The 103703-nt window shown below is 43.7% G+C and carries 119 protein-coding genes, 1 pseudogene and 1 riboswitch (1 of these 121 cut by a window edge); of the genes and pseudogenes, 84 read left to right on the top strand and 36 right to left on the bottom strand.

What is annotated here, in order from left to right:
• From ptsP to MIS45_RS10700, 3 genes are all read right to left on the bottom strand, one after another.
• Positions 1-1624: the 5' portion of a phosphoenolpyruvate--protein phosphotransferase gene (ptsP, locus tag MIS45_RS10690; protein ID WP_249442610.1), read on the bottom strand. 116 nt of this gene lie to the left of the window's left edge; only the first 1624 of its 1740 coding nucleotides appear in the window; the start codon lies at positions 1622-1624; its stop codon lies beyond the left edge, outside the window.
• A 5-nt stretch (positions 1625-1629) separates the two neighbouring features.
• Positions 1630-1899, bottom strand: coding sequence for an HPr family phosphocarrier protein (locus MIS45_RS10695; RefSeq protein ID WP_249442611.1), 270 nt, complete (start codon positions 1897-1899; stop codon positions 1630-1632).
• A 615-nt stretch (positions 1900-2514) separates the two neighbouring features.
• A complete protein-coding gene (locus MIS45_RS10700) occupies positions 2515-3813 on the bottom strand; it encodes an MFS transporter (RefSeq protein ID WP_249450511.1) in 1299 nt (432 codons plus the stop codon).
• Positions 3814-4036: 223 nt separating this feature from the next.
• Between MIS45_RS10700 and MIS45_RS10705 the strand changes: the two genes are divergently transcribed.
• Complete coding sequence (locus MIS45_RS10705; protein WP_249450512.1) at positions 4037-4441, top strand: PTS sugar transporter subunit IIA; 405 nt, start codon at positions 4037-4039, stop codon at positions 4439-4441.
• Between the two features lie 54 nt (positions 4442-4495).
• Here MIS45_RS10705 and MIS45_RS10710 read toward each other — a convergent pair whose 3' ends face one another.
• From MIS45_RS10710 to cysS, 3 genes are all read right to left on the bottom strand, one after another.
• On the bottom strand, positions 4496-5551 hold the full coding sequence (locus tag MIS45_RS10710; protein WP_249450513.1) for a DUF1176 domain-containing protein: 1056 nt from the start codon (positions 5549-5551) through the stop codon (positions 4496-4498).
• Positions 5552-5621: 70 nt separating this feature from the next.
• A complete protein-coding gene (locus MIS45_RS10715) occupies positions 5622-6146 on the bottom strand; it encodes a hypothetical protein (RefSeq protein ID WP_249450514.1) in 525 nt (174 codons plus the stop codon).
• Positions 6147-6223: 77 nt separating this feature from the next.
• On the bottom strand, positions 6224-7633 hold the full coding sequence (cysS, locus tag MIS45_RS10720; RefSeq protein ID WP_249442616.1) for a cysteine--tRNA ligase: 1410 nt from the start codon (positions 7631-7633) through the stop codon (positions 6224-6226).
• On the opposite strand from cysS, the gene MIS45_RS10725 reads away from it, so the two are divergent.
• Entirely contained in the window at positions 7632-7793 is a 162-nt protein-coding gene (locus MIS45_RS10725; protein ID WP_249450515.1) for a hypothetical protein, read from the top strand. The two genes, cysS and MIS45_RS10725, sit on opposite strands and share 2 nt — an antisense overlap.
• Here the strand turns inward: MIS45_RS10725 and MIS45_RS10730 are convergent.
• Entirely contained in the window at positions 7781-8494 is a 714-nt protein-coding gene (locus MIS45_RS10730; protein ID WP_249450516.1) for a glutamine amidotransferase, read from the bottom strand. The two genes, MIS45_RS10725 and MIS45_RS10730, sit on opposite strands and share 13 nt — an antisense overlap.
• Positions 8495-8647: 153 nt before the next feature.
• Positions 8648-10150 carry an alanine/glycine:cation symporter family protein gene (locus MIS45_RS10735; RefSeq protein WP_249450517.1) on the bottom strand — a complete coding sequence of 501 codons (1503 nt, stop codon included), beginning with the start codon at positions 10148-10150 and terminating at the stop codon, positions 8648-8650.
• 487 nt (positions 10151-10637) lie between these two features.
• Here MIS45_RS10735 and MIS45_RS10740 point away from each other — a divergent pair, with 487 nt between their 5' ends.
• From MIS45_RS10740 to MIS45_RS10760, 5 genes are all read left to right on the top strand, one after another.
• On the top strand, positions 10638-10910 hold the full coding sequence (locus MIS45_RS10740; protein WP_249442619.1) for an oxidative damage protection protein: 273 nt from the start codon (positions 10638-10640) through the stop codon (positions 10908-10910).
• A 193-nt stretch (positions 10911-11103) separates the two neighbouring features.
• The gene (gene acpP / locus MIS45_RS10745; protein WP_249442620.1) at positions 11104-11337 is read left to right on the top strand and encodes an acyl carrier protein; all 234 of its coding nucleotides are present in this window, start codon (positions 11104-11106) and stop codon (positions 11335-11337) included.
• 129 nt (positions 11338-11466) lie between these two features.
• Positions 11467-12711: a beta-ketoacyl-ACP synthase II gene (gene fabF, locus MIS45_RS10750; protein ID WP_249450518.1), complete on the top strand. Its 1245-nt coding sequence runs from the start codon at positions 11467-11469 to the stop codon at positions 12709-12711.
• 294 nt (positions 12712-13005) lie between these two features.
• A complete protein-coding gene (gene pyk / locus MIS45_RS10755) occupies positions 13006-14475 on the top strand; it encodes a pyruvate kinase (RefSeq protein ID WP_249442622.1) in 1470 nt (489 codons plus the stop codon).
• 391 nt (positions 14476-14866) lie between these two features.
• On the top strand, positions 14867-16687 hold the full coding sequence (locus tag MIS45_RS10760; RefSeq protein ID WP_249450519.1) for a tetratricopeptide repeat protein: 1821 nt from the start codon (positions 14867-14869) through the stop codon (positions 16685-16687).
• Between the two features lie 208 nt (positions 16688-16895).
• Here MIS45_RS10760 and MIS45_RS10765 read toward each other — a convergent pair whose 3' ends face one another.
• Complete coding sequence (locus MIS45_RS10765) at positions 16896-17831, bottom strand: ABC transporter ATP-binding protein (RefSeq protein WP_249450520.1); 936 nt, start codon at positions 17829-17831, stop codon at positions 16896-16898.
• A gap of 753 nt (positions 17832-18584) precedes the next feature.
• Between MIS45_RS10765 and ftsY the strand changes: the two genes are divergently transcribed.
• Positions 18585-19877, top strand: coding sequence for a signal recognition particle-docking protein FtsY (ftsY, locus tag MIS45_RS10770; RefSeq protein WP_249447748.1), 1293 nt, complete (start codon positions 18585-18587; stop codon positions 19875-19877).
• Positions 19878-19931: 54 nt separating this feature from the next.
• Here ftsY and MIS45_RS10775 read toward each other — a convergent pair whose 3' ends face one another.
• A complete protein-coding gene (locus MIS45_RS10775) occupies positions 19932-21269 on the bottom strand; it encodes a PA14 domain-containing protein (RefSeq protein WP_249450521.1) in 1338 nt (445 codons plus the stop codon).
• 233 nt (positions 21270-21502) lie between these two features.
• Here MIS45_RS10775 and gloA2 point away from each other — a divergent pair, with 233 nt between their 5' ends.
• From gloA2 to mpl, 11 genes and pseudogenes are all read left to right on the top strand, one after another.
• On the top strand, positions 21503-21880 hold the full coding sequence (gene gloA2, locus MIS45_RS10780) for an SMU1112c/YaeR family gloxylase I-like metalloprotein (protein ID WP_249446906.1): 378 nt from the start codon (positions 21503-21505) through the stop codon (positions 21878-21880).
• A 13-nt stretch (positions 21881-21893) separates the two neighbouring features.
• Positions 21894-23255 (top strand): phosphatase PAP2/dual specificity phosphatase family protein, encoded by a 1362-nt coding sequence (locus tag MIS45_RS10785; protein WP_249450522.1) that lies wholly within the window; start codon positions 21894-21896, stop codon positions 23253-23255.
• Between the two features lie 250 nt (positions 23256-23505).
• A complete protein-coding gene (nth, locus tag MIS45_RS10790; RefSeq protein WP_249450523.1) occupies positions 23506-24141 on the top strand; it encodes an endonuclease III in 636 nt (211 codons plus the stop codon).
• 435 nt (positions 24142-24576) lie between these two features.
• On the top strand, positions 24577-24789 hold the full coding sequence (gene rpsU, locus MIS45_RS10795) for a 30S ribosomal protein S21 (RefSeq protein ID WP_249442630.1): 213 nt from the start codon (positions 24577-24579) through the stop codon (positions 24787-24789).
• Between the two features lie 108 nt (positions 24790-24897).
• Complete coding sequence (locus tag MIS45_RS10800; RefSeq protein WP_249450524.1) at positions 24898-25341, top strand: GatB/YqeY domain-containing protein; 444 nt, start codon at positions 24898-24900, stop codon at positions 25339-25341.
• A 285-nt stretch (positions 25342-25626) separates the two neighbouring features.
• Positions 25627-25929, top strand: a complete 303-nt coding sequence (locus MIS45_RS10805; protein ID WP_249441922.1) for an IS630 transposase-related protein — start codon at positions 25627-25629, stop codon at positions 25927-25929.
• 85 nt (positions 25930-26014) lie between these two features.
• Positions 26015-26464: pseudogene (locus tag MIS45_RS10810) on the top strand (transposase).
• A 508-nt stretch (positions 26465-26972) separates the two neighbouring features.
• Complete coding sequence (locus tag MIS45_RS10815; RefSeq protein WP_249450525.1) at positions 26973-27749, top strand: transporter substrate-binding domain-containing protein; 777 nt, start codon at positions 26973-26975, stop codon at positions 27747-27749.
• A 667-nt stretch (positions 27750-28416) separates the two neighbouring features.
• Positions 28417-30330 carry a molecular chaperone DnaK gene (gene dnaK / locus MIS45_RS10820; protein ID WP_249450526.1) on the top strand — a complete coding sequence of 638 codons (1914 nt, stop codon included), beginning with the start codon at positions 28417-28419 and terminating at the stop codon, positions 30328-30330.
• A gap of 525 nt (positions 30331-30855) precedes the next feature.
• The gene (locus MIS45_RS10825) at positions 30856-34401 is read left to right on the top strand and encodes a PilC/PilY family type IV pilus protein (RefSeq protein ID WP_249450527.1); all 3546 of its coding nucleotides are present in this window, start codon (positions 30856-30858) and stop codon (positions 34399-34401) included.
• A gap of 362 nt (positions 34402-34763) precedes the next feature.
• Positions 34764-36125, top strand: coding sequence for a UDP-N-acetylmuramate:L-alanyl-gamma-D-glutamyl-meso-diaminopimelate ligase (mpl, locus tag MIS45_RS10830; RefSeq protein WP_249450528.1), 1362 nt, complete (start codon positions 34764-34766; stop codon positions 36123-36125).
• Between the two features lie 336 nt (positions 36126-36461).
• Here mpl and MIS45_RS10835 read toward each other — a convergent pair whose 3' ends face one another.
• The 4 genes from MIS45_RS10835 to queF all read right to left on the bottom strand — a co-directional run bounded on the left by MIS45_RS10835 (position 36462) and on the right by queF (position 40544).
• Positions 36462-37304, bottom strand: a complete 843-nt coding sequence (locus tag MIS45_RS10835) for a substrate-binding periplasmic protein (RefSeq protein ID WP_249445960.1) — start codon at positions 37302-37304, stop codon at positions 36462-36464.
• 254 nt (positions 37305-37558) lie between these two features.
• Entirely contained in the window at positions 37559-38863 is a 1305-nt protein-coding gene (locus MIS45_RS10840; RefSeq protein ID WP_249450529.1) for a M16 family metallopeptidase, read from the bottom strand.
• Positions 38864-39067: 204 nt separating this feature from the next.
• Positions 39068-39766, bottom strand: a complete 699-nt coding sequence (locus tag MIS45_RS10845; protein ID WP_249450530.1) for a 7-cyano-7-deazaguanine/7-aminomethyl-7-deazaguanine transporter — start codon at positions 39764-39766, stop codon at positions 39068-39070.
• Between the two features lie 304 nt (positions 39767-40070).
• Positions 40071-40544 (bottom strand): preQ(1) synthase, encoded by a 474-nt coding sequence (gene queF / locus MIS45_RS10850; RefSeq protein ID WP_249450531.1) that lies wholly within the window; start codon positions 40542-40544, stop codon positions 40071-40073.
• A gap of 6 nt (positions 40545-40550) precedes the next feature.
• Positions 40551-40596: riboswitch (PreQ1 riboswitch) on the bottom strand.
• Between the two features lie 174 nt (positions 40597-40770).
• On the opposite strand from queF, the gene obgE reads away from it, so the two are divergent.
• The 3 genes from obgE to MIS45_RS10865 all read left to right on the top strand — a co-directional run bounded on the left by obgE (position 40771) and on the right by MIS45_RS10865 (position 42911).
• The gene (obgE, locus tag MIS45_RS10855) at positions 40771-41919 is read left to right on the top strand and encodes a GTPase ObgE (RefSeq protein WP_249450532.1); all 1149 of its coding nucleotides are present in this window, start codon (positions 40771-40773) and stop codon (positions 41917-41919) included.
• 124 nt (positions 41920-42043) lie between these two features.
• Positions 42044-42352: a hypothetical protein gene (locus tag MIS45_RS10860; protein WP_249442644.1), complete on the top strand. Its 309-nt coding sequence runs from the start codon at positions 42044-42046 to the stop codon at positions 42350-42352.
• A gap of 58 nt (positions 42353-42410) precedes the next feature.
• Positions 42411-42911 (top strand): phosphatidylglycerophosphatase A family protein, encoded by a 501-nt coding sequence (locus MIS45_RS10865; protein ID WP_249445966.1) that lies wholly within the window; start codon positions 42411-42413, stop codon positions 42909-42911.
• A gap of 50 nt (positions 42912-42961) precedes the next feature.
• On the opposite strand, the gene rlmD is transcribed toward MIS45_RS10865, so the two are convergent.
• Positions 42962-44281, bottom strand: coding sequence for a 23S rRNA (uracil(1939)-C(5))-methyltransferase RlmD (rlmD, locus tag MIS45_RS10870; protein WP_249450533.1), 1320 nt, complete (start codon positions 44279-44281; stop codon positions 42962-42964).
• Between the two features lie 166 nt (positions 44282-44447).
• Here rlmD and MIS45_RS10875 point away from each other — a divergent pair, with 166 nt between their 5' ends.
• The 4 genes from MIS45_RS10875 (at position 44448) to MIS45_RS10890 (ending at position 49151) form a co-directional block, all read left to right on the top strand.
• The gene (locus MIS45_RS10875) at positions 44448-45416 is read left to right on the top strand and encodes a L,D-transpeptidase (protein WP_249445968.1); all 969 of its coding nucleotides are present in this window, start codon (positions 44448-44450) and stop codon (positions 45414-45416) included.
• Positions 45417-45663: 247 nt separating this feature from the next.
• Complete coding sequence (locus tag MIS45_RS10880; RefSeq protein ID WP_249450534.1) at positions 45664-46026, top strand: hypothetical protein; 363 nt, start codon at positions 45664-45666, stop codon at positions 46024-46026.
• A 126-nt stretch (positions 46027-46152) separates the two neighbouring features.
• Positions 46153-48216: an OPT family oligopeptide transporter gene (locus MIS45_RS10885; RefSeq protein ID WP_249450535.1), complete on the top strand. Its 2064-nt coding sequence runs from the start codon at positions 46153-46155 to the stop codon at positions 48214-48216.
• 413 nt (positions 48217-48629) lie between these two features.
• Entirely contained in the window at positions 48630-49151 is a 522-nt protein-coding gene (locus MIS45_RS10890) for a DUF1287 domain-containing protein (protein ID WP_249451387.1), read from the top strand.
• Between the two features lie 69 nt (positions 49152-49220).
• Here the strand turns inward: MIS45_RS10890 and MIS45_RS10895 are convergent, their stop codons facing one another.
• The 5 genes from MIS45_RS10895 to MIS45_RS10915 all read right to left on the bottom strand — a co-directional run bounded on the left by MIS45_RS10895 (position 49221) and on the right by MIS45_RS10915 (position 51770).
• The gene (locus MIS45_RS10895) at positions 49221-49775 is read right to left on the bottom strand and encodes a hypothetical protein (protein ID WP_249450536.1); all 555 of its coding nucleotides are present in this window, start codon (positions 49773-49775) and stop codon (positions 49221-49223) included.
• 90 nt (positions 49776-49865) lie between these two features.
• Positions 49866-50246, bottom strand: a complete 381-nt coding sequence (locus tag MIS45_RS10900; protein WP_249442653.1) for a hypothetical protein — start codon at positions 50244-50246, stop codon at positions 49866-49868.
• Between the two features lie 9 nt (positions 50247-50255).
• Positions 50256-50930, bottom strand: coding sequence for a hypothetical protein (locus MIS45_RS10905; RefSeq protein WP_249450537.1), 675 nt, complete (start codon positions 50928-50930; stop codon positions 50256-50258).
• A 39-nt stretch (positions 50931-50969) separates the two neighbouring features.
• Positions 50970-51221, bottom strand: a complete 252-nt coding sequence (locus tag MIS45_RS10910) for a hypothetical protein (RefSeq protein WP_249450538.1) — start codon at positions 51219-51221, stop codon at positions 50970-50972.
• Positions 51222-51770: a hypothetical protein gene (locus tag MIS45_RS10915; protein WP_249450539.1), complete on the bottom strand. Its 549-nt coding sequence runs from the start codon at positions 51768-51770 to the stop codon at positions 51222-51224.
• Positions 51771-51858: 88 nt separating this feature from the next.
• Between MIS45_RS10915 and MIS45_RS10920 the strand changes: the two genes are divergently transcribed.
• Positions 51859-52218 (top strand): glutaredoxin family protein, encoded by a 360-nt coding sequence (locus MIS45_RS10920; protein WP_249448689.1) that lies wholly within the window; start codon positions 51859-51861, stop codon positions 52216-52218.
• Positions 52219-52221: 3 nt separating this feature from the next.
• On the opposite strand, the gene MIS45_RS10925 is transcribed toward MIS45_RS10920, so the two are convergent.
• Positions 52222-53280 carry a threonine aldolase family protein gene (locus MIS45_RS10925; protein WP_249450540.1) on the bottom strand — a complete coding sequence of 353 codons (1059 nt, stop codon included), beginning with the start codon at positions 53278-53280 and terminating at the stop codon, positions 52222-52224.
• A 469-nt stretch (positions 53281-53749) separates the two neighbouring features.
• On the opposite strand from MIS45_RS10925, the gene MIS45_RS10930 reads away from it, so the two are divergent.
• Genes MIS45_RS10930 through MIS45_RS10940 form a run of 3 tightly spaced genes read left to right on the top strand, consistent with a single transcriptional unit; the run spans position 53750 to position 55025 of the window.
• Positions 53750-54007 carry an AbrB/MazE/SpoVT family DNA-binding domain-containing protein gene (locus tag MIS45_RS10930; protein ID WP_249446926.1) on the top strand — a complete coding sequence of 86 codons (258 nt, stop codon included), beginning with the start codon at positions 53750-53752 and terminating at the stop codon, positions 54005-54007.
• Complete coding sequence (locus tag MIS45_RS10935) at positions 53998-54396, top strand: type II toxin-antitoxin system VapC family toxin (RefSeq protein WP_249450541.1); 399 nt, start codon at positions 53998-54000, stop codon at positions 54394-54396. The genes MIS45_RS10930 and MIS45_RS10935 overlap by 10 nt, the downstream gene beginning before the upstream one ends.
• Positions 54397-54410: 14 nt before the next feature.
• Positions 54411-55025 (top strand): IMPACT family protein, encoded by a 615-nt coding sequence (locus tag MIS45_RS10940; protein ID WP_249450542.1) that lies wholly within the window; start codon positions 54411-54413, stop codon positions 55023-55025.
• A gap of 490 nt (positions 55026-55515) precedes the next feature.
• Here the strand turns inward: MIS45_RS10940 and MIS45_RS10945 are convergent, their stop codons facing one another.
• The 8 genes from MIS45_RS10945 to MIS45_RS10980 form a co-directional block, all read right to left on the bottom strand.
• On the bottom strand, positions 55516-56076 hold the full coding sequence (locus MIS45_RS10945) for a Spy/CpxP family protein refolding chaperone (protein ID WP_249450543.1): 561 nt from the start codon (positions 56074-56076) through the stop codon (positions 55516-55518).
• A 264-nt stretch (positions 56077-56340) separates the two neighbouring features.
• Entirely contained in the window at positions 56341-56997 is a 657-nt protein-coding gene (locus MIS45_RS10950) for a YdcF family protein (protein WP_249450544.1), read from the bottom strand.
• A 14-nt stretch (positions 56998-57011) separates the two neighbouring features.
• Positions 57012-57545 carry a type IV secretion protein Rhs gene (locus tag MIS45_RS10955; RefSeq protein ID WP_249450545.1) on the bottom strand — a complete coding sequence of 178 codons (534 nt, stop codon included), beginning with the start codon at positions 57543-57545 and terminating at the stop codon, positions 57012-57014.
• Positions 57546-57632: 87 nt separating this feature from the next.
• On the bottom strand, positions 57633-59315 hold the full coding sequence (gene yidC / locus MIS45_RS10960; RefSeq protein WP_249450546.1) for a membrane protein insertase YidC: 1683 nt from the start codon (positions 59313-59315) through the stop codon (positions 57633-57635).
• An 81-nt stretch (positions 59316-59396) separates the two neighbouring features.
• Complete coding sequence (gene yidD, locus MIS45_RS10965) at positions 59397-59609, bottom strand: membrane protein insertion efficiency factor YidD (RefSeq protein WP_249442666.1); 213 nt, start codon at positions 59607-59609, stop codon at positions 59397-59399.
• A gap of 72 nt (positions 59610-59681) precedes the next feature.
• A complete protein-coding gene (gene rnpA, locus MIS45_RS10970) occupies positions 59682-60023 on the bottom strand; it encodes a ribonuclease P protein component (RefSeq protein ID WP_249444166.1) in 342 nt (113 codons plus the stop codon).
• Entirely contained in the window at positions 60024-60158 is a 135-nt protein-coding gene (rpmH, locus tag MIS45_RS10975; RefSeq protein WP_002214728.1) for a 50S ribosomal protein L34, read from the bottom strand. It lies immediately after the preceding gene.
• 376 nt (positions 60159-60534) lie between these two features.
• A complete protein-coding gene (locus MIS45_RS10980; RefSeq protein WP_249450547.1) occupies positions 60535-61347 on the bottom strand; it encodes an XRE family transcriptional regulator in 813 nt (270 codons plus the stop codon).
• Between the two features lie 210 nt (positions 61348-61557).
• Here MIS45_RS10980 and MIS45_RS10985 point away from each other — a divergent pair, with 210 nt between their 5' ends.
• The 47 genes from MIS45_RS10985 to MIS45_RS11215 all read left to right on the top strand — a co-directional run bounded on the left by MIS45_RS10985 (position 61558) and on the right by MIS45_RS11215 (position 90070).
• Positions 61558-61827: a helix-turn-helix domain-containing protein gene (locus MIS45_RS10985; RefSeq protein ID WP_249450548.1), complete on the top strand. Its 270-nt coding sequence runs from the start codon at positions 61558-61560 to the stop codon at positions 61825-61827.
• A 48-nt stretch (positions 61828-61875) separates the two neighbouring features.
• A complete protein-coding gene (locus MIS45_RS10990; protein WP_249450549.1) occupies positions 61876-63990 on the top strand; it encodes a Mu transposase C-terminal domain-containing protein in 2115 nt (704 codons plus the stop codon).
• A gap of 29 nt (positions 63991-64019) precedes the next feature.
• Positions 64020-64922, top strand: coding sequence for an AAA family ATPase (locus tag MIS45_RS10995; protein ID WP_249450550.1), 903 nt, complete (start codon positions 64020-64022; stop codon positions 64920-64922).
• 290 nt (positions 64923-65212) lie between these two features.
• Entirely contained in the window at positions 65213-65527 is a 315-nt protein-coding gene (locus MIS45_RS11000; RefSeq protein WP_249450551.1) for a hypothetical protein, read from the top strand.
• 9 nt (positions 65528-65536) lie between these two features.
• The gene (locus MIS45_RS11005; RefSeq protein ID WP_249450552.1) at positions 65537-66025 is read left to right on the top strand and encodes a hypothetical protein; all 489 of its coding nucleotides are present in this window, start codon (positions 65537-65539) and stop codon (positions 66023-66025) included.
• On the top strand, positions 66022-66249 hold the full coding sequence (locus MIS45_RS11010; protein WP_249450553.1) for a hypothetical protein: 228 nt from the start codon (positions 66022-66024) through the stop codon (positions 66247-66249). Before MIS45_RS11005 ends, MIS45_RS11010 begins: the two co-directional genes overlap by 4 nt.
• Positions 66242-66430 (top strand): hypothetical protein, encoded by a 189-nt coding sequence (locus MIS45_RS11015; protein ID WP_249450554.1) that lies wholly within the window; start codon positions 66242-66244, stop codon positions 66428-66430. The genes MIS45_RS11010 and MIS45_RS11015 overlap by 8 nt, the downstream gene beginning before the upstream one ends.
• On the top strand, positions 66427-66606 hold the full coding sequence (locus tag MIS45_RS11020; protein WP_249450555.1) for a hypothetical protein: 180 nt from the start codon (positions 66427-66429) through the stop codon (positions 66604-66606). The genes MIS45_RS11015 and MIS45_RS11020 overlap by 4 nt, the downstream gene beginning before the upstream one ends.
• Positions 66599-66985, top strand: a complete 387-nt coding sequence (locus MIS45_RS11025; protein ID WP_249450556.1) for a hypothetical protein — start codon at positions 66599-66601, stop codon at positions 66983-66985. Before MIS45_RS11020 ends, MIS45_RS11025 begins: the two co-directional genes overlap by 8 nt.
• Complete coding sequence (locus MIS45_RS11030; RefSeq protein WP_249450557.1) at positions 66982-67365, top strand: hypothetical protein; 384 nt, start codon at positions 66982-66984, stop codon at positions 67363-67365. The genes MIS45_RS11025 and MIS45_RS11030 overlap by 4 nt, the downstream gene beginning before the upstream one ends.
• Positions 67362-67829, top strand: coding sequence for a hypothetical protein (locus MIS45_RS11035; RefSeq protein ID WP_249450558.1), 468 nt, complete (start codon positions 67362-67364; stop codon positions 67827-67829). Before MIS45_RS11030 ends, MIS45_RS11035 begins: the two co-directional genes overlap by 4 nt.
• A 22-nt stretch (positions 67830-67851) precedes the next feature.
• Complete coding sequence (locus tag MIS45_RS11040) at positions 67852-68388, top strand: host-nuclease inhibitor Gam family protein (RefSeq protein ID WP_249450559.1); 537 nt, start codon at positions 67852-67854, stop codon at positions 68386-68388.
• 10 nt (positions 68389-68398) lie between these two features.
• Complete coding sequence (locus MIS45_RS11045) at positions 68399-68641, top strand: hypothetical protein (protein WP_249450560.1); 243 nt, start codon at positions 68399-68401, stop codon at positions 68639-68641.
• 112 nt (positions 68642-68753) lie between these two features.
• Positions 68754-68972 carry a hypothetical protein gene (locus tag MIS45_RS11050; RefSeq protein WP_249444145.1) on the top strand — a complete coding sequence of 73 codons (219 nt, stop codon included), beginning with the start codon at positions 68754-68756 and terminating at the stop codon, positions 68970-68972.
• 74 nt (positions 68973-69046) lie between these two features.
• Complete coding sequence (locus MIS45_RS11055) at positions 69047-69319, top strand: HU family DNA-binding protein (protein ID WP_249443426.1); 273 nt, start codon at positions 69047-69049, stop codon at positions 69317-69319.
• A 62-nt stretch (positions 69320-69381) separates the two neighbouring features.
• On the top strand, positions 69382-69816 hold the full coding sequence (locus MIS45_RS11060) for a gp16 family protein (RefSeq protein WP_249444144.1): 435 nt from the start codon (positions 69382-69384) through the stop codon (positions 69814-69816).
• 89 nt (positions 69817-69905) lie between these two features.
• Positions 69906-70382: a Mor transcription activator family protein gene (locus MIS45_RS11065; protein WP_249444143.1), complete on the top strand. Its 477-nt coding sequence runs from the start codon at positions 69906-69908 to the stop codon at positions 70380-70382.
• A gap of 91 nt (positions 70383-70473) precedes the next feature.
• The gene (locus tag MIS45_RS11070) at positions 70474-71412 is read left to right on the top strand and encodes a J domain-containing protein (RefSeq protein WP_249450561.1); all 939 of its coding nucleotides are present in this window, start codon (positions 70474-70476) and stop codon (positions 71410-71412) included.
• Between the two features lie 11 nt (positions 71413-71423).
• Positions 71424-71567: a hypothetical protein gene (locus MIS45_RS11075; protein WP_249450562.1), complete on the top strand. Its 144-nt coding sequence runs from the start codon at positions 71424-71426 to the stop codon at positions 71565-71567.
• Positions 71551-72300 carry an N-acetylmuramidase domain-containing protein gene (locus tag MIS45_RS11080; protein WP_249450563.1) on the top strand — a complete coding sequence of 250 codons (750 nt, stop codon included), beginning with the start codon at positions 71551-71553 and terminating at the stop codon, positions 72298-72300. Before MIS45_RS11075 ends, MIS45_RS11080 begins: the two co-directional genes overlap by 17 nt.
• Before the next feature lie 10 nt (positions 72301-72310).
• Positions 72311-72517, top strand: a complete 207-nt coding sequence (locus MIS45_RS11085; RefSeq protein WP_249450564.1) for a hypothetical protein — start codon at positions 72311-72313, stop codon at positions 72515-72517.
• Between the two features lie 12 nt (positions 72518-72529).
• Positions 72530-72874, top strand: a complete 345-nt coding sequence (locus MIS45_RS11090; RefSeq protein WP_249450565.1) for a hypothetical protein — start codon at positions 72530-72532, stop codon at positions 72872-72874.
• A 3-nt stretch (positions 72875-72877) separates the two neighbouring features.
• Positions 72878-73045, top strand: coding sequence for a hypothetical protein (locus tag MIS45_RS11095; protein WP_249450566.1), 168 nt, complete (start codon positions 72878-72880; stop codon positions 73043-73045).
• Positions 73046-73049: 4 nt separating this feature from the next.
• Entirely contained in the window at positions 73050-73418 is a 369-nt protein-coding gene (locus MIS45_RS11100) for a hypothetical protein (RefSeq protein WP_249450567.1), read from the top strand.
• A gap of 4 nt (positions 73419-73422) precedes the next feature.
• A complete protein-coding gene (locus MIS45_RS11105) occupies positions 73423-73584 on the top strand; it encodes a hypothetical protein (protein WP_249450568.1) in 162 nt (53 codons plus the stop codon).
• Positions 73560-73895, top strand: a complete 336-nt coding sequence (locus MIS45_RS11110; protein ID WP_249450569.1) for a hypothetical protein — start codon at positions 73560-73562, stop codon at positions 73893-73895. The genes MIS45_RS11105 and MIS45_RS11110 overlap by 25 nt, the downstream gene beginning before the upstream one ends.
• Positions 73882-74154 (top strand): hypothetical protein, encoded by a 273-nt coding sequence (locus MIS45_RS11115; RefSeq protein WP_249450570.1) that lies wholly within the window; start codon positions 73882-73884, stop codon positions 74152-74154. Before MIS45_RS11110 ends, MIS45_RS11115 begins: the two co-directional genes overlap by 14 nt.
• On the top strand, positions 74148-74378 hold the full coding sequence (locus MIS45_RS11120; RefSeq protein ID WP_249450571.1) for a hypothetical protein: 231 nt from the start codon (positions 74148-74150) through the stop codon (positions 74376-74378). Before MIS45_RS11115 ends, MIS45_RS11120 begins: the two co-directional genes overlap by 7 nt.
• Before the next feature lie 8 nt (positions 74379-74386).
• Positions 74387-74887, top strand: a complete 501-nt coding sequence (locus MIS45_RS11125) for a DUF1804 family protein (RefSeq protein WP_249450572.1) — start codon at positions 74387-74389, stop codon at positions 74885-74887.
• A complete protein-coding gene (gene terL / locus MIS45_RS11130; protein ID WP_249450573.1) occupies positions 74880-76529 on the top strand; it encodes a phage terminase large subunit in 1650 nt (549 codons plus the stop codon). The genes MIS45_RS11125 and terL overlap by 8 nt, the downstream gene beginning before the upstream one ends.
• A 61-nt stretch (positions 76530-76590) precedes the next feature.
• A complete protein-coding gene (locus tag MIS45_RS11135; protein WP_249450574.1) occupies positions 76591-78021 on the top strand; it encodes a phage portal protein family protein in 1431 nt (476 codons plus the stop codon).
• A complete protein-coding gene (locus MIS45_RS11140; RefSeq protein ID WP_249450575.1) occupies positions 78018-79736 on the top strand; it encodes a phage head morphogenesis protein in 1719 nt (572 codons plus the stop codon). The genes MIS45_RS11135 and MIS45_RS11140 overlap by 4 nt, the downstream gene beginning before the upstream one ends.
• On the top strand, positions 79733-80086 hold the full coding sequence (locus MIS45_RS11145; protein ID WP_249449270.1) for a hypothetical protein: 354 nt from the start codon (positions 79733-79735) through the stop codon (positions 80084-80086). The genes MIS45_RS11140 and MIS45_RS11145 overlap by 4 nt, the downstream gene beginning before the upstream one ends.
• 78 nt (positions 80087-80164) lie before the next feature.
• Complete coding sequence (locus tag MIS45_RS11150) at positions 80165-80461, top strand: hypothetical protein (RefSeq protein WP_249450576.1); 297 nt, start codon at positions 80165-80167, stop codon at positions 80459-80461.
• Positions 80462-80463: 2 nt separating this feature from the next.
• Positions 80464-81393, top strand: coding sequence for a hypothetical protein (locus MIS45_RS11155; RefSeq protein ID WP_249450577.1), 930 nt, complete (start codon positions 80464-80466; stop codon positions 81391-81393).
• A 9-nt stretch (positions 81394-81402) separates the two neighbouring features.
• A complete protein-coding gene (locus MIS45_RS11160; RefSeq protein WP_249450578.1) occupies positions 81403-81759 on the top strand; it encodes an oxaloacetate decarboxylase alpha chain in 357 nt (118 codons plus the stop codon).
• Between the two features lie 25 nt (positions 81760-81784).
• Positions 81785-82780 carry a major capsid protein gene (locus MIS45_RS11165; RefSeq protein ID WP_249450579.1) on the top strand — a complete coding sequence of 332 codons (996 nt, stop codon included), beginning with the start codon at positions 81785-81787 and terminating at the stop codon, positions 82778-82780.
• Between the two features lie 4 nt (positions 82781-82784).
• On the top strand, positions 82785-83222 hold the full coding sequence (locus tag MIS45_RS11170; RefSeq protein WP_249450580.1) for a gp436 family protein: 438 nt from the start codon (positions 82785-82787) through the stop codon (positions 83220-83222).
• Complete coding sequence (locus MIS45_RS11175; RefSeq protein ID WP_249450581.1) at positions 83203-83691, top strand: phage virion morphogenesis protein; 489 nt, start codon at positions 83203-83205, stop codon at positions 83689-83691. Before MIS45_RS11170 ends, MIS45_RS11175 begins: the two co-directional genes overlap by 20 nt.
• Positions 83688-84155, top strand: coding sequence for a phage tail terminator protein (locus tag MIS45_RS11180; protein ID WP_249450582.1), 468 nt, complete (start codon positions 83688-83690; stop codon positions 84153-84155). Before MIS45_RS11175 ends, MIS45_RS11180 begins: the two co-directional genes overlap by 4 nt.
• A gap of 2 nt (positions 84156-84157) precedes the next feature.
• A complete protein-coding gene (locus MIS45_RS11185) occupies positions 84158-84916 on the top strand; it encodes a phage tail tube protein (protein WP_249450583.1) in 759 nt (252 codons plus the stop codon).
• 84 nt (positions 84917-85000) lie between these two features.
• Entirely contained in the window at positions 85001-86827 is a 1827-nt protein-coding gene (locus tag MIS45_RS11190; protein WP_249450584.1) for a hypothetical protein, read from the top strand.
• A gap of 15 nt (positions 86828-86842) precedes the next feature.
• Positions 86843-87901, top strand: a complete 1059-nt coding sequence (locus MIS45_RS11195; RefSeq protein WP_249450585.1) for a hypothetical protein — start codon at positions 86843-86845, stop codon at positions 87899-87901.
• A gap of 23 nt (positions 87902-87924) precedes the next feature.
• Positions 87925-88227: an IS630 transposase-related protein gene (locus MIS45_RS11200; protein WP_249441922.1), complete on the top strand. Its 303-nt coding sequence runs from the start codon at positions 87925-87927 to the stop codon at positions 88225-88227.
• Positions 88228-88252: 25 nt separating this feature from the next.
• The gene (locus MIS45_RS11205) at positions 88253-88762 is read left to right on the top strand and encodes an IS630 family transposase (RefSeq protein WP_249447679.1); all 510 of its coding nucleotides are present in this window, start codon (positions 88253-88255) and stop codon (positions 88760-88762) included.
• 24 nt (positions 88763-88786) lie between these two features.
• Complete coding sequence (locus MIS45_RS11210; RefSeq protein ID WP_249450586.1) at positions 88787-89449, top strand: hypothetical protein; 663 nt, start codon at positions 88787-88789, stop codon at positions 89447-89449.
• Between the two features lie 45 nt (positions 89450-89494).
• Positions 89495-90070 carry a hypothetical protein gene (locus tag MIS45_RS11215; protein ID WP_249450587.1) on the top strand — a complete coding sequence of 192 codons (576 nt, stop codon included), beginning with the start codon at positions 89495-89497 and terminating at the stop codon, positions 90068-90070.
• 9 nt (positions 90071-90079) lie between these two features.
• On the opposite strand, the gene MIS45_RS11220 is transcribed toward MIS45_RS11215, so the two are convergent.
• Both MIS45_RS11220 and MIS45_RS11225 read right to left on the bottom strand, forming a co-directional pair.
• Positions 90080-90622, bottom strand: coding sequence for an IS630 family transposase (locus MIS45_RS11220; protein WP_346766873.1), 543 nt, complete (start codon positions 90620-90622; stop codon positions 90080-90082).
• Positions 90615-90917 carry an IS630 transposase-related protein gene (locus MIS45_RS11225; RefSeq protein ID WP_249441922.1) on the bottom strand — a complete coding sequence of 101 codons (303 nt, stop codon included), beginning with the start codon at positions 90915-90917 and terminating at the stop codon, positions 90615-90617. Before MIS45_RS11225 ends, MIS45_RS11220 begins: the two co-directional genes overlap by 8 nt.
• 14 nt (positions 90918-90931) lie before the next feature.
• Here MIS45_RS11225 and MIS45_RS11230 point away from each other — a divergent pair, with 14 nt between their 5' ends.
• The 7 genes from MIS45_RS11230 to MIS45_RS11260 all read left to right on the top strand — a co-directional run bounded on the left by MIS45_RS11230 (position 90932) and on the right by MIS45_RS11260 (position 99848).
• Positions 90932-91288, top strand: coding sequence for a hypothetical protein (locus tag MIS45_RS11230; RefSeq protein WP_249450588.1), 357 nt, complete (start codon positions 90932-90934; stop codon positions 91286-91288).
• A 3-nt stretch (positions 91289-91291) separates the two neighbouring features.
• A complete protein-coding gene (locus tag MIS45_RS11235) occupies positions 91292-91720 on the top strand; it encodes a hypothetical protein (RefSeq protein ID WP_249450589.1) in 429 nt (142 codons plus the stop codon).
• 19 nt (positions 91721-91739) lie between these two features.
• The gene (locus MIS45_RS11240) at positions 91740-93521 is read left to right on the top strand and encodes a hypothetical protein (protein ID WP_249450590.1); all 1782 of its coding nucleotides are present in this window, start codon (positions 91740-91742) and stop codon (positions 93519-93521) included.
• 5 nt (positions 93522-93526) lie between these two features.
• Positions 93527-93760 carry a hypothetical protein gene (locus tag MIS45_RS11245; protein ID WP_249450591.1) on the top strand — a complete coding sequence of 78 codons (234 nt, stop codon included), beginning with the start codon at positions 93527-93529 and terminating at the stop codon, positions 93758-93760.
• Positions 93761-93895: 135 nt separating this feature from the next.
• Positions 93896-98227 (top strand): phage tail tape measure protein, encoded by a 4332-nt coding sequence (locus MIS45_RS11250; RefSeq protein ID WP_249450592.1) that lies wholly within the window; start codon positions 93896-93898, stop codon positions 98225-98227.
• A 35-nt stretch (positions 98228-98262) separates the two neighbouring features.
• Positions 98263-98661 carry a hypothetical protein gene (locus MIS45_RS11255; RefSeq protein WP_249450593.1) on the top strand — a complete coding sequence of 133 codons (399 nt, stop codon included), beginning with the start codon at positions 98263-98265 and terminating at the stop codon, positions 98659-98661.
• Positions 98662-99014: 353 nt separating this feature from the next.
• On the top strand, positions 99015-99848 hold the full coding sequence (locus tag MIS45_RS11260) for a DNA adenine methylase (protein ID WP_249450594.1): 834 nt from the start codon (positions 99015-99017) through the stop codon (positions 99846-99848).
• A 65-nt stretch (positions 99849-99913) separates the two neighbouring features.
• On the opposite strand, the gene MIS45_RS11265 is transcribed toward MIS45_RS11260, so the two are convergent.
• The 5 genes from MIS45_RS11265 to MIS45_RS11285 form a co-directional block, all read right to left on the bottom strand.
• Positions 99914-100327, bottom strand: a complete 414-nt coding sequence (locus MIS45_RS11265) for a hypothetical protein (RefSeq protein ID WP_249450595.1) — start codon at positions 100325-100327, stop codon at positions 99914-99916.
• A 142-nt stretch (positions 100328-100469) separates the two neighbouring features.
• The gene (locus MIS45_RS11270; protein WP_249450596.1) at positions 100470-100823 is read right to left on the bottom strand and encodes a hypothetical protein; all 354 of its coding nucleotides are present in this window, start codon (positions 100821-100823) and stop codon (positions 100470-100472) included.
• A gap of 195 nt (positions 100824-101018) precedes the next feature.
• On the bottom strand, positions 101019-102275 hold the full coding sequence (locus MIS45_RS11275) for a hypothetical protein (RefSeq protein WP_249450597.1): 1257 nt from the start codon (positions 102273-102275) through the stop codon (positions 101019-101021).
• Between the two features lie 72 nt (positions 102276-102347).
• Positions 102348-102914: an SPFH domain-containing protein gene (locus MIS45_RS11280; protein ID WP_249450598.1), complete on the bottom strand. Its 567-nt coding sequence runs from the start codon at positions 102912-102914 to the stop codon at positions 102348-102350.
• Positions 102915-102933: 19 nt separating this feature from the next.
• Positions 102934-103179 (bottom strand): hypothetical protein, encoded by a 246-nt coding sequence (locus MIS45_RS11285; RefSeq protein WP_249450599.1) that lies wholly within the window; start codon positions 103177-103179, stop codon positions 102934-102936.
• Positions 103180-103703 lie beyond the last annotated feature (524 nt).

A 103703-nucleotide genomic window follows, 5' to 3' on the forward strand; every position in this document is an offset into this window, starting at 1 on the left:
CTTTCACAGATAATAAATTACTAGGATTCATAGAAAAAGTTCGCAACCCCAAACCTAATAATAGACGTGTATATTGTGTATCACCAGCCATTTCTCCACAAACGGAAACCGTTTTTCCCATACGATTAGCAGTTCGGATAATGTGTGCTAATAATTTGATAATGGCTGGATGGGCAGGTTGATACAAATAACTGACGCTATCATCGTTTCTATCTACTGCCAATGTGTACTGTACCAAATCGTTTGAACCAATGGATACAAAATCTACCCATTTCAATAAGCTAGATACAGTCAAAGCGGCTGACGGGATTTCTATCATGCAACCGATTTCTACATCGCCAAATGTTTCGCCACGTTCGATAAGTTGTTTTTTGGCAGTTTCCAAATGCACTAAACTTTGTTTGAGTTCTGACAAACTGGCAATCATGGGAAACATGATTTTAACTTTACCATATACAGCAGCGCGTAAAATGGCGCGCATTTGTGTGCGAAACATAATGGGTTCGGCATGACACAGGCGGATACCTGTCAAACCCAGTGCAGGATTGAGTGCCGCATTGGGCGTGCTATTGTTACCAAACCAACGTGGATTTTTATCTACACCCAAATCTACGGTGCGAATATTGAGCGGTTTGCCTTTCATTTTTTTGACAAGTTCACTGTATATTTCGTATTGCTCTGCTTCGTTTGGTAGCGTATCGCGGTTTAAAAATAAAAATTCGCTGCGAAACAAACCAATACCGTCTGCACCTAAATTATGAATGGCTTTGACATCGTCCACATTTTCAATATTAGCTAATAATTCAATTTGCTCGCCATCTAATGTTTCAGCTGCGGTTTTTTTCAGTTTATTTAGTGCGCGTTGATGAGTACGATATTCTTTTTGACGACGACGATATTCAGTCAATACCAATTCATCGGGGTTAATAATCAATACCCCGCCGATGCCATCTACAATGACCCATTCATGCTCACTAATTAATCTTCGTGCATTCCCTAAACCAATCACGGAAGGAATATTCAGGCTGCGTCCAAGAATTGCGGTGTGGCTAGTAGGCCCACCCATATCGGTTACAAAACCCTCAACACGTTGGTCTTTAAAGTAAACCGTATCAGCTGGTGATAAATCATGCGCAATTAGAATTGTATCGTCCAACAAAGTGGCTTCTAAATTCAACTCCGTACTTTGCCCAATCAGGTTTCTTTGCAAACGTTCAGCTACTTGCAGCATATCTTGTTTACGTTGGCGCAAATATTCATCATCAATTTCATCAAATTGTTGCGATAGGCGTTCAGTTTGAATTTTCAATGCCCATTCGGCATTAATGGCTTGCTCTTCCAAAATATCAATGGGTTCTCGCGACAAAGTGGCATCCGTCAGCAACATCAAATGTAACGAAATAAACGCACCCAATTCAGTTGGCGCATTTTCGGGAATAGCACCACGAAGTTGCTCCAACTGTTTGCGCGTTGTTTTAACCGCAGCTTCAAAACGAGCAATTTCATTTGGGATTTCCTCGGTTTTCAGGCTGCTTTGTGGCACTTCGGATACGCCGCGTACCACCAAATGAGCGCGTCCAATGGCAATGCCTTTACCTGCGGCGTAACCATGTAACACTATCATGATTATTACTCCCCTTCGCCAAAATAATCATTAATCAAAGATACGAGAGCATTCATTGCAGCAACCTCATCTGTGCCATTGGTTTCGATGTCAATTTCAGCACCTTTGGCAGCAGCCAACATCATCAAGCCCATAATGCTCTTGCCATTCACACGTTTGCCATTGCGCGTTACCCAAACTTCGCTCTGAAACTGGGACGCAGTTTGGACAAATTTAGACGATGCGCGCGCGTGCAAGCCAAGTTTATTAATGATTTGAATGGTTTGAGTAAGCATGATGAATCCTGTTTATATCGTTTTCAGGCTGCCTTTTTATTGCAATTCAATCAATAGGCAGCCTGAAAAATAATTGATTGCGTAATTATAGTGGATTCAATTTAAATCAGGACAAGGCAACAGCGACCGCCGTGTACACATAGTACATAAGGGAGCTGACAACGCTGTACTGGTTTAAATTGAATTCACTATAAATAATGTGATGTTATCACAAGATAAATCAAGACTATATATTAAATTTTAACGATGGTAAGACAACTTTCATCATGCTAACATTGCAAAATCTAGGACCTTTTCAAAACCCAAAATTGTAGCTCGAACTCTTGAACCCGATATTTCACATATTTAATAAATATTTGTTTTGATTTGAAACGTTAGATACGAATATCTGAGCTACAAGTTTTCAGGCTGCCTGAATAAGTTTACAAAAGTTTCAATCTAACAGAAAACAGTCCATTTATACATTTTAAGGATATAGTGGATTCAATTTAAATCAGGACAAGGCGACAGCGACCGCCGTGTACACATAGTACATAAGGGAGCTGGCAACGCTGTACTGGTTTAGTGAATTCACTATAAAAGGCAGCCTGAAAATATTTTCAGACTGCCTTAATTTTAAGCAACTTTAGGTTTCAACAATGCCAATGCTACCGTTGCCACCAATAAGACTACCGCCGCACCAAAATACAACTGATTCTTCTGCCAACCATCGTCCAACAAAAAACCAACTAATATAGGAGAAATCATTGAACCAATGCGTCCCACACCAATCGCCATACTCACGCCTGTACTACGAAAATCTGCCGCGTACAAAGTAGGATTGATGGTGTACAAACCTGCAATGCAACCGTTTGCCAATGCGCCCAATAATACCGCCAACACCAATGACAAACTCAATGCAGCCGAAGTTGCTGGAACAAAAACACACACTGCCACAGCTGCCGATACGGTAAACGCCAACAATACTTTACGCGCATCCCAACGGCTAACCAAAAAACCAAACACCAGCGAACCAATCGCACCACCAATGGAAATTGCCATACCCACCGTTTGACTCTTCGTTTTGGGCATACCCGCCTCTTCCAACAATGCAGGTGTCCACGAACTGATGAAATAATATGATGCCATGACCGTAACAAAAGCCAACCAAATCAATAAAGTCATGCGAATATTTTCTTTTTCAAACAAACGCAAAAATGATACTTTTTTTACCGCAGAGGCAGCCTGAACAGGAAATTCCCATGCGCCCGTAATGCCTATTTTTGCCAAAATCTTATCCAACCGTTCTTTGGCATTGGCAGGACGTTTGTTCAACAAATAATCCACGCTTTCAGGCAGCAATACATACAAAATGACCCATGCAATCGCCGTCATTACCGCGCCGAGCAAAAATACGGCACGCCAACCATATTCTGTTTGCAACGCCACCGTTGAAATACCGCCCAACATTGCCCCAATCCCAAAACCCGAAGCATAAATAGCGATTGCCAAACCACGCCATTTTTTATTGGCATATTCACTCACAATCACATTGGTACAAGGCAAAATACCGCCTACGCCAATACCCGTTAATACGCGCGAAAATGCAATCATTTCCACCGAATGAGCAAAATAAGTCAGCGCCATGCCCAATGCCGATACCGCAGTAGAAATCAGTAACAAGGGGCGGCGACCTAATTTATCCGCCAATGGACCCAAAGTCAGCGAACCAATCGTCATACCAATCAAGCCTGCACTAATCAATGAGCCAATTTGCGCTGCGGATAAGCCCAATTCACTGCGGATACTTTTCGCGGTAAATGCTACTGCCAATACATCAAAACCATCTAACATATTCAATAACACCGCCAATGCCACTACCAGCCATTGTGTTGCACTCATCGGGTTATGATTGATTTGTTGTTTAATGTCCATATAATTGTTCCTAAATTTTTTCAGGCTGCCTGAAATCACATTTCAAATATCAAATAAATACACTATAAATGGTGTTCTCATGAATAACAAATGGGAAATTTGATTATTTCGTATAAAATTTTTTCATATTCACATGATAGCAACCATACCAAAATACAAAAGGCAGCCTGAAAAGCCAAAATTCAGTTAAACTATCCATCTCAAATCATCACAAATATAAACCATGATTAGCCTACTGATTATTACGCACGAAACACTCGGTGCAGCCTATACCACAATCGGCAGCCATTTTTTCGCAGGACAAGATTTAAGCCATGTTCACATTTTGAATGTCCAGCACGATGATGACCACCAAAGCATCATCAATCGCGCTTATGAATTGCTGTCCGAAATCAATCGTGGACACGGCGTATTGATTTTGACCGATATTTTCGGCGCAACCCCCTGCAATGCCGCCATGAAAATGATTGTGCCACAACAATCTGCCATGATTAGCGGACTGAATGCGCCCATGCTGATTAAAGCCATGAGTTATGCGCCCAAAGAAACCGACTTAATCGCCTTTACCGAAACCGTGAAACAAGCGGGAATTAACGGCATTATGGCGTTTACCGAAAACACAAAATAATGGTTGAAATAAACCAAAGGCAGCCTGAAAACATTTTTCAGGCTGCCTTTTCATTTATTTGACACGAATCACATCACTTACCAATTTCGGCATAGACCACGCGCCACCCGCAAATCCACGACACAACTCCGAACCCGATATTTCCGTTTTCACAAACGTTCTGCCATTCCAAACTGCTGTTTGAAAATACCAGCAATCGCCCAAGCCACGCCCTTTAAAACTCCCATGCAATTCACCTGTTTCGGGGTCATAGTCCGACAATCCGCCGTATTCATTCGGCAAAATTTCATCAACACGGCTCAACGATTTATTTGTAATCGCATAAAACATAGATGCTTGGTAGGCACCCATTGCACACAACACGCCTACCAATTTTTTATCTTGGCTCAATGGGTAAACATTGATGTCCAATTTGAAACCGTGTTCATCGCTTTGCAAATGAAAACATTCTTCTTGCTCGCCTTGCTTTTTGTTTGCTGCACGCAATAAATCTAATACTTGACGATGATTTTTTGCACCCGATTTCAAGGTAAAATGTCCCGTTTGTGGCACTTTGGCTGCCCGAATTTGCGGTTTCGCTTGTGGCTGCAACACAGGGTGCGTGCTATTGCCACGTTTCAACCACGCATTTGGCGTGTTCAACCGCCGTTGAAATTCATCGGCTTTAAGCAGCACCGCCGACGCACCTTTATCCGATATTTCCCATTCATATTTTCCCGACAATATTCTGATTTTATTTTGATATTTCAAAGATTGCAGTAAAGTTTGAGTTTGTTGTGGCGATAATTGACCATAACCATCGTTATCCAATTTCAGGCTGCCTAATGATTGATTATTCAAAACCAAACGTATGTCTGATATGGGTACATTTTCAGGTTGAACCAAAGCAATTCGCCCCTTAATCGGTGCATTTTCCCCAGCCGCGCGCGTGAACAAAACCGAAACCGCACGGTGGTCTCCATAGTCCTGATAGCCAGCCACACGACACGTTCCCGTATTGTCGCAGACCACTTCCCAGTTGTGATGTGAAAACGAAATACCTTGCAAAGGCGCGGCGTTCAGGCTGCCTGAAAGACACAGCAGCGCGAAAAATAAGCGTTTTTTCATCATTTTATACTTTGTAAATATTATTTCAGGCAGCCTGAAAATGTTTCAGGCTGCCTTTGGATTTATTTTTTGCCTATTCTGCTTTTAAGCGTACACATTTACCTTGCATATCAAGCTCCGAACCATCGATATCCAGTTGCCGCACCGCAAACGTATCATCATCTATCTTTTTAATTTTTAAAGAAATCGTATTGCCTATGTCGGTGTCAGCATTTTCAGATAAAATGGTATAAAAAGAATTATCCAAATCTGCTGCTGTTGGGTTTGTATTTATCAAGGTCAATGTCTCATCAGGATGTCTGCGCGTAACCGAATCCTTATGCACGACTTCGGTCAGCACATCACCTTTTAATGTCCAACGCCCCGTTCTTTCCACCCGATAAGCAAACAAAACATCTGGCATATTTGTTACCACTGCGCCTATGCTTTTACTACTACCGTCAGCACGGTATTCATATTCATCCATAGTGGATACGTTAATATTCGGATAATCTGCCCTACACACCCATTTACCACGTGTCAATTCTTCCGCCGAAAGCGGTGCCGCATAAATTTGACCAGTCAGCAAAATTGTTGAAATGATAAACCATTTTTTCATGATGTATCTCCTGTTTCAATATGAAAAAAGCGTTTCAGGCTGCCTTTTGTTGCATAAACAAAAGGCAGCCTGAAATATTATCCACGCGTCCAAGTTGTGCCGTCTGCGCCATCGCGCACCGTGATTTTGTGTTCCGCCAAAATATCGCGGATGCGGTCGCTTTCCGCCCAATTTTTCGTTTCGCGGGCGATTTTGCGTTGTGCGATTAAATCGTTGATTTCATCGGCAGACAAACCTTCTTCGCTGCCACCCGTTTGCAAGAATGTTTGCGGATTTTGTTGCAGCAAACCCAACACGCCACCCAAGGTTTTCAGGCAGCCTGAAAGTTCAGCCGATTGATTTTTGTTGATTTCATTGGCAATTTCAAACAAAACCGCCATGGCTTCGGCTGTGCCAAAATCATCGTTCATCGCAGCAAAAAAACGGCGCGTGTAATCATTGGCGTTTTCCGACAAGGCAAATTCGGCTGGCGGCGTATTTTGCAAAGCATTGTACAAACGCGCCAATGAATTTTTTGCATCGTCCAAATGCGCGTCCGAATAATTCAAAGGGCTGCGATAATGCGCACGCAAAATGAAAAAGCGCACCACTTCCGCAGGGTATTTTTTCAACACATCGCGAATCGTGAAAAAATTGCCCAGCGATTTGGACATTTTCTCATTGTCCACGCGGATAAAACCGTTGTGCAACCAATACTTAACATGGCTTTGAATCGGTTTGCTTTCGTGAACATGGTTGCAGCCCGAATTGTGTGCGCCACAACTTTGCGCGATTTCATTTTCGTGATGCGGAAACTGCAAATCCGCACCACCGCCATGAATGTCAAAAGTTTGCCCAAACAGCGTGTCGCCCATTGCCGAACATTCAATGTGCCAGCCTGGGCGACCGTTGCCCCAAGGGCTTGCCCAATGCGGTTCTTCGGGTTTGGCGGCTTTCCACAACACAAAATCCAATGGGTCGCGCTTGTAGCCGTCCACTTCCACGCGCTCGCCCGCGCGCAAATCGTCCAGACTTTTGCCCGATAATTGCCCGTAAGCGGCAAATTCGCGCACGGCATAATACACATCGCCATTTTCCGCAGCGTAGGCTTTGCCATTGGCAATCAGTTGTTCAATCATTTCAATCATTTGGGCGATGTGTTCTGTGGCTTTCGGCTCAACATCGGGGCGCAACACGCCCAGCGCGTCCGAATCCTCATTCATCGCTTGGATAAATCGTGCGGTAAGCTGCTGAATGGTTTCGCCATTTTCATTGGCACGGGCGATGATTTTGTCGTCAATATCCGTAATATTGCGGACGTAAGTGAGCGGATAACCCTGTTGACGCAACCAACGCGCAATCATGTCAAACACCACCAGCACACGCGCGTGTCCCAAATGGCAGTAGTCATAGACCGTCATGCCGCAAACGTACATGCGGACGTTTTTTGGGTCTAGCGGTTCAAATTTTTCTTTTTGGCGCGTGAGGGTATTGTATAGGTGGAGCATGATGTATCCTTTAAATTCATTCAAAGTATGGTGGTGCGATTATAGCAAAAGGCAGCCTGAAAATGCGTTTTTCCATTTTCAGGCTGCCTTTGTACAAAAAATCCATCATTATTTGTTTTTCAGGCTGCATAATACAGGTTCTGCAAATTATTTCTGTTGATTTAATTGCAAGACATATTCGCCAAATCGTTGCAATACGCTTTCGGCTTCGGGCGTTTCGCTAATGGCGGCGAGAGTGGCTGCTTCATCTGTCAATTTATCCGCTTGATGTTTGGTGTAGGCGAACATGGTTTGCGCGTTAAATTCGGGGTGGAACTGCACGCCCCATGCGTGGCGACCAAAACGAAATGCGTGATGATTTTCGTGTGAATTGTTGGCAAGTGCAACCGCGTTGGCGGGCAATTTGAGTGCACTTTGGGAATGCGATGTTTGCGCGGCAAATTCGCTGGGCAAGTCGCAAAATAAAGGGTCATTTTGTGCGGCGGCGGTGGTTTGAATGGCAAATGTGCCGATTTCTGCGCCTTTGGGATTGTAATCGGATTCGCCGCCCAGCGCGTGCGCCAATAGTTGATGTCCATAACAAATGCCAAACACGGGCAAATCGGCGGCAACGGCTTCGCGCAACCATTGTGCGGTTGCTTCGCTCCACGCTTCTTTGTCGCTGACCATGGCGTGCGAGCCTGTCAGTATCACGCCGCTGTATTGTTCGGGCGATTGTGGTTTTTCGCCGCCCATCGCGTCCACTTTGACGATGGGTAATTCGCTGGGCAGACGTTGGGCAATCATGTCGCTAAAATCGCATTGTGTTTCAATAATGTCGGCAAATGCGTGTCCTGTTTCAATAATCAATAAAGGTTTCATGTTTTTTCTTTCGGGATAAGTTTTCAGGCTGCCTTTTGTAGATGATGCAAAATAGGCAGCCTGAAAATATAAAATATAAAATTAATTTAATCGTATTTTTCAGGCTGCCTATTTTAAGATAAAACAAATTAAATAGGGCAGCCTGAAAACAAATTACCAAACATTATGCGATTTAATTTTATCTTGCAATTCAGGATGTTCTGCCAATTTAAATTCAGGTTCGGCTTGTCCTTGTTGGATTTTGTCGGTGTAATCTTTCAACAGCACTTTCACCATTTTATACATCGCCGCAATCGCCACCAAGTTAATCAGCGTAATCGTTCCCATCGCCAAATCGCCCAAATCCCACACCACGCCAACTTTGGCAACTGCGCCCCAAAATACGAAACATAGAGTAATCAAACGAAACGCGATTATCACTTTTTTGCCCGCGTGCAAATATTGCACATTAGTTTCGGCAAACGCATACGAGCCGATAATGGACGAAAAGGCAAACACAAACAACACGACCGCCAAAAATTGTTGCGCCCACGCGCCAATATGCGTTTCCAATGCCGCTTGGGTTACTTGAATACCGCTTAAATCGGGATTATTCGGCGTGCTGGACAACAAAATAATCATTGCAGTGGCGGTACACACAATCATCGTGTCCACAAATACACCAATCATTTGCACCAAACCTTGTGATACAGGGTGTTTCACATCTGCCGCCGCTGCTGCGTTTGGCATCGTACCTTGACCCGCTTCGTTGGAATACAAGCCACGTTTAATGCCTTGCAACATACCTTGCGAAATAATGCCACCCAAAAAACCACCACCCGCCGCTTTGAACGTGAACGCATCACGGAAAATCAACGCCAATACTTCGGGTACTTTTCCCAAATGGGTCAGTACCACAAACGCAGCAACGCCTAAATACAATATCGCCATAATCGGTACAATAATTTCTGATGCTTTTGCCACGCGATACATGCCGCCAAAAATAATCGGTGCGGTCAAAATCACCAAGCCAGCCGCGGTTACATATTGATACGTTTCCCACGCACTATTGTTGCCACCTTGTCCAGCCGCCATGCCCAATGCCGATTGCATCGCTTGCGTAATCGTATTGGCTTGAATAGACGGATAAGCAAAACCGCAACACACAATCAAACACACTGAAAACAAAATAGACATACCACGATGATTCAAACCATGTGCGATGTAATACGCAGGTCCTCCGCGAAATTTACCCGTTTGCTTGTCGCGCACTTTGTATAATTGCGCCAAAACCGACTCAGCAAAACCCGAACTCATGCCGATAAACGCCGTCATCCACATCCAAAATACCGCACCAGGGCCACCAGCTGTAATCGCAATCGCCACGCCCGCAATATTGCCTGTGCCGACACGCGATGCCAAACCTGTTACAAATGCCTGAAACGAACTCAAACCCTGATTTTCATTGTTTTTCGAACGACTCGTCCAAATGGCTTTTACGCTGCGCCCAAATAAACGCACTTGCACACAACCTGTTGCCACCGTGAAAAATAATCCCACGCCAATCAAAATCCAAACCAACCAATCCCACAATGGCGCATTCACCGCATTGATGACACAATGTAAACCATCAGCCACCGAAGCTTGTTCCAAACAAGAAAGTTTACTGTCGTACATGATTTCCCTTTCATCTGTTGTTAAATTTTGTTAAAAGTATAACGCAAAATAACAAAATCTTTAAATATTTTAACAAATGAAAAGATTTAATAACGATTAAAATGCAGCCTGAAAATAAATAACGATATTTAATTTCAAAAAATAGGAAAATTTGATATGAAATAATCATTCAGGCAGTAATTAATCAAATAGTTGGCGTTCACTTTTGAATTGTTTGTTAATGAATGTAAAGTCATCATATAATTAATAATGTATCTGCAAAACAAGGAAGTCGTATTTTGCATCCAACCCATTGGTGAATGCCTGCCAACAGTCCCTAGAACAAAGTAGAAAAAAATAAAAGGCAGCCTGAAATCCCATAATAAATATAGATTTTCTGATTTTTCAGGCTGCCCTTATCAGCGGAATAAATTGTCAGTGCCCCTTACTTTTTGTTAATATACGCTGCATATAGACCACACAACTTACATAGACAAAAGGAACAATCATGACCCGTATGGTAAACTGCGTGAAACTGGGTAAAGAAGCACCTGCAATGAAATTTCAACCCCTGCCCAATGCACTGGGTAAACGCATTTTTGATAACGTATCACAAGAAGCATGGGACGCATGGACACGCCATCAAACCATGTTGATTAACGAAAATCGTCTCTCACTCGCCGACCCACGCGCACGCGAATATTTGGCACAACAAATGGAAAATTACTTTTTTGGCGATGGCGAAACTGATAAAGTACAAGGCTATGTGCCACAAGATTAAGCAACATTTTCAGGCAGCCTGAAAAATTATTTGCATGATTTTGCGTTAAACAGTAGCCAAAATTACCAAAAACCGTTTAAAATCGCTAAATTGCATTTAGATAAAACACTCTAAACAGATTGCATAACACAAAATATGCAGCCTGAAACATTATTTACCTGCCGTAAGGCTTTATTTTTTAAGGATTAAAAACATGTCTATTGAACAACAAGTAAAAAGCATCGTTGCAGAACAATTGGGCGTTGCCATTGAAGAAGTGAAAAACGAATCTTCTTTCCAAGATGATTTGGGTGCAGACTCTTTGGATACCGTTGAGTTAGTAATGGCTTTGGAAGAAGCATTCGGCTGCGAAATTCCAGATGAAGATGCAGAAAAAATCACTACGGTTCAAGCCGCTATTGATTATGTAAACCAAAAACAAGCGTAATTTGAAATTGCGTTCAAACAGCTTCTGATTGACGGCTTGTGGCTGCTTCATCAGAAGCTGTTTGTCTATTACAAATGTGATTTTCAGGCTGCCTGAAACACACTTCATAATTAAGCAAACGAGATAACCATGAAAAGACGAGTAGTCATTACAGGCTTGGGGCAAATTTCCCCTGTAGGCAATGATGTAGAAAGCGCGTGGCAAAATTTGCTAGCAGGCAAAAGCGGCATTGGTTCAATTACCAGATTTGACGCAACTGACTTGGCTTGCCAAATTGCAGGCGAAGTGAAAGATTTTGATATTACGCAATATATTCCTGCGAAAGAAGCACGTCGCATGGACACCTTTATCCATTATGGCATTGCAGGCGCATTGCAAGCGATTGACGATGCCAAATTGGATGATTTTGCCAATTTAGACAAAGACCGCGTGGGTGTAAACATTGGTTCAGGCATCGGCGGCTTGCCTACCATTGAAGAAACCGCTAATGCAGTTGTAGCAGGTGGTGTGCGCAAAATTAATCCATTTTTCATTCCAGGCTGCCTGATTAATCTCATTTCGGGGCATATTACCATTTTAAAAGGTTATCGCGGACACAATTACGGCATCGTTTCCGCTTGTGCATCAGGTTCGCACGCAATTGGCGATTCATTCCGCAAAATCCAATATGGTGAAGTAGACGTGATGATTGCTGGTGGCGCAGAAGCTGCCGTATGCAAATTAGGCATCGGTGGTTTTGCAGCGATGAAGGCTTTATCTACACGCAATGACGACCCAGCCGCCGCATCACGTCCTTGGGATAAAGACCGCGATGGTTTTATTATGGGCGAAGGCGCAGGCGTGTTGGTATTGGAAGAATTGGAGCACGCACAAAAACGTGGTGCAAAAATCTATGCTGAATTAGTTGGTTTTGGCGCAAGTTCCGATGCGCATCACATTACCGCACCCAATGCCGAAGGTCCTGCATTGGCATTATCTCGTGCCTTGCAAGATGCCAATATGCAGCCCGAAAGCGTGGATTATGTAAACGCACACGGTACTTCCACACCATTGGGTGATGCCAATGAAACCAATGCCACCAAAGCCGTATTTGGCGAACACGCGAAAAAATTGATCGTAAGTTCCACCAAATCCATGACAGGGCATTTGCTCGGTGCGGCTGGCGGCGTGGAAGCAGTGTACAGTGTTTTAGCTATCCGCGACCAAATCGCGCCACCAACCATTAACTTGGTCAATCAAGATATTGAAGCAGGTTGTGATTTGGATTACTGCGCCAATACTGCGCGCAAAATGCCGATTAGTGCGGTTGCCTCCAACTCGTTTGGTTTTGGCGGCACCAATGGTACGCTGGTATTCAAGCGTTTTGAAAATTAATCCATAACTACGGCAGCCTGAAACATATTTTGTTATTAAATAACAAAATATGTTTCAGGCTGCCTTATATTGAAAATATACAGTGTTACCAGTTTCTCTTAAATAACATGATTTTGTATAGTGATTACTGCTGTCTTATTTATTTCTATTTTAAACGGCAACATATCACAATCATCTCGTAATAAAATTTCATAACCAACAAAAAGCAATTATTTTTCATACAATATTATTTGAAAAGCGTTATAATACTACAAATCCAATTCAAATTATTTTTGCAACATAAAGGAATTCACAATGTCTATTCAACGCGATTTAACTCGTATTCGCCACAACACCAAAATCGTGGCAACTCTTGGTCCAGGCAGCAATAATGTAGATTTGCTGCGCGACATGATTACCATCGGTGGTTTGCATGTGGTGCGTTTTAATTTTAGTCACGGCACACCCGAATTTCACGAAAATAACGCGCAAATTGTGCGTGAAGCTGCACGCCAAGCAGGCATGGAAGTAGCGATTATGGCGGACTTACAAGGTCCAAAAATTCGTGTATCTAAATTAGAAAATGGCAGCGTAGAAATTGAAGCAGGCTCAAAAGTATTGTTCGATGCCGCTTTGGAAGGCGAAGGTAACCGCGACCGCATTGGTTTGGACTACCGCGAATTGCCAAACGATGTGAAAGCAGGCGATATTTTATTGTTGGACGATGGTTTGCTGACGGTTACCGTTGAAAAAGTGGTTGGCAGCGAAATCCACACCATCGCCAATAATTCACACAAATTAAAATCCAACAAAGGCATCAATAAACAAGGTGGAGGCTTGTCGGCTGGCGCATTTACCGAAAAAGATTTCCGCGATTTGAAAACAGCAGTCAAAATTGGTTGTGACTATGTAGCTGTGAGCTTTGTGAAAACAGGCGATGAAATGCGTCAAGCGCGTGAAATGGTCAAAACCGAATGCGACGCTTTGGGTGTAACCGTTCACCCTGGTTTGGTGGCAAAAATTGAGCGTGTGGAAGCGATTGAAAACTTGGACGACATTATTTTGGCATCGGACGGCATTATGGTGGCGCGTGGTGATTTGGCGGTGGAAGTAGGCAATGCTGCCGTACCTGCGCTGCAAAAACGCATGATTAAACGTGCGCGTGAATTGCGCCGTTTCAGCATTACCGCGACGCAAATGATGGAATCCATGATTACCAATCCTGTACCAACGCGTGCTGAAGTGAGCGATGTGGCAAACGCGGTTTTGGACGGTACCGATGCGGTAATGTGTTCTGCTGAAACAGCGGTGGGTGCATATCCTTTTGAAACTGTGCGTCAAATGGCGATTATTTGTGCGACAGCAGAAAAAGAACAAGATTCATTGGTTGGTGTAACCGATGATGTGGATGTATATGCCAGCCAAACGCCACACGCGATTGCCAGCGGTGCAGTACATATGGCGCGTCAAGTGAAAGCCAAAGCGATTGTATCGCTGACAGAAAGCGGTTCTTCGGCATTTGAAGTGAGCCGTTATGGTATTTTGGTACCGATTTACGCGCTAACCCCAAGCGAAAAAGCACAACGCCGTATGGCAATGTATCGTGGCGTACGTCCGTTGAATTTGGAAACCAGCACCAATCATGACAAAGCATTGGAAGAAGTAGAAGCAGCATTGGTTGAACGCGAAGTACTAAAATCGGGCGACCAATACATTATTACCAGCGGTGCGCGTATGCGTGTATCTGGTGGTACTAATACCTTGCAAATTATGCAAGTGAAATAATGTCAATACAATAAATCAGGCAGCCTGAAGATTTTTCAGGCTGCCTTAATTTATTATAGTCATTTATAAAGTCGCAAAAGTGAAAATGTAATATATAGTCGCAGAATTGAAAAATCATTACAGCGTTGCCAACGTCCTGATGTGTTTTCACACACGGCGGACGTTGTCGCCTTGTACTGCTTTTTCACTTCTACGACTATAGTGGATTCAATTTAAATCAGGACAAGGCGACAGCGACCGCCGTGTACAAATCGCACATCAAGAGAGTGAACAACGCTGTATTATTTTTATTTTCACCGACTATAATTTACGATATTTTGCCAAAAATCCACCATGCTTGTGATAAAGTATAGCCCTATTCATATTGTACGAAAACACAACGGAAAACCTTATGTCTCGTTTTCAAAATCGCATTACTCCCTTTTGTTTAATGGTTTTACTTGCTCTATCAGGCAGCCTGAACGCCGCTAACGACCATCAAGACAATAAAAAAATCTACACACCCGCACAAAAAATTACCTTAACCCCAGAAGAAGAAAAAGCTGACCGTTTGCGTCGCGAACAAATTGTGTCGCGTACACAACATCTCTTCACACTTATCAGTGCAGAAATGGCAAACAATAATGGCGATGTTGCACGTTCATTATCTTTATATCTCAATACACTACGCGAAACACGCGACCCAGAAGTCGCTGAACGCGCAATGGAAATTGCCATTACCGAGCGTGCCTACAATGTTGCCGAAACCATTTATCAAATGTGGCGCGAATTTGAACCCACACCCAGCGTTGCACAACAACGTTTAGCATGGACACGAGCATTGGCATTGGGCGACCAAGAAACCGTATTCAAAGATTTGGATGCTGTGTTAGCCCATGCTGATGACACGCAACGCCAACGCGCTTTTTTGATGCTGGCACAGATTAGTTTGGTTTACCCAGATTTTTTGAAAAATGGCCCATCTCTTGTGCGTAAAGCAGCTTCGCGTTATGACCATTTGATTGAAGCCAATGTAGCCAACGTTTTGTACAGCGTGAACAAAGAATCACATGCCATCAAAGCCTTGCAACATTTGGCAAAACAAGATGAAGATATTTTGCCAGAAACCACGCTGACTTTAAGCGCATTGGCACAATTACACCCACATCTATTGACCCGTTTTTTTGAGAAAACCAACACCAGCAAATTATCTAGCGCATGGCGGGAATTGGAAGTAGAAAATCTCATCAATCAAGCAAAATACGATGAAGCCGCAGAAAAATTGTCGCACTTAATTGGCGATGACCCCAAAGCCAATTTGTATTTTCAGGCTGCCCGATTAACCATGCGCCGCCATCCCGATGATATAGATAAAGTGGTTGGCTATTTTGATAAAGCCTATCAAGTTGGTAAGCAAGACGAAAGAGCGCAGGCCGCACTCAACGCTGCCTTGCATCTAGCCAGCAAACATCGTTTTGCAGAAGCCGAGCAATGGGCGACGAGAATTGATTCACCCAAATTTGAATTTGATAAAGCAACTTTACGCGCGACCATTGCCGCAGAACAAGAGTATTGGCAACAAGCACGCGAATTAGCACAAACTGCATTAAAGCAGCCTGAAACACAAGGTACTGTATTTGAACGCGTAGATGCCAATAGAATTTCTTTGCAAGCAATCAGCCAAACCATGCCACCTGCGCAAGTGGTCGCAGAATTAACTCGTCAGTTAGCGCAAGCTGAACGCGATAGAAAAAATCCGCAATATGCTGACAATGTGTCTCTTATCTTGTTGCAACGCGGTTTAGTTTATGCCGATAAATTAGGGCAGCCTGAAAAAGCAGTTGCCGATTTCCGCCGTTATTTAACCATGAATCCCAGCAGCGCCGTTGCACACAATGCGCTGGGTTACACTTTGTTGAGCATCAACGGCAAATTAGATGAAGCCTTGAATTTGCTGAAAACCGCGTATGAAATGTCGCCCCAAGATGTGCAAATCAGCGATAGTTTAGGCTGGGCATATTTTCTCAAAGGTGACACCGAAGAAGCGTTGCGTCTTGTGTCATTTGCGTATGAACATGACAAAGATGCCGAAATCGCCACGCATTTAGGCGAGATTTATTGGAAACTCGGTCAGCAAGACAAAGCGCGTGAAGTGTGGCGTGAAGCATGGGAAACCAATCAAAAACGCGAATTGTTGATGCAAACATTAAAACGATATGGCGTAACGTTTTAATTATGGTTTTCAGGCTGCCTTTATGTGATATGAATTTGATTAAAAATAGTCACTATTCATCACACAAAAAAGGCAGCCTGAAACTTTTGCAGAACTGATTCAAATTTCCGTATCCCAATCTATAGTGAATTCAATTTAAACCAGTACAGCGTTGCCAGCTCCCTTATGTACTATGCGTACACGGCGGTCGCTGTCGCCTTGTCCTGATTTAAATTGAATCCACTATAAAAAACACGATTTGCGATTCATCTACCCTTACCGCACATTCTCCCCCACTCAATAACTTATCTGCAAAAAACACCAAATCGCCCCATTGTGGATGCACCACCGTAACGCGCCAACCCAAAGGCAGCCTGAAACACTCGCGCACCGCACACAATACGCCATTTTCATCCACACGCACCGCATCAGGCGGCACATAATGCGCATCGCTCACATTCCAGCAACCCAACAAACGCGCCGCTCGCGCATCAATCGGACGTGCCAATATGGCATCGGGCGTATCCAGTTGCAGCAATTTTCCCTCCGCCATCAATGCCAAAGTATCCGCCATAAAACAGGCTTCCGCAGGGTCGTGCGTTACCAGCAACGCAGGAATATTTTTGCGCCGCACCAAATCGCGGGTCAAAGTTTGCAGTTGCGTGCGTAATGCGGTGTCCAAACTGGAAAACGGCTCATCCAGCAACAAAATTTTTGGTTCGCCAGCCAAGGCACGCGCCAAGGCAACGCGTTGTTTTTCGCCGCCCGACAAGGCATCAATTTGTCGTTCCGCCATTTTGTCCAAGCCTACTTCACTTAATAATTGTTGCGCGGTGTGGCGCGCGCTTGCTTTATCCACGCCACGCATCCGCAAGCCAAATGCCACGTTTTGCCATACATTTAAATGTGGTAATAAGGCGAAATCTTGAAACATCATGGCGACATGGCGGTTTTCAGGCTGCCTATTTTTTTGGGAAACATTGTCCAACACAATATCGCCACTATCGGCATGGGTCAGCCCTGCGATGATGTTTAATAATGTGGATTTACCGCTGCCACTTGCGCCCAAAATAGCGGTAATACTGCCATTGGCGACCGTAAAACTGATGTCGTGTGCGACTGTTTTGTGTTGAAAAGATTTATAAATGTGAACGAGTTGCAGCATAATAGGCAGCCTGAAAAATTAGGAATGACAAAATTATAACGGTTTTGTATTAAAAAATTCATTTTCCCAAATGTTTCAGGCTGCCTGAAATCGGGTACAATACTTTTTTGCTTAAACTTTACCAGTAGAGAACGCGCCATGTTTAGCTTTTTAAAGAAAATTTTTAAATCAGAAGAACAGGTTTCTCCCAGCACGCAGCCTGAAAAAGTAGAAACGGCTGCGACAGAAATCGCGCCTGTTAATGAAGAACACGCAGCAGATACAGTCACACCAGAAACAACTTCTGCGGTTGATACGGCAACAGAACAAACGGAAACTACGACCGAAACCACATCGGAAACACAAACGCAGCCTGAAAACGAAATTGCGCCAGAACATTCTGAAACCACAACAAATAATTTGGTTGAAAATACAGAAACCGTTGCTGCAACCACATCAGAAACCGAAACACAGCCTGAAAAAGTGGAAACATCTACGGCAGAAGTTGCACCTGTCAATGAAGAATATGCAGCGGATAAAGTCACGCCAGAAACAACTTCTGCGGTTGATACGGTAACAGAACAAACGGAAACTGCGACCGAAACTGTATCAGAAACACAAACGCAGCCTGAAAACGAAATGGCGGCAGAACATTCAAAAACACCACCTGCAATACAAACGCAGCCTGAAACCACAACAACGACAAATAATTGGACAACCCCCAGCAGCAATATCGCACAAACGCTCAAACCCGTAGAAGATTGGGCGAACGATATGGCACATGCAGTCAAAGAAAAAGCGGATGAATTGGAATTGCGCGCGGGTATTTTGGCAGATGAGGCGGTACAAACTGTCAAAGATTTGGCGCATGACGCGGAGGAATTGGCAGATGCTGTCAGCGATAAATTGGACGAATTGGAACTTCGTGCAGGCATCGTAGCCAATGAAGCGGTTGCAGCAGTCAAAGAAAGTGCGGAAACACTGGAACAAGCTATTGTGGGCGAGGAATTGCCACAACCTGAAATGCTGCCTGAACCTGCTGAACTCACACCCGTTTCTGAACCACATTTGGCAGAAAATCATGCTCCTATTCCTGCCGAAGCTGCCACCATTTTGGCAGCAGATGACGATGACAATAAATTAAGCTGGGCGGCGCGTTTGGCGCGCGGTTTGAGCAAATCGCGTAATCATATGGCAAAATCATTGGCTGGCGTATTTGGCGGCGGCAAAATTGATGAAGATTTGTATGAAGAATTGGAAACGGTGCTGATTACCAGCGATATGGGTATTGAAGCAACCGAAATGTTGATGAAAGAAGTGCGTCAGCGTGTTTCGCTCAAAGGTTTGAGCGATGGCAATGAATTGCGCCAAGCCTTGAAAGAAGCGGTGTTTGATTTGCTCAAACCGTTGGAAAAACCGTTGGAAATTCCCAATAATGGTCAGCCGTTTGTGATTATGATGGCGGGGATTAATGGTGCGGGCAAAACGACTTCTATCGGCAAATTGGCAAAATATTTTCAATCGCAAGGCAAATCGGTTATTTTGGCGGCTGGCGATACTTTCCGTGCGGCGGCGCGTGAACAGTTGCAAGAATGGGGTGCGCGTAATGGCGTAACCGTGATTTCGCAGGAAAAAGGCGACAGCGCGGCGGTGTGTTTTGATGCGGTGGAAGCGGCAAAAGCGCGTGGCATTGATATTGTGTTGGCGGATACGGCTGGACGTTTGCCGACTCAGTTGCATTTGATGGAAGAAATCAAAAAAGTCAAACGTGTGTTGCAGAAATCTATGCCTGATGCGCCACATGAAGTGATTGTAGTATTGGATGCGAATATTGGACAAAATGCAGTTAATCAAGTGATTGCGTTTGATGATGCGTTGGGCGTTACGGGTTTGATTGTAACCAAATTGGACGGAACAGCACGCGGTGGTGTGTTGGCGGCATTGGCAAGCAATCGCGCTATTCCTGTGCGCTATATTGGCGTGGGCGAGCGCATTGATGATTTGCGTCCATTTGATGCGCGTTCGTTTGTAGATGCGTTGTTGGACGATAATCAACCACAAGAATAATTTTAATTAAATAGGCAGCCTGAAAATATTTTTTCAGGCTGCCTATTTATTGGTTTATTCTTCCGCACTACATTGTTGAGATGCAATCCGTCGCAATAATTCCGCTTGAGGCGTTAATTGAGCTATTTGATTTTCCACAGAATAATATGGAACATCAATCTGTTGTTCTTCCTTATGCACATTAAATCCTGCCAAATTGATGCGATATGTTTGCATTGCAAATCGCGCCCATTCTGCACTTAATTCTTGCGCTTTCTTATCATCGGGACAAACATATCTTGATTTTTTATCAGCAAAAAAATTAGTACACCTGCAATGTGCAGCATCATAAAATACATACGATGATGGTGAAGATAAGCTCACTGGACTACCCATTCTCGCTACAACAAATTGAGGAATAGCGTTTACTTTATCATTGGCCACAATAAAGCCATTTGATTCTGTCAAAATTGCCAGCGGTGATGAGCCACCATGCAGTTGCCAAATTACGGTATCACGATTCTCCAAAACCAGTATATAAGGTTGTGTAGCATAGGGCAAATTCACGTCTATTCGACGATTAGCTTGAGTGCTGCCATTAACCAATACACTATACAAAAAAGGTGTCCTCCCTGTGGACAGCATCGCCAATTTATCACCAATATCTTCCTTGATTTCCCCCTTAACAGGTTGAATTTGACTGAATAAATCCAGTTGTTCTACTGACACTCTACTACTAAACTCCAATTCTAAAATATATTCCCCAGCCGCTAATTGCAACATTTCCGTAGGCGTACCCCCACTTTGATTATTATTATAAATGCGGTGCTTATTTAACGTTATCAGCAAATCTCCCGTTCTACTGGTAGAAAGACGATAGGTTCCATCAACTGGAATACGAATTTTACCAATCCAATAAGTTTTTAAATTAGACCCAAGAATACCATGCAAATCAGATTGGCTATGCAAATCAATCTGCGCAACATTTTCTTGATGCACCACTTTTTCAGGCTGATTTTTATCAATAAAATAAACATCAAACCCTTGTTCAGGAACGTGATTATTAGGATTGACTTGTGCTGCAATCGGCAACGGTTTGACCAAAAAATTATCTAATCCAAAAAAATCAGGGGAGCGGTAAACCGCTTTCTCATTAATCACTTTCTTTTGTGATTCATTTTTTGTACGTTCTCGCTGTTCTTTTTGTTCTTGCAATTCATTCATTATATTGTCTATTTGCGTTTGCTCATCAAATTTTCCAGCCAGATAAGCAGCCACTTTATCTTCATTTGCTTTCAAATAACACACACCCAATGAAAGCAGGATTAGAGCCCGTATAACCACAGGATAAATAGAATGATGTTTAGATTTGGTATGGCGCTTGGTACGATGTTTAGTATAACGTTTAGACATGATAGGCAGCCTGAAAAATTATGAGAGATAATGATGGCATTATAAAGAAAAAATAATACGAATTTCAAAAATTTATGCGTAAAATATGCCCTATTATAGTCGCTTAAAATAAAAATAGGACAAGGCGACCACCCCCGCCGTGTACATCTAGTACATAAGGGTGTGGGCAACGCAGTAGTATTTTTAATTTTAAGCGACTATATTTTCAGGCTGCCTATCCACAAGGAACCCCCATGCGCCATCATCACACCGCCTTAATTTGCTCCAATTACACCATTTCCAAAAAATTCTACACCGAAATACTTGGTTTCACGATATTGGGCGAATATTATCGCGCCGAACGACAATCGTATAAACTAGATTTAGGCATTGGGCAAGATTATGTTTTGGAATTATTTTCCTTCCCTAATCCACCACCACGCATGACCCAACCCGAAGCCTGCGGTTTGCGCCACATTGCCTTTGCCATTACCGACCCTGTTGCTTATCGTGCTACATTGCAAGCCAAAGGCGTTGCCTGCGAAGCCATTCGCACCGATGAATACACAGGCAAATTATTCTTTTTTATCCGCGACCCAGATGGTTTACCCATTGAATTTTATCAAGAATAGACAACAACACATCATGAAACCCACTTTTTCCCAATCCCTACTCAAACTCATTCTAACCGCCGCCTTGTTTTATGCCAGCTACGGTTTGACCAACTGGCTGACCGCACAACGCGATTTTGTTCCCGAAATCATCTTCCATTGGGAACACAATCTCCCCTTTTGGGCGTGGACGATTGTGCCGTATTGGTCGCTTAATATCTTGTATGGACTCGGTTTTTTCCTGTGCCACAATCGTGCCGAACAAAATCGCTATCTCGCGCAACTCATCGCCGCGCAAAGCATCGCCATCATTTGTTTTATCCTGTTTCCGCTGCATATTTCGTGGCAAAAACCGCCCACCGATGGATTGACAGGACAACTGTTTGCATCGCTCGCCACCTTTGACCAACCGTATAATCAAGCCCCATCGCTGCACATTATTTTAACCATCGTGGTCGGTTATTTTTATTGGCGGCGATTAGGCAGCCTGAAAAAACACCGCACCACCATTCGCGGCGCGTGGCTGATTTGGTGCACCCTGATAGCCCTATCCGTGCTGACCACGTATCAACACCATTTTATAGACATTCCCACAGGCGCATTGGTCGGCTTGCTAATCGTGTGGGCATTGCCCTACGAACGTCGCTCACCGCTTGTCCACCGCGTCATTTACACGCCAAAACACACACGCTGGGCAATGTTGTATTTTGCGCTGGCGATTGTTTCAGGCTGCCTTGCTTATATTATCAATGGCGCAGGTTTATGGTTATTTTGGGTCAGCGTATCGTGTTTATTGATGGGATTAGCGTATGCAAAATTTGGTGCCAATCTGCTGCAAAAACAAAACAATGGACGACACACATTTGCCGCCACTTGTTTATTTGCACCGCAAATACTCGCCGCCAAACTCAATCAAATCATCTGGTTGCGCCACGATACCGAATCCGAACACATTGCCGAAAATATTTTTATAGGCAGCCTGAAAGCCTTGAAAAATCCAAATTTTCAGGCTGCATTAGATGTTTGCGCCGAATTACCTGCTTGCCGCACGCCGCCAAACTATGTCGCCCTGCCGATGCTGGATATGGTTCCCCCAACTGTCGCACAATTAGCGCAAGCCGCTGCCCATTTGGACAGATTACATCATCAACAACAAACCGTTTTGGTGTGTTGCGCTTTGGGATATGGACGCAGCGCCGCCGTGATTTTAACGTGGCTGATGCTGTATCGCGCTTACGATTGGGACGAAGCCGTTGCATTGCTGCACGCCGCACGTCCAAAAGCGGTCGTGTCTGCCGATGTCCGCGCTGCGATAGAAGCATTGCGTTTTCAACGCCTATTATTAACAACATTAAGAATAGGGCAGCCTTACAGTACACGACATTTTTTGAAATAAGCACGAATCTTGTCCCCTCTCCCGTCCTAAACGGGGAAGAGCTAGGGTGGGGGAAAATCGGTGAAAACAAATTTATTTTTCTGAAAATCAACGAACCACTCCCACCCTAACCCTCCCCCGCCAGCGTGGGAGGGGACAGATTTCAGATAATATTAAAGATTTGTGTCGCGTACCGTAGAGCAGCCTGAAAATATTGAATCAAATCGTTTATAATCCCCTTTTTTCAGGCTGCCTATCGCATCAAAAAAACATGAATAAACAAATCCGTACCGAAATGTTCACCCGTTGGCGCGAAGCCAATCCCAATCCCACCACCGAACTCAATTTTTCCAGCCCATTTGAATTGCTGATTGCCGTACTCCTGTCCGCGCAAGCCACCGATGTCGGCGTAAATAAAGCCACCGCCAAACTCTTTGCCATCGCCAACACACCGCAAGCCATGCTGGATTTAGGCTTGGAAGGCATTATGGAATACACCAAAACCATTGGTTTGTACAAAACCAAATCCAAACACATTATAGAAACCTGCCAAATCCTCATTAACAAACACAACGGCGAAGTCCCCCAAACACGCGAAGAATTGGAAGCCTTGTCGGGTGTCGGGCGAAAAACCGCTAATGTCGTGTTAAACACCGCATTTGGACAGCCCGTGATGGCGGTGGACACGCATATTTTCCGTGTTGGCAATCGCACAGGTTTAGCGCGTGGTAAAAACGTGCGCGAAGTGGAAGATAAGCTGATGAAAAATATCCCCAAAGAATTTTTGATGAACGCGCACCACTGGCTGATTTTGCACGGACGCTACACCTGCAAAGCGCAAAAACCACAATGCCAAACTTGTCTGATTAACGATTTGTGCGAATATGGCGGCAAAACGATAGTGTAGAACCTGTGTTCGTAAGATTGATAGCTTGATTTTATTGTCAATTCATGCGAATACAAGGCGGCTTCCCACGCCAATATTGAACATATTGGCGTGGGAAGCCAACGCAGTAGTCGTATGAAGTGGCGATAAAAGCAAGCTATTAAGATTATGAACACAGGTTCTTATTTTCAGGCTGCCTATTTGCTTGACGTATCAAATAATTGCTGCCATAATTCGCCGATTTTGTAACACAGCCGTTTATCTCAAAACGGCTGAATCATTTTTTGCGGCACGGTCAAATTCACGCGCCGCCCAGTTAGGGGGTGATGTTTACATCATCGGGCGTAGAATTTCTGCCTTTTGACAATCAATGGAAAACAGTCAAAAAAACAAATCATTCAGGCAGCCTGAAAGCTGCTAACCCTTTATTTAAACATCATTTTTTAAGGATTAAAAATGCCTACTATTCGTGTAAAAGAAAACGAACCATTTGAAGTTGCGATGCGTCGCTTTAAACGCGCTATTGAAAAAACTGGCTTGCTGACCGAGTTGCGCGCTCGTGAAGCATACGAAAAACCAACAACTGAACGCAAACGTAAAAAAGCTGCTGCGGTAAAACGCTTGCAAAAACGTCTGCGTAGCCAAACTTTGCCACCTAAAATGTATTAATTTTCAGGCTGCCATTATTGCGTTTTGATGATAATGGCATGGCTATATTTAGATATACACCGCAAGCGATTGAGTTTGCGGTGTTTTTTATTTTTGAAAGGAAAAAAGATGAGTTTAAAAACACAATTAACCGAAGACATGAAAACCGCGATGAAGGCGAAAGACAGCATCACTTTGTCTACCATTCGCTTGATTAACACCGAAATTAAACAATTTGAAGTGGACGAACGCCAAGAAACAAACGATGCAAAAGTAGTTGCCATCATCATGAAAATGATTAAACAACGCAAAGACAGCGCGAAAATCTACACCGATGCGGCGCGTGAAGATTTGGCAGCAAAAGAATTGGCAGAAGTGGACGTTTTGAATCGCTATTTGCCTGAAATGTTGTCAGCGGACGAAATTGCGGCGGAAGTGGCAAAAGCGGTGGCGGAAACAGGCGCAGTGGGCATGGGCGATATGGGCAAAGTGATGGGATTGCTGAAAACCCGTTTAGCTGGCAAGGCGGATATGGGAGAAGTGAATAAAGCCTTAAAAGCAGCGTTGAGTTAATCACAATTCATTTTACGATTACCCTATTTTAACGCGAGTTCGGGATAAGAAATAAATTAAGCATTTGTTTTAATAAAAAAATCTTCCGTAGGGTGGGTGCTTGCACCCACGAGTTTACCGTAGCATTATTGAGAATTTGATTTCAGGCTGCATGAACATGGTGGATGCAAGCACCCACCCTACGCAAGTCATTTATTTTCATAGAATTTTTAATTTTTCTTATCCCGAGTTCGCGTTATTTTATAGGTGTAGAATTAAATAAACGGTACACACAGGAGAACAGTTATGGCTTATTCACAAGATTATCGCCAAATGATTTTAGAAAAATTAAATTCGGGTTACAGCTACCGTGAATTGGCAGCGGAATATGGCATCAGTCGCAGTACCATTCAACTATGGAAAAAATGCATTGAACGTAAACCCTACCCCAAAAGAACCAATAAAATCAATGATGAATTATTGCGAAAAGACGTAGAACAATTTCCTGATGATTTTCAAAGAGAACGCGCTGTTCGCTTTAACTGTTCACAAAGAGCCATTGGTGTGGCACTTAAACGGCTAAAAATCACTCAAAAAAAAGATTCTTAAACACCCCAAAGCTCAACCCGAAACAATTGAACAATTTCTCTCATTAAAACAACAGTATGAGCAAGAGAAACGTCCTATTGTTTATATTGATGAAAGTGGTTTTAAAAACCAAACTTATCGTCCTTATGCCTATGCGCCAAGAGGACAAGTTTGTCATGGCAATCACAACTGGCAAATCAAAAACACAACCAATGCCATTGGCGCACTGTACCAAAATCAATTGATTGCAGTGGGTTTGTATGAATTCAGCATCAATTCAGATGTGTTTTATTCATGGGTTCAAAACGTTTTACTGCCACAATTACCGCCCAACAGTGTTTTGGTAATGGATAATGCGACTTTTCACAAACGTCAGGACATTCAAGAGCTTATTGTTTTATAAGGGCATGTGATTTTATGGTTACCGCCATACTGTCCTGATTTGAATTTAATTGAGCACACTTGGGCTTGGATTAAACATTTACGTCAAGATTGGTTATTGGATTGCATTCACTCTTTGTTTTTTTATTTTACTTGGTTGTGTACCGAATTTTAATTTCTTTATCTATACAGTCAGTTAAAATAAAAATCTTTGTAAAACCTATTCAGGCAGCCTGAAACTCGCAGGTCGGATACTCGAATCTAAAATTTTTTTATATAAAACAAATAGTTGTTAAATAATAAAAATACCAGACTCGAAAACCCGACCTACAATTTTAAGTTTTACAAAGATTTCAAACTATAGTTGTTTAAAATATATAGTGAATTCAATTTAAACCAGTACAGTATTGCCAGCTTCCTTATGTACTAGATGTACACGGCGGTCGCTGTCGCCTTGTCCTGATTTAAATTGAATCCACTATAAGAATTTTATTAATAACCCAATCCGACAAAAGCACTTGCTTTTTCTAGCATCTTATGTTAATAATGAACGCATCAAATTTTCACACTAGTAAATTCATCTATGGTATGAAAAACTCTTTTGCATTCATTTTTTAATTGATAAATCAATCTATTAAAATTATGAATACAGTTTCTCAATCTTTTTTGTAAAGGACTACTCAATGAAAAAATGGACATTGATTGCATTAAGTATTTTGTCATTAAGTGCATGCCAAGATGCTTCAAATCAAAACACATCAGCAGCAAGTACTCCTCCTACTGAAACTGGTAGTGAAAAAGTGTATCGTGTGGCTATTGAACATGAATTTAGCCCTTTTATTATTCCTGGCGCAGGAACAACTACTGGCTTTGAAGCCGAATTGTTACAGGAAATTGCTAAAAAACAAGGCTTTCAGGTTAAATTTGAACCCACTCTTTGGGAACAGGTTTTCCCAAAATTAGATAGTGGAGAATCTGACATTGCTGGTTCTGGCATCATCATGACCAGTGACCGTGTAGCAAAATGGGATTTTAGCGAACCCTTTATTGTTGCTAAATATGCAGCTATAGCATCAGAAGAAAGTACTATTAGCAAAAGCGCAGATGTTAAATCTAAACGCATTGCCGCAAACAAAGGAACAGCATTGGAAAATTTTGCTGAAAGTCTGGGTGCTGAATTGGTTCAGGCTAATTCTGTTTTTTTGAGTATTCAAGAAACCATGAAACGTAATACAGAAGCCACCATGGTTAATAGCGTCATTGCGGATTATTATGTTGCGCAATATCCAGACCAAAAACTGAAAGTAATTGCTTTTAATGATGTTGAACTACCTATTGGTTTTGCAGTTAAAAAAGGCAATACCGAATTGAAACAAAAAATCAACGCTGGTTTAACCCAAGTAAAAAGCGATGGCACATACGACCGTTTGAAAGAAAAATGGCATATTCACAACCATTAATTTCATAATTGATGATTGAGATACAAACAGGGCAGATTTTATCTGTCCTGTTTTTTGTTGGTATGAAACCTTCGTATGGTGGATTTATAGTGAATTCACTATAAAAAATTGTCGGATGCGAATATCCTACCTATAGTCGTAGAAATGAAAATGCAGTACAAGGCGACAACGCCCGCCGTGTACGAATAGTACATAAGGGCGTTGGCAACGCCGTACTGCTTTTTCAGTTCTGCGACTATACAAGTTTTCAGGCTGCCTTGCAGTACACGACAAAAAAACATTCCCGTAGGTCGGGCATTCATGCCCGACATGATGAATCACAGCGTATTATGTCGGGCATAAATGCCCGACCTACAATAAATCGTGGACTGTAAAGGCAGCCTGAATCAGTTCTGCGCAAGTTTCTTTTTTAACCATTCATTGCATTTTAAATAACACTTGATAAAATAATAACTTATCAAATAAATCTTATACTCATATCAAAAAAATCTCCATTTCCCACTTGAAAATACGCTTGTTTACCCTATCTACCGCGCATCGGGGTTGTAAATTGATTTCAGGCTGCCTCAACAGCAAAATGCAGCCTGAAAACTTGAAAATGCATATATTTACCCCACATTCACAACATCATTCAAATATAAATATTTTTATTTTAGGAGCTAAAACAATGGCAAAAGTAATTGGTATTGACTTGGGTACCACCAACTCATGCGTGGCGATTTCCGAAAACGGACAAACCAAAGTGATTGAAAACGCGGAAGGCGCGCGCACCACACCGTCTATCGTGGCGTACACCGACAACGAAACTTTGGTTGGCGCACCTGCCAAACGCCAAGCGGTTACCAACGCAAAAAACACCATTTACGCGGCGAAACGCTTGATTGGTCATAAATTTGAAGATAAAGAAGTACAACGCGACATTGAAACCATGCCATTTGAAATCATCAAATCGGCAAATGGCGATGCGTGGGTGAAAGCGCAAGGCAAAGAATTGTCGCCACCACAAATTTCTGCCGAAGTATTGCGTAAAATGAAAGAAGCGGCGGAAGCCTATTTGGGCGAGAAAGTTACCGAAGCGGTGGTAACCGTGCCAGCTTACTTCAACGACAGCCAACGCCAAGCAACAAAAGACGCGGGTCGCATCGCAGGCTTGGACGTAAAACGCATCATCAATGAGCCAACGGCTGCAGCTTTGGCGTTCGGCATGGACAAAGTGTCTGGTGGCGACCGCAAAGTAGCCGTGTACGACTTGGGTGGCGGTACATTTGATATTTCCATTATTGAAATCGCGGACGTGGACGGCGACAAACAATTTGAAGTTTTGGCAACCAATGGCGACACTTTCTTGGGCGGAGAAGACTTTGACCAACGCATCATTGATTTCATCATTGCTGAATTCAAAAAAGAACAAGGCATTGATTTGAAAGGCGACCCAATGGCAATGCAGCGCGTGAAAGAAGCTGCGGAAAAAGCCAAAATTGAATTGTCCAGCGGTCAGCAAACCGAAATCAACTTGCCCTACATCACCATGGACGCGACTGGCCCCAAACACTTGGTGCTGAAAATCACTCGCGCCAAATTTGAGAGCTTGGTGGAAGATTTGGTAAAACGTTCCATTGAGCCTTGCCGCATTGCACTGAAAGATGCTGGTTTGAGCGCGTCCGATATTGATGACGTGATTTTGGTGGGTGGTCAAACCCGTATGCCAAAAGTACAAGAAGAAGTGAAAAATTTCTTCGGTAAAGAACCGCGTAAAGATGTGAATCCTGACGAAGCAGTGGCGGTTGGTGCAGCGATTCAGGGCGAAGTATTAGGTGGTGGTCGCACAGACGTATTGTTGTTGGACGTTACGCCATTGTCTTTGGGTATTGAAACGATGGGTGGCATCATGACCAAACTCATCCAAAAAAATACCACTATTCCGACCAAAGCATCGCAAGTGTTCTCTACTGCGGAAGACAATCAGCCTGCGGTTACGATTCATGTGTTGCAAGGCGAACGTGAACGCGCTTCTGCCAACAAATCTTTGGGACAATTCAACTTGGGCGACATCGCACCTGCACCGCGCGGTATGCCGCAAATTGAAGTCACTTTTGATATTGACGCAAACGGTATTTTGCACGTTTCCGCCAAAGACAAAGGTACGGGCAAAGCGGCAAATATTACCATTCAAGGTTCTTCTGGTTTGAGCGAGGAAGAAATTGAACGCATGGTAAAAGATGCCGAAGCGAATGCCGAAGAAGACAAAAAATTGCACGAATTGGTACAAAGCCGTAACCAAGCCGAAGCCTTGATTCATTCAGTGAAAAAATCTTTGGAAGAACACGGCGACAAATTAGATGCTGCTGAAAAAGAAAAAATTGAAGCTGCATTGAAAGATGCCGAAGAAGCCGTGAAAGGCGATGACAAAGCCGACATTGATGCGAAAGCGGAAGAGTTGGGCAAAGCCAGCCAAAAATTAGGCGAAATCGTGTATGCACAAGCGCAAGCAGAAGCAGAAAAAGGCGAGACTACTGGTTCATCAAATAAAAAAGATGATGATGTAGTGGATGCCGAATTCCAAGAAGTAAAAGATAAATAATTGATTTTTTATAAATAGGCAGCCTGAAAGGATACGCTTTATACCAAAGTATATCCTTTCAGGCTGCCCTTGTTTATCACAAGCTTGTGTAGTATAGTAAGAAAATGTCGAGTTCAAGAATCCGACTTAATTTCACAAGAAATCTATTTTTCAGGCTGCCACAATGGTTTACATCATATAGAAAGGCAGCCTGAAAAAACGTATTACTTCTGGAATATAAATTGCTTGCTAAATCTAAATATTTTTTATATTGTAACATTCGTTATCAATACAATATTTCAGGTTTATTTATATAGTTAATATTTTATAGTGAGTTATATTGAGCCAAATAAAGCAATGTATCGCAAACAGTACCAATCGTACCCATGCATGCTGCATCACAATATTACTCGCTGCATTTGGCATTTAAAAAAGTGCCTAATATTGTTACCTTTTATCAAAAGGCAGCCTGAAAACACCATTCTAATTTTTATGATTTTTGCAGTTGCAAAATCAACTCGTTTCAAAAGACAGGGGCAGAATGCTATGAATCGCCGTAGTAAAAAATTTTCGCCAAAACCATCAAAATTGGCGTTATCTACACTAGCTGCGCTGCTTGCCTTGCCAACAGGACAAGCCCTCGCAAATACATCTTATCCCAGCGTGCCATTGATTTGGCAATCGGGTGCAACAGTTATTAAACCCAATATCCTATTATTCTTGGATACATCGGGTAGTATGGCGCAAACCATTTCTGCAAAGGATATTTATAGTGGTTCTCAAATAGTTTATGTGACAGATCAATGGGGTCGCAGAAAAGCTGAAAACCGTGCTATTAAATATACGGAAGCAGATTATCACGCTAATAAACCAGCTTATATTATCCAAGGTGGCGGTTTGGTTCGTTACGATATTACCAACGATAAGCCACGCATGGTTGTTGCCAAAGAGGCAATTACCAATGTGATTACCGAAACGCGTGATAAAAACCGTTGGGGCTTGGCAACCTTTGTGGCAAGTGCAAACTCTTTTAGTGCGCAATCTAATGGTTTAACAACACTGTATGATGCAAACTCTGGCAGCCAAACTGTACAAACTAGGCCTGATCAAATTTGGTACTCCATTGGCTCTGAAATTCTATCTGAAATCAAAGATATAGATAAGAATAAAGAGACTGAATTCCAATCTCTGATTAACACCGTTAAAAACCTGCCATCTAATACCAATACCCCAATTCCAAGTGCCTACTATGAATTAATACGTTACTATCGTGGTTTGGATACAGGTTCCATGCCAAACCTGTTCTATCGTGGCGCGTATGCCAATGGTAAATATACCAGCCCTATTCAATACCGTTGCCAGAAAAACTACATCATCTTTATTTCCGATGGTGAGCCAACAGGTTTACATTTGCGCTATCAACTGGGTAAATTGTGGCATACCGATACTTTAATCAATAAAGATAGTGAATTTGCGAGACAATTCAGAGCCCATCTGACCACAGCCAATGATACGGGCGTAACCCCTGAAATTGTTCGTATTGCTCACGAAGCAGACTTAATCCAAGGTGGTACGGATTTAGAAGGTAAAAGCTTTGATGATGCTGAAGGCAGTATTCAAGGGCATGATTTCAGTAAGCAAAACATCACAACCCATACTGTGGCATTCGGTCAGCCCGTTGCATTATTGGAAAGAATGGCTGCAAAAGGTGGTGGTAAATACTTCAATGCCAACAGTCCAGAAGAATTGACTGCCGCATTGATTGAGGCAACTTCTAGCGTGGCGCGCGATAGTGGTTTCTCCGCTATTGCACCAGCAGTTACTGCAACCACAGATGGTGATGGCAATACTATTGTTCAGGCTGCCATTTCTTCCATCATGTCGCCAACCACTTGGACAAGTGAAATTCGCTTCTACAAATTTAATAGCGCAACAGGTAAGTTTGATTTGAGCAGCTATGCTACGCCTAAATATACGCCAGCCGCTATGGCGATATTTAGTACTCCTGAAGGCGTGAAAACTGCAACAACTGGACAATATAACGGCTTTAGCAATAACTTGTTTGGTATTTCGCCAAACCGTACTGACCGTGTACAAGATACCGCAGTAGCCAAACAAACGATTACACCTATTGCCGTATCTAGCGATAGCACCGAATACCAAAAATTGATGAACTGGTTGTTGCGTTGGGGCGATAGCGATACTGCTGTAGGCAAAAACTACCGCAATCGTGGTTCTGAATCACTATTTGCACGTTATTTGGGCGACATCAGTGGCGATTTATTGTCTTTTGGCGATGTGAGCGTTCGAGCAAATGGCGCAAACGATTATGACCGCAAAGAGTTTATGGCTGTACCATCAAATGATGGTATGTTGCATATTTACCAAGCAAATACTGGCGCAGATAAGGACGCTAATCCATACATTGAGAAATTGCGTTATATCCCAGGTACTGCACAACGTGATACAGCTAATGACACTATCATGCGCAACTTGGTATTTACTGCTGAAAAAACCTATGGTTCAGTGGAAAATCCAAAACAAAACTTCTTGGCAGATAGCTTGATTTATATTTCTACCGATGAAGGTAAAGCAAATAATTATTCAACGCATACTGTTTTAGGTGGTTTTGGTTCAGGTGCGCGTGGTGCATTTGCGATTAATGTGGGTGGTAAAGACCATACTGGTGCAAATAAAGGCATCAGTGCTTCACAAGGTTCTTGGGCAAATGAAGTACCATTGTGGGATACTTCTACCAATAATTTTGGTAAAGCAGGTAGTTTCTACAATGAGTTAGGTTATCATTTTGGTCAAGTTAAAGTAGGTTATGTTGCAGACAAAGGCAGCCTGAAAGGTTGGAAAGACAGCCTTGCAGAAGGTGGCAATGTCTTAACTGCTGCATTAATGACCAGTGGTTTTGATAGTCCAAGTAAAAGTAAATTAGCGCTGTATGTGTTAGACCACATGGGCAAAAACTACACTAAAAAACTGAACTCTGCTGGTCAGGAAACCAATGATAACTTTGCAACAACTACTTATGGCGCAGGTGGTTTAATTAAGAAAATTGAGATTAATCGTGAATTCGCTGGTGGTAATGCAACAGGGAAAGAGGATACTCAACAAAGTATTATCGATGCACACGATGGCTTAACTTCACCACAAGGCATTGATATCAATAACGATAACATCGTAGATTTGGTATATGCTGGCGACTATAAAGGCAATATTTGGCGTTTTGATTTGCGTGGTGATAAAGACTCTTGGTTCGCTCATCAAGTTTATAAATCAGATGGCAATCAACCGTTGGTAGCAGAACCTGCGTTGTTGAACTGGGCTGATGGTAAAGTAGGTATCTATTTCGGTACGGGTAGTAATTTGTATCAAGGCGACTTGACTGCAAATGGACAACAAAGTTTGTATGGCATCTTTGATGACTACAAAAATTGTACTAAAGCGGGTGATACTGCTTGTACTACCGTTACTAAATCAGACCTGATTGAACAAACCATGGCGGAATATAATTCTGAAGGTTTCTATATCTCCAGCAAAAATGCTTATGAGAAGAAATCAGAACGCAAAGGTTTCTACATCAACGTTCCTGCTGGTTATCGTGTAACCACAACGCCTGTTGCATTGAAAGTAGCATTGCGTAGTAATGTTGGTGCAGCGATTTGGAATATTGAAAAATTGTCTGGTGCAAGCCAAGCTTTGGCAAGTTGTACACCTGATATGGTAAGCGCATCAGGTTTCCGCTTTATCGCAGATGCTTACTCAGGTCAAGCTTCACGTTATGTAAGTTGGGGTAAAACCTATGCGAAAAGCCAAGATGTGATTATCGGCTCTATTCCATACAAAGGTTCTAGCTCTCGTAGCGTTTTGGTTACTACTAGTGATTCTGCTGTGTCACAATATGGCACATTGGGTTCTGGTAAAATGCCTGAACGTGAAGGTGTACGTGAACCAACTAAAGGTTGTAGCGGTACTGAAAAATTGGCATCTGGCTCAACCGAAGAAGGTACAAGTTTGAATGATTTGGAATGTATCCCAGGTACTCCAATCGTTCGCCGTGTATCTTGGCGTGAAATTTTCTAAACCACGCGTTTAGTAACTTATCAATCCGTTTGTTTGATTTTATCAGGCAAACGGATTTTTATTTTTCAGGCTGAAACTTTTTACAAAACCTATTCAAGCAACCTAAAAATGCGTAGTCGGATACTCGTATCCGACGATTTTTAAATTATAGTGGATTCAATTTATAGTGAATTTAATTTAAATCAGTACAGCGTTGCCAGTCTCTTATGTACTCGGTGTACACGGGGTCGCTGTCGCCTTGTCCTATTTTAATTTGAAACGACTATAAAAGTTTCAGGCTGCCTATTCTTTTAAGGCAGCCTGAAAGCCCAAAAACCGCTATAATTTACCCCATTTTCATACAGTTAAACGGAATTATCACGATGCAACACATTCACATCATCGGCATTGGCGGCACATTTATGGGTGGACTGGCGGCAATCGCCCAACAAGCAGGTTTCAAAGTAACAGGCTGCGACGCCAAAATGTACCCGCCCATGAGTACGCAACTGGAAAACTTGGGCATTGACGTCCACGAAGGTTTTGACGCAGCGCAATTGGACAAATTCCCAGCTGATGTGTATGTGGTCGGCAATGTCGCCAAACGCGGCATGGACGTGATTGAAGCCATTTTAAACAAAGGCTTACCCTACACATCGGGCCCGCAATGGCTGGCTGAAAACGTGTTGCACAAAATGTGGGTGCTGGGCGTGGCAGGCACGCACGGCAAAACCACCACCGCGTCCATGCTCGCGTGGGTGCTGGAATACGCAGGCTATGGCGCAGGTTTCCTGATTGGCGGCGTACCGCAAAACTTTGATGTTTCAGCGCGTTTGCCGCAAAACGGCTCATCATTTTTCGTGATTGAAGCGGACGAATACGACACCGCATTCTTTGACAAACGCAGCAAATTTGTTCACTACCGCCCCCGCACCGCCATTTTGAACAATTTGGAATACGACCACGCCGACATCTTCCCCGATTTAAACGCCATTCAAACCCAATTTCATCATCTCGTGCGCACCGTGCCGAGCGAAGGTTTGGTGGTCGCCAACGGGCGCGAAAGCAGCCTGAAAAATGTTTTGGAACGCGGCTGCTGGACACCCGTACAATTTTTTGGCGAACAAGAAAGCGATTGGCAAATCAGCAACTTGCAACAAGACGGCAGTTTTGACGTGCAATTTCAAGGCGAAACAGTCGGACACATCGCGTGGGAATTATTGGGCGAACACAATCGCCAAAACGCGCTTGCCGTCATCGCTGCCGTCCGACACGTTGGCGTAAGCATTCAGGCAGCCTGCGAAGCGTTGAGCCAATTCAAAAACGTGAAAAGACGCATGGAAATCAAAGGTATGGTAAACAACATTACCGTATACGATGATTTCGCCCACCACCCCACCGCCATTGCCACCACCCTAGACGGTTTGCGCCAAAAAGTCGGCGCGGCGCGGATTGTGGCGGTGTTGGAGCCGCGTTCCAACACCATGAAACTCGGCACGATGAAAGCCGCGCTGCCTGAAAGTTTGCGTGGCGCGGACGCGGTGTTCTGCTACGCTGGCGGGGTGGATTGGGACGTTCAGGCTGCCTTGTTGCCTTTGGGCGAGAAATTGCGTGTGGGGCAAAATTTTGATGATTTTGTGAACGATTTGGCGCAATTCGCGCAAAATGGCGACCATATTTTGATTATGTCAAACGGGGGATTTGGCGGCATTCATGATAAATTGTTGGCGAAATTGGGTGGATAAATTTCAGGCTGCCGATTTGAAATATAGATTAGTTAAAATAAACGCAGACAAGGCGACAGCGACCGCCGTGTACACATAATATAGTCGCTTAAAATTAAAAATACTACTGCGTTGCCCACGCCCTTATGTACTAGATGTACACGGCGGGCGTGGTCGCCTTGTCCTATTTTTATTTTAAGCGACTATACATAAGGGAGCTGGCAACGCTGTACTGGTTTAGTGAATTCACTATAAAATCATGGCAGCCTGAAACTTTTACAAATAATAAGGCAGCCTGAACTGCTTTCATGCTCATAGCACGTTTTCAGGCTGCCTAAAAATTAGCATTTTACTTAATTAAACTTTGGCATCATTGTTTTTAAACCATTTTTGATAAATTTGGTCATAAGTTCCGTTTTTCTTCAAATTTTCCAAACCTTGATTCACTTTGCCCAATAATTCAGTATTACCTTTACTTACTGCATATACCAGCATAGACTCACCTGCGCTCGCATCAAAATGAGCTAACTCATATTCTTGCGTTACAGATTCATCCTTGTTACTGATAGCATAATAGGTTAAAGGAATAGAATCACCTACAACATGTGTTATTTCCTCTTGCACTAAGCCTTTAAATGTATTGAATAAACTGTCATAAGTTTTTGGCGTAATGCCTAATTCAACCAATTTACGTTCACTATTGGTACCTTTTTGTACGCCAACTATACCTTTTGCTGTGCGCAAATCTTGAGCTGATTTTACAGTACTGTCTTTTTTGCTCAAAATCGCACGATAGCCTTTAGCATAAGGATTACTTAATTCAGCCTGCGCTTGACGTTCTGGATTAACCTCAAATGAACCAACCAAAATTTGGTATTTACCCTCACCCAAGCCAGGGAATAAATTGGCGCGCACATCGGGAATCAAATTGATTTGGAATTTCTGATCGTCTGCAATGGCTTGCAATAATTCCACTTCAAAACCAGATGGTTGTCCTTTGGTATCACGCAAAGTTAAAGGGGGATAACCGATATCAATACCTACCAAATAAGATGTTACTTTTTCACCTGTTGGTGCAGCAGTATCTTGTTGGCTTACGGCAGATGCTGGTGGTGTGTCATTGCTTTGTGTTGCGCTGTTGTCGGAACAAGCCGCCAAAGCAAGCGCTACACACATAGGAAGCAAATGTTTAATTTTCATAGAAAACCTCATTTAGTTTAGAGTTATTTAGATTAAAGGCAGCATGCCGCAGGCATCATAAGAGTTTTAACTCAATAAAGCAACGAAAATTCAAAACTAAACTTATAAACAATATTTGACTTGTCGTAAAAAAACAACCTGAAACTTTTGCAACATCTAAAATTAGTAGTTCAGATTCTTGCGCCTGAATCCATCCTACAAATCTTAAGGCAGCCTGAATGGGTTTGGCAAAGGTTTCAGGCTGCCTTTTGTGTTTATTCGCCCACAACGACCGTATTCATTTGCGTTGGCACAATGTGTTTTTGCCATGCGCGCTGAATGTCTTGGACTGTTAGCGCGTTCACTTTGTCGTTATAAGTATCCAGCCAATCGGTTGGACGATTGTATAAACCGATGTCCAACAAATTGCTTAATAATTTGCCATTACTATCAAATTTTAATGGAAAACTGCCTGTAATATTGGCTTTGGCTTGTTGCAATTCGGTTTCGCTTGGGCCTTGTGCCACAAAATCTGCTAAAACTTGTTGGGTGGCAGCCAATGCGGCTTGGCTATTTTTGTGTTCGGTAGCAAAACTGATATTGAATGGTGCTTTTTCGCTATATGCTGAAAAACTGCTATGTACACCGTAAGTGTAACCTTTTTCATCGCGCAAAATTTTCATCAAACGACTGTCAAATCCGCCGCCACCCAAAATATAATTACCGACCAAAAGGGCAAAATAATCAGGGTCATCGTATTTCAATACGGGTAAACCGATGCTGATATTGGTTTGTGCGCTGCCTGAAAATGGTACGCGCTGGGTTTTGCCAATTTGCGTCAATTCCACGGGTGGTGTTGGGCGAATGGCTGATGTGCGTTTGGGTAAGCCACCAATAGTTTGTTTGACCAATTGTTCTGCGTCAGCGCGATTGATGTCGCCGACAATGGTTACAATGGCGTTGTTTTGTGCGTAATGTGTTTGTGCGAATGTTTTCAAATCAGCAAGATTGACGGCGCGAATGGTCGCTTCGGTGCGCAAAGCTGCTTTGCCATAAGGGTGTGCAGGATAATTGAGTTTGGCTTGTTCACGCGAAGCAATGTAGGCAGGATAACTTTCCGCTTGTTTTAGCGACACAATCGCTTGATTTTGCAAGCGTTTGAATACAGATTCTTCAAAACGCGGCGATGTGAGAGCCTGCGCGAATAATTGCGCGGTCGGATGAAGTTTATCGGATTCACTCAAACTGCGAAAACCGAAAATGCTGTATTCCAAGCCGCTATTGCTGAAAACATACGAACCTAAATCTTTGATTTGGGAAGTAAAGCTTTCTTCGTCAAGTTGTTTTGTGCCGCGCATTATCATTTTAGCGGTGGGGCTGGCAATATCGCTTTTGCCATCGGGTTCGGCGGTGCTGCCTGCGCCTTTGAAGATGACGGCATAATCAATCATCGGCAATTCGTGGCGTTCCACCAGCAAGATTTGTGTGCCTTCAGGGGTGTGCCAGCGTTGAATATCCACCGCTTGCGCTGAAAAAATGGCGGCAAGTGTGATTAGGGGAAAAAATAACTGGGTTTTCATGATGCAATGAGATAGAGAAAAAAAAGAGATTGTAATACGATTTAAGACCATATGATGTATAGTCGTTTCAAATTAAAATAGTACAAGGCGACAACGTCTGCCGTGTCCTGATTTAAATTGAATCCACTATATTTACTACCCTGTCTGTTCATTTGATAACGATGATACAAAGGCAGCCTGAAATATTTTCAGGCTGCCTTTGAGTTAATTTTGTTCTATTGTTTGCCAATTTGTTTGCATTAATTGTGTCAATTTTTTGGTCAAGAAATTGAGTAATACGCCATATATCGGCAAAAACAATGCCATACAAATCACTAATTTAAACAAATAATCTACAAAAGCAATGTGTTGCCAATTTACTGCCATAAATTCATCACTACTGGCGTGGAAAGCAATAGCAAAAAACAGCAGCGTATCAATCGCATTACCGACAAATGTGGATGCGGTCGGTGCAATCCACCATGCTTTCAGGCTGCGTAATTTGTTGAATACGAAAATATCCATAAATTGCCCAAATACGTAAGCGGCGAAACTAGCCAGCGCAATGCGGAATACAAACAAATTAAATTCGGACAATGCTGCCCAACCTGTCCATGCGCCATTTTGAAAGATGACTGATAAAACATACGACAAAATCAAGGCAGGGAGCATCACAAAGAAAATAATTCGTCGTGCCAAATGTTTACCAAAAATACGCACGGTCAAATCGGTCGCCAGAAAAATAAACGGAAACGACAATGCGCCCCAAGTGGAATGCACTTCAAAGTTGTTGGGTAGGGTGATTGTAAATGGGAATTGCACCAAATAATTGCTCGCAGCAATAATGGTAATATGAAAAATAATTAGCCAAAATAAGGCGTTGCGTTTTTGTTGATGAGAAAATTGATAAGTTGGGTTTTGCATAAAAATTCCTAGTTTTGGTTACGGGCAAAAAACGTCTGAAATCACTTTGTTTTTTCGTCAAAATATTCATCTACTGCGTTAAAAATATTCGCCAATGAAGGCATTGGCGAATATTTTTGCCTTGTGTCTGAATGTTTTTCCTGCAAAACCAAGAGTGATTTCCTCCATTCTTTACCCTACGCGGGAGGGTTACGAACCGCGTGGGTTGAAAAATTTTTCAGGCTGCCTGAAAACATCGGGCAGCCGTGAAAAAAAGAGAAAGCACATTATAATACAAATTGTATTTTCAGGCTGCCTGAAAAAATCATTGCATATCGTGTGCAAACAATCTTTCTCGCGCCATTTGCTCAAACGGCGTACCCACCCGACCATAATTGGCAAAAGGATGAATGGCAATCCCACCACGCGGCGTGAATTCACCAAACACTTCAATGTATTTCGGGTTCATCAATTTAATCAAATCTTTCATGATGATATTGACACAATCTTCGTGGAAATCGCCGTGATTGCGGAAGCTGAACAAATACAGTTTCAGCGATTTGCTTTCCACCATTTTCACATCGGGAATGTAGCGAATGACAATGGTGGCGAAATCAGGCTGCCCTGTCATCGGGCATAAACTGGTGAATTCGGGGCAAACGAATTTGACAAAATAATCGTTGTCGGGATGTTTGTTGTCAAAGGCTTCCAGCACTTCGGGGGCGTAGTCGCTGCGGTATTCGGTTTTTTGGTTGCCGAGCAGCGTAATACCGTTGAGTTCTGCAGAATTTCTGGACATTTTTTAAGATACCTAGTTTTGTTGTTGCGGGAGGGTTACGAACCGCGTCAATTGGAAAATATTTTTCAGGCTGCCTGAAAAAACGAAAACCACATATTATACAACACATGCACAAATTTCTTTAAATCCTTTATAATACGCCCACTTAAAGTCAGCAATATTCTTTCAGGCAGCCTGAAATTTCGTTTTTCAGGCTGCCTGAAAACACAGAAAGACACAAAAAAACATGAAATTCATAGACGAAGCCAAAATTGAAGTAGTCGGCGGCAAAGGCGGCAACGGTGCAGCTAGTTTCCGCCGCGAAAAATTCGTACCGCGCGGAGGCCCTGACGGTGGCGATGGCGGACGTGGCGGCAGCGTATTTGCCGTCGCCGATGAAAATATCAACACGCTGGTGGAATACCGATTTGTCAAAAAATACCAAGCCAAAAATGGCGAAAAAGGACACGGCAGCGACCGCTACGGCGCAGGCGCAGACGACATTGAATTGCGTATGCCAGTCGGCACCTTAATCCGCGATGTGGACACCGATGAAATTTTGGCGGATTTGACGCATCACGGACAGCGCGTGTGCGTGGCGCGTGGCGGCAAAGGCGGTTTGGGCAACATTCATTTTAAATCATCGGTCAATCGCGCCCCGAAACAATTTACCAATGGCGAAGACGGCGAAGCGCGTACTTTGCAACTGGAACTGAAAGTATTGGCGGACGTGGGTTTGTTGGGTATGCCGAATGCGGGCAAATCCACGCTGATTCGCGCCGTGTCTGCCGCTCGCCCGAAAGTGGCGGATTATCCGTTCACCACTTTGCACCCCAATTTGGGCGTGGTGCGTATGGACGAAAACAACAGTTTCGTTATGGCAGACATTCCAGGTTTGATTGAAGGCGCGGCAGAAGGCGCAGGTTTGGGGCATCGTTTTCTGAAACATTTGTCGCGCACAGGTTTGCTGTTGCACGTTGTGGATTTGGCACCGTTTGATGAAGGCGTGGACACGGCTGGCGAAGCCTTGGCGATTATCCACGAATTGCGCAAATACGATGAAGATTTGTACGACAAACCGCGTTGGCTGGTGTTGAACAAATTGGATATGCTGGACGATGAAACCGCCAAACAGCGCGAAACCGAATTTCTGCAAGCAATCGGCTGGGATTATCCTGCGCCCGATGACCGTTTCCAATTTGATATGGAAACGCCACGCTTGTTCAAAATCAGCGCATTGACCCACGCGGGTACGCAAGATTTGGTGCAGCAAATCAATCAATATTTGAATGAGAAAAAACGCATTCAGGCAGAAGCAGAGGCAGCAACCCAAGCACAAACACAGCCTGAACCCCCTGTTTCGCAAACCAATACCGATGTGTTTAAAGCAGAATAATTGGTTTCATGTCCTATGCAGCCTGAAAAAAACATATAAATTAAATTATGTTTCAGGCTGCCTTTATGTTAAGATAATGTTAATTATTCTAAATTAATTGCATTTTAAAAATAAAGGATAACTTATGCTTGGTATTGGCAAAGGAACAATTATTACAGCGGCAGTTGCTTATGGGCTGTATTACTACGTTTCTACTCATGATGTTGCCCCTTTCCCTCCCTCCGAGTCAGTAGTGAAATCAGCCATTAAAAAACGTGGCGAATACCAAAATTACAAATTAGAAGTAACCAAAAAATGTCGTCGCACAGGTGGCAAAGTTTGGGAGAGAAGTATATTTACATGCACCGTAGAATTTGTATCGTTGGATAACGTTACCGATGAGCATCCAGTCAAAATTACCAAAATAAATGGACAATGGGTGATGCAAGATTAAAATAGGCAGCCTGAAACTATTTTTCAGGCTGCCTATTGTGCATAAAGAAAGGAAAACAATGGCAAAACAAAAACCTACATTTCAACCCACATGGTCATGGCTGATAGCGCGTCCCGTGTGTTTTTTGGGATTTGGCTTTGGCACAGGACTTGCCCCCAAAGCACCTGGTACAGTTGGCACATTGCCTGCGGTATTTTTGGCAGGACTATTACTCGGCTGCGGCATGAGTAAATTTGGACTGGCATTATTGTGTATCATATTGTTTATTATCGGCATTTGGATTTGCAATGAAACCGAACGCGCTTTGGGTGTACACGATTATGGCGGTATTGTGTGGGACGAAATTGTCGCCATGATGTTGGTTTATGCTTGTGTGCCGCAAGGTTTGGGTTGGTGGGCAATCGCATTTGCCGCATTTCGTTTTTTTGATGCTGTGAAACCACCTCCAATTAAATGGTTTGACCAGCGCGTAAGTGGCGGTTTCGGTGTGATGCTGGATGACATTATTGCGGCGATTTTTGCGATTTTGACTGTGCATATCATTGGGTGGATAGCGTAGAATTATGTACACAAAAGGCAGCCTGAAAAAGTTTTCAGGCTGCCTTTTCATTATGCCAAATCAAACACCGCCATCGCTTCCACATGCGCCGTATGCGGAAATAAATTCATCACACCAGCCGCGCTAAAACGATAACCTTTACCTACCAATACCGCCGCATCACGCGCAAACGTGGCAGGATTGCACGACACATATACAATCCGTTTGGGCAAATAGGGCACGTGCAAAGCCTGTACCAAGGCATATGCGCCAGCGCGTGGTGGGTCAAGCAATATTTTGTCAAAATAACCTAATTGTTCAACAATTTGCGGTGTAGTAGCGAATAAATCAGCGGTGGAAAATTGAATATTGGTCAAACCGTTGGCTTGTGCGTTTTGCATCGCACGGCGCGTGAGAAAATCCGCACCTTCAATGCCGACCACTTTTGCGCCACTTCGCGCAATCGGCAACGTGAAATTACCCAAGCCGCAAAATAAATCGGCAATTCTTTCATGTCCTTGTGGCTGCAATAAGCGTATGGCGCGTGAAACCATCACTTCATTCATCGGCAAATTGATTTGCGTAAAATCGCCCGCGCGAAACGGCATATTCAGCGCAAATTCAGGCAGCCTGTAATTGAGTTTGGGCGCGGTTTTCGGCGCAATCGGTTCGGCAGCGCGTGTGCCAATTTGCAGCCAAATTTGCCAAATCGGTGCAGCGGATTGGTTTGCTGTAATTTTATTCAGGCAGCCTGAAAATTCTATCAAGACATTTTCAGGCAATTTTTTATCAGAAATAATATTTAAAACAGAAACTTGCTCGCCAACAGAAATTTCCACGCTTTGCAAACGAATTTTGGGTGCGGTGGCATGGATATTTTGCAAACCTGCGCGAATGGTTTTCAGGCTGCCTGAAACGTGTGCAGGCAAGATGGCGCATTGCGAAATCGGTACAATGCGTTTGCTGCGTTTGGCTTGATAGCCGATTTGCACAACATCTTGTTTATCAATAAAAATAGACAATCTTGTGCGGCTGCGATAATGCCATGCTGCACCATAAATCGGCGGCAAAATTTGTTCGGGAAAAACTTTGCCGATGCGTTGCAGTTGCTCTTCAAAAACGCGTTGTTTCATGGCGACTTGCGCTGAAAATTCAAGGTGTTGTAAAGCACAGCCGCCGCATTCGCCATAATATGGGCAAGCTGGTTCGCGACGGTATTCGGACGGTTGGATAATGGCGGTGGTGTCGGCTTCAGCAAATGTGCCTTTGTCTTGCTTGATTTGAATGCGGACGATTTCGCGTGGTAAAGCGTTGTGAACAAAGATGGTTTTGCCGTCAATGCGTGTTACGCCACGTCCTTCGTAATCCAATGATTGAATGGTGGTTTGCATGATAATGATTTGTATTGGGTGCCAAAATAAGTTTCAGGCTGCCTGAAAGGTTGTTTTGTTACAACAATGTATTTTTGAATACAGATAAATATTGACTATTTTCTCATATTTTTCACGTTTTTACGGTATTATGCTCACTCATCTTTTTTTACCTATTTGAAATTACATGAAATCTATTCTTTTTGGCGCGTTTACTTTCGCGCTAGCAAGTACAGCTTTTGCCGCTCAAACGACTCCTGTTCCCGATGTTGCACCTGTTGCGGATGGTCAGCATGTTGTCATCAATATTCCGCAACAACGTTTGTTTTTGTATGAAAATGGCAGCCTGAAAAAGGTTTATCCTGTTGGTGTAGGTAAAGCAACAACACAAACCAATTTGGGCGACCACAAAATCGGTGCGAAAGCGTTTAATCCAACTTGGCATATTCCCTTGTCTATTCAAAAAGAACGCGGCGATGGCGTGAAAACCGTGCCACCTGGCCCCAAAAATCCGCTCGGCCCAGTTTTTGTGCGTTTGGGTAATCCCAAATTGGGTTTGGGCATTCATGGCACAAGTAATCCTGCGAGTGTACCAGGAATTGTAAGCCATGGTTGCGTGCGCATGAAATCGCCTGATGCGTTGGAATTTGCGAGAAGAATTTCTACGGGTGCAGATGCAACGGTAAGCTATGAATTGGCAGCATTGAATCAAGATGATGCGGGTCATTTGTGGTTAGCCGCATTCAGAGACCCTTACAGCAAGAAAAATTTACGTGTTAATGTGTTAAAACAAAGTATTGCAGCATGGGCAAAAGCCAATAATCGCACGATTCGCACGGCACAAATTGACCAAATCGTGAAAGCGCGTGCAGCAAAACCTGTTTGTTTGACGTGTACCAATAAAAATACCAGACCGAAAGGTGATTTTGTTTCAATCGCTTGGAATAGCGGTGGTGCAGATTTAACACAACCGAAAGGTGCAACTGCTTCCATTCGTCCACCTGTGAAGGATGAAATCTTGCCAGAAGGTACAGAAATTGAAGTAGAAGCATTGGACGATTTTAAAGGTGCATCGGTATTTGATGATGAAGAAGGCGTGGTGGAAGAAGCGACCAATTCAATCGCATCGGGTGAAATACCATTAAAACCATTGTAATCATTTTTTTGTATGAAGGCAGCCTGAAAATAAATTTGGTTTTCAGGCTGCTTTTTGTTACATCGTTATTTAAAATATAGTCGTTTCAAATAGAAATATAGTGGATTCACTAAATCAGGACAAGGCGACAGCGACCGCCGTGTACACATAGTACATAAGGGAGCTGGCAACGCTGTACTGGTTTAGTGAATCCACTATAAAATACAAAAGCATAAATTTCCTGCAAAACCAAATAGGCAGCCTGAAAATGACTTTATCACAAACAGTATCCGCTTTATTGACATCTGCCAAAATCTTGCTCCCCTTTAATGTTTTATTCGCCGCTTTTACTTTTTGGCAAGCAAACGGTGTATGGTTTGTTTTGAGTGCCATCATCAGTGCATGGATTGCATATTTGCATTTGCGTATTGATTTTGATCGCCGTATTTTTCACGCATTTGCCCAAGGTATGCAGCCTGAACATTTTGATTTTGCATTGCAAATAATGGGTTTACAGCGAATAAAAGCCCCAACAAGGGATTTAGAGAATCGCGCCAAAGGCGCAATTAAATTGCTTAAATATTTAATTTATTCTACTTTTATACAATTATTTTGGTTAATATCAGCATGAAAATACTGTATTATTGACACAATTGAATCAAATGGTGCTTTCAGGCTGCCTGAAAACGTTAAAATTGGTAATGCTGCATGATTTTTTGTTATGATGTAATTTTCATTTTTTAAAAAGGAAAAAATCATGTCTCAAATGCAAGATTCCTATGCGCATTACCGCGAATTAACCTTACGCGGTACCATTTTAGGCGCATTGATTACGGTAATTTTTACCGCATCAAATGTTTATTTAGGGTTAAAAGTTGGTTTAACTTTCGCTTCTTCCATTCCTGCCGCCGTGATTTCTATGGCGATTCTCAAATTCTTCCCTGGTTCAAATATTTTGGAAAACAATATGGTGCAAACACAAGCATCGGCAGCAGGTACGCTTTCTGCCGTAATTTTTGTGTTGCCAGGGCTGTTGATGATGGGTTATTGGAACGGCTTTCCATTTTGGCAGACCATGTTGATTTGTGCGACAGGTGGTATTTTGGGGGTCATCTTTACCATTCCATTGCGCTATGTGATGGTGGTAAATAGTCCACTACCCTATCCTGAAGGTGTTGCAGCCGCTGAAATTTTGAAAGCAGGTAATCACGATGATGAAAAACGTGATGAAGGCGCGGTTGCTGATTCAGGTGCAAAAGAAATTTTGGCTGGTAGTGTGGTGGCTGGTGTATTGAGCTTTGCAACCAATGGTTTGCGCGTGGTCGCTGATAGCGCAAGTTATTGGTTTAAAGGCGGTAATGCCATTTTCCAAATTCCTATGGGTTTTTCTTTGGCATTATTGGGTGCAGGCTATTTGGTCGGCATTGTTGGCGGTATGGCTATTTTGGTTGGTATCGTGTTTACATGGTTCATTGCCGTACCCTATTTTACCGCTGCCGCACCAATGCCTGCTGATGCGGACATGGTAGGCTACGCGCTAGATGTGTGGCGCACCAAAGCACGTTTTATTGGTGTCGGAACAATTGGTATTGCCGCCATTTGGACGTTGATTAGCTTATCCAAACCCATGATGGAAGGTATGCGCCAATCCTTAATTGCGTTGAAAAATCCACAAGCCGCTGCGCAACTGGAACGCGTTGACCGTGATATGTCGCCCAAATCCATGATTCAAATCACATTGGCAATCATTTTAGTGATATTAGCCATTGTGTTTTATTTTGTACAAGCCGTATCACTGCCTATGGGTTTGACGATTACTTTGGTTTTGGTTTGCACATTATTGGCGGTGGCGATTGGCTTTTTCGTTGCCGCAGCCTGTGGTTACATGGCAGGTTTAGTGGGTTCATCTTCCAGCCCAATTTCGGGGATTGGTATTATTTCGGTAGTAACCATTTCATTGGTATTGATGACCATTGGTAAAGCAAGTGGCATTTTTGATATGCCAAACGGCGAACAATTTTTAACCGCCTTAACCATTTATACCGCTTCTATCGTGTTGGCAGTTGCCACCATTTCCAACGATAACTTGCAAGATTTGAAAACAGGCTATCTGGTTAAAGCGACACCTTGGCGCCAACAAGTAGCGTTATTAATTGGTTGTGTGGTGGGCGCCGCAGTGATTGCGCCTACTTTGGAAATGCTCTACAACGCCTATGGTTTCACAGGCGCCATGCCACGCGAAGGTATGGATGCTGCACAAGCCCTATCTGCTCCACAAGCCACATTGATGACCACCATTGCCAAAGGTATTTTCTCGGGTAATTTGGAATGGACATATATTTTCTTTGGCATTGGTTTGGGTATTGCGATTATTATTGCAGATGCCATACTGAAAAAATCCAGCAACAATCGTTTTGCCCTACCCGCATTGGCGGTTGGTATGGGTATTTACCTACCACCTGCAGTAAATATGCCGATTGTGATTGGTGCAATCGTAGCTTATTGGATGGCTAATAAAACCAAACGTCAAGCGCGTCAGTTGGCTGAACAAGAAGCGAAAGCAATGGAAGCCACAGTAGAACGTCGTGGAACCCTGTTCTCGGCAGGTTTGATTGTGGGCGAAAGTTTAGTTGGCGTGATGATGGCGTTTATCATTGCCGCATCGGTTACTTCGGGTGGTTCAGATGCACCATTGGCGATTGCGTTAGAAAACTGGGGAACTGCCGCAGAAATTCTTGGCTTGCTGGCATTTATTGGCGGCGCAATTATTTTTGTGATGCGTACTTTACGTCCATTGAAAACAACGCAAAAAAATCAATAAAACCTGATTAGCGCCTATAAATAGGCAGCCTGAAACTTTTGCAAAACCCTTTCAGGCTGCCTATTTTTGTTTCACAGAAAATGATTTCTTATTCACAATCCCAAAGTAGCCATACTTGGGGATTTTCTACAACTTAATTTGCTTGAACCGATTAGCAGCTTGCTGTTTATAATGATGGCTTTGCATCATATTTAAATGACTATACAATCAACACATTGACAAGCACTCATTTGATGAAAAGTCAGCACAAAAGGCAGCCTGAAAACTTATTGCGAAAGTCCTACAATATGAATCAATCCCTTTCTTCCCTGCTGATGATTTTAATCCTTGCCGCATGTAGCGAACCAAACACGACCCAAGCCACCACATCCACAAATTTGCCTAAAAACAAAATAGCATCTGAAACATCAACCATGCAGCCTGAAAAAAATACGCCGCAAATTGTGCAATCCGCCCGCAATCAAATTGGCAAAACTATGCATTATGACCCTGCATACACAACTTTGGCGTATCCAATGGGCGATGTACCAATAGAAAAAGGCGTATGCACCGATGTGGTCATTCGGGCGTTGCGCGAACAAAAAATGGATTTACAACAATTAGTTCATCAAGACATGAAGCAAAGTTTTTCCGCCTATCCCAAACATTGGGGATTAAAAAAACCTGACCCCAATATTGACCATCGCCGCGTGTTAAATCTCATCACATTTTTCACGCGGCAAGGTTGGGCGGTAAAGCAGAAAGGCGATTTTCGTGCGGGCGATATTGTTACTTGGGAATTAAACGGTAATCGTCTGCCGCACATCGGTATTGTGTCGGATAAAAAAATCGGCGACACGCCGCTGATTATCCACAATATCGGCGCAGGTACGCAGGAAGAAGACTTGTTGTTTAAACACAAGATAACGGGGCATTTCAGGCTGCCTGTAAAATAAAAAACACCCCAGCGTTTGATGATTTTCAAATTCTGGGGTGTGTCGTGTAAACTTACAGTGCGGTGACCGCTATTTTTGTTTCAATCGCTGATGACACAATCTGGCGTAATGTTCATGGTCTATTTCTGCGAAAACGAGTTCATCATTTTCCATATCGGCAACAGCAATATGGCTGCCACCAACGATGTTTAAATGCAATTTGTCATCAATGATTGTCCACTCGCCCCCAAATCCAGCCAACGCAGGCACATTTTCTGGCTTGATTTTGCCGATGTATTGCCAATTAAAAGTACGATGTTGTTTAAATTGATACAAAGTCAAAATCTGCGTGTTGTTTCGGTAAACGCGATAACGGCAAAATCGGCTATTGATAAACCATTCTTTCAATAAAAATGGCAAAGACCAAATCAAAACAAGCGTACCAATGTCCAACAAAACCAACAGCCAAATCCAAGGATTGTAATCCTTGTCCAATCCCAGTGTTCCCAGAAAAAAGCACATCAAGCCCAATACTGGGGCAAAAGACGAATTTTTGTTTTCGCGTAACTGGGCAAGCAAAATCCGCAAATTGACACAAGCAATAAAAATAAAGGGCAGAAAATAAAGTATTTTCCAATCATTCATTTTGATTTTCTCCTTTCTTTTATAGGAGGATACCGCGCACCGATTTTCCAAAAAATTTTGGTGCGTGGTGTGCACTCTACGGGGCTAAAATCAATCGTCCAATGCAGGATAGCAATACAATCCACCATCGGTGGAACTCGCCGCTTGTTTCATCAAATCATCGGGAAAAAAGCCACGTTTATTCAATTCCCCAAACAATTCCGAACCGCCACTGGCTTCGGTTGGTATCATATAAGCACGTTCCTGATTTTGTACCCAAATATACAAACAATCCGATTGCCGCAAACCGCCATCTTCAAAACACACACGCTGAATACTTTGCCATTCAAATTGATATGCCCAACTTTCTTTATTGGGTGGATTGGCGTTCACATAAACATTTTGTTCATCAAATTGAACAAAATACCATTCGGATAATTCGGGCATGGGCGCAAAGAAACCGCACCAAAGATTTTTCAACCATGTAAACATCTTTTTCCTTTATTCAAAAAAATCCACCAAAGTCCACTTTTCGCAGGCAGCCTGAAAATCCGCTTTATCTTGTACAGGCACAACCGCCACACCCCAACATTCGTCCTGCAAATCCCACACAAACAACGCCACACCATGCGCCAAAAATTGCGTTTGCAACCAGCGAAAACAGGGCTGTATCGGAAAATAATCATGTTCACGCAAAAAATCGTCTTCGCGGTAATCCGACCAGTTGGGCGTAAAACCAAAGCGTTGCCACATCCGCGACATTTCTGCGAATAATTCGGCATAATCAGGATTATTCCACGCATTGCTGTAATCTTCCACCACCGTAAAATACGCTGCATCAAACGCCCGATTGGATACCGCCAAAAGATAATCGGGTTCCAAACCCAAATGTTCGTCATCTTGCAATTCATGGGGGACATTTGCCAACACGGTTTGTATGGCAGTCGGATTGTCGCGATACAGCACCGCCAACCATTCGGTAAACCATTTTTCACGCTGTTGCCAAAGTGCCAAATCTTCGGCGGTAGGTGGTTTGGGTGGGCGATATTTGGCATCAAACCAGCGCATCATCCAACCGACAATCATGCCAAAAATCGCCCAAAACCCAATCGTCAGCGCAATGCCCGCCAATAGTTTGAAAATAAAATTAAGCCATGAAAATGGGGTTTCACACATGATTTTTTCCTTGCAGGCTGCCTGAAAATCCAAATTTTTTCACATTTTGGCAACTATTTTCCAGACCACTTCTGCCAATGTTTTCAAAAACAACATCAAAAATAAACTTTGCACCAAAACCGTTATGACAAATCCGAATGGTTGTTTTTTCAAATCAAATCGTTTGATGGGCGTGTGGGCAACCTGTGTACGCATGGCTGCCCACAATGCACAAGCAAGCGAATAAATGAACCACAACCAAACCGCAATGGCAATAAAAAAAGCCAAAATATGCGCCGTATTCTCGCTCATTTACTGCACAGCACCGCCCGTTGCTTTTAATCGGGTAACAACCAAACCGCCAAATAATGAACGTTTTACTTGCAATTCATAATTCATTTTGGTTTTGATTGTGCCGATTTTTGCCGCGCTCAGGCTGGAAATTTCATCATAAGACACTTTGGCACTTTGCCATGGAAAACGGCTTTTGACTTGCACATTTTCATAATGCCAATTCAAATTGCCTTGCAACATAACCATTGCCGCACGGCTTTGCTCCATAAAACCGCACAATTCCGTTTTACCGCCTTTCACTTCCACAACGCCTTCGGGCGTGTTCTGGCTAATGCTGACCTTGACTTTATCGTCCAACATTGCACAGGCTTCTTGAGGATTTTGAATGGATTTTGTGCTGAATTCTTGTAAATATTTTTCCACGCTGGCGGGGCTCATACTCAAATTATTGCGAATTAATAATCCTGCTAATAAGATTGCGATGATGATAAAGGCTTTTTTCATGATGATTTCCTTGATTTTAGGGTTTAAAAAAGTTTCAGGCTGCCTGAAACAGGAAGTCATCATATTACTTTTCTTTGCAAAAAAAAAAACTATTTAACATTTATTTACAATAAAATGACAAAATCCATTACTGTAAAAGCCCCTACATACCATGAAAAAATCAAGCATCATGCTGTTTATCAGCTTGGCAATGTTTGCCTGTTCATCAGAAGTCAGCTACAAAACCGAGGACGTTCAAGCATTGGCACAAAGCGTGAAAGCACACGAAATCACACTGTATGGTACAGCCGACTGCATCTATTGCACCCAAGCGAAACAATGGCTAAACCAAAACCAATTTGCCTTTACCGATTGCGACATCAACAACAATGAACAATGTGCCGCCCAATTCAAACATCATCAAGGCTACGGTACGCCATTGATTGTGATTCAGCGACACGGCAAACAGCACATCATGCGCAACGGTTTTGACAGCGATGAATTTTTGCTGGCATTGCAATCTGGGAAATAGTTTTCAGGCAGCCTGAATTGCCATTTCAATCGCATTCAACAAATCATCAATATGCTTTTCCTGCGTATCAAAACTGCACACCAATCGCACAGTGCCTTGCTCGTCCCAATCGTAAAAATAAGTGTGTTGGCGCACTTTGTCCGCCACGCCTGCGGGCAATTTCACAAACACGGCATTCGCTTGCGTGGGGTAAACCAATTCCACGCCCTGAATGTTTTTCAGGCTGCCTGAAAGTTTTTGCGCCATGTCGTTGGCGTTTTGCGCGGCTTTGCGCCACAAATCGTTTTCCAGCAAAGCAATGAATTGTGCCGACACAAAACGCATTTTGGACGCGAGTTGCAAATTCATTTTGCGTAAATATTTCATGCCGTCTGCGTGCAAAACATTTTTTTCGTTCAATACAATCACGCATTCGCCCAACAATAAGCCGTTTTTTGTGCCACCAAACGACAAAATGTCCACGCCCACATCGGCTGTGATGTCGCGCAAATCCACGCCCAAAGCCGCCGCCGCGTTCCCCAAACGTGCGCCGTCCATGTGCAAGGCGATGCCTTTTTCGTGGCAAAAATCGGCAATGGCGCGGATTTCGGCTGGCGTGTAAACCGTGCCGAGTTCCGTGCTTTGCGTGATGCTGACGGCAAGCGGTTGGGCGCGGTGTTCAAAGCCAAAACCGTGCGCGTGTGTGGCGATGAGTTCGGGGCTTAATTTGCCGTCTGATGTGGGAATCGTCCACAATTTGAATCCGCCAACGGTTTGTGGGGCGGTGCTTTCGTCCACGTTGATGTGGGCGGATTCCGCGCAAATCACCGCGCCCCAGCGTGGCAAACAGGCTTGCAATGCCAAGACGTTTGCGCCCGTGCCGTTGAACACGGGGTAGGCTTGGGCGGTTTCGCCAAAATGTTGTTGCACCAGCGTTTGCAAGTGGGCGGTGTAGGGGTCGTTGCCGTATGCGCCAACGTGTCCACCATTGGCTTGGGCGATGGCGGCGATGATTTCAGGCAGCACGCCTGAATAATTGTCGGACGCGAAAGAGTGGGATTGGGGGTTGTGTAAAAGGGTCATGATTGGTTTCTTAAAAATAAAATAAATAAAAAAGGCAGCCTGAAAACAGGTCTAGCTGTTTGATTTTAACATAGACAAAAATCCCCTCTTATCGCTAAAATAGTAAATAAGATTTTTCTTACTTTATTTTTGATTTTTGTCTTTAAATTAATTAGTACACAGCAAAATCTTCAGGCAGCCTTTCAGTACACGACAATAATTTGTAGGTCGGGCATTCATGCCCGACACAATGCGCCGTGATTCATGTCGGGCATGAATGCCCGACCTACGGAAATATTTTTTGTCGCGTACTCTGAGGCAGCCTGAAAAATATAGTCGTAGAAATGAAAATGCAGTACAAGGCAACAACGCCCGCCGTGTACAAACAATACATAAGGGCGTTGGCAACGCCATACTGCTTTTTTCAGTTCTGCGACTATATCTATATTTGTTGTGTACGCTGTTTTATCTTGCAAATTAGAGGAATAAAATGACCGTTTTAACCATCAGTTCCAAAGGGCAAATCACGCTGAAACGCGATTTATTGCAACATCTTGGCATTCAAGCAGGGCAACGCATTACCATAGACAAATTACCCAATGGCACATTAAACATTCAAGCCGAACAAAATACAGGCAAAATTGATGACTTTATCGGCAAATTTGCGGGTAGATTGGCACAACCCATCAGCCTAGACGAAATGAACGCCATTACCGAACAAGCATGGGCAGGCGAAAAATGCGAATAACCGTTGATACCAATGTGTTGGTGCGCGCGCTGTTACAGGACGACCCGCAACAATCGCCGATTGCCAGCGATTTATTGCGAAATGCGAGCATGATTTCTGTGCCTTTGCCGTGTTTGTGTGAATTGATTTGGATTTTGCAACGCACAGCGAAGTTTGCGCCGAGTGAAATTGCGCAAGCCATTCGCGCTTTGATGGATACGCACAATGTTGTGATGAATCGCCCTGCGGTACAAGCAGGTTTGGCGGTTTTGGAAGCGGGGGGCGATTTTGCCGATGGCGTGATGGAATTTGAAGGTGCATCTTTGGGTGGTGAAATTTTTTATTCTTTTGACAAAAAAGCGATTTCTTTGTTGGAAAAACAGAGAAAAGCAGTTTATTTATTAAAATAATTGATAATTGAAACATGACTGACATCACAACCTACCAAACCTTATCCACCCCCTGCGAAGCCGAATTTAAAGACAAAGGCAGCCGTTTTATCGCCTACGCCTACCCTGTTTTGACGGCGGACGAAGTCAAAACCATCGTAGAAAATCTGCGCCAAGAACACCACAAAGCCCGCCATTGGTGCTACGCCTACCGTTTGGGTGTGGACGGCAACCAATTCCGCGCCAACGATGACGGCGAACCATCAGGCAGCGCAGGTCGCCCGATTTTGGGACAAATTGATTCGTTTGAATTGACGGATTGTTTGGTGGTGGTGGTGCGTTATTTTGGGGGGACTTTGTTGGGTGTGTCGGGCTTGATTCATGCGTATAAAACCAGTACGCAAATGGCTTTGCAATCCGCCCCAATCATTGAAAAAAATATTGAAAAGACGGTTTATTTGCGTTGTGATTATCCATATTTGAATGATGCTTTGCGGATTGCGAAAAATCATCATGCCAATATTATTACGCAAGATTTGCAACTGGATTGCCGTTTAACCGTGCGCGTGCCGTTGGCGGATTACGCATCTGCTATCAGCGCATGGCAACACACGCGCACGATTGATATTTTGGATGATTTCCAAAGCTGAAATTTTTTACAGGGCAAGTTTTCAAATCCGACACACTTTCATATTTAACAACTATTTGTTTTTATTTAGGATATTAGTATCTAACCTATAAAATTTTCAGGCTGTCTGAATCGTTTTTTACAAAAGCTTCAGGCTGTCCGAACTTTTCTTAAATATAGTTTTAAAATTATAGTAGATTCAATTTAAATCAGGACAAGGCGACAGCAACCGCCGTGTACACCGAGTACATAAGGGAGCTGACAACACTGAACCTCTATTCACAACCTTGATAGCTTGCTTTTATTGCCTTTTTCCGTACCTACTGCGTTGGATTTTTATGCCAATAGTCTCGCTATTGACACAAAAATCCGCCTTGCATTCGCAAAAAAATTCAACAAAATCAAGCTACCAAAATTATGAATACAAGTTCTAAATTGAATTCACTATAAACACAAAATGCAGCCTGAAAAATTGTTTGCAGGCTGCATTTTATTTATCAATCTTGTTCAGATTATTTTTGTTGCTGTGGCATACGTTGTTTAAAACGTTGTTCCATACGTTCTTGCTGTTGTTTTTGATTTTCAACAAATTTTTGCTGTTGCGCAGGTGTCAGAACTTGGAATACAGCATGACGTTGTTTCAACATTTGCAATTCACGTTCTGCGTGATTTTTTTCCATTGCTGCGCGTTCTTGTTGGCGTTCAGCAATCATATTACGCGCGGCTTGTTCGTTAAAAGTTTTGTTGCTCATCAACTGTTGCTCTTGGGCGCGACGTTGTGCCATTTTTTGTTGGAAATCAGCACGACGTGTGTCTTGATTATCTACTTTTTGTGGGCGATTTTGCTCCATAATGGTTTTGATTTGTGCTTTTTGTGCATCGCTCAAACCCAGTTGCTCAAAACCATGTGGCAAACCATCACATTTCATTTGATGACCATGTGCGCCGTGCATTTTAGCGTGTGGGTGTGGCATATTTTTATTTTGAGTTGTGGCATTGTTGCCTGCTGCAACGGCGATACCTGCGGTTGTTAATAAAGCGATGGCTGATGCGAAAAGAGTGCGTTTGTTCATGTTGAAATCCTTGTTCATTGTTTTAAATTTATGATTAGAATGCCTTGAAAAATCAAGCATATTGCCAGAAGCAATGAAGCAAATCATACGCTGCTAATATGTTAAATTGTTTATATGCGTGGTAAACAAGATGAAATATTATGTTTTCAGGCTGCCTATATTGTGCAAAAAATGTTAGTAGTTGTGCATTTTGTGTATAAAGTTGTTTCAAATTGAAATAATCAAACAAAAGGCAGCCTGAAAACATTTTCAGGCTGCCTTTGATTATTTCAATATTTTTCTACCAAAATACAAAATCCGATAAGCAAATAATAAATAGCTTTCTGTAACAAAAAATTGCCAGCGCGTTTTGCGTGTCGCGGTATTGTAACGACTGGTGGGTGTGGGCGATGGGCTGGCGCGAATGCCCAAATCTTGTGCCATTGTCATCGCGCGTGCCATGTGATAAGGGTCGGTTACAATAATCACATTTTGCAGATGATGTTTTTGCATCATCAGTCGGGTATTGGCGAGATTTTGATAGGTATCTTTGGAACGCGTTTCAAAAATAATGTCGCGTTCAGGAACGCCTTGTTTGATGGCAAACCAGCGCGCTACTTCGGCTTCGGTGGGAAAACCTTTTTTCGGTGTGCCACCTGTGAAAATCAGTTTATCCACTCGCTCGGTTTGATACAAAATCAGGGCGTGATTGATGCGTTCGCGAAATACGGGCGATGGATTTTTACCCCACGCGGCTGCACCTAATACGACGGCGGCATCGGCATGTGTGGGTAATTGAGTCGGCAGTTGCGCGTATTGATACACTTGCCATGCACACCACGCTTGTCCGACCAATAAAATCAACACGGACAGGGCTAATCCGCGCCATAAATAGCGCAAACGGCGGCGGATTCTGGTCAAAATAGAAGGCGATGCAGACATGGTTTTCAGGCTGCCTATTTAAAAAATCGGGCGTGTTGGGGCAATAAATGTGTGTTGTTTGGATTGTGGATAAAATCTTGCATAATATTTTGAATATGCGGATTTTTTTGTGTGTGGCGAAACACGAACCAGTCGGCAATTAAATTGGCTTGTTGTTCCATATTAAATTGACTGAAATGGGTACAATGTTTCAGGCTGCCTGTGTAGGCGTAGCAAGCTTGGGCGCGATAACCGCCTTTAATTGCTAGTTTCAAACCATCTTGCCACAGGCGTAAACCGAGTTGATATTGCCAAACGTGTGCCATTTCGTGAACAAATAAATGGCGCATGGATGCATCGGTTTGGGCGTAATCTGCATGATATAAATCGGGCGGCATATGAATGGTGCCAAATGGGGTCATAGCGGTACGCCGCTGTTGGAAAAAGGGGATAAATCTTCCTTTGTGTATCCATACGCGGTCGTAATCTATGCTGTCGCGATAAATGGGGTGCAGTAATTTGCGTTCGCTGCTTGTGAGTCTGCGGCGGTATTGTAATCGTTTTATCATGGTTTTCAGGCTGCTTTTGAGTGTGATATTGTAACGATTATTGGCATAAAAAGGCAGCCTGAAAACATTTTCAGGCTGCCTAATTGTTTATTTTTTCTTTTTCTCTTTGGGTTCTTTATCCAAAACCACGACTTTTGCTTGCTCGGCTTCTTTATCAGCTTCCTTGTTTACCAGCCATTGTTGAACAATGGTCAGCAAGTTATTCACCACATAATACAGTACCAAACCTGCTGGGAAGAAGAAGAACATGATTGAGAACATCAAGGGCATAATCTTCATCATTTGCGCTTGAGCAGGGTCGCTAGGAGGTGGGCTCAATTTGGTTTGAAACCACATGGTTCCTGCCATAATCAAGGGTAAAATATAGAATGGGTCGGGGCGAGATAAATCGCTAATCCAGCCCAACCATGGTGCTTGGCGCAATTCTACCGACAAGAAAATCATCCAGTACAGACCAATGAAAATCGGCATTTGCAATAACATTGGCAAACAACCGCCCAATGGGTTGATTTTTTCGTCGCGGTACAACTGCATCATACCTGCTTGCAATGCCATGCGGTCTTCTGGATTGGGGAATTTTTTCTTCAAGGCTTCCAGTTTGGGCGCAACGGCTCGCATTTTCGCCATAGAGCGATACGCTTTTTGATTCAATGGATACAATATGGCTTTGACAATCAGCGTTAAGAATACAATCGCCCAACCCCAGTTACCAATCACGCTATGTAACCAGTTCAACAAAGCAAACAATGGCGATGCAAAAATATGCACACGACCATAGTCTTTGGTCAATTCAAACTCAGGCGTAATGGTTTTTAAAGTACTGGTAACTTGTGGACCTGCAAACAGGTTGGCGGTAAATGTTTTGCTGCCATTAGCAGGAACATCTACTGCTGCCATATTTACACCAGCATGATACAAATTATCCGCACGGCGTTTAATATCAATCGTACACGCATTGTTGGCACACAGATTTTCACTGTTAGCAGGCTGCATAATCCATGATGACACAAAATAGTGTTGAATCATACCAACATAACCACCTGTGGCTTTGCGTTGATACTCCACCGAATCTTTGCCAGATGCGAAATCGTCATCTAAATCGCCATATTCCACTTTTTGAAATTCTTTGGCATCAGGCGTATAAACCACAGGTCCATTGTAACTGCGCATAAACCAGCCCTCGCCTTCAGGTGCAGATTTATCGCGTACAATTTTGTATGCCGTACCCAATTTAACAGGCTGCTCACTGGTATTTTTTACATCAAAACGCACATTAACCAAATAGCTGCCTTTGCTGAAAGTGTACACTTTGTCCACTTGCAAACCATTGTTTGTTTGCGCGGACAATTTTACTTCCACATTATCGCCATTGAGTGTGTATGCTTTTTGTGCTGCGCTAAACGTGGTATTTGCCAGCACATCATTGCCATTAGCATCCACCAGTTGCGATTGTGCAATATAAGTCAAAGGTTTACCATCAGCAAACAAGACAAATTTTTTGCTTACATCGTTGGTTGCATCGTATTGATTGAGTGTTAAACCACGCAAATCGCCTGATTTTTCATCTATGACAGCATGAACGGTATCGGTATCCACCGTAATGGGCACAGTCGTTCCCAAAGGCGCAGCCGCCACTTGTGCGGCTTGTTGTTGTGCAGCTTGTTGTTGCGCATTTTGTGGTTGCGGAAACAGACTGGGGAAAAAAGCCTGCAAGCCAATCATCAGCAACATGGAAATGACCATTGCGGTCAGCATTCGTTTGAAATCCATTATTATTGATTTCCTTACATATAATTTGTTACAAGATTATGTTCAGTTTACCCCAAAGGCAGCCTGAAAACAGACGTAACATCATGGAACAGGGTCGTAACCGCTACCACCCCAAGGATGGCAACGACACAATCTTTTGGCAGCCAAACAACCGCCTTTGCACGCACCGTGTTTGCGAATGGCTTCTATCGCGTATTGCGAACAGCTTGGCACATAGCGGCAACGTGGTGGAATCAGCGGGCTGATAGCCAGTTGATAAAAACGTATCAGCGCAAGCAAGATTTTACCAAGCATATTTCACTATCCTCCACATGCTTTCAGGCAGCCTGAAAACGCTATAACGAGCTTTCAGGCTGCCTGAAAAGTTTATTTGCGTGGCAACATTAATTCTGCCAACTGCTGACGAGCTTCGGCAACAGTATCTGCATCAAACGCAACACGCACGCGCACGACATAATCACGCGCAGGCAGTTGGTGTTTGTTGCAGCGAAACCAATCGCGTATCACACGTTTCATAAAATTGCGCCGATTGGCACGTTTGGCAGCTTTTTTGCTGACTACCAAGCCTAATCGTGCATGTCCAAACGCGTTATTATCCGATTGCATAACTTGAATCAAGGAGCGCGAACGCTGTTTTTTGAATGCAAAAACGGAAGAAAAGTCTTCCGTTTTCAGCAATCGGTACGCTTTGCCGAAGCGGTTATCCAATTACACAGCCAAGCGTTTACGACCTTTGGCACGGCGTGCTGCCAAAACTGCGCGACCGCCGCGAGTTTTTGAACGAACCAAGAAGCCGTGAGTGCGTTTGCGTTTGGTAACAGAAGGTTGATAAGTGCGTTTCATGTTGGGTTTCCTAAATCGTTAAGGGAAAAATTAAACGCGTGATTAAACCTGTTTTTAGGTGTTTTGTCAATCAAAATAAATGTTTCAGGCTGCGTTTTGTGTTTTGGCAAGTAGGGGTAAGCCTGTTGCTGTACTGATTTTTTCTGTGGGGTAGTGATAGTTTTTGCATAGGATAATCTCGCAATGTCATTGGGTGCAAACCTTGATAAACACAAGGCTTACGCCCAATTTGTTCAGTTAAATTAGACGTGGCAGCTTTTTCACAAAAATGCGAAAAAATGAGCAAATTTCAATCATAAAACTATCACAAAATGCGTAAAATTAAACGCGGTTTAAGCACTTTTTAAATCATGCTTAAACCGCGTTTAAATTTTCATTACAATAGTCGCCCCAGCCATACCACACGTCCAATCACCGCAAAATTTTCATCATCTAAATTGATTTCAAACGGTGGATATTCAGGGTTCGCGCTGATAATAACCACTTTGTTTACCAGACGCTGCAAACGTTTCACAAACACATCATTTCCAAGACGAATGGCATACAAGCCATCATGTGGCTCAACTTGGGTATGGTCTATCAAAATGGTATCTTTATCATTGAAAACATTGACCATACTGTCGCCTTTGACTTTCACAACCGACAACTTATCCAATGGCGCACGCACAAATCGGCGTAGCCAATCCGCACGAAATGCCAACGAATGTGTAGGCTCTTCACTTTCTACCCAAGAACCACGCCCAGCAGATAATTCCACATTGTAGTAAGGGATGAACACAAAATCATCAATGTCCACAGGATTACCGCGTGTATCACATAAGCCATTGATGCCATTTACAGAAGCTCGTTCCTTACGTTTATTGGCTTGCAATAAAGCAAGTAATTCATCCGTTTTATGTAAGCTGTTTTGGAATGCAGCCTGCATTATTACATCTTCATTTTGTTGCACAGATTCTGGTGTTTGATTGGGGTATTGCGCCCCTTCGCCTGTGGCGAGCCATTGTACGTTTACGCCTGCGGCGCGTGCCAGTTTCACTAAATTGGACATTTGTGGGTCAGATTCACCAGTAAGCCAGCGTTTTGCGGATGGTGGCTTGATGCCAGCTTGCCGAGCCAGTTCTGAAACATTCCCATTAAAAATTTTCAAGACTTCTGCCATTCTCTCGGCAAATTCAATATTTACATCCATAATTTAAGTTTAACCTTTTCTTAAAGTAAAGTTTAACGTTAAAGTTAGACTTTATTTTCCATTAAAATCAAAATATTAAAGAAATAAGTTCAATTTATTAAAGATTAACCTAAAAAATCACTTGCGTAGTTAAACTTAAACCTTTAATATTCACACATCTGTTAAACAAATTTGTTAAACAGATGTGTTTAACAAACGTAGGAATTGATTATGCAAAAAAATTCAGCCAAACAAACACCAAAAGATTGGCATCGTGCTGATGTAGTTGCTGCCTTAAAACGTAAAGGTTGGACGGTTCGCGCTTTATCCAGAAGACATCAATTATCCGAATATACACTTTATACCGCACTTGACCGTTCTTACCCAAAAGGAGAACGGATTATTGCGGAAGCACTGGGATTAAGTGTTCAGGACATCTGGCCTGAACGTGAAGCCAAACGTCAATTTCAACCCAGTTTGCAAAGTGTTTCTATCGCATAGCTGTTCATTTTAATGTAAACCTTCATAAAAATCACGAGAAAGTTAATTATGAAGTCATTATATTCAAATCATACTGCTTTTTTGAGTGCGGCAGAGTTGGCAAAAATGAGTTTACCTAGTTTGCCCAAAACACCAAAAGGCATTGCTGAAAAAGCAAAAAGGGAAAAATGGGCAACCCGAAAACGGGCAAAAATCGGTGGCGGTTTGGAATTTGCCGTATCCAGCTTACCCAGTTTGGTGCGTTTGGAAATTGAGCGTCAGCAAGCCAATCAACTGAACCAGCAACTCATACAGTTGGAACAGCCCAATTCAGGCAGCCTGAACGCCCCAAAAGCAAAAAAATCCCGCGCCAAATCAAAAGATTTGCCAACCGTCCACAGACCCGAAGACACACAACTGGCTTTGGATTTGGCAGACCCCAACACCGCAGTCAAAAGTTTGAATTTCAAACAAAAAGACTGCGCCAATGCGCGAATGGCGATTGTGGCAGATGTGTTGAGCATAGGAGATACGCTGAATTTGTCGCAAAACCAAGCCGTAGCCTATTTTTTGGAACAAATGCGCGAAGGCACTTTGCCCGAGCGAATCGCGCATTTAATCCCGATTGCCAATGCGCGGAGCAACAACAAACGCGATTTGTCCAAGCGCACTTTAATGGGCTGGGTTTTGAGCTATAAACAGGCGGACAAATCGCCCAATGCCAAGCTGCTCGCCCTTGCGCCACGCGCCACCAAAATAGAAAGCTCGCCTTTGGCATTGTGGTGGATGCGCGATTTTATGCACATTCATCGTGTGCCTCAAAAACCGAAATTGGCGCACAGCTACGAAAAGTTCGTCAAACTTTATCAACAAAAACAGGATTTTGATATGAAACTGTTACCCAGTCTTGATGCGGTTCGTCATGCGTGGAAAAAGCTGCCTGAAATCATTCGGGAACGCGGTCGGCGCACAGGTTCGCAATACAAACAGCTTTTGCCCTATGTGAAACGCGATTGGACAACCCACATCAACCCCAACCAAGTGTGGATTATTGACGGACACAGTTTCAAGGCTCGCGTTCGCCACATGGAACACGGTCAGCCCTTTGTGCCTGAAATCACGTTTGTGATTGACGGTTGCACACGCAAAATTGTCGGTTTTTCCATTGCGTTGGCGGAAAGCAGTAAGGCGGTTGCCGATGCCTTGCGTATGGGTTTGCGACACGGTGGTTTGCCCGTCATCATCTATTCGGATAATGGCAAGGGCGAATTGACGGGTTTGTGTCCGCGTTTGGACATCACGCACCAAACAGGGATTGCAGGTAGCCCACAAGGGCGTGGCGTGATTGAAGGCTTGTGGGACAGCACCTTGATTAAACAAGCGAAAACCTATCCCACCTATCACGGCAAAGACATGGACACAAGTGCAGGGCATTTGATGTATCGCAAAACCGAAAGTTGGGCGAAAGCCGAACGAGACGGCAAAAAGCTGACCGATGAACAGCAAAAATACAAGGCGATGTGTCCGACTTGGCAACAATTTTACACAGATTTGTTGGCAACGATAGACGAGTACAACCACAGACCGCATCGCACTTTGCCCAAAAAAGACAATGGCGAGCACTACAACCCCACCGAATATTGGGCGTATCGCATGGCGCAAGTGCCGATTGACGAGCAGCCTGAAATTTTGTCGGAAGACGAATTGGCTTTATTGGAACGCAGCATGGACATTCGCACGCCGTATCGCGGTTGGATACGTTTCAACAATCAAGGCTATTTTTTGGCGGATTTGGCGCAACACGAAGGCGAAAAAGTGCTGATTGCATACGATTGGGACAAACCGCAAGACATTGTGGTTTACCACTTGGACGGTCGCTTAATTGGCACGGCGATTTTGAATGGCAATACACGCGATGCCTTCCCGAATGTGAAGAGCATGGCGCAAACTCAAAAAGAAAATCGCGCCAAAACCCAAATCACACGCCTGAAAAACAAAGCCAAGCGCATTGAAATGGATTTGAACGGTGGCAACATCATTGAAAGCACGCCTGATTTTGGCAAATGGCTGCCTGATTTGGTGGCAACCAATGATGTGGATTTTGCCAAAATTCCAGCCGTTGAAACGGTGGAAGTTTGGGAAGCTGAATCTGAACAGCCCAAAAAGAAATATCTGCCTTTTTGATTTTTAAACCCCTTTAAAGGAACTTTAAAATGACTTTGCAAGAACAACTGAACCAATTTATGCAAGCCCACAATATCAAACAAGAAACCGTTGCGCGTGGCGTGGGTGTGTCTAGTGCAGTGATTAGCCAATGGCGACAAGGCAAATACATGGGCAACAACGAAGAAGTGGATGCCAAAGTCACCGCATATTTAGAACGCGAACTGGGTAAATTGTCCAAGCCTGAATTGACGCAAGTGTTTGTGAATACGACCACCGCGCAAAAAATGCTGGATATGTTGCGCTTAACCCATTTGTCGCGTGAAAACGGTTTGCTGTATGCCCAAGCAGGCACGGGCAAAACCACCACCATTCGTCATTACGCACAACAATATCCCGATGTGATTTTGATTGAAGCGGACGTTACCGACACGCCATCGGTTGTGTTGAAAAACATTGCCAAAAAAATCGGCACAAGCACATCAGGCAGCCTGAACGATATCAAAGAAGGCATTTTGGAAAAGCTGACCGATTCAGGGCGCATGATTATTGTGGACGAAGCCGAGCAGTTGTCCACCAAATCGCTGGAAATTTTGCGCCGTTTGCACGACAAGGCTGGGATTGGGCTGGTGTTGGTGGGTATGCCCCGATTGTTGAGCAATTTATTGGGTAAACGTGGCGAATTGGCGCAGTTGTATTCGCGCATTGGTTTGCATTTACCTTTGCCCGATAAGGTTGCCAACAATGAATTGGCTCAAATTGCACGATTGACTTTGTCAAATTTACCCGAAGATGCACTAAAAGAATTGGTGTTGATGGTTAATGGTAGCCCACGCAGATTATGGAAAGCGATGAATTTGGTGCATGGCATGAGCCAAAATCACAACGAACCAATTAACGTGGATATGGTGCATGAAGCCAAGCGGATGTTAGTGCAGTATGAAGGGGGATGATGCGATGAGTAAGCGGAAATATCCACGCATAAAAAAATGTACCTGTTGCGGTAGAAGTTTATTTTTAAGGCGTTTTAAGCGTATCAATCTTAAAGGTAAGCGGTTGAATGATTGGGCAGACGTTTGTTTGCGTTGTGAGCTAGAACTTTCAGGCAGCCTGAAACGAAGTTCAGCGTAGTTAAAACAAGCGAAGCGCGTTTCGCTAAAACCTAATCCCTTGATACGGCAATATATTTTTTTACCTTGCGATTTTTATAAGCTATTGAAATAAAAGGAAGTATAAAAATGAAATGGACTTTTTAATCCGAAAAATGCGTGATGACGTGATGCGCCATTTACCTGTTTTTTGGCTAGGTGTGGTGTTTGGTGCAGTGTTAGCAGCGATGCCATTGGCATTGGCAAATCCACAGCCTGAACCACCCTTACCCAATTATTCAGCAGCCATGCTAGCACAGCAGCCTGAAAAGAATTGTGATGAATTATGGGAAAAACCATACAGCGATTTGACCGCAGCAGAACGTGAAGCGCGGTATGAATGCGATGAAGAAGAAGCGATTTGGCAGCGAGATTTAGAGCGAGCCGAATTGCGTGAATATGGATATTAGGAGAGTGTGATGAAAATCAATGAAAGCAATGTCCGCGATGCGGTGGCAAATATTCAAACTTTACTGGCAACAGGCAAAAAGATGACGATACGCGATATGCGTGCATTGATGACAGCCAATACAGCTGAAATCACAGCAGCTATTCAAATATTGGATACACAAGGCAGCCTGAAAAGGGAAGAATTTGGTGATGAAGTGTTTTATAGCTTGAAAACACAGCCTGAAAATCCAGCCGAAAGTCCACCTAAACCAAAAAAGCGTGGTCGTAAGCCAAATGCAGAAAAAATTACGCCGACACCGTTTCCACCCGATGATGCGCCGAAATTTGAGCCAATGGTGGTGCGTAAACGTGATGCACCACAGATGAGTTTTCGGTTTGGCGTGTTTAGCGATGGGGAATTACACCTGTTTAAACATGGTGTGGTGTTGAGATTGAACCAAGTGGAAAGCGCAGCGTTGTGTAAGGCTTTGTGTTTGATGGGAGCGGCAACAAAATGAAAACGATTACAGAGTATGTACTGACTATCCAAGTACAACAAGATGAACACCAACGGTTTATGTGTGCTGCACTTGCGCCCAATGGCGAAGTTTTGCATGAAACGGGACGTTTCTCGCATGAAGCAGATGCGGTTTATGCGGCTTTGCATAGTGTAGCGGTTTTAAATAATTTTTCAGGCTGCCTGAATTTAGATTTGAACAATATGGGGTTGAAACATGATTAACCGTGAAAAACCGCATATTTACCGTCTTGTAACAGGTTTTTGGACTGTTAGTAAAGCGGCTTATATTGAAGTGGATAGGCTGGTATGCAGTACGCGTGTTGAATTTCCTTATGAAACAGCGGAACAGGAAATTATGAATCATCAAGCCCTTGAATTTGTTGAAAGGTTGAACAAGAAATGAATAAACCCTTTGTTTATGCACAAATTTCTTTGGTGGTGGCGATTTTTGCGGAATTGGCACGTCAAAACCCCAATGGCACATTAGTAAATCATCATCAGGGCGAAGTCATTATTCAGGCTGCCAATATGATTATTGATGCTTTGAATCATGCAGATGTGGAACAGAGCCATGATTGACCATCAACAAGGGTGTTCAAAATTCACACCTCAAGCGGTGCGATTAACCACTGTACAGTTTGAATACTTTAAACACTTTTTGTTAAGTTCGCAATTGGCAAAGTGCGATTTGCCCGATGTAACGGCGAAGGCGTTGGTCAGAAAAAATTTGATTGCTGAACAAAGCGATGAGTGGCACTTAACCCAATATGGCATCGCGTATTTAAACTATCTTTATAGTAAAAAACCGCATATTTACCGCAAAAAAGGACGCTGGAAGGTAAGAAAGCCAAAATCATCAATTTTTTTAAAGTATCAACAAACTTATTTTGTTAGAAGAGTAAGTTTGTTTGGTATTCAAAAAGCAGTGCAATTTGCAGAAAGGTTAAACCAAAAATGATTAAACCCATGATTACCCAAATCTTTCAGTCGGTGGGCGCAACACTCAACCCTGAATCACCGCCATTGATTAGTTGCCAAAAACATTTAGACATGAATGTGGTTCGCAACAAAATGGCAAATTTTCAAGTGTTTGTGGTGCGTGTGCATGATGTGGAACTGCGTGGCAAACGTTATTGGCTGGTGGTTGATGGACATCACAATTTGGCGGCTGCCCTGTTGTTGGGCAAGCCTATCAAGTGGAAAGAGCCACCGCGCAAATACCAAAACATCATGAAAAAATACACGGCATCTGAATTGGAACATTTTTTAATTCAAAATGTTACAGATAGTCCGCATTTTTATGTTGCCACAGGTCAAACGGTTGTGGAGTTGCTATGAGCGAAACCGAACTGAAATTCGCCAAACGCGCCATCGCCAAAATTGCCGAAATGGGTGGCGCGGACATGCGGCTGGTGTTGGATTATTTGAAACTGTTTTTCAGCAAAGAACAACCCCTTTCGCTTGAACAAACTTTTGAAATTTTGTGCGAAGTGGACGAGTTTTGGAAAACTTATCCTGCTGAAATTTGGCAAAAAGCGGTGCAAAAATTGTTGGCAAATAAAGTTTCAGGCAGCCTGAAAACACCTTTGCTGAACCACGATTTGCTGATTGATGAAATGGAGTTATTGGCAGATTTTGAGCGCGATGATGAACCCCACGAGCCTGTCCGCCAAACCACAAAACCCGAACCACCCACACAATTTATCCCACCCACCGCCGAGCAGAAAGCCCAAGCAGCACAGCATTTACAAGCAATGAAACAAGTGTGTTCACGCCAACGCAAGGCTTATCCCAATGATTAACCCTGTTTTAAAGGAAACAAAAATGAGTAAACCTAAAAAAACCCGTGTCAAAACCAGCGCACAAATCGCTGCACAAAACAAAGACGAAGCGATTGTCTTTATCCGCGAAATTGGCGACATCATGCGCGAAGTCAAACGTCTTGAAACCAATATGAATGACGGCATCGCTGCATTACAAGAAAAATATGCCGAACAGTCCGCACCGCTTAATGAACGCATTAGTGAATTAAGTACCGCCGTGCAGTTGTGGTGTGAAGCCAATCGCAATGAATTGACCGATAACGGTCGTGTGAAATTTGCTGACTTGGTTACAGGCGTGATTAAGTGGCGCAATGATACAGCGAAAGTATCGGTAACAGGTGTTCAGGCTGTGCTTGCCTTATTACGCAGCGACCCTGAATTGGAACGCTTTATCCGCGTGAAAGAAGAAATCAACAAAGAAGCGATTTTGAATGAACGCGGTAAGTTTGATAAAGGGCAAGTGGCAGGATTGAAGATTGTGGACGGCAAAGAGCAGTTTGTGATTGAGCCACATGACCAGCAGCTGGCACAGGTGTAGGAGAAAGCAAATGCCTTATTTGTATGTCACAGCATCTGATGTAGAAGAATTGGTTGGAGACTTGGATAGCGCAGAAAAAGAAGCCTTGCTGCAAAAATTGTTAGAAGAAACAGAATATGTTTCTTTCCACGAAAAAATCAAACAGCTTACCAATCAGATTACTGCTGTTGAACTGGAATGCCAAAACATCACATTACCGCGTAATTTACGCGAATTGTTGTATGAATTGACAGGTAGAGAAATAGGGCAATAGCCGTAGGTCGGCTTTCCAAAGCCGACTTTCAGGCAGCCTGAAAATCCAAAATACCGCAACGGTGGAGCGGTTGTCAAATCCGCCATAATTTTGAATTTAAAGGAATTTAAAAATGGATTACATCAAAGAATATTACGATTTGCCCTTTTTAATCAAAGGTATTCGCATTATTTTAGGTAATGGGCAAACAGGCGAAGTAATTGGTACACATAACGCTTATCTTAAAATCAAATTTGATGATAAGACAAAGGGTTGTGTACACCCAACTAGCGATATTGCTTACTTTTTAGGCGATGTCATTATCAAAGATTTTCGCAATCAGTCAGCATAAAAAATAAACCGCAAACGGCGGAGTGGTTTCTCAATCCGCCGATTTTTAAAACCCTTTTAAATGGAGTTTAAACCATGAATAAATCCCAACTGATTAAACACATTGCCAGCATCGCAGGCTTAACCCAAGCACAAGCTGATGATGCACTTGATGCCTTTTGCACCATTGTGCAGTCTGAATTGGCACACGATGGCGAAGTGAATATCACAGGCTTTGGCAGCTTTAAAGTTACCCAGCGTGCAGAACGCAAAGGACGCAATCCCAAAACAGGCGAAAAAGTGAAAATTGCTGCGCGTAAAGTTGTGAAATTTAAGGCAGGCAAAACGCTGAAAGAGGCGGTCGCTTAATTTTTAATCTAAACAGCACGGTTTCAGGCTGCCTGAAACCGTGCGACATAAGGAAAAACATCATGGCAAAAACCTATGAAGAAAAACGGCAAGGCTTAATCGCCAAAATCCACGTTGCCCAAGAACAGCTTGCATTGGACGATGACAATTACCGAGCCATTTTGAAACGCATTACGGGCAAATTAAGCTGCAAGCAAATGAATTTATTGGAATTGCAAAAAATCATGGAGGAAATGGAACGCTTGGGTTTTAAACCTACGAAAAAATCCATTGGTCGCAAGCCACTTCATGTTACTGATGTGGCTGAATTGATGAATAAAATTGCGGTTTTGTTGAAAGAAACAGACAAAACTTGGGAATACGCCAACGGCATCGCCAAACGTATGTTTCAAAAAGACAATGTCAATCAACTGAATGAGCAGCAACTTCGTAAAGTGTTGATTGCACTCAATTACCAAAATTTGAAAGTGCAGGCTGCACAAGCAAAAAAGGCATAAAAAAATCCGCCAAACAACATGGTCGGCGGACAGTAAAAATCTAAACTAAATCAAATTATATCATAAACTTAAACGAAAGAAAGCCGACCATGAAAAACATTTATTTTACTGAACAAGATTTGGCGCAACTTCGCCATTTGTTGCCACCCGCTTTTGAACAACTGATGATGGTGGCGGGCGAAGAAGCCGCATTTACATTGGTGCGGCGTTATTCTGGCACACACATTCCCATTGGGCAAAATAAAACCAAAGCAGGCAAAGTACTGCACGCCATGCTTGCCGAAACAGTGGGCGAAGACATTGCCTTGAAAATTGAGGCTGCATACGCCACACAGCGTAAAATCTACATTCCCAAATGTGAAAGCGCGGTATTGGAATTACGCGACCGTTTAATTCGCCGTCAATATGATGATTTTGTTCTTAATCATCGCATGAGCGATACGCTCGCAATCAACAACTTGGTACGCGAACACGATTTGACCGATAGGCAAATCCGCAATATCATCAAAAAAGCCGACAGGCTGCCTGAAAAACAGGTCAATTATCAACAAATCGCTTTATTTTAAACCCAAACAGGTTAATGCTTTTTCAGGCATTAGCCTGTTTTTTTATTGGAGTTTTGGCTAAAATCGCGTTTTTTAAACAAAGGGCAGCCAAATGCAGAATTATTATCATATTTTGGGTATCAGCATTCATGCGACACCCGATGAAATCAATCAAGCCATGCGTCGCTTTGTACAGACGGCACAGCGTACTGATGAAAATTTAGCCATTTTGAATGCCTGCAAAACACATTTGCTTGACCCATTAAACCGCAAACAATATGACCGTGATTTGCTGGCGGCACACCCTGAATTGCTGGACGAAATAAAACAACAAGTTGCCAAACAAAGGGCAGCAGCAAAAGAAAGGCGAAAACAAGTCGAAATCAATGCCATGACAATCGACCCGAAAAATCCCAAAAATCTGTATGAATTGGCACACGGTGCATTGCCCAAATGGTTGAAAAATGGCTATTTATTTGTGGTTTTTGTGCTGTATTTGATTGCCAAAAATCATGTGGGCAGTACACGTTATTTGACGTGGGCGTTTTTGTTGCTGGTGTTTGGTGTATTTGTTTACTTGGTACGCAATGCTTTGATTGAGCAGGAAGATGAATTTACTGAATTGTTTGAAGAACAAACTCATAGCACAATTATTTTTTCATCAATGGCTTATATGGCGAAACAAACGGCTATGGTTATTGGCACGATTGTGGTCATTGGCTTTGCATTCAATATGTTGGCTAATGGTGGCAGCAGTTCATCGTCTAACCCTAATGCGCTAAAAAGTGGCAGTAGCACAACAAGTGGGACACGTGCCAATCAGATTTTGGCGCAATATGCTTGTGAAGATGAAGTGAAAAAGCAACTGAAAGCCCCTGCCAGCGCACAATTCAGCAACTGGCAATACCGCTACAACGACAGCACGAAAACCCACACGCTTTCAGGCAGCGTGGATTCGCAAAACAGCTATGGTGCGATGTTACGCAGTAATTTTGTCTGCACAGCCGAATACAAGGGCGATGGGCAATTTTCCACGCGCGTGATTTTTTGATGACAAAATGATTGCAAAAACCGCTTAAACGTTTACCGCGTTTAAGCGGTTTTTTTGCGCGTACTGAAATGCTGCAAGACACGGCAGGCAGCCTGAAAACGCATAATCACGACATTATCAACGCAATGGATTTTAACTATGTTTCAACAAATTAAATTGACCGAAGATGAATTATCTATCGTACAAAATCCCAATGTAGCATGGGTACAAAAGTGGCTCAATGCGCACGCTGGTACAGATTTAGTGGTAGATGGCGTTTGGGGTGTGATGTCGCGTTCAGCATTTTTATTAGCGTTTGCCAATAAAAATGCCCCTGCAATTACTGAAGATGAGTTGTTACAAATTGCGCGTGATTTAGGCGATACCGATACACGCCGTATTCATGCTGTTGCTGAAGTGGAAAGCTATGGTAGTGGTTGGTTGAATAATGGTTTGCCTAAACTCTTATACGAACGCCACTTGTTTTGGCGTGAAACCACCGAACCAAAAGAAATTAAATGGTACAGCCATCCAAAAGCTGGTGATTATACATTGGATAAAAATAATAATGATATTAATGACAGTTGGGAAAAATTGGCATTTGCCATTGGACGAGACCCATTGGCGGCGTTTAAGTCTATTTCTATTGGTAAATTTCAGGTGTTGGGTCGTTGGTATCGTCAATGTGGTTACGAGCATCCGATTGAAATGTTGTGGGCTGCTCGCAATAGTGAATTAGCACATTATCAAATGTTACGTGATTACATTGTCAATGTAGCAAATTTAAAAAGCGAATTTTTGGCATTAAATGACAATGAGAACAATAACCGCGCTTTTGCCAAAGGTTATAACGGCGCAAGATATGCTGAAAATCAGTATCACAGTAAATTGGCTTCGGCTTTGGCGTAGGAGATTTTAAATGGAATTGACATTAACAGGTACATGGAAAATTTGTTCGGCTAAATTCTTGTTTGATTTATTTTTGCCAAATTGTGAATACCAACCACGTTTCGCTTTGGGTTACAGCTTGGTGCGTAGTGTTCCCGTTCCACGCGTAGGCAAATCAGGCGTGGCAGCCGCCAAACGTGCTGCACGCCAACGCCGTCGCCGTTTGAATAGAAAGTAAGGTTATGCGTTTATGGAAAATGATAAACAAGGTCGGCGAAACATACGGGCATCTGCCACCCAATCTCGCGCAAATGCGAATGTATCGCCATCGCGTGCCACAACGGGTAAAAAGTTATTTTCAGGCAGCCTGAAACATTGGCTGGGTGGCATGGTAAACAACCCGACCACAGGTGCGTTGAGTCATGACAAAGTTTGGGCAAATATTTGTGCAGGCACAATGACTTGGCAATTTTGTCATTCAGACCCAACAGAATGGCAATGGTGGGCGTATGGTGGAATGGTCGGCGGTTATGGTTTGGCTAGACGGGCGATTGCTGCTGCTCAACAAATTTCTGAAAAGAAAGGGAAAGATTAAATCATGTTTGGATTTTTAACTGATGTCGTGCATGGCGTCGGTCAATTTGCCGAAACTGCCATTAAAACAACAGGTTATGTGGTGGAAACCGCGATAGAGACCGTTGGCGATGTGGCGGTTGAAGTGATTGATGAGATGGCTGATGTGATTGAAGAAATCACTGGGGATTAAAACCATGATGTTATTTTTGAAAAACAAAATGTATCTAGGTTTTGTGTTGATTATCGTGCTGTCGTTTGTGGTACATGGAACAGTTTTTTGGTTTGGCTACCGTTCAGGCAGCCTGAAAACCCAAGCCCATTATCAAGCCATCTTGCTCAAACAGGCGCAAGAACATCAAGCAAAACAAGCTGTTTGGCTCAAACAAGCCGAACAAATCAGCCAACAACAGTTTGCATTGCAAAAACAAAACGAACAGCAAGCCAATGAATTGAAAAAGGAAATTCAAAATGTTATTGCAAAAGACCGCGCCAATGGTTCTCACGATTGCACTTTTGGCGAGTACAGCTTGCAGCACTACAAAAAATCACTCGGCTACGAGTAAACCCGTGCCACAAGCCCTGCTCGTTATGCCACAACGCCCCGAACCACCCATCAATGGCTCGCAAGAAGCCATTTTGACCCATGCGGTTGAGTTTGGGCGTTATGTCAAAAACTTGGAAAACCAGCTTTCAGGCTGGCTGAAATGGGCTACGGAGACAGAAAAATGATGACCTATCGTGAACACGCTCACCGTGCCTTAATGGTGCATCACGCCAAAATGGAATGCTTTTTAGCCAAAATCCGTGAACAAGAACCGTTGGTTAATGCGGTTAATGCGCGTTTAACACATCATGAAATCCCGTTTCAGTTTGTTTTAACACCTGAATTGGATGCGCAATTTTGGCTAAGCAAAGACGTTTCAGGCAGCCTGAAACACCTGTTTGAATGGGACAAAATAGAACCCACACCACGCGGTTTTATGCTGTTCAACCGTGATGAAACCGCCGAAGTGGAGATTATTTATCATGCCGACATTTGAATGGATTGTGGGGATTTTGTTTAGTGTAGTGACAGCAGCTTTTTGGCGGTGGGCGGATAAACTCGGTAAAAATGATGATGAAATCCACAAACGGCTGGAAACGATTGTGAGACAAATTCACGAAGTGGAAAAAACCTATCAAAGCAAAGCTGATGCTAAACACGAAAGCAGCGAAATCAAAGCATTGCTCAAAGAAATTCGGGCTGAATTGAAAGAAGTCAGCAGCAAAATTGACAAAAAGGCAGACAAATCATGTTAGTAAACCAAGACCCTATTTTAAAAGCATTGAAAGAAATTCAGGCAAAACAAGATGTAACCATTGAAAAGCAAGACCAACTGGAACAGCACATGAAACAAATCCATGCTGACTGTAAGAAAACGGCTCGTGCCAATGGCGCGGTGGCTGGTGCGATTGCTGGCACATTTTCGGGCGGTTTGGTGGCAACGGGCATTGCTTTGATTAGAGCAAAATTTGGCATTTAGGAGACACGATGGCGCATCCACAAGAAAAACGCGATTTGGTTCGCCGTAAATATGTCTTTGAAAATCAATCATTGGAATTGGCAGCGACTTTTTCGGGTGTGCCATTGGCGACCGCTCGGACATGGAAATACGCCGCCAAAGAGCAAGGCGATGATTGGGACAAAGCACGCTCCGCGCATTTGTTTGCGAGCGGTGGCATTGAAACAGTTGGACAGACCATGTTGGCTGGTTTTTTGGTGCAATATCAATCTACTTTTGAAGATTTAGAAAAAGCAGAAAACATTGCCCCAATTGAAAAATCCAAAGCATTAGCCAGTTTGACCGATTCATATCTCAAAGTCATCAATGCAACCAAAAAAATGCTGCCTGAAACGCAGGCTGCTGTGGCTTTGCAAGTTGTTGAAGAATTGTTGAACCACATCAGCGAAACTTATCCCGATAAATTACAAGACTTTGCCTTGATTTTGCAAACTTTTGAGACTGTGATTGAAAGGAAATTCGGTGGCTAAATTCAGTGAAAAAATCAGTTTAACCGAACTGAAAAAACGCATGGTGCAGGTGCGTGAAGAAGCCTTGCAACGCATTGAATGGCATGAAATTGAGCTGTCCAACGACCCAGCCGAAATCGCCAAACGCCGTGCCATCGTACTCAAAGGCGATGAAGCGGCGTTTCGTTTTTTCTGTAAAACGTATTTGCCTCACCATTTCCCCGATGACACGGAATCGCTGTTTCATGCGTGGGCATACAAAACGCTGCCTAAAATCACCGCAGAGCCTGAAGCAATTTCACAATCTGTTGCTGCGCCACGTGGCGAAGCCAAAACCACGCTCGTGGTTCAAGCAAATAGCTTGTTCAATGAAGTCCGCAACGTCAAACATAATACCGTGATTGTGTCGGACACGGAAGAGCAAGCCGATGAAATCATTGAAACAATTAAAACCGAATTGACCGACAACCCTATGTTGCGCTTGGATTTTCCTGAAGTATGTGGACAGGGAGCGCGTTGGCGCATTGGCGAAATTTTGACCCGACAAGGCAATAAATTCAAGGCTTATGGTTCGGGTCAGAAAATTCGTGGTGCGAAAAAGAAAAATAAACGCCCTGATGCGGTTTATTTGGACGATTTAGAAAATGAAGACCATGCCGAAAATCCACGTTTGCGCGACAAATTGGAAAAATGGATTGCGCGTGTGATTCAGCCGCTCGGTCAGGCTGGCAGCAAAATTGACATCATTTATGTCGGCACAATTTTGTGTAAAGACAGCGTGTTGGCGCGGATTATGAAAAATCCATTTTGGCGTAGCGTGCTGTTTAGTGCGATTGTGAAATACCCAGAGCGCATGGACTTGTGGGAAGAATGGGAAAACATTTACCGCAATACCCCAAAAACCAATGAAGCCAACGAAAAAGCCGCACACGCTTTTTATCTGAAAAATGAAGCGGAAATGTTGCGTGGTAGCAAAGTGAGTTGGGTCAAACGCCCATTGTTGGTTTTGATGAAAATCCGTGCGCGTGATGGCTTGGCGACATTTCAATGCGAATACCAAAACGAACCGAGCGACCCAGAGAGCGAAATTTTTGCAGGCTGCATTGACCAGAGCTACTACCGCACTTTGCCGCATGATGTGGTGTTTTATGGCGCGGTAGACCCGAGTTTGGGCAAAAAAGGCAAAGGCAAAGACCCAAGCGCGATTTTGGTCGGGGGCTATCAAAAAAGTACGGGGATTTTGTATGTGGTTGAAGCAAAAATTAAAAAGCGTGTTCCCAGTTTGATTATTCAAGATGTGATTAAGTTGCAAAAGGAATACAACTGCCAACTTTGGGCGGTGGAAACCGTGCAATTTCAAGAGTTTTTCAAAGATGAATTGGTTAAAGAATCTGCGAAACAAAGCGCACACGTCCCCGCCAAAGGCGTGAAACCGAATACGGAAAAAGAATTGCGAATTGAGAGTTTGCAACCGCATTTTGAAAACGGTTTCATTAAATTGTTGCCTGAACAGCGCGAATTGATTGCCCAGTTACGCCATTTTCCCAATCACGACCACGATGACGGTGCGGACGCGCTGGAAATGCTGTGGAAATTGGCGACCAGCAACAGCGCGAGCAGCAGCATTGAGCCAATCCCCATGTATGACGATTGCCCCTATTGATTTTAAGCGGTTTCAGGCAGCCTGAAGCCCTTTTTTAAAACGGTTTTAAAACGAGTTTAAAATGGCTAAAAAAGACAAAAAAATCAAAACTGCCCCTGCCGTTTCGCCCATAGAACAGTTGGTACAAGATACCGCCTACGCACTCAATGCGTTTTCGTCAGGTGGCACAGATGAATTATTGAATTTGCTGGGATTGAGCCGTCAGCAAGTGTATTCAGCCGTAATGTCGGACGATGAAGTGGATTCTTGTCGTGAAGACATTGTTTCTGCATTGCTTTCAAGTAATTGGCGATTGTTTGGTGCGGAAACCGATGACACGCAAATGGACAAACTCTATCAGTCTGTGCGGCGTAATTTGCCAGCCATTGCCGAGCAGGTGGTGGTGGCGAAATTGTGCGGTTATGCTGTGGCGCGTTTGATTTATTCGCAAGATGAAGACGGTTTTGTTTCGCTGAAACAAGTCATTAGCCGTCATGACGAATTGGACAAATACACGCCCAAATTCGGCAAATTGATTTACAACGGTCAAAATGGCGAAGAAGAAACCGACACAACTTATACACATTTGTTTTTAAGCCACAAAGCCACGTCAAAAAATCCTGCTGGCGAAATGGCAATGGTACGGATTTATCCAGCCGTGATGTTGCGTAAAGAAGGCTGGCGTTACGCTTATCAATTCACACAACGCTACGCACAACCGATTTTACTTGCCAAAACCGACAGCGACAAAGCCGAAGCAGCGCAAAAAGCCCATGCCGTCAAACGGGGTGGCGCAGCGGCTGTGGGTTTGGAAGAAGACATTAAATTGCTGCAAAACACGGCAGACGGTGCGTTTTTCAGGCAGCTTGAACAAATGGCGAATGCGCGTATTCAGAAATCCATTTTGGGGCGCGTGAAAACCAGTGAATTGATGAACGGTAGTCGTTCTGCTCAACAAGTGGAAAGCGAAAGTGAGAAAAACCGCATTGGCGCGTATTTGCTGTTGCTGGCGGAAGCGGTTAATCACATTTTGACGGCTTTGGTGGATTTAAACCGTCATTTTCATCAGGAAATCAAGGTTAAAGGCATGATTTGGTTTGAATATGAAACCGAAATCAAGCCCGACACCAATCGTGCCGAGCGTGATAAAAAATATTTGGAAAGCGGTAATTTAGAACTGACCGAACAGTATTACACCGATATTTTGGGGTTTGAACCCGAGCATTTCAAATTGAAACAAAATCAGGATAATGCAAAAGCTGATACAAGTTTGTCGTTACAATTATCGGGCAACCAAAACACGTTCAGGCAGCCTGAAAGCCAGTTATCCGCCGACCAAAAGATTTTATCGCCCAAAATCCATGCGATTTTGTCCGCAGCCGCGAGTGTTGATAGCTACGAAGAATTTAACACCTTGCTGAATGATTTGGATTTGAGCGAGGGCGACCAAGTTTTGATTGATAAACTGGTGTTTCAAAATACGCAAGAATGGGTCAAAGGTGCAATAAAATGACACGCGAGCCTGTTATCCATTTTTCCAGTTTGCTTGACCGAGCGGCATTGGAACATTTGAAATCCAAAACGCAGTTGCCCAGCTTTTCGCATTATGATGTTTGGCTGTACGAACACGCCGTTGGCTTTACAGTCGCCAAAATGATGAATGCGGATTTGTTGCAAACCACGCAAAACGCCCTTATTCAGGCGATGGAAAGCGGTCAAGCGTATGATAAGTTTGTTAAAAATTTGAAACCATATCTCATGGCACAAGGCTGGTGGGGCGAAAGCGTGATGACTGACCCTGTGGACGGTGTAGCGAAAACCGTGCAACTTGGCTCAACACGCCGTTTGCGCGTGATTTTTCAAACCAATATGGCAACAGCCTATGCTGCAGGGCAATGGGCGCGTGTGCAAGAAGACAAGGCGGATTTTCCGTATTTGAAATACATTGCCAGCACCGCCGAGCAGAAACGTGCCAGTCACATGACTTACTACGGCAAAATTTGGCGCGTGGACGACCCGATTTGGCAAAGCATTTTTCCGCCCAACGGCTACGGCTGCCAATGCACCGTGCGCCAGTTGAACGAAAAACAGGCATTGCGCGAGCGTGGCGAAGACATAGACAGGCAGCCTGAAAAATTTACCGAGCGGCAAAAAGCCAATCACGCCAAAGGCATCATTGACGATGGCACGGACGACATTCAATGGGTGGATTTTACCAATCCACGCACGGGGCAAACCGTGAAAATTCCGTTTGATGTTACGCCGACTTTTGCACACAATCACGCGGCGCGTTTGATTGATGTGCAAATGCTTGCAGAGCAGAGACATGGCAAGAGTTTTATTCGTGAATTGGCTGATACGTTAATCTCTTATCTAAAAAAGAAAAAACAGCCCCTTGAATTAACAGAAGGTGGCGTATTTGCCAGTAGTGCCAATTTAATTAACGAGGGCAGATTGCTTTACGAAACCCATATTACTGTGATGAATGAAGCCATTAAACAAGGAAAACCACATGAAGGCATTATGGAAATCATGCGGCACGAAGGGGTTGAGCTGGGGGGCGAAATTTTGACGTACAGCCAAAATCCCGAAGTCGCCACAGAATTGGCTGAAAGTTTGCAAGTTTTTCCAACGGCATGGTTGCAAAAATCCAACGAAATGGGTCGGGTTTTGGTTGCAGATTCAATGGGGCGAGCGTGGCATTATTTTCCTGATTTGTCTAATAAACGTTTCATTAACATGATGAAAAATAAGCCACAGGATTTTGCCAATGGTGCAGAAGCCTTTCAATGGGCATTTATGGGGCGTAAAATGGCGTTTCAACAAGGCGACAGCATGATGTTGAACAATTTAAATCACAATGCAACGCGCATGATTTCAACGCAAATCCATGAATTTACCCACCGTTTACAAAAGGTACTGCCTGAACTAAACGATTATTTTGTGCGCTTGTGGCACGAAAAAACCGCCAACGATAAAATTCAAACATTAAGAGAAATGACGGGTAATCAACGCTATCGTGCCAATGAAATCGGTAAACGCGATGACTTTCCCAATCCCTATTATGGTAAAATGTATGGCGATGAAGACGACCCTTTGCCTTTGGAAATGATGACCATGATTTTTGAAGCTTTATTGGGTGGCGACATCAAGCGTTATCAGGAATTGGCAAGAAAACCTGATTTTTTGTATTTTGGACTGGCTTTGCTGGTAAGGTATCAACCATGATTTCTATTCAATTTATGTTGCGTAAACAGGGTAAAGATATCGGTCAAATCACTTGGGAGCGCGAAACCGTTCATAAACGTGGTTTTGATTTGCCTGTATCGGGTAAATTAAGTGGTGATGATGTGGCGGTTCACACCTTGCAAAGCGCAATAGACCAAGCTGTATCCGCGCAAATTGTTGATGTTTCGCCACAGCCTGCTGGTGGTAATCCGATTGAAGCCCCTTTGGTGTACGATAGTGAAATGGTGTCGGTGTTTGATTATGCAGGTTTTGATGTGCCACCTGAATTTGATGACATTATCCAACACATGACTGGCTCGGCTCATGGTATGGCTGGTGTGTGTTACTAAATTTCAGTTTGCGTAGGGTGCGTATCACGCACCGAAATTGCAGTCAATTGATGATTGGGTGCGTGGTACGCACCCTACTTGGCTGAACCCCAAAAATCCCACTTGAACTATCCCATTCAAGTGGGATTTTGTTTCCCTATTTCAAAAATCGCCGTTAAAACACTTTTTAAAGCGTTTACGCGCATTCAAAAACTTTTCCATACCCAAGCATACCCAAACCGCTTATCGCGTTTCTTGCGCGATTTTGGCGGTTTTTTATTTTTGCCGTCCGCTAGGACTTTCAGGCTGCCTGAAAACGAATTGAAGTCATGCCTGCCGCCTATGCGCGGTTGGTATGAAACAATGCACTATCTTTTTCCCAAAACTGTTTTTTAAACATGACTGTATTGCACATCAAACTCGCACAAGAAACAGGTTTGTCATTCAGGCAGCCTGAAAACGCTGAAACGCCACGCCAATTCACGGGCATTGCCCATTCGGGTCAGGTGTTCACGAAATGGGGCGACCGCTACATTGTGGATTTGTCCAATATTCAGTATCGCGCCAAAACAGGCGTTTTGCTGGAACACGACCCCAATCAAAAAGTGGGCGTGGGCGCGTTGAGCGTGTCGCCGCAGGGTTTGCAAATTGACGGCACTTTGCTGTCCACAGAACAGGGCAAGCACGTGGCGGATACGTCTGATGAAGGCTATCCGTGGGAGTTGTCTGCCTACATTCAGTCCGCCCGACAAGAGCAACTGCGTGAGGGCGAAATGGTGGTCAATGGCGTAACCGTTGCTGCACCGATTGTGATTTTGCGTGATTGTGCTGTGCGTGAAGTGAGCTTTGTGGCGGTGGGCGCAGACGCGCACACCAATGCAGTTGTTTTATCAGACGGTACGGATTTCAAACCCGATTTTTCATTATCCCAAAACAAGGAAACCACCATGACCCAAGAAGAACAAGCCGAATTTGATGCGCTCAAAGCCAAAGTTGCTGAACTGGAGACCGAAAACGCCGACTTGAAAAAAGCCCAAGCCGATGCTGATAAAAAAAGCAAAGTGGACAAAAAATTGTCCGATGCAGGTTTGACGGGCGCAAATCAGGTCAGCGAGCAGGTTTACGGGGTATTGTTGTCGCTTAATGACGCGCAAGCGGACGCGTTGATTGTCGCAATGAAATTATCAGGGCAAACGCAAACCAAACCGCCATTACCTACGGCATTGACGCAAGACACACCGCCAGCAGCAGGCGAAATGAAATTGACGGGCAGTTTGGCGGATTTGGCTCGTGAACGCGCCCAAGCCACACATCAAAATAAATTTTAAGGAACAGCCATGAGCGAAGAAACCCAAACTTATCAACCCAAAACCACCACAGAAACCTTGCCTTTAACCGCAAGTGCGTTTTTGAAATACGAAGCGACACCTGCCACACGCGTTCAAGTGCCTGCCACAAAAGGCACAAAAATCGGTCAGCTTGTGCAATATGCGTTGGCAAACAACGTGCATTTTGTGGCTTTGACCGATGAAAAAGACGGCAAAGTCATGATTCAGCCATTGAATTGCGTAATTGACACACGCCACATTGCCACAGAAGAAATCACCAAAGCAGGTGGCTATGAAATTTTGGTTAAAGCATGGCTGACTTATGGCGTGGCGGTTGATGGCGCAGATTCGCGCCAAACAGCTTAATCATTAAAATTTAAAGGAAAAAAATATGCCATTGAGTAATGAAAGCAAATTTTCCATGCAAGCGATGACCGAAGCGGTCAATGAATTGCCATCTCCTAAAACCCAAATTCGTGAATTGGGTTTGTTTGTGCCAAAGCGTTTGACCACAACTTATGTACGCATTGAACATCAAAATGGCGTTTTAACACTGGTTCAAAGCAAGCCACGCGGTAGCTCGGGTACGGCATCACAACCACGCGCTCGTCAAAAACGCAGCTTTGAAGTGCCACATTTGCCACGTGAAGACTTTATTCGTCCAGACGAAGTGCAAAATGTGTCTGAATTTGGTAATCCGAATAAAGCCCAAGCTGTTGATACAGTTGTATTGGAACGCTTGGAAGACATGAAATCCGATATTGTCTATACACGTGAACACATGATGTTGGGCGCATTGCTGGGCGATATTAAAGACGGCGATACAGGCGAAATTTTTTACAATATTTATGACGAATTTAAACTGAAACGTCAGGTATTTAACTGGAAATTAACTACTGCATCCACCCAAGTTGGGGCATTGATGGACGATACCAAACGCAAACTTCGCAAACACGCACATGGCGAAATTGTGAATGGTTTTATCGCCTTGTGTTCGCCTGAATTTTTTGACAAATTGAAATACCACAACAATGTCAAAGAGTTTGTCAAAGAAAAAGACAACGCGAAAGAATACCGCGAAGACAGTGGTGGTGAGTTTATTCACAACGGTGTGCGCTTCATTGAATACGATGGCGATTTTGGTGGTGGTAAAGCATCACACATTGAAGCAGGTAGTGCAATTTTATTGCCAAGTGGTACACGCAAAACTTTCCATGAATATTTCGCGCCAGCCGACACCAATTCTGCCGTAAATACCCTTGCCGAACTGATTTACGCACAACGCGAAAAATTGCCGTTAGACAAAGGCTGGCATTTGGAAGTGCAGTCCAATCCATTGCCTTTGGTGCTGCGTCCGAACTTGGTGGCAACGCTGAAAATGGAGTAAGCGCATGATTTCAGGCAGCCTGATTACCCAAGCGGATTTGGAAAAACGCTTTGGCAAGCTTGAATTGGCGAAATTGACCAGCCGACTGCATGACAAAGACATTACCCCCGCAGATGTTTTGCAAAAAGCCATTGATGACGCGGAAAGCGAAGCCAATGGCTATCTGCGAGCAGCAGGTTTTGTTGCGCCATTTTCGCTCGTGCCTGCTACTTTAAAAGTCAAAGTGTGCGACATTGCCCGTTGGTATTTGTACGAAAACGGTGTAACCGACATCGTAGAAAAACGCTACAAAAACGCAATTAGCTGGCTGAAAGACGTGATGAAAAATCCTGCCATGTTGGGTTTTGATGCAGACGGTGTGGAAGAGGTAAAAGCGAGCAACGGCATTGCCGTTATCCCCAATGAACCAGAGGAGTGGCGCAATGTTAAAGGTCTATTCTGACGATTTGGGCGAAATCGGCAAACTGCTCAACCGTGTTTCAGACAGCCTGAAAAACCCACAACCGCTTATGCGAAATATCGCTGTGATTTTGGAAAATTCAACGCGCCAACGCTTTGAAACCAAAATTGCGCCCGATGGCGAAAAATGGGCGGATTGGGCGGACAGCACCAAAGCGCATTATGCCCAAAAAGTGTATCGCAGCAAAAACAAAAAGCGTTATTTGTCGCACCTGAAACCACGTCCCAAAGAACGCTTGATGCGCGACAGTTCGCGTTTGCTACGCAGTATCACGCGCCACGCTACGGCACAAATGGCGCAAGTTGGCACAAATGTTGAGTATGCGCCCTATCATCAAACGGGTACGCGCAAAATGGTGGCTCGTCCGATGTTTGGCATTTCCAGCCAAGACCGCGTGGACATTCTTGATGAATTACAACGCTTTGTGAAACAACAATGGGAGCAAGCATGAAACCCAATTTATTGATGATTTTGCCTATTTTGAAAAACAGGCTGGCTGAAATGCCTGAAATTACCCACGTTCAAGGCGTTCAAGAATTGTCGCAATTGGCTGGCGAGCGTGAAATTCAGCCGTTGGACGGCACGGTTTATGTGGTGTTTGACGGCTCGCAACCGCTTACTAGTTCAAATAATCGCTTGAAACAAAAGAAAAAACGCCTGTCGTTTAGCGTGATTTTGGCAAAACAATTTTACGGCGCGGAAGACGTGCCACACGAAGACGAAAGCGTGGGCGAATTGCTGTATGCGATTTGTGCGAAATTGCAGGGCTGGCAGCCTGTAAACGACAAAAATCAGCCGATTACCACTTTGCCATTTGACGAAGTGCAAGCATTAGAGCCGATTTATTTTGACAATTTCGCGCTGTATCCACTTCGTTTTGAAACCGAAATTTTATCAACCTATTCAGGGGATTAAATATGCAACAACAAGAAGACAATGGTTTACTGCTTGTCGGCACGGGCTATGTCCGCAATCGCCGCATTTCAGGCAGCCTGAAAGAGCAAGTTGGCAATATGATTTCGCTCAAATTAAAAGCCAGTTCAGAAGCCAAAAGACGCATTTCGCGCATGAAAGAAAGCGCAGGCAGCGCGTTGGATAGTGTCAGCATTAAAGATGCGACCGAAGTGGTATTCGGTTCAGACACATTCAATAAATTGACTTTGGCGATGGCTTTATCGGGTAAATCAGTAGAACTGCCAAACGCTGCTCAAACCATTAATGATGAAGTAGTGGTAGTGAGTAAAAAGGGGGTATGGCTGGATTTGGCAAATATGAATATTGATGCCAGTACCGTTAGTGTGAAAAATGATTCTGATGACGATGTTGCTGAAACTGATATTGCAATCAATGAAACATTGGGTTGGATTTTGGTTAAAGAAAATTGTACCAATGTTGAGGATGAATCGGCAATTGAAGTTTCATACAAAACCAAAGACGGTGGTGGTATCCGCATTGAAGCCAATACCGAAAACGACTATGACCTTGAATTTTGGCTAGATGGCTTTAATCAAGCCAGTCAAAAAAACTTTGCGCTGTATATCCCTAGTATGGTAGTTGCCCCAACCAGCGAGATTGATTGGCTGGGTGATGGATATGCCAGCGCAGAATTTTCAGGTACATTGGTGTTGGCAGACGGTAAAAAAGTACCTTATATCTACCATGAATTTAACGCTTAATTTTGGGCGTTCAGGCTGCCTGAAAGCGTGAATAAGACGTTTTCAGGCAGCTTTTTAAATGCAGTTTAAAGGAAATTTTAAAACATGGGCAACTCACGCCAACAAACTACTCTAACCCAACAAGACCTACGCATCTACGCATCCGAACGCCTAACCGACACCCCCGATGGTGGCGGCGAAATGACATCACGCGCATTAACTGGCGCAGTCAATGAATTGTTTCCTGTGGTATCCGATTTTGCACGCGTAAACGGGCAAGTCAATGCCCGACAGGTGTATCCAGCGGTACTCAAGCCCATCGCCGCCGCCCTTTGGGGTGCAAACATGATTTTGGATGAGCCATCGCAATCGCCATATGTGTCGTATTTGCTGGCAGAGGCGGATTTTTACGGACAGGAACGCGCCAGCCTAATGGAACGATTGGAAGGCTATCGTGTGCCGATTACCGAAACGCGCATGACTTTGCTCGGATTACAACGCAGAGGCAGTCGTTTGGTGCAGGTTTATCAGCGAGAGAGTGTGGCATTGCCTGTTGTTGGTCAATGTTTTGCCTTGACGCAAATCGAAAACGGTAACCCGATTTACGAATTTTTCCGTGTGGAAAGCCTGACATCCAGTCTTCAGGTGTTTGAAGATGATAAAGGCGAATTTGTCCGCCGTGTGGTCAAAATGGTTACTCAATCGCCATTGGAACGCGATTTTCAAGGTTTAGACGAACCAAGTCGTTACCGTGTTCGTGCCGATGCTCGCGTATTGGACACGCAAATTGCCGATTCTGCTAAATATTATGGCATTAAACCACTTGCCGCGCCTGTGTTAGCAGGTTCAGCCAGCATCAAAGTGCCGAGTATTTATGAGCAACTCGTCCCTGTTTCCACCGTAGAAACGGCGATTGCGGACGATTGGGCTTCGGGTCGCTTGATGTGGATTGAAACCGCACCACGCAGAGTGGTGTATTCAGGCTATCGTTACATGAATTCAGGTAGCCTGTTTTTAGAAACCCCTGTTTTGCCAGCCTCAGTACAAATGGATGGCGGCTGGGAAGATGATGGTGCAGGCAGCCTGAAACGCGGTGAACAAATCCTGAACATTGATTATGCCAATGGCGTGATTTCAGGATTTAATGGTGTGCCAATCAACAGTGTTTCTGCGATTCCTGCAGTCCAAGTACGCAATTATGCTTATTCAGCCGTAGTGGAAATTAATGAAGTGAACATTGGCACAGAGTTTGCGCCTTTATTGCGCCCTAAACCTGCTAAAGGCAGCGTAGCAGCAGATTTTATTTCAGGTGGGGAGTGGTATCAGCTTGCCGATAATGGCGATAGTGTGTTGCGTGATGCGCAACAGCAATCTCGCGGACAAGTCAGCAAAAATGGCAGCGCAGTCGTTAGCCTACCTGTTTTGCCTGATGCCAATAGCCAATTGATATTAACGTGGGCGCCGCGTGATTTTTATAAAAACTTTGACGGCAGCGAAGCTGGCGAAGCGATATTACCGAGTAATTTGAGTAGTGTATTCAGGCTGCCTGAAACGCCCAAATCAAGCTTAAAACCGAACAGCATCCGTTTGACGTGGAACAATGGCACGGCACAAACCGCCAGCGACCAAAATGGCAAATTGTCGGGCGATGCGACAGGTTGGGTGGATTATGCCGCAGGTTTGATTTACCCCGATGCTGGTTTACGCGCTGCCGCCGTGCAAATTCGGGCGGAGCAATACATCGGCGCGATTATACGCAAAAATGCGTCTGTCAAAGACGGCGATGTGATGACCTTTTCGGCTGGCGCACGGATTCAGGCTGGCACATTAGCCATTAATATGCCCATTGGTCGCTTGGCTAAACCCAATGCGCAACCAGTCTATCCGACACCTAGTTTACCCACCCCACGCAGACTATCAACCAGTGTTTGATTGAATTGAGCAGTTATGAGTAAAGCAGAAGAATTAAGTTTAAATCAAATCCGCTTGTGCGATGACGGCAACGGCGGTTTGCTGTTGGACGGCGTAAAAATCAATGGCGCGAGCGTGGACTACGCTACGGGTGACATTCGTGTCCCTAAATCAGCTTTTAAAGGAAGCGTGGTCAGTCAAAATTATCAAGAAATGGTGTTGCAGCAAGGTGGTAAGCCATACGTAGCGGTTTCAGGCAGCCAAGTTTCGCAATCTGTGGACATTCTGGCACCGCGCGAAGCCAGTTTGTCGTTTATCAGTGCCGCTGACACACGTCCGATTGAAGATAGTGTCAGCATGGGCAGCCTCACATTTGATTTGCTGGCAAACATGGCGTATCCGCGTGCCATTGTGCCAAACAGTTGGGTGTTTGACATTGGTGGCAAGCGCATCATTGAACGCGACAGCACCTTGTACGAAACATGGGATGCACTCACAGGCACAGGCAAGGTAGTCGGACATATTAGTGATACAGGAATCTTGCATTTTAATAATATTTCTGTGGATTTACGCCCAGTTGTCAAAGTGCTGCAAGGCGTTTACACGCAAGGCGATTATCAAGTCAAACAGTTTTACGGTCGCACCGCGCTTGCGCCGATTAAGCCACAAAGTTTTACAGTTTATGCTGATTTAAGCGAAAGCGAAACCTTACAAGGACAATCGCAAGCAGATGAATCTATTTCAGGCAGCCTGAAAGGTAAAATGGCTTATAAAACAGGCTTTTTTAGCATTGAAAGCGAAAAGCCAATACCGCCCGATACTCTGCGCTACAACGCAGTCAGTCAATCCACCGTGCCAATCAATAGCCGCGAAGTAGGCATCAATCCCACGCGTTTACCGTCAGACGGCAAAGTACCGATTTTTAGACGTGGCGATTATGTCGTGATTACCAACAAGATAGTACAAGACATTGGCTCAGCGCACACGGCAGGACAAGTCATTCAATTAGAAAGACAAAACAATGACCGATTGTGTGTGGTAGATGCCAATGGCAAACACGTTTTGATGGACAAATATAGGTGTAGAATTAAATAAACGGTACACACAGGAGAACAGTTATGGCTTATTCACAAGATTATCGCCAAATGATTTTAGAAAAATTAAATTCGGGTTACAGCTACCGTGAATTGGCAGCGGAATATGGCATCAGTCGCAGTACCATTCAACTATGGAAAAAATGCATTGAACGTAAACCCTACCCCAAAAGAACCAATAAAATCAATGATGAATTATTGCGAAAAGACGTAGAACAATTTCCTGATGATTTTCAAAGAGAACGCGCTGTTCGCTTTAACTGTTCACAAAGAGCCATTGGTGTGGCACTTAAACGGCTAAAAATCACTCAAAAAAAAGATTCTTAAACACCCCAAAGCTCAACCCGAAACAATTGAACAATTTCTCTCATTAAAACAACAGTATGAGCAAGAGAAACGTCCTATTGTTTATATTGATGAAAGTGGTTTTAAAAACCAAACTTATCGTCCTTATGCCTATGCGCCAAGAGGACAAGTTTGTCATGGCAATCACAACTGGCAAATCAAAAACACAACCAATGCCATTGGCGCACTGTACCAAAATCAATTGATTGCAGTGGGTTTGTATGAATTCAGCATCAATTCAGATGTGTTTTATTCATGGGTTCAAAACGTTTTACTGCCACAATTACCACCTAACAGTGTTTTGGTTATGGATAATGCGACTTTTCACAAACGCCAGGACATTCAAGAGCTTATTGTTTTATCAGGGCATGTGATTTTATGGTTACCGCCATACTGTCCTGATTTGAATTTAATTGAGCACACTTGGGCTTGGATTAAACATTTACGTCAAGATTGGTTATTGGATTGCATTCACTCTTTGTTTTTTTATTTTACTTGGTTGTGTACCGAATTTTAATTTCTTTATCTATATTTAGACGATTTGGACGCAGGTACTTTGACATGGCAAACGCCACTGGATTTGTCGGATTATGAAATGCCACTTTCAGTTGTGCAACTTTGGCAAGAAGACAACAAAGTCGTAGATACCGATATTTCAGGCAGCCTGAAACTGCAAAATCCGATTTCACGCGATTATCCCGTTGAAAATACCTATATTTCCAGCGCGGTCAGCGGCGGCGATTTGATTTGTCGTGTCACCGAGCCATTTACCCAAGTGAACTGGACAGGCAAATGGCAAAACACGCCAGACGGCAATCCTGCTAAAACATCGCTCAACACCAAAGACTATCCCATTCGCGTTACATCGGACGGCACGGTAGACGGACGTTGGCGCATTGTATTCCGTGATGCCAATCAAATTGAAGTGTACGAAGAGAATATGGGCTTACTCTGGCGTGGCGATATTTTGGCGGACATTGCGCCCATTAATCCAGCGACCAATAAGCCGTATTTTACCTTGCCCAAACAAGCATTTGGCATAGGCGGCTGGGAGCAAGGTAACGTCATTCGCTTTAACACCGAAGGTACGTTGATGCCTGTATGGATTTTACGCGTGGTGCAGCCACATAAACTGCCACGCGGACAATCGCAAGCCAATTCATTTAGCGCGTGTTTGCGTGGCAATACCGAAGTGCTTGAATAATCACTTTTCAGGCAGCCTGAAACATATTTAAAGGAAAAAAACACCATGATTCACACCACCCCCAAAGCCGTAACCCTGTTTAGTAGTAAAGATACAGGCGCACCCAAACTCACCGCATCCGCAGGCAGCCTTAAAACCCTACTCAAAGCCTGTTTGGTGTCAGGCTACGGCGACAAACAGCCACTGGGCTGGGAAATGCCGTTTGAACAAGGACACGTTGCCGTGTTTCGCAGTAAAAGCCCCGAGTCCAACCGTCATTTTTTGCGCGTAGATAACGCCGCCGCAAAATTTGTTATTTGTGAAGGTTATTTGAATATGACTACTGCCAGCGCGGGTACAGGTAAATTTGCCTATAACAATAACTACGACCGTTTTGGTTATTGTGAGTATGACCGCAACGAACAGCCCAATTGGTGGTTGGTTGGACATGATAAAGCTTTTATGTTTATTGCTGCTAAACGCAGCTTAAACGATACCAGTATTTTATTTTTTGGCGATATCCCAAGTATCGTACCACAAGACACGGGCAATACAGTGCTATTTAGTAATTCATCAACATCTGAATATTTATCAACACGTTCATTAGGTTTTATAAACAGTTCTGATGATTGTTTATTATAGATAAAGAAATTAAAATTCGGTACACAACCAAGTAAAATAAAAAAACAAAGAGTGAATGCAATCCAATAACCAATCTTGACGTAAATGTTTAATCCAAGCCCAAGTGTGCTCAATTAAATTCAAATCAGGACAGTATGGCGGTAACCATAAAATCACATGCCCTGATAAAACAATAAGCTCTTGAATGTCCTGGCGTTTGTGAAAAGTCGCATTATCCATAACCAAAACACTGTTAGGTGGTAATTGTGGCAGTAAAACGTTTTGAACCCATGAATAAAACACATCTGAATTGATGCTGAATTCATACAAACCCACTGCAATCAATTGATTTTGGTACAGTGCGCCAATGGCATTGGTTGTGTTTTTGATTTGCCAGTTGTGATTGCCATGACAAACTTGTCCTCTTGGCGCATAGGCATAAGGACGATAAGTTTGGTTTTTAAAACCACTTTCATCAATATAAACAATAGGACGTTTCTCTTGCTCATGCTGTTGTTTTAATGAGAGAAATTGTTCAATTGTTTCGGGTTGAGCTTTGGGGTGTTTAAGAATCTTTTTTTTGAGTGATTTTTAGCCGTTTAAGTGCCACACCAATGGCTCTTTGTGAACAGTTAAAGCGAACAGCGCGTTCTCTTTGAAAATCATCAGGAAATTGTTCTACGTCTTTTCGCAATAATTCATCATTGATTTTATTGGTTCTTTTGGGGTAGGGTTTACGTTCAATGCATTTTTTCCATAGTTGAATGGTACTGCGACTGATGCCATATTCCGCTGCCAATTCACGGTAGCTGTAACCCGAATTTAATTTTTCTAAAATCATTTGGCGATAATCTTGTGAATAAGCCATAACTGTTCTCCTGTGTGTACCGTTTATTTAATTCTACACCTATAGCAAAAACATGGACAGGCGCAGAACAAACTGCGCGTGGTTCATTTAATAGCTTGACGCATCATAGCGGCGCAGGGGCTGTCTATCCCGATAAGATTTCAGGCGGCTTAACCGTCGCAGAAATGTGGATGTATGAGAAAGGAAATGGTGGGAATGACTACAACCTACGTTGCTTACAGCCTGCTTTGTTTAAATGCCAAAACAATCTGAAAGATTTGCAGGATGGCACGCCACTTAAATTAGATGCTACCGATGATGTGTTTTTAAAGTTCTGTTTATACGGAGATGCTCAACACTATCTGATTAATGCCAGCCATTGGGAAGCCTAAACCATGCCAAATTATCTCATCCCAAGAGGCGTATTGTGGGCGCCGTCCCCCAAACGTTCAGGCAATCATAAGCTTATTCAACGTGGCTTATGGTTTAAAAGTCCACCCAAACGCGCCTTATCCAAAACCTTGTTTAAACGGGGCTTTTTAACGCAAAGCCGCTTTTCGGGTAAAGGATTTATTGCGGGTACGAAAGGCGGTGTGGGCATTGTTACCGTCAATGGCAAACCAGCGCGGCGCAAAATCTTGTTACTTGACCAAGCCACCATGATTTGGGCGCGTAGCACATGGAGCGCACAAGACGGCAGCTATCGGTTTGAGCATCTTGATGAAACACGCGAGTTTTTGATTTTAGCGGTAGATAATTACAACAGCTTCTATCGCCCTGTGAGTTGGGACAAAATCAAACCCAAAATAGCCAGCGAAACATAATGTGAGACTAGGGGCAAACATGACTGATTTAAATTTGGATTTGAATGAGCTGCAAAACCATGTAGATGCTGCTCATTTGCCCCTTGCCTTTGGCGAAACCGATAAACCGCGCCCCATCCGCCGCTCGCCACCGTGTTATATATGGCGTGCGGTGTATTCGGACAGTTGTTTGATAGCACAAGAAAAAACCTTTGCTGAAAACGGCGCGAATGTGGCGCAATATTATCAAAATAGCGTTTCAGGCAGCCTGAATATTCAAAATACCTTTACTGCTCAAACCGCGCAACATGCTGAAATTCACGCACATTTGCATGATAAAACAGGCGAAAGTGAATTATTGTTCCATCACGGCAAAGGTTTCACATCGGCAGATGCGCATTTGAGTTCGTCTGTTATTGGACAAAATGGCTTGGATTATTTGCAGATTGCCTGCGCCCAAATCACATACAGCGGCGACATTAAATTGCGCGGCTGCCTGAAAAACCAAAACATCGGGCAAAACCTTGTTTCATCACAAGCAATCCACGCAAATGGCACACACGTTTCAGGCAGCCTGAAACACCCATATGGACACAGCGTGCAACCACCGTGTTATTGGCGCGACATTCCGCTTGATGACACTTCATCACAAGGCACAGATTATCCCTGCGGTAAACGTCCCGATGCTGCCCATTTACCATTGGAATTTGACCAACTCGCCAGCGAAATAGACAGCGCACACATTCCCCTGCCGTTTGCCTGCACAACCGAAAACTTTATCCCCAATTTACCGACTTATATTATGCTCAATGAAATCAAAGCCACCGCCAATGGTCGCACCTTATCGCCCTTCTCCGCCAGCATTTCTGCCACAATGGACGGCTATTGTTGGCTCGGCGAAGTGTCGTTGCCGCCTGATGATTTTGCCGCGCTGGAACTGGATAAACGCAATCAAGGCAATGAATTAGAAATTGAATTGACCCTTAATGGCGAAAAGTTTGTCTTTCTCGCCGAACAGGTTAGCGATGGTCGCCAATTTGGACAAAAATCCTATACCGTCAGCGGTCGCAGCGCAACAGCGCATTTGGGCGCGGATTATGCCCAAATCCAAAATGGCGTGGTTAATCAAAAACTGTACGCGCAGCAAATCGCCGCTGCTGTGTTGTATAACACAGGTTTTACGATTGGCGATTGGCACACCGTAGATTGGCTTGTCCCTGAAAATGTCTATTCCTTGAATGACAAAACGCCGATTGCCGTGTTGCAAGACATCGCAACGGCGGCAGGTGCATTTTTAGTAAGCGACCCAAGCGAGCGCAAAATCCACGTTCAAGCACGCTGGAAAAAAGCTGCGTGGGAAATTGGCACAGCCACAGACGGCACAGCAGATGTACGCTGCCCAGCCGACATCATCATTAAAATCAGCGGACAAAAACAAGTGCAAACACAATACAAAAGTGTGTTTGCCTATCCCACTCATGAACTCAATGATGCAGGGCTGATTTACCGTTCAGGCAGCGACAAAATGCCACAAGCTCCGATGTTAAGCCATGCGCTGTATACCGAGAGCAAGGTACAACGTGCCGCAGGTTTAGCGGCATTGAGCGACAGCGGTGTACACAAAACCGAAACGGTAGAAATCGCACCGCCATCGGCAAAATACGCTGTGCCGCGTGCCAAGTTGGGGCAAATTTGGCGATTTGATGAACCCGATGGCGCATGGTTTGGTGTCATCACAGGCGTGAAATTAACTGCCAGCGTGGAAAACAACGCACCCAAAATCAGCCAAACGCTGACGGTGGACAGGTATTTAGGAGATTGATAAAGATGAATTTATTCAAACAACTCAATGCCTTGTTTGCCAAACCCACACGCTCGGTGGCGAAAATCACGCATATTCGCAGCGATGGCACACTTGAAGCGGAAACGGTGTTTGGTAAAAACCAAGTGCTGTTGCGTGGACAAGGGTATGAGTTAGGGCAGAGTGTGTTTTACGATACCAAAACTGGGCAGGTGTTGGAGAGTGCGCCGCAGGTGGGGTTGGTGGAGATGGATGTTTAAAACGGTTTTAAATATCTTTTAAAAGGCGGTTGGCTGACCATCCAACCGCCTTTTGTATTGAAGTGCTGTATGTCATAAGCCATTATTTAATCATAGATAATCTGTCATTATATCCAAATTGTATTTAGGTAAAATATGACAGATTCAATCATTAAAGCAGGCATACAAATCAGTACCCAAGTGGGTGGAGGCGAACAAATTGACAAACTGGTCAAAAGTATTGCCGAGACATCTGATGAAACCAGTCAGTTAAGCCAAGAAGCGCAAAAATTAGCGCAAGAATGGCAAAAAGCACAGCAAAATACTGCTTTAATCACTCATTACAAAACGGTTAAAAGCAGCTTGGCAGACAATCGTGAAGAAATCGCGCATACAGAGCAGCAATTACGCAAACTGGATGCGCAAATGTCCAATGGGAAAACCAAAGAACAACAACAGCAATTTAATCAATTAAAAGAGAAATTGGTTCAACTCAATCAGCAAAAACGCGCATTGAGTGAGAACCTACGCCAAACCAGCATTGCCATGAATGAGGCAGGCATTTCAAGCAAGCATTTGGCAAACAATCAAAAATATTTTGCCGACCAAGCCCAAAAAACTGAACAAAAACTCCAAGAACTCAATCAACAAGCGCAAAAAACCCAGCAAATCGCCCAATCCAAAGCCATTTTGGGCATGGATGTGGACGACCGCGCTCGCAAAGAAATTGTTGAATTGGATAAAGCCTTTGCCGATTTAAAGCGCAATGGTGGCTTATCACAAGTGGAATTGGCACGTGCTGCGCAATTACACGCAAAAAAAGTGGGCGAAATTGAGCAATCTTTACAGCGTGTTAAGCCCACTTTGGGCGAAGTAGCGCAAAGTGTGGGCGGTTTGGCAAGTCAGGCAACGGGTTTGACCTATCTTGCCAAGCAAGCCATGAGCTTTGAGACGGCGATGGCTTCGGTTAAAAAAGTAACCGATGGCACACCTGAACAATACGCAAAATTATCCAGCGAAATCAAAACAATGGCTGGCGAATTGGGCGTATTACCTGCGGAATTAGCTGAAATTGCTGCCGCTGGTGGTCAAGCCAATGTTGCGCTGGAAGAGTTGCCGAAATTTACCCGAATGGCAGCAGAAATGGCGGTTGCGTTCAAAATCCCAGCCGAACAAGCTGGCGATATGGCAGCCAAAATTGGCAATGTGTTCCAAATTCCGATTAGCAAAGTCGGCGAATTAATGGATGCGGTCAATGTGCTGGGCAATAATACCGCTGCCAAAGAAGCCGAAATTTCCAATGTTTTAATGCGGATTGGTGGCAATGCGAAACAATTTGGCTTGGTGGCGGAAGAGGCAGCTGCATTGGGCGCGGCGTTCATCAGTTTGGGTAAAGCCCCCGAAGTCGCTGGCACGGCAATTAACGCACTTTTGACAAAATTGCAGACTTCTACCGAGCAAGGAGCAGATTTTAAAAATGGCTTGCAAGACATTGGCTTATCTGCGCAAGAAATGGCGGATAATATTGCTGCCAATCCACAGGCTGCACTAACCGATTTCTTGCAACGCATTGAACAGTTAGACAAACAATCGCGCAGTATTGTATTGACGAAAATGTTTGGTGCAGAATACAGTGATGATTTGGCATTGCTTGCAGGCAGCCTGAAAACTTATGAAGATGCGCTCGCCCATGCAACCGATAAAGCCCAAACATTGGGTGCCATGCAAGAAGAAGTCAATAAATCTCTACAAACGACTGAAAGCAAAATCAATCAAACTAAATCTGCCATGTCATCCGCAGCAGCAACGGTGGGCGAAGCATTGTTACCTGTGTTGCGTTTTGCAGCGGAAGGTGCAGGTGGTGTGGCAAATGCGATTGATATGATTGCTAGCAAATATCCATTGTTGGCGCAACTTGCCGTCATTTTTGCAGGTGGCAAAGTAGCGGTAGCAGCCTATCAGTTGGCAGTCAAAATGGCTGGCACGGAAAGTGTTACTGCGATGACCAAAACAGACGCATCTGTCAATAAAGTACGAGCTTCGCTTAAAGGCGCAGCAGTAGATGCCAAAATTTTTGGTATGTCTATGCAATCCGTTCATGGTGCAGTGGGCAAATTAGGGACTGGTTTGGGCGGTTTGGCAAATAATGCAGCCATGTTGGGCGCGGCATTTGTTGGCGGTTTTGGCATGGGTGAAGCCTTGTATCAAGAGTCGGAAATGGTGCGTTGGGCTGGCGATAAAATCGCAGCCGTATTTGCAGGAATACATTCTTTGGCAACAACGGGTTCGTTAGACCAATACCGCGAAAATTTCCGCACTTACGCGGAAAGTGAAAAAGAACTGGCTGAATTGAAACGCCAAACTGCGCTTGAAGAACAGAAAAAAGCCGAAGCCGCCAAACAAGCATCAGCCGAGCAAGCCCAACAAATCCGCGCATTAACCGAAACTTACCGCGCTCAACAAGCGCAATATCAAGGCAATGAACAAAGTCTGCGCGTTTTAACCGCTGCTGGTAAAGAAAACGGTGTGATTGCTGAACAGTTGCGTGAACAAAATAAACAACTGGAACAACAACTTGCCAAAACCAAAGACGAATTAAGCAGCCTGAACGCCAATATTGCCGATACATCGCCTTTGGCAAAAAACCGTCAAGCCTTACAAGATTTGGGTTTATCAGCTGAACAAGTTGCCACAGGTATTTCGCAAGCGGCGCAAAAGTCGTTGGATGATTTTAAGTTGGCAGCACAAGGCTTTGGCAATGATGCAGACGCAATGGCACAAATCTTTCAGGCTGCCGTTAAAAAAATGGACACGCCCGAAGCCTTATCCGAATTAAAACAAAGTCTAAATGAAGTAGGACAAGAAGCAGGTTTAACCGCTGAACAAATCAATCAAATTGCACAATCTGCACCACAAGCAGGTTTGGGTTTGGCACAAATCAGCAAGCCTTTGGGCGAAGCCGAAGCAGCCGCTACTGCTTTGGGCATTGAATTGCAAAATGCATTTTCAGGCAGCAGTCCTGCCATGCAAACCGCGTTAAGTCATTTCACAACTTTGCGCGGTCAGCTTTCTGAATTGGCAGCGCAGGGGTTGGATACTGGTTTGATTGTACAGCAAAGTTTGTCCAAATTAACCGAAACCGCACAAAATCAAGCTGATATTGATGCGCTGAAACAAGCCATTCAGGGTTTGGGTCAATCGGGCGCATTGAGTTTACAAGAAGTAGAACGCGCTATTTTGGCAACCGATGTGCGTTTACAAGAACTCAAAGGCACAATAGACCCGACCGAAGCGGCTTTTAAAAAATTAGGCATTCAAAGCAAAGAAAGTCTGCGTTTGGCAGCCGAAGAAACACGTCTTGCCTTTGAAACTGTGAAAGCAAGTGGCAATGCCACTTCTGCGGATTTAAAAGCTGCATTTGAACGCACCGCCGATGCGCTATTAGCAAGCGGCGATGCCAATCAACGCGCATGGGTAGAAAGTCAAGCCGCTGCCTACAACTACAAGGTTGCGGTAGATGAGACAGGCAAAGCCAATTTACAAGCAGCGGAAAAAACCGTGCAAGCAGCGCAAACCCAAGTGGCGGCGCACAATCAAGTCGCCCAAGCTGCACAGCAAGCGGCGCAAAGTGTTGAAAAAAGCAGCGAGAAAGCCAGTCAAAGCATGGAACAGCAAGGCAAACGCTTGTCTGATTTTGCGACAAAAGTGGACTATACCTTACGCCAAACAGGGGCTTATTTCCACATGGGTACAGCCGCATGGCAAGGTGTTTTGCGCGATGTGCAAGATATGTACATCGGCATCAATCAAGCGATTAAGCAACTGAATGACGATACTGAAAACGGCGGAAACATCGCCATGTCATTGGCAAAAGCCGAAGCCTACGCCATTTCTAATGCACATAAATTGGACAACGTTACATTGAACAACCTCAATCAAGCGATTGATAAAGCCAAACAGAAAATGGCGCAGCTTGCCCAAGAGGCTGCCAATGCACGAGCAGCTGCTGAAAAAGAATTATTGAGCGCGCAAGGACGTGATGATGAAGTAGCACGCTTGGAGCAGCAACAAAAAATTGAACAACTGCGTAAACAGCAAGCCGCTGCACAAAAATCAGGTAACCGTGATGCCGTGCAAGACTTTGAGGCGGCGATTGCGGCAAGCAACAAAGCATTTGAAGAACGATTGCGCCGCGAAGCCGCACAGCGCGAACAAGCGCGTTTGGAAACCGAACAACGTGAACGCGAAAAAGCCGAACAGCAACGTCAGCGCGAGCTTGAAAAGCAGCAACGCGAACAAGAACGCCTTGAACAACAACGTCAGCGTGAATTGGAAAAACACATTTCCACTCAATCGGTTCAAGTCAATGTGCAAACAGATTTCAGTCGTTTAAGTGCGGCGATACAAAAACGCGATGATGTTATTGCCGATGCTGCTGCACAAAAATTGTTAAATGAATTGGAACAGTCCATTTTACAACAACGTTAAAACCCATTCAGGCAGCCTGAAAAGGAAAAAAACATATGGATTTGATTTTAAAAAGAAATGATACACAAGAAACAGTTGAATTGCCACAAGATTTACGTTGGATAGATGAGCATGATTGGAGTGCCATCGCGCAAACATCGCCCGAACGCACTTTGTCGGGTAGCCAAATTATTCAGCAAGGAATAAAGCAATCAGGTCGCCCGATTACTTTATCAGCGGACAATGTGTGGCTACCTTTATCAACGGTTCAGAAGTTGCGTGATTGGACAGATGTGCCTGAATTGAAAATGACCTACATACATTATGATAGTCGGGCATTCCAAGTGATTTTTGCGCTGCACGAACAGGCATTGAAAGCCGAGCCTGTGCATTTCACAACCCCTGAATTAGGTAGTGAACACTACATTGCCACAATCAAATTATTAACGGTTTGAAGTGCTTGTTGTTAAAAAGAAAAACACCGCTTGATACAATGGCGGTGTTTTAAGCAAGACGGCAACGCGGACGGTGCGCATACCGTTTGTTCCGCGCTTACATCAGCAGAACCAGCCTGCGTCAGTGTGCCGCCACCTAGCTAGGCGGTGCGATTTTATCACTAACGCACAAGGTAAATCAATGAATCCCTTATTTTGTAAGGCTTGCAGCCGTAAAATTGGCGAAGCGACAGGCATTTATCGCATTGCGATTCAATGTCGCAGATGCAAACATTTAAACCAATTTCAGGCAGCCTGAAACTTATTTTTTAACCCAGCGTACCCATGCGTACCCAAACCGAAAGTGAGTACGCATGAACTACACCCAAGCACCCCTGCCTTTCACGGGGCAAAAACGCCGATTTTTAAACCACTTTAAAACCCTTTTAAAACAGCATATTCCGAATGATGGCGAGGGCTGGACGATTGTTGATGCCTTTGGCGGCTCGGGTTTGTTGGCACACACCGCAAAACAAGTTTTGCCAAACGCTCGCGTGATTTACAATGACTTTGACGGCTACACGGATAGATTGAAAAATATCAATGATACCAACAAATTACGCACCATTATTGCTGATTTACTGGCACATTATCCGCGCAATCAAAAGCTGCCTGAAACGCTGAAAAAGACCGTTCAGGCTGCCTTAAACAGTTTTGGCGGCTATATTGATTTGGATTGTGTCGCCAGTTGGCTGTTGTTTAGCGGTCGCCAAACAACGGATTTGCATGATTTAATCCACAATCACACCTATTACAACGGTGTGCGATTAAGCGATTATCCCAGCGCGGACGGCTATTTAGACGGCGTGGAAATCGTCAGCAAGTCGTATCACGAATTGCTGCCCGAATTTCAAAATCATTCAAAGGCTTTGCTTGTACTTGACCCACCTTATATTTGCACCGCGCAGGGTAGTTACCGCAAAGCTGGTTATTTTGGCATGGTTGAATTTTTACGCTTGATGAGATTGGTGCGACCGCCGTTTGTATTCTTCTCATCAACGCGGAGCGAATTGCTTGATTATTTGGATTTTGTGATTGGCGACAAAGCCGAAGGTTGGCAGAATTTACAAGATTATCAAAAGATTAGCGTTCACGTTACCATGAACAAAACCGCGCAATACGAAGACAATATGGTTTACAAATTTTAGGCAGCCTGAAAGTGAAAAAAAACCGTTTCAAATCATTATGGTGTGATTTGAAACGGCAATCTGTTTTAATGGGCTAAATGCAGCAACATAATCCAATAAGGGCGTGTGCTGGGTTTTTTCGTCCGCTGATATTCTTCTAAATATTCGTAATAGCTGTATTCTTGTTCAATCCAAATATCGGCTATTTGTTCAATGGCTTGATTGAAATTGTGGCATTGTTCATAGGCGGCTAATACATCTTGCCCGAATTGATAACCGTCCGAACTATCAAGGAAAAAACCGATGTGTTTGTGTAAACTACTTGCAACATATTCCGAGTGGCTTAATACGTCAGCGATTTGCTTGATGGCGTGTGTAAAAAGACGGTGGGCTTGTTTGTGGGCTTTGCGTTGGTTACCATTGGTTTCTTTCAGGCTGCCTGCAAGCATCAGGCTGTAAAAGCTGTGTTCTAAATTTTCACTGTAAATACCGTATACCATGATGATTTCCTTGTACTTTGTTGTTTAAGTAGGCGTATATTGCCGTACTTCGCACACAGAGCCAAGCAACAATAGTGCTATTTGGGAAATGACAAAACCCATGCAAAAAAGCATGAGTTTAGCGTGGTATTAGCAAAATGGATTAAATCATTAAATCCACACTTAACATCATAATTAACCCATTTAGATAGGGGGTATTTGTGGGTAAACCCATGCCTTTTACAGCACTACCAAGTTGCCAAGTTTGCCATTTTTGAACCGTTTCGTAGATGGCGGTGTGTGCAGTTTTATCGTTCCTAATGAGACAAACCACATCATCAGCAAAATGGCGACCGTGTCGGCTATCCAAAAAGATGGCAATATCTTCTAGATGTTCTTGAGTGGCTTGATGGATTTGTTGAATGGCAATGTCCCAAAGGGATTGGGCATTTAAGCCTACAATCGCACAAGTACCATAAAAGCCATAGGTTTCGTTTTGGGTATGAGGAATTTTCATTTGTGTGCCTTGTGTTGTAAAGTTGATAAGGCGATATTGCCGTACTTCACACCACGAGCCAAGCAACAATAGTGCTATTTGTGGGAATGACAAAACCCACGTGGAAACGTGGGTTTGCTGATGCAAAAAACAGTACAAATTGCATAAAAAATGATGCAAAAGCTGATACAATTTGGTGCGAAAGTTGGCGCGAACTTACATTTCTGCGATTTGTCGGGCGCGTTCATCGGCATTTTGTGATAAACCGCTGGCTTTGCCCATGCAAATATCTACGCCATTGCTTGCGCCAATCAACCATAATTCGGATTGTTCGCAAGCAACGCCGATAAAATTGCGTGCTGAATAATCGTTTTCAGGCTGCCACATCAATATTTTGTTTAATTGATAGAGTGTCAAAACATCGGTTTGGGCGTGATAAACCAATTTGCGCGAAGAAAACGCGGTTTGCCACAGCATAAAAATAACCGATAGCAATACTACCGCCATGGATAATGGCAGCAAGATATTGAATCCATCATCAAAACTAATTTTGCTGATGATTGTGCCACTAATTGCCAATATCAGTACGCTCCAAAAAATATATTTGGCGCGCGAAAATAAGACAAATTCGCCTGAATGTCGTTGGGCAGATTCATTGCGGCTGGGGGTGTTGGGTATATTGTGCGTTTGTCGAATGGCGCGTAAATATTGCATACGATTGCGCCACATTTTCCATGTTTTCAGGCTGCCTGAAAGGGCGTATAAACACAGGAAACTGGCAATACTCCAAGCGACTGTGGATAAAAGTGGCTCTTTGTTGGCAAAAAATTGCGCCATATGCCAGCTAATTGCCAAGCAAATCGCTGCCCATATCACGCGCCCAATGATGACGCCAAGTGGTGTATTAGGCGGTAGGGCAGCCTGAAAACGTGTCGGATTGGCATCGCGTATTATTTGGCGCGGCGTGTCCACAATATTGATGCTTAACACGGGCAGTTGCGAGATTTTAGCGACTTTTTTCTGCAAAGTTGCGACTTCATGTAAACTGCCTTTGTTTGGCGCGATGCGGTCAATTTGCAAAATTTCTGCGCCATTGTGTCCCAGCAAAAACACGCGTCCATATTGCGCTTCGCCCGCATAATAAACTTCTTCTGCCGCCACGCCTACAAATTGGCTGATGAGATAATATTGCGACACTTGCCAGCGCATCGGTTGCCATGTACAGCGTAAAAATTGCTGTTGTTGTGCATCATAACGAATGATTTCGCAATGATTCATGGCGCGGCATAAAAAATAAGCCGATGTCAAAACCATGCCGAGCAGAATCAAGCCAAATATTACAGCAATTGGATGGGTTATATTGCCGTCCAGCCATATATCCATCGTATAAAACGCAAAAAATATACTGCTGATTATGACAATCGGGACAAGATTGGTAATTTTTTCAGGGAAAAAAGTGGTGTATTGCCGCATGATTGTTCTTTCAAACAAATAATTTGTAAATTATTTCAGGCTGCCTTGACACAAAAGGCAGCCTGAAAAACATCAATCCCCACTTACATTCAACACAGGCGCAGCATTTTCTTCGCTCAACAACACCGTCATCATATTGGTAACCAATTTGGCTTTTTCGCTATCACTCATGTTCACAATGCCGCGTTTTTCCAATTCCTTAACCGTGCCGCCGACCATGCTAATCGCACCACGCACCAAAGTTTGTCGCGCCAAAATAACCGCTTCTGCTTGCTGACGGCGCAACATGGCTTGCGCGATTTCAGGCGCGTATGCCAAATGCGTAAAACGTACTTCATCAATCGCAATGCCCGCCAATTCCACACGCTCTTGCACCATGTTTTCAAAACGCTTGATGATGCTTTCCGAATTGCCCGACAAACTATCGCTGTTGCCATCATTGGTGTAGGGATAATGCGTGGCGAGTGTCCGCAATGCGCTTTCACTTTGAATTTGCAGGAAACTGTACACATTTTCCACGTCCAACACGGCAGCGGCTGGATTTTCAATGTGATACACAATCGCAGCGGCAATTTCAATCGGCGTGCCAGAGGCATCGTTTACTTTCAGCGTGGCGGTAACGTAATTGCTGGTTTTCAAAGAAACCGTTGTGGTGCTGTTAAAATCCCGAACGTGGCAAAACTCCTGCGTATTTGCCGAATAATGTGCCGACCAAAGCCGTATTCGGTTGAATGGTGCGAAAACGGGTCAAACAATACAATAAAGGTACCAAGACAAAAGTGCTGCCAATGCTGCCTGCAAAAAATCGGAACACCAAAAATAAGGCGACACACACCAAAATCGCTGCCATCACAAAACCATTGAAATGTGGCATTTCGTATTTGGAACTTTGGGCTTGGCTCATATTGATTCCTTTCGCAAATAAATTCATCAAAATAAACCGAATTATACATGTAAAACCTGTTTTCAGGCTGCCTTACGGTACACGATACAAATCTTTAAATATGACCTGAAATCGGTTCTCTCCCACGCTGGCGGGGGAGGGTTAGGGTGGGGATGGCTCGTTGATTTTCAGCAAAATAAATTTGTTTTCACAGATTCCCCCCACCCTAGCCTTCCCTCGTTTAGACGGGTAAGGGGACGAATTCATGGTTATTTCAAAAAATTGTCGTGTACTGTAAAGCAGCCTGAAACTTGTGGATAAATCTGCACAACAACATGACTTATCCACACGCTGCATAAATTTTCAGCTATAATGCCAACATCTTGATGCTTGAATATAGTCGTTTAAAATAAAAATAATGCAGCGTTGATGTACTTAGGTGTACGCAGCGGTCGCTGTTACCTTGTCTTATTTCTATTTTAAACGACTATAAATATTGAATAATAAAACATTGATTAAAAATCATTAACCCATGCGAGAACGTC

This window comes from Wielerella bovis, assembly GCF_022354465.1.
Taxonomy (GTDB): domain Bacteria; phylum Pseudomonadota; class Gammaproteobacteria; order Burkholderiales; family Neisseriaceae; genus Wielerella; species Wielerella bovis.

Bases quoted from the DNA above. Each gene is read 5' to 3' on its own strand.
- MIS45_RS11115 (WP_249450570.1), top strand. From the start codon at position 73,882: ATGCCGACATTTGAATGGATTGTGGGGATTTTGTTTAGTGTAGTGACA.
- MIS45_RS10835 (WP_249445960.1), bottom strand. From the start codon at position 37,304: ATGAAAATTAAACATTTGCTTCCTATGTGTGTAGCGCTTGCTTTGGCG.
- MIS45_RS10740 (WP_249442619.1), top strand. From the start codon at position 10,638: ATGACCCGTATGGTAAACTGCGTGAAACTGGGTAAAGAAGCACCTGCA.
- MIS45_RS10880 (WP_249450534.1), top strand. From the start codon at position 45,664: ATGACTTTATCACAAACAGTATCCGCTTTATTGACATCTGCCAAAATC.
- MIS45_RS11030 (WP_249450557.1), top strand. From the start codon at position 66,982: ATGATTAAACCCATGATTACCCAAATCTTTCAGTCGGTGGGCGCAACA.
- MIS45_RS11010 (WP_249450553.1), top strand. From the start codon at position 66,022: ATGAAAACGATTACAGAGTATGTACTGACTATCCAAGTACAACAAGAT.
- MIS45_RS11200 (WP_249441922.1), top strand. From the start codon at position 87,925: ATGGCTTATTCACAAGATTATCGCCAAATGATTTTAGAAAAATTAAAT.
- MIS45_RS11165 (WP_249450579.1), top strand. From the start codon at position 81,785: ATGCCATTGAGTAATGAAAGCAAATTTTCCATGCAAGCGATGACCGAA.
- MIS45_RS10700 (WP_249450511.1), bottom strand. From the start codon at position 3,813: ATGGACATTAAACAACAAATCAATCATAACCCGATGAGTGCAACACAA.
- dnaK (WP_249450526.1), top strand. From the start codon at position 28,417: ATGGCAAAAGTAATTGGTATTGACTTGGGTACCACCAACTCATGCGTG.
- MIS45_RS10915 (WP_249450539.1), bottom strand. From the start codon at position 51,770: ATGATGACTTCCTGTTTCAGGCAGCCTGAAACTTTTTTAAACCCTAAA.
- MIS45_RS10825 (WP_249450527.1), top strand. From the start codon at position 30,856: ATGAATCGCCGTAGTAAAAAATTTTCGCCAAAACCATCAAAATTGGCG.
- MIS45_RS11110 (WP_249450569.1), top strand. From the start codon at position 73,560: ATGGGCTACGGAGACAGAAAAATGATGACCTATCGTGAACACGCTCAC.
- MIS45_RS10990 (WP_249450549.1), top strand. From the start codon at position 61,876: ATGAAGTCATTATATTCAAATCATACTGCTTTTTTGAGTGCGGCAGAG.
- yidD (WP_249442666.1), bottom strand. From the start codon at position 59,609: ATGCTTGGTAAAATCTTGCTTGCGCTGATACGTTTTTATCAACTGGCT.
- MIS45_RS10875 (WP_249445968.1), top strand. From the start codon at position 44,448: ATGAAATCTATTCTTTTTGGCGCGTTTACTTTCGCGCTAGCAAGTACA.
- MIS45_RS11090 (WP_249450565.1), top strand. From the start codon at position 72,530: ATGGAAAATGATAAACAAGGTCGGCGAAACATACGGGCATCTGCCACC.
- MIS45_RS11070 (WP_249450561.1), top strand. From the start codon at position 70,474: ATGCAGAATTATTATCATATTTTGGGTATCAGCATTCATGCGACACCC.
- MIS45_RS10860 (WP_249442644.1), top strand. From the start codon at position 42,044: ATGCTTGGTATTGGCAAAGGAACAATTATTACAGCGGCAGTTGCTTAT.
- MIS45_RS11265 (WP_249450595.1), bottom strand. From the start codon at position 100,327: ATGGTATACGGTATTTACAGTGAAAATTTAGAACACAGCTTTTACAGC.
- MIS45_RS10730 (WP_249450516.1), bottom strand. From the start codon at position 8,494: ATGAAACCTTTATTGATTATTGAAACAGGACACGCATTTGCCGACATT.
- MIS45_RS10885 (WP_249450535.1), top strand. From the start codon at position 46,153: ATGTCTCAAATGCAAGATTCCTATGCGCATTACCGCGAATTAACCTTA.
- MIS45_RS11125 (WP_249450572.1), top strand. From the start codon at position 74,387: ATGGCGCATCCACAAGAAAAACGCGATTTGGTTCGCCGTAAATATGTC.
- MIS45_RS10785 (WP_249450522.1), top strand. From the start codon at position 21,894: ATGAAACCCACTTTTTCCCAATCCCTACTCAAACTCATTCTAACCGCC.
- rpsU (WP_249442630.1), top strand. From the start codon at position 24,577: ATGCCTACTATTCGTGTAAAAGAAAACGAACCATTTGAAGTTGCGATG.
- MIS45_RS11160 (WP_249450578.1), top strand. From the start codon at position 81,403: ATGAGCGAAGAAACCCAAACTTATCAACCCAAAACCACCACAGAAACC.
- MIS45_RS11245 (WP_249450591.1), top strand. From the start codon at position 93,527: ATGAATTTATTCAAACAACTCAATGCCTTGTTTGCCAAACCCACACGC.
- MIS45_RS10705 (WP_249450512.1), top strand. From the start codon at position 4,037: ATGATTAGCCTACTGATTATTACGCACGAAACACTCGGTGCAGCCTAT.
- MIS45_RS11180 (WP_249450582.1), top strand. From the start codon at position 83,688: ATGAAACCCAATTTATTGATGATTTTGCCTATTTTGAAAAACAGGCTG.
- mpl (WP_249450528.1), top strand. From the start codon at position 34,764: ATGCAACACATTCACATCATCGGCATTGGCGGCACATTTATGGGTGGA.
- MIS45_RS11025 (WP_249450556.1), top strand. From the start codon at position 66,599: ATGATTGACCATCAACAAGGGTGTTCAAAATTCACACCTCAAGCGGTG.
- MIS45_RS11120 (WP_249450571.1), top strand. From the start codon at position 74,148: ATGTTAGTAAACCAAGACCCTATTTTAAAAGCATTGAAAGAAATTCAG.
- MIS45_RS11050 (WP_249444145.1), top strand. From the start codon at position 68,754: ATGGATTACATCAAAGAATATTACGATTTGCCCTTTTTAATCAAAGGT.
- MIS45_RS10955 (WP_249450545.1), bottom strand. From the start codon at position 57,545: ATGATAAAACGATTACAATACCGCCGCAGACTCACAAGCAGCGAACGC.
- MIS45_RS10715 (WP_249450514.1), bottom strand. From the start codon at position 6,146: ATGAAAAAATGGTTTATCATTTCAACAATTTTGCTGACTGGTCAAATT.
- MIS45_RS10905 (WP_249450537.1), bottom strand. From the start codon at position 50,930: ATGTGTGAAACCCCATTTTCATGGCTTAATTTTATTTTCAAACTATTG.
- MIS45_RS11035 (WP_249450558.1), top strand. From the start codon at position 67,362: ATGAGCGAAACCGAACTGAAATTCGCCAAACGCGCCATCGCCAAAATT.
- MIS45_RS11100 (WP_249450567.1), top strand. From the start codon at position 73,050: ATGATGTTATTTTTGAAAAACAAAATGTATCTAGGTTTTGTGTTGATT.
- MIS45_RS10695 (WP_249442611.1), bottom strand. From the start codon at position 1,899: ATGCTTACTCAAACCATTCAAATCATTAATAAACTTGGCTTGCACGCG.
- MIS45_RS11175 (WP_249450581.1), top strand. From the start codon at position 83,203: ATGTTAAAGGTCTATTCTGACGATTTGGGCGAAATCGGCAAACTGCTC.
- MIS45_RS10995 (WP_249450550.1), top strand. From the start codon at position 64,020: ATGACTTTGCAAGAACAACTGAACCAATTTATGCAAGCCCACAATATC.
- nth (WP_249450523.1), top strand. From the start codon at position 23,506: ATGAATAAACAAATCCGTACCGAAATGTTCACCCGTTGGCGCGAAGCC.
- MIS45_RS10980 (WP_249450547.1), bottom strand. From the start codon at position 61,347: ATGGATGTAAATATTGAATTTGCCGAGAGAATGGCAGAAGTCTTGAAA.
- MIS45_RS10930 (WP_249446926.1), top strand. From the start codon at position 53,750: ATGACCGTTTTAACCATCAGTTCCAAAGGGCAAATCACGCTGAAACGC.
- rpmH (WP_002214728.1), bottom strand. From the start codon at position 60,158: ATGAAACGCACTTATCAACCTTCTGTTACCAAACGCAAACGCACTCAC.
- MIS45_RS10765 (WP_249450520.1), bottom strand. From the start codon at position 17,831: ATGCTGCAACTCGTTCACATTTATAAATCTTTTCAACACAAAACAGTC.
- cysS (WP_249442616.1), bottom strand. From the start codon at position 7,633: ATGCTCCACCTATACAATACCCTCACGCGCCAAAAAGAAAAATTTGAA.
- MIS45_RS10815 (WP_249450525.1), top strand. From the start codon at position 26,973: ATGAAAAAATGGACATTGATTGCATTAAGTATTTTGTCATTAAGTGCA.
- MIS45_RS11195 (WP_249450585.1), top strand. From the start codon at position 86,843: ATGAGTAAAGCAGAAGAATTAAGTTTAAATCAAATCCGCTTGTGCGAT.
- MIS45_RS10940 (WP_249450542.1), top strand. From the start codon at position 54,411: ATGACTGACATCACAACCTACCAAACCTTATCCACCCCCTGCGAAGCC.
- MIS45_RS10920 (WP_249448689.1), top strand. From the start codon at position 51,859: ATGAAAAAATCAAGCATCATGCTGTTTATCAGCTTGGCAATGTTTGCC.
- MIS45_RS10950 (WP_249450544.1), bottom strand. From the start codon at position 56,997: ATGTCTGCATCGCCTTCTATTTTGACCAGAATCCGCCGCCGTTTGCGC.
- MIS45_RS11250 (WP_249450592.1), top strand. From the start codon at position 93,896: ATGACAGATTCAATCATTAAAGCAGGCATACAAATCAGTACCCAAGTG.
- MIS45_RS10910 (WP_249450538.1), bottom strand. From the start codon at position 51,221: ATGAGCGAGAATACGGCGCATATTTTGGCTTTTTTTATTGCCATTGCG.
- MIS45_RS11270 (WP_249450596.1), bottom strand. From the start codon at position 100,823: ATGAAAATTCCTCATACCCAAAACGAAACCTATGGCTTTTATGGTACT.
- MIS45_RS11000 (WP_249450551.1), top strand. From the start codon at position 65,213: ATGGACTTTTTAATCCGAAAAATGCGTGATGACGTGATGCGCCATTTA.
- MIS45_RS10900 (WP_249442653.1), bottom strand. From the start codon at position 50,246: ATGTTTACATGGTTGAAAAATCTTTGGTGCGGTTTCTTTGCGCCCATG.
- MIS45_RS11285 (WP_249450599.1), bottom strand. From the start codon at position 103,179: ATGAGCCAAGCCCAAAGTTCCAAATACGAAATGCCACATTTCAATGGT.
- MIS45_RS11240 (WP_249450590.1), top strand. From the start codon at position 91,740: ATGACTGATTTAAATTTGGATTTGAATGAGCTGCAAAACCATGTAGAT.
- ftsY (WP_249447748.1), top strand. From the start codon at position 18,585: ATGGCACATGCAGTCAAAGAAAAAGCGGATGAATTGGAATTGCGCGCG.
- MIS45_RS11225 (WP_249441922.1), bottom strand. From the start codon at position 90,917: ATGGCTTATTCACAAGATTATCGCCAAATGATTTTAGAAAAATTAAAT.
- MIS45_RS10710 (WP_249450513.1), bottom strand. From the start codon at position 5,551: ATGATGAAAAAACGCTTATTTTTCGCGCTGCTGTGTCTTTCAGGCAGC.
- MIS45_RS11140 (WP_249450575.1), top strand. From the start codon at position 78,018: ATGACACGCGAGCCTGTTATCCATTTTTCCAGTTTGCTTGACCGAGCG.
- MIS45_RS11080 (WP_249450563.1), top strand. From the start codon at position 71,551: ATGTTTCAACAAATTAAATTGACCGAAGATGAATTATCTATCGTACAA.
- MIS45_RS10865 (WP_249445966.1), top strand. From the start codon at position 42,411: ATGGCAAAACAAAAACCTACATTTCAACCCACATGGTCATGGCTGATA.
- MIS45_RS11005 (WP_249450552.1), top strand. From the start codon at position 65,537: ATGAAAATCAATGAAAGCAATGTCCGCGATGCGGTGGCAAATATTCAA.
- MIS45_RS10845 (WP_249450530.1), bottom strand. From the start codon at position 39,766: ATGCAAAACCCAACTTATCAATTTTCTCATCAACAAAAACGCAACGCC.
- MIS45_RS11155 (WP_249450577.1), top strand. From the start codon at position 80,464: ATGACTGTATTGCACATCAAACTCGCACAAGAAACAGGTTTGTCATTC.
- MIS45_RS10760 (WP_249450519.1), top strand. From the start codon at position 14,867: ATGTCTCGTTTTCAAAATCGCATTACTCCCTTTTGTTTAATGGTTTTA.
- MIS45_RS11085 (WP_249450564.1), top strand. From the start codon at position 72,311: ATGGAATTGACATTAACAGGTACATGGAAAATTTGTTCGGCTAAATTC.
- MIS45_RS10725 (WP_249450515.1), top strand. From the start codon at position 7,632: ATGATGTATCCTTTAAATTCATTCAAAGTATGGTGGTGCGATTATAGC.
- MIS45_RS10895 (WP_249450536.1), bottom strand. From the start codon at position 49,775: ATGAATGATTGGAAAATACTTTATTTTCTGCCCTTTATTTTTATTGCT.
- MIS45_RS11040 (WP_249450559.1), top strand. From the start codon at position 67,852: ATGAGTAAACCTAAAAAAACCCGTGTCAAAACCAGCGCACAAATCGCT.
- MIS45_RS11065 (WP_249444143.1), top strand. From the start codon at position 69,906: ATGAAAAACATTTATTTTACTGAACAAGATTTGGCGCAACTTCGCCAT.
- MIS45_RS10890 (WP_249451387.1), top strand. From the start codon at position 48,630: ATGCAGCCTGAAAAAAATACGCCGCAAATTGTGCAATCCGCCCGCAAT.
- MIS45_RS10935 (WP_249450541.1), top strand. From the start codon at position 53,998: ATGCGAATAACCGTTGATACCAATGTGTTGGTGCGCGCGCTGTTACAG.
- MIS45_RS11095 (WP_249450566.1), top strand. From the start codon at position 72,878: ATGTTTGGATTTTTAACTGATGTCGTGCATGGCGTCGGTCAATTTGCC.
- MIS45_RS11235 (WP_249450589.1), top strand. From the start codon at position 91,292: ATGCCAAATTATCTCATCCCAAGAGGCGTATTGTGGGCGCCGTCCCCC.
- MIS45_RS10985 (WP_249450548.1), top strand. From the start codon at position 61,558: ATGCAAAAAAATTCAGCCAAACAAACACCAAAAGATTGGCATCGTGCT.
- MIS45_RS11145 (WP_249449270.1), top strand. From the start codon at position 79,733: ATGATTTCTATTCAATTTATGTTGCGTAAACAGGGTAAAGATATCGGT.
- pyk (WP_249442622.1), top strand. From the start codon at position 13,006: ATGTCTATTCAACGCGATTTAACTCGTATTCGCCACAACACCAAAATC.
- MIS45_RS11185 (WP_249450583.1), top strand. From the start codon at position 84,158: ATGCAACAACAAGAAGACAATGGTTTACTGCTTGTCGGCACGGGCTAT.
- yidC (WP_249450546.1), bottom strand. From the start codon at position 59,315: ATGGATTTCAAACGAATGCTGACCGCAATGGTCATTTCCATGTTGCTG.
- MIS45_RS11170 (WP_249450580.1), top strand. From the start codon at position 82,785: ATGATTTCAGGCAGCCTGATTACCCAAGCGGATTTGGAAAAACGCTTT.
- MIS45_RS10800 (WP_249450524.1), top strand. From the start codon at position 24,898: ATGAGTTTAAAAACACAATTAACCGAAGACATGAAAACCGCGATGAAG.
- MIS45_RS10735 (WP_249450517.1), bottom strand. From the start codon at position 10,150: ATGTACGACAGTAAACTTTCTTGTTTGGAACAAGCTTCGGTGGCTGAT.
- queF (WP_249450531.1), bottom strand. From the start codon at position 40,544: ATGTCCAGAAATTCTGCAGAACTCAACGGTATTACGCTGCTCGGCAAC.
- MIS45_RS11135 (WP_249450574.1), top strand. From the start codon at position 76,591: ATGGCTAAAAAAGACAAAAAAATCAAAACTGCCCCTGCCGTTTCGCCC.
- obgE (WP_249450532.1), top strand. From the start codon at position 40,771: ATGAAATTCATAGACGAAGCCAAAATTGAAGTAGTCGGCGGCAAAGGC.
- MIS45_RS11055 (WP_249443426.1), top strand. From the start codon at position 69,047: ATGAATAAATCCCAACTGATTAAACACATTGCCAGCATCGCAGGCTTA.
- fabF (WP_249450518.1), top strand. From the start codon at position 11,467: ATGAAAAGACGAGTAGTCATTACAGGCTTGGGGCAAATTTCCCCTGTA.
- MIS45_RS11215 (WP_249450587.1), top strand. From the start codon at position 89,495: ATGATTCACACCACCCCCAAAGCCGTAACCCTGTTTAGTAGTAAAGAT.
- MIS45_RS11045 (WP_249450560.1), top strand. From the start codon at position 68,399: ATGCCTTATTTGTATGTCACAGCATCTGATGTAGAAGAATTGGTTGGA.
- gloA2 (WP_249446906.1), top strand. From the start codon at position 21,503: ATGCGCCATCATCACACCGCCTTAATTTGCTCCAATTACACCATTTCC.
- MIS45_RS11255 (WP_249450593.1), top strand. From the start codon at position 98,263: ATGGATTTGATTTTAAAAAGAAATGATACACAAGAAACAGTTGAATTG.
- MIS45_RS11190 (WP_249450584.1), top strand. From the start codon at position 85,001: ATGGGCAACTCACGCCAACAAACTACTCTAACCCAACAAGACCTACGC.
- MIS45_RS11275 (WP_249450597.1), bottom strand. From the start codon at position 102,275: ATGCGGCAATACACCACTTTTTTCCCTGAAAAAATTACCAATCTTGTC.
- MIS45_RS11260 (WP_249450594.1), top strand. From the start codon at position 99,015: ATGAACTACACCCAAGCACCCCTGCCTTTCACGGGGCAAAAACGCCGA.
- MIS45_RS11015 (WP_249450554.1), top strand. From the start codon at position 66,242: ATGATTAACCGTGAAAAACCGCATATTTACCGTCTTGTAACAGGTTTT.
- MIS45_RS10945 (WP_249450543.1), bottom strand. From the start codon at position 56,076: ATGAACAAACGCACTCTTTTCGCATCAGCCATCGCTTTATTAACAACC.
- MIS45_RS10775 (WP_249450521.1), bottom strand. From the start codon at position 21,269: ATGTCTAAACGTTATACTAAACATCGTACCAAGCGCCATACCAAATCT.
- MIS45_RS10925 (WP_249450540.1), bottom strand. From the start codon at position 53,280: ATGACCCTTTTACACAACCCCCAATCCCACTCTTTCGCGTCCGACAAT.
- MIS45_RS10840 (WP_249450529.1), bottom strand. From the start codon at position 38,863: ATGAAAACCCAGTTATTTTTTCCCCTAATCACACTTGCCGCCATTTTT.
- rlmD (WP_249450533.1), bottom strand. From the start codon at position 44,281: ATGCAAACCACCATTCAATCATTGGATTACGAAGGACGTGGCGTAACA.
- acpP (WP_249442620.1), top strand. From the start codon at position 11,104: ATGTCTATTGAACAACAAGTAAAAAGCATCGTTGCAGAACAATTGGGC.
- MIS45_RS11020 (WP_249450555.1), top strand. From the start codon at position 66,427: ATGAATAAACCCTTTGTTTATGCACAAATTTCTTTGGTGGTGGCGATT.
- MIS45_RS11060 (WP_249444144.1), top strand. From the start codon at position 69,382: ATGGCAAAAACCTATGAAGAAAAACGGCAAGGCTTAATCGCCAAAATC.
- MIS45_RS10805 (WP_249441922.1), top strand. From the start codon at position 25,627: ATGGCTTATTCACAAGATTATCGCCAAATGATTTTAGAAAAATTAAAT.